Below are 115,343 nucleotides of genomic sequence, written 5' to 3'. Positions count from 1 at the left end.
TCTCCACCACGTCACTGCGGGTATGTTCGTTTGCCAGGGATGTCCACGTCTTTCCGCCATCTGTGGATACCTGCACCACCCCGAAGTCCCATTGCTCTTCAATATTGTACTTAGTGTCAAAAGACAGCGAAGGCGCCGTTGAACCGGTTAAATCCAGCTCTTTAATCAGGAAGTTATCTGCCTGGTCGCCCTGGTTCCCCCATAGCACCGTGCCGCGCTCCGGATCTTGTGCCACAGCCCAGCCGGTGCCCAAGAAATCGATACCTTTGAAATACAGGTGTTCGATCTTCTCCTCAGGCTTAATCACTTTGTAGTCCGTACCCCAAGCCGGAGAAACGTTATCTGGCAGGACGGAAGCTTCCAAATTAGGTTTCAGGTCGATAGATTTGAAGTTAAACAAAGCATTTTTACTCACGTTGTCCAAATTCAAGGCCGTAATATAGTCGCTGTAGATTTCGGAGAACGTTTTCTTGGAGCCGACTTTAGCGAGTGCGGCATTGATGCTGTCTATTCCGTGCTTCTGGCTTTGGAATTCTTCCTGGATAAAAGCCTCGCCGAACTGCTCATACAGATAAAGCTGGAACAGATAGGCATTCCCGTAATCGGCTAGAATCTGCAGGTCCGTTTGATCGCCCCATAAGGTCAGGGAGTTCCGCAGATGCTGCATGAAGAAATCCACATGGCCTTGCGAGTGGCCGTAGCCTACGAGGTACTGGGCAAAATCGGACAGCCCCTCATTAATAAAGTTCTCTTCGCCTGCATCGGAATCACGGTGCAGCAGGTGCTGGAATTCGTGAGCGAAGGTGCCTTCGTACTGATATGGTTTAGCGGCATTAGGGCCGGTGCGGTTCAGCCAGTCATAGCAGTCGATGGTCATGACGTTACGGTCTGAGAAATCGCTGATGGTAGGTGAAAAATAACCCGCTATGTAACTTGGATAATTTGAAGTATAGTAACTTTGGTCTTTAATGTTATCTACCAGAATGACGGTGCGGCCGACATCGTCCTTATACCAGCCGTTATAGCCTTCTTCGCCTTTCCGCTCCGCAGGTGCACCGAAGAACTCCACTTCCTTCTCGTACATCCGGTTATCGAACTCATTCAACAGATACTGCACCTGCTGATCAGTGATCTCAACCATGCCGTTCCGAGGATCACCGCTAGGATATTTCAAATCATTGGCTACCCATACTTCACCGTATTTGCCCACGGCGCGAAGAGTGAAATCCGTTAACGTATACTTAGCGGTGTAATCGTTGTTCGTAAGCCATTTCTTAACGGTACCGACAGATAAAGAGGCATTCGCGGCGGCGGCCGGCGTTGTACCTGAAGCGGTTGCTGAGCTTGCGCTCAGATCCAGCCGGTTCTCAGCTTTCACTTGCTCCAAAGTTTCCGAGCGCAGCTTGGACCCGATGTCCTGAATGGACGGATTCAAGTTATAGCTCGGCGGCTGAGCGGAGAGGGCCGCTGGAACCAGGACGGTTCCGGCCAAGAGTGCGGAAGACAGGATGCTGAAAACTTTGGTTCTAGGCATAAATGCATTTCCTCCTCTTAATCTACTATCCCTGAAGAAAACGTATGGCATTACGGTTGTTAACGGTTCCTAGAGGGTATGCTTCTCATTTAATAATAGATTGCAAGAATTGGTAAGTGCTGGAGTGCCCACTTCGTTAGACCTGTTTTTGACCGATGTTCTATGTCAATTCGACGGCATTCTCTTTTGTTCGATCCGTAGTTATAAAGACACCCGGAACCATTCAAGGTTCCGGGTATTTAGGACTTTAGCAACCGGGAGGGTCCCCTCGTACTGATGTTACCGTTTCTATGATGACCATACCTTCGGCTCCGGCGAAAACCGAATGAGTCTGCCCGGAGGTAATCGTTAAAGTCCTGCCGGGGAAAGCGGTGCGGGATTTCCCTTGAAGGGTCCACTGGCCGCTCCCTTGCACCGCTACCCAGTGCTTCCATTGCTGCAGGTCTGCTTTGGCATGATAGGCAGCTCCCGGCAGAAGAGTCAGCTTGCCGGTTACGGACCGCACTTCGTCCGTTTCCGAACGGTCGAGTACCCGCCGGCTGCCCCACGCCTTTTCTTCATAATTCAAGGGGCTCTGCGGGTGCTGGGACAGCTGGTCTTTAATTCGGCTGCTGCCGCTCTTGGAGGATACGAGAATACCTTCCGGGCCGGCCGCTACAATAAGGCCGCCCGCACCAATCACATGGATCGGCAGCTCCAACTCGTTCACGAGGTGGGTGCCTTGAGAATCTGATGAAACCGAACCTGGACCCGTGATCGTTTCGGATAACTGCTCTGTCAGCGTACCCCAACTTCCCAAGTCGACCCAATTGCCGGAGTAGGGTAATATAATCGCACTGGCACAACGTTCGGCAACCTCTTTATCAAAACTAAGCTCCGATAGGGAGGAATAGCAGTTTAGGAAGTTGCTATAGTCAGTGGGAAACCCGAGCGATTTCATGACGGACATCAGGTAACCTATCCGGAAAGCATACACCCCGCAATTCCAATATGCCTTCTCCGCAATCAGTTCACCAGCGCGGATGGGGGAGGGTTTTTCTTCAAATCGCAAAATAGGATAGGATTCAGGCGAAGCATTACAGGCAGAAGGATCAGGAACAATGTATCCGTATTGACTGGAAGGATGGTCAGGTGACGTGCCGATGAGCGCCAGGTCCGAACCTGAAGAGGCCAGCGCTCCCGGCATAGCCCTGATCAGGTCAAAAAAATCATCGTTGGCATATAAGTCCGCAGGCATGAAACAAATGATCTCTTCAGGCGGGAGCTGAAGCTGTTCAAGCAAATAGGCGGAGGCCAACGCTGCCGCACTGAAAGTTCCGCGCTTGTGCGGCTCCGTAAGCAGCGGGAAGTTCCCGCCTACCTGTCGGCGGGTGAGGTGGGCCTGCTGGTTATGCGTCACAATCATGCACTGTTCCTGTAAACCGGCAGAAGCTACCTGTCGGCAGATGCGTTGGATCATAGATTCTTTGCCTCCGTCGGGGGACGGGAGTAAAGTCAGATAGATTTTGGACCGTATCTCATTGGATAGGGGCCATAGTCTTTTGCCGGAGCCGCCGGCCAGCAACAATAGACGCAATTGGCCTCCTCCTACTCTTTCGGTGTTCTGGTGTAGCCTTTTCTCTGATGGAAGGATAACGAACGATATTTGCGTGCGAGCAGCCGGACTTTGGCAGCACTCAGACTGGAAGCTTTCAGGGGCAGGCTTTTGTTAAGTGTATGACGGAACAGGATTTCTCCGGGGCGCTCCGCATAGTGAAAATTGCCATAGGTTTCAAACTCCGAAAAGCCGAATTGCTTGGTTTTATCGATACTGCGGAGAATTGCTTTAAACCAGGCTATGCCGTGACGATCCTCTATGGTACGCTTCAGGCGGGAAAGTTTGTCCCGGTCAAACAGCATATAGTGGCTTACAAAAGAGTGGGGGGCGGACACGCCCTTTCCAAGCAGTTTGCGATGCGTTCGGAAGTACTCGGGCTGTGACCAGCTGCGGTAATAATATACGGTTTTTCCCTTTGTCAGGAACGTGTGAGGACGGATCAGGACGGTGTCCGCATCGATCACAAGAAAATGTTTCCGTTGGCAGATCCGGTCCCCGCTGAGTTTGAGCAGCTGTTGAAGAAGCCAGCCGGAACGTTCCCATCGTGAAGAGCGGTAATGAATGTCCTTTTTGGAAAGCGGGAGTACCAAGGCTTCGTCAACAAATTTACAGCCCTTAGATGCGCATAAGCGTCGGATCCCGGCGGAGCCGCCCGGCGAAACAATATAAACGGTACCGATCGGATGCCGTACAAAGCGCCGGACCCCGTCAATGACATAGGGAAGGGTGTTCAGATCTTTTTCTATGGCCGGTATTAGCACATCTATCGCCGTAGAGGATGAGATATGGCTTGAGGGCAGCTCAGGCATGACTTCAGCTCCATTCTAACTAGATAGATCTAAGATATGAACTGTTGAGAGAATAAGAGTGGGCCAGAGACGGGGAGTAATGAAAATGGGGGAGCGGGACATGTTTCGGAACATACCAAAAAAGGCTTAAAGAGACATGGTACTCTCTTAAGCCTTTTTGGATTTTTCATATATGCAAAGAACGAACCTGATTACGACCGCTTTTTTTAGCTAGATACATGGCTTCATCCGCTTCTTTATAAACCAGTTCAGGCTGGTACGCCGTTTCCCCGTAGGTGGAAACTCCAATCGACACAGTAATCCGCAGCTTATCCCCGCCGGACGGATGAAGGAATTCGTGCTTCTCCACGGCCCTGCGAATTCGCTCTCCTACTTCCATTGCTTGGGGATGGGGGCAGTCCGGCAGTAAAACGGTGAATTCTTCGCCGCCGTTTCGCGACACCGTATCAAACGGCCGCGCTGTACCCGGAAGCAGGATGCCTAATTCGTGTAGCACTTCATCGCCGGTCAAATGCCCATAGGTATCATTGATTTTTTTGAAATGATCGATATCTAGCAGGAGCAGGGAAAGTTTCTCGCCGCGGCGGTCCGCCCAGCTGATCGAATTGTTGAAGGCTTCGTCGAACATGCGGACATTATTGACTCCGGTAAGAAAATCTCTTGTGGCATGCTCTTTAAACCGCTCAATGGCAAGATGGGATTGTTGAAAATAGAGCAGCAGATAATATGACAGACAGGCACAGGTGAAAACCAGCAGCACATAGATGCCATAGAAGCTCGCCACTTTATCCAGGCTGCCTATGGCCAGCCATAAACTAAAGAAACTGGTCCCGGCCCAAAAAGTCAGTAAGCAGAAGAAACGCGTCCAGTTGCCGGTTTTCCATTTGCTGAGTACGTAGCCGGCGAGGAGCATCAGAAGCAAATGGACAACAGCGATCAACGTTACATAATGAAGAGGGAAAAAGAGAATTCGGCCGCCGGCAATCAAAGCGAAAGTAAGCAGGCCCGGTAAAAATCCGGCATGCAAAGCAATGATGGCAATAGGAACGATTCTCATATCCACCAGCACCGAATCGGTGACGGAAATCGCATTTTGCATCAGCACATTGCCCAGGATACCTGCAATGAACCCGGCGAGCAGCTGTTTAGTGAATAAGGATGTTTGCTCGATTCGTTTCCACCGGTACAGTTGGCTGGCCAGAAAGAGCAGGGATATCATAAGAGAGAAGTTAATAAATAGGTCTTTTATCATGGGTCATACCTCCCTAGTTGAACAGTATAACCTTAAGATTCGACAACTTTCGAACTACTTCCTCTTTCATCAACAAAAAAACACATCCTGGCAGGATGTGTTGTTCTAAACATGAATTCAGCTGCCGAAACAGGTTTATCTCCGGATTAGATGAGGCTGCTTACCCAGCAGAGTCCGTCTGCAAATACCAGCGAGCTTGTGAATGGTCTCTTGCAGAAGCCATACTTGGCTGCCCAGCATCCTGACTAACATCCCTCCATGAGCTGTAAGACTGCCTCCGATTAAGAGCCCTTTGGCGGGGAAAGCATTCCTTACTTCCTGCAGCAGAGTTTCATCCGCACCGGAGGCCATAATCCACAAGGAGCCGCTGTGCGAGTAGTTTTCCATAGCGCCTAGTTCGCGGTACCGGTCGCTTTTCGGCATAAGGCAGAAGCGGTCCCAGGCGACTAATCTGCCGTCACGGTGCGCTTCCATCCGGCTGTCCAGTTTGTCGTATAAGAACTGCTCCCCGTGGTGCAGCCGTCCGGCTGTAACGATATCCCCGTAAAGGAGGACAGCATTTCCGCGAAGATCAAATCTGGTCTCCGCGGTAAAATCTGAACCGGCATAAGGGATCAGCGGCTCGGGGAAATATTCCAGCACAGCGCCATTCTCCACGATAAAATGCTGAATAAGAGAAGAGGATTCCCGCGGTGTAGGGTGAACTTTGGTATGGGATTGGTTGGTTAAATAGACCTTTGTTTCCGGTTCTAAATGCATGTCGATCAAGTAGCGGTCGCCGTCGAGTATGCCTGGTGAAGCGTCCATCATATAAACAAGAAGCTCCCCGTCACCGGAAAGTTCGAACGTTTTTGAAATTTTGAGAGGCGCTTCGTGGTAACGGTCGGTCAGCACGGTCTTGCCGCCGCGGCGGATAAACCGTCCGCGGAGCAGCGACTGTCTACCCGTGGGAGTTGGTAGTAAGTTTATGCTCATGGGCCGGGGAGGCATCCAGCTGATGCTCGATCCAGTGAAGAATGAAATCCAGGCCTTCGCCGGACATGAGATTGGAGAACACAAACGGACGGCTGCCTCTCATGCGCTCCGTATCGTTCTTCATTACCTCAAGCGAAGCTCCTACATGCGGGGCCAAGTCTATCTTGTTAATAATGAGCAGATCTGAGCGCATAATACCGGGTCCGCCTTTACGCGGAATTTTCTCGCCTTGCGCTACGTCAATAATATAAATGAACCGGTCTACCAATTCCGGGCTAAACGCAGCGGCCAGATTGTCTCCGCCGCTCTCGATGAAGATGATTTGCAGATCTTGAAAGCGTTCTTCAAGTTCTTCCACTGCTTCCAGGTTCATAGTTGCGTCCTCGCGAATGGCTGTATGAGGGCAGCCCCCGGTCTCTACGCCAATGATCCGTTCCGTGGGCAGGGCGGATGCGCGAATCAGTATTTCTGCATCTTCCTTCGTATAAATATCGTTCGTAATAACTGCAATGCTGTAATGATCGCGCATCGCTTTGCTTAGCTTTTCGACTAATGCAGTTTTGCCGGAGCCGACGGGACCGCCGATACCGATTCGGATCGGCCGGCCCGAAGGGATGGATGGGGACTGCCATTGTTCATGGGAGTGGTTGGCGCCTTGGCACATGGGGAATTCCTCCTTAAATTTACTTTCAAGGTAATGTTACATTTATGACATGAACAGCCGCGAATACAGCGTTTCATGATTCATGGAATGGATCTCGTGGGCTAATGCAAAACTGTGCAGATTATCGGCAGATTCCTCCGATAACCGTTCCCATTCTTCATCGATCACAGCGATCAGCTTTTGGATCAGTACCTGCCCGTCAGTTTGGCCGATCGACATGAGCCGGAGCGCGCTGTTCACAAGGGTAACTACACTGGAATAAAGGTAGCCTTTCACCGCTTCGCTGCAGTCGACTTCCAGCTGGAACGAGATCCATGCATGGACGGTAGGCAGGCTTCCGAATCCCCCATGCTGCGCAAAGGACTGTTCAAGGGTTTTGAATTCCATCCAAGGATATAGTGTCTTAGCTAACCGGAGCAGCCGTTTCCCCATTTTGTGCATCCCTTCGCGTGATTCACGCGGGGTTCGTTGAATGTGAATGATGTTGTCCAGCATTGAGATTTTGCGCAGATCCTTTTGCTCTGCAGCGCCGTAGATGCCTTTCATCACTAGTCCGTCCAAGCGGACAAGGCTGCTGTGAATCTGCGAGCGGATGAAAGATTCCAAATGATCCATAGTCTGGATTTGACCGTTCTGAACATAAGTTTCCAATCCGAAAGAATGGGAGAACCCGCCGATGGGCAGCGCAGAATCCAAGAGCTGAACATAGGATAGCAACCGGGAGCCGCTGTGCATATGGAATTCCTCCTTTTCACTTCTGGTTCGGTACGTGTTAGAACAAATAATACCTTTGGGCCATAGGCAGCTCTGCTGCCGGTTCACAGGTAACGGATTCACCGTTGACCTTTACCTCATACGTTTCCGGGTTCACCTCAATAGACGGGGTTTCCGCGTTATGGATCATGTCCTTCTTGCCGACGGAACGGCACCCTCTGACATATTCTATCTGTTTCTCAAGTCCAAGCTCCTTGTGAACGCCGTGATCATACGCATGCTTAGATAAGAACGTAATGGAGGTTCGCTGTACAGCTTTCCCGTAGGAACCGAACATCGGCCTTCCGAATACCGGCTGCGGTGTAGGGATGGAAGCGTTAGGATCGCCCATCTGCGCATAGGCAATCATGCCGCCTTTCAGAATCAATTCCGGCTTTACGCCGAAGAAGGCTGGCTGCCATATGGTCAGATCCGCCCATTTGCCGGGCTCAACGGACCCTACGATATGTGAGATGCCGTGTGCTATGGCGGGATTTATCGTATATTTGGCAACATACCGCTTGATTCGGAAATTGTCGTTAGCTTGAGCAGCGTTGTCTGGAGCAGCGTCTGCCGCATCCGTGCCTTGTGCAGCGAACAGGGTTCCGCGCTGTTTTTTCATTTTGTCGGCTGTCTGCCAGGTGCGTGTGATCACTTCGCCTACTCTGCCCATCGCCTGGGAATCGGAGGAGATGATGCTGAAAACACCTAAATCATGAAGGATATCTTCGGCGGCGATCGTCTCGGGACGGATCCGGGAATCAGCAAAGGCCACGTCTTCAGGGATGCTGCTGTCCAGGTGATGGCAAACCATCAACATATCCAAATGCTCCTCGATCGTGTTGACGGTAAAGGGGCGTGTCGGGTTTGTGGAGGAAGGAATGACATTGGCTTCAGCTGCCACCCGGATAATATCGGGCGCGTGGCCGCCGCCTGCCCCTTCCGTATGATACGTGTGAATCGTACGGCCTTTGATCGCGGCCAGCGTATCCTCCACGAAACCGGCTTCGTTAAGCGTGTCGGTATGAATGGCCACCTGCACATCGTACTGGTCGGCCACCGTCAGGCAATTGTCGATCGCAGCCGGGGTCGTTCCCCAGTCCTCATGCAGCTTCAACCCGATAGCGCCTGCTTCGATTTGCTCGGCGAGCGGTTCGGGGAACGAGCTGTTGCCTTTGCCGAGAAACCCGATATTCATCGGGAAAGCTTCGGCTGCTTCCAGCATCCGGTGCAGATTCCAGCGTCCCGGCGTGCAGGTCGTAGCGTTCGTTCCCGTGGCCGGACCGGTGCCGCCGCCGATCATGGTGGTCACGCCGGAAGCGAGGGCCGTCTCGATTTGCTGCGGGCAGATGAAATGGATATGAGAATCGATGCCGCCCGCCGTAACGATGCGGCCTTCGCCGGCAATAACTTCGGTACAGGCGCCGATGACCATATTTGTGTCAACTCCGTCCATCGTATCCGGATTGCCCGCTTTGCCGATCCCTGCGATGCGTCCGTCACGTATACCGATATCCGCCTTGTAAATGCCGGCATGATCGATGACAACCGCATTGGTAATCACCAGATCCAGCGCACCGTCTTTGCGTGTTGCACGGGAGGATTGGCCCATCCCGTCCCGGATGACCTTACCGCCCCCGAATTTGCATTCATCCCCGTACACGGTGTAATCATATTCAATCTCGGCCCATAGCTCCGTATCGGCTAACCTAACGGCATCACCGGTCGTCGGTCCGAAGATGGAAGCATACTGATCTCGGGACATTTCACCCATCGGTCCCACCCCCAAGCCAGTCGGACAAACGTTCTTTCCATTCCTCGTTTTCCGTCTCTTCCCGGCCGGCACGGCCATGTACAAGTCCGTTAAACCCGTATACTTCACGGGTTCCGCCCAGCTGTACAAGACGGACCTGCTTCTCTTCGCCCGGCTCAAACCTTACCGCGGTGCCGGAGGGAATATCAAGCCTCATGCCCAACGCGGAAGGCCTGTCGAAATCCAAAGCTTTATTTACTTCACAGAAATGATAATGCGATCCGACCTGGATCGGCCGGTCCCCGCGATTGCGGACGAGGAGAGCCGCTGTCTTGCGTCCTGCATTAATCAGCAGCGAGCCTGCTGCCGTACGGTATTCACCTGGTATCATTGCTGCTTGCCAAGCCTCCTTAACGGATAGGTTCGTGTACGGTCACAAGCTTTGTGCCGTCTGGAAAGGTAGCTTCCACCTGTACTTCGGACATCATTTCAGGAATGCCTTCCATCACATCTTCCCTGCTGAGAATCGCGCCCCCGTACTCCATTAGTTCGGAGACGGATCTCCCGTCCCGGGCTCCTTCCAGAATCTCAGATACAATCAGTGCCATGGCTTCCGGATAATTCAGCTTCAGGCCGCGGGACTTTCGTTTATGCGCCAAATCGGCGGCTAATGTAATCAACAGCTTTTCCTTCTCTCTTTCCGTAAAATGCATGAACCCCATTCCTTTCGAATCCCCTGCGGGGTTGTTGTAGCCATTTTATAGGAGGTATAGACAATTGTAAATACCTTTATGTTAGGAATGTTAACATAATTTGAACGGCGGTTTGATATATTTCACTTAAAAAGGTCCTTTTGAACCATTTGAAGTAATTTTATGTCATATATATTGACATACAAATTTGGGTGCGCCTATAATTTGGATACGAACATTTGAATATTCTGACAATTCAACGTTCGGATATAGCGATCAAAGAGAATAGAAGGAGTGGGAGAATGAGAAAAAGGCTTTGGAACGGTGCATTGGTAATGATGGTTGCATTGTGCGTAGTGTTGGCTGGGTGCGGGAATACGGAGAATGCGGGTTCAAACGCCGATGCGGGGACTGCGCCTGCGGCAAATGCAGATGCCGGTGCTGCGGACGGCGGCGGAGACGGAATTAAAGTCGGGATTTTGCACTCTCTGAGCGGAACCATGGCGATCAGTGAAGTTTCCGTAAAAGACGCGGAAATGATGGCCATCGATGAAATTAATGCCAAAGGCGGGGTTATAGGCAAAAAAATCATTCCTGTAGTGGAAGACGGCGCATCCGACTGGCCGACGTTTGCAGAGAAGGCACGCAAATTGATCCAGGAAGATCAAGTGGCCACGGTGTTCGGCGGTTGGACTTCGGCGAGCCGGAAAGCGATGCTGCCTGTTTTTGAAGAGCTGAACAATCTGCTTTGGTATCCGGTTCAATATGAAGGCCTCGAATCCTCTCCTAACATCTTCTACACGGGAGCAACGACAAACCAGCAGATTGTGCCCGCTGTAAGTTATCTCCTCAAAGAACAAGGCAAAAAGAAGTTTTATCTCCTTGGTTCCGACTATGTATTCCCCCGCACAGCAAATAAAATCATCAAAGAACAGCTGAAAGCCGAAGGCGGCGAACTGGCAGGCGAAGAGTATACCCCGCTTGGCCACACCGATTACAGCACAATCATCAGCAAAATAAAAGAAGCTAAGCCCGACGTGGTATTCAATACCCTTAACGGTGACAGTAACGTAGCGTTCTTCAAACAATTGCAGGATGCGGGCATTACAGCCAAAGATTTGACTACGCTGTCCGTAAGTGTGGCGGAAGAAGAAATCCGCGGCATCGGCGCCAAAGTGCTGGAAGGCCATCTGGCTGCATGGAATTATTATCAAACGACGGATACTCCTGAAAATAAAACATTTGTGGCTAACTACAAAAAAGCATACGGCGACGACCGCGTAACAGCGGATCCGATTGAAGCCGGATACACAGCAGTGTACTTATGGGCGGCTGCGGTGGAGAAGGCAGGTTCCGCCGATGTAGCCAAAGTTAAAGAGGCAGCCAAAGGCCTGGAGTTCAACGCCCCGGAAGGGAAAGTAACGATCGACGGGGAGAACCAGCACATCTACAAAACGGTGCGCATAGGGGAAGTTCAGGCTGACGGCCAGTTTAAGGAGGTATGGAATTCGGGCGAACCTGTGAAACCGGATCCTTATCTGAAAGGATATGGATGGGCGGGCGCTTTGAGCCAATAAGCAGGACGGAAGGGTGGCGGGAGGAGTGCTCTTCCCGCCTTTTGCTTTTAATTCCGGCAGAAAGTGCAGTATGACATCACAAGGAGGGATCCCGCATGGATGTAGTTTGGCTTCAGCTGTTTAACGGTCTAAGCGTCAGTTCGATTTTGCTGTTAATCGCCTTGGGCCTCTCGATTACGTTCGGTTTGATGAAGGTCATTAACATGGCGCATGGCGAACTGATCATGATCGGGGCCTATTCCACTTACGTTACGCAGCTCTTTTTCGCGGATTATTTGCCGAAGGCGTCGTTGGGGTGGTATTTTGCCGCTGCGATTCCCGTAAGTTTCGCCGTAGCTTTCGTATTCGGCTTTGTACTGGAGTTCTCATTAATTCGCTTTTTGTACGGGCGCCCGCTGGACAGTCTGCTGGCGACTTGGGGCATAGGCATGGTATTGCAGCAGTTGGCCCGTACGGTGTTCGGTGCGCCGAATGTAGGCGTTGAAAGCCCACAGTGGCTGAACGGAGGATTGACGCTGACGGACGGATTAGTGCTTCCGTACAAAAGGCTGTTTATTATCGGGTTAGTGCTCTTGTGCCTTGTCTGCATGTACTTATATATCTATCGGACCCATGCAGGACGGCGGATGAGGGCTGTAATGCAAAACCGCGAAATGGCGGCATGTCTCGGCATCTCCACCCGCCGGGTAGACGCGGTAACTTTCGCCGTCGGGTCCGGGATTGCCGGAATAGCCGGCTGCGCCCTTACCCTGCTGGGCCCGATCGGACCTTCCATCGGCACTTATTATATAGTCGATGCTTTTATGGTGGTTGTGCTCGGAGGTGTAGGCAAGCTGGCCGGAACGGCAGCGGGGGCGCTTGGCATCGGCCTGACGAACACGCTGTTCGAATACTGGACGACCGCTTCGCTCGGCAAAGTGCTGGTGTTCCTGTGTATTGTGGCCTTTTTGCAATGGAAACCGATGGGGCTTGTGGCGGTGAAAACCCGCTCGCTCGACAGCTGAGAATGGGGGAATAGACATGCTGATCAATTCGAATTTCGTGTCCGGCAAGAGCCGTGTGCTGCTATATTCGGCTGCGGCGGCACTGCTTTTATGCGCACCGCTTTATTTAAGCGATTTCCGGCTGAACCTGCTGGCCAAGTTTCTTGCTTTTGCCATTGTCGCCTTGGGGCTTGATTTGTTGTGGGGGTATACAGGAATTCTGAGTCTGGGCCACGGAGTGTTTTTCGGGCTTGGCGCCTATGCGATGGCTATGTATGTAAAGCTCGAAGCCAGCGGCGGCAAGCTGCCGGATTTCATGGAATGGAGCGGGCTGTCAAAGCTTCCCTGGTTCTGGGAGCCCTTTAAATGGGCGTGGTTTGCGATCCCGATGGGCATTTTGCTGCCGGTTGCGATGGCGCTGTTTCTCGGCTTTTTCACATTCCGGAACCGTATCCGAGGGGTGTATTTCACGATATTGACCCAGGCTCTTGTGCTGATTACCGTGACTTTGTTTGTCGGGCAGCAGGCTTACACCGGCGGAACGAATGGGTTGACGGGATACCGTACGGTGTTCGGGTATTCCTTGGCTTCTCCGGAAACAAAACATATGCTTTATTTTGCTACGGTGGCGATGCTGGCCGGTGCGTTTTTGTTGTGCCGTTTCCTGGTCACCAGCCGGTTCGGCAAAGTGCTGAAAGCGATCCGTGACGGTGAAAACCGGGTGCGGTTTCTGGGTTACAACCCTGCGGCTTATCAGATGGTGGCTTTTGCGGTTTCGGCAGGTCTTGCGGGGCTGTCCGGAATGCTGTTTGTACTGCATGTGGGCATTATTTCCCCTTCCATGATGAGTATTGTACCGTCCATCGAGATGGTGCTATGGGTGGCGGTTGGAGGCCGGGGGACGCTGGCTGGTGCGGTTTTTGGGGCGGTTTTTATGAATACGGCCAAAAGCTTGTTCAGCGAGAATTATCCCGAGGTTTGGCTGTATTTTGTCGGCGGACTGTTTGTTGCGGTCGTGATCTTTCTGCCGCGCGGCGCTGCCGGTTTGTTTAGCGGAATGTCCGGTTTGGCCGCGAAGTTCCGACTCCGGGCCGCCGGAAAAAACGCGTTAACGTTGAAAGGCGGGCCGCAGCGGAAGGAGGAGGGCGCATGAAGGAAGGCGGACAGGAAGTGATCCTTAGGTGCGAGCAGGTTTCTGTGGAATTTGATGGGTTTAAAGCGGTACAGTCGATGGATCTCACCCTGAAGCGGGGAGAACTCCGGTTTCTGATCGGCCCCAATGGCGCCGGCAAAACGACGATGCTGGATGTAATTTGCGGCAAAGTCCGTCCTTCTTCCGGCAGGGTCCTATATCAGGAGGAAATCGACATTACCCGGCGCAAAGAACATCAGATCGCGGAGCTCGGCATCGGACGGAAGTTTCAGGCGCCGTCTATATTTTCCAGCCTGACTGTAGGGGATAATCTGGAACTGGCGATGCGGCAGAACCGTTCGGTTTGGGCTGCGATGAGAGCGGTTCTTAACGGGGAGGACCGCAGTAAGCTGACGCGGCAGTTGGAACGAATTGGATTGGCGGACAAAACGCATTGGCGTGCGGGAAGCCTTTCTCACGGAGAGAAGCAGTGGCTGGAAATCGGAATGATGCTGCTTCAGGAACCCGGCTTGCTTCTGCTTGACGAGCCGGTAGCGGGGATGACGGATAAAGAAACGGGCAAAACCGGGGAGCTGCTCCGGGATATTGCGAAGGACCACACTGTCGTCGTTGTAGAGCACGATATGGAGTTTGTGCGGAATTTTGCCAGTAAAGTCACGGTGATGCATGAAGGGAAACTGCTCAAGGAAGGGACGATGGAAGAGGTGCAGCAAGACAGCCGCGTGGCGGAAGTCTACTTGGGACACGGGAGGGATGCGCATGCTGTCGGTTGAGCATTTGGAGTCGGGATACGGGGAAAGTGTGATTTTACGGGATGTGACGCTGCGGGTGGGGCCGGGAGAGGTCGTCTGCCTGCTGGGGAGGAACGGTGTCGGCAAAACTACTTTGTTAAAGAGCATAATGGGCTTGCTGAAAGCGCGCAAAGGGAAGGTGCTCTACGGCGGCTCGGAAGTAACACGCAAAGAGCCGGGGGAACGGGCCAAGCGCGGGATCGGGTATGTGCCGCAGGGCCGTGAAATTTTTGGCCAGCTGACGGTGTATGAGAATCTGCTGCTCGGGCTGGAGGCGGCCAAGGGGAAGAATGCGGAGGTGCCGGCGGAAGCGATAGAGAAATTTCCGGTGCTTCCGTCTATGTATGCCCGCCGCGGCGGCGACTTGAGCGGCGGGCAGCAGCAGCAGCTGGCTTTTGCCCGGGCTTTGGCATCAAAGCCCGAAGTGCTGCTGCTCGACGAGCCGACCGAAGGCATACAGCCTTCGATCGTCGAGGAGATCCGGGGCGTAATCCGCGGCATTAAGGCAGAGGGGCGCACCGGGGTTCTTCTGGTCGAGCAGAGCCTTGACTTTGTGCGGGGCGTCGCCGACCGTTTCTACGTGATGGAGAAAGGCACGATCGTCGCTGAGGGCGGCATCGCCGACCTTAGCGACGACATCGTGCGGAAGCACATCACGTTGTAGTGGCGGCCCACTATGGGGGACCCGCGCCAGTAAGACTGCAGATAATGCTTAAGGAGCAACAGGCGGAACAAAATAAGGACTCTCCCGGTTCCGTGCGGGAGAGTCCTTATTAATTGCGAGGTCACCATTTCCGTCCGGCCCCGCCGCCGCCGGAGCTGCCGCCGCCCCCGCCGCGGAAGCCCCCTCCGCCGGTACCGCCGCCGCCCCAGCCGCCACGGCCACCGCCGCCGCCCCAGCCACCGCGGCCCCCGCCGGCAAGGAAGAGTGCGAACAAGGCCCGGGTAATGCGGCCCTTAAACAAAATCGCATCCAGCACGATCAGGGCGATGAAGCCTGCTATGCCCCAACCAAGCGGAAAGCCGCCGCCGGTCTGCGCCAAAGCCGGGTTAGGGGCAGGCGGGCCGCCGTCACTCAGCTTCACGCCGTATTCTTCAGCCGCACGGGCGCTGATCGCCTGATAAGCGGCGACCACCGCCTGATCCGGCCGGCCTCCGCGCAAATACGGAATCGCATACTCATCCAGAATGCGCCCCGCAGCCGCGTCAGGGATCGCCCCTTCCAGCCCGTAGCCCACCTCGATGCGGATTTCATGCTCCTGCATGGCCAATAGCAGCAGTACGCCGTTGTTTTTCTCACGGTCACCCAGTTGATATTTGCGAAAAGCCGCGTTGGCATAGTCTTCCGGCGCTTCTCCTCCCAATGTCTCAATCGTCAGGACGGCGACCTGCGCGCCGGTCTGATCATCCAGGCTTCGTCCGATGGCGGTTAGCGCCTGCCGCTGCTCCTGCGAAAGCACATTCGCCCGGTCCTGTATATAAATATCACCAACAGGAGGCGGAATTTGCGGAGCGGCAGCCACTCCGGCCGTCACAAGAAATAACATGCAGAGCGCCAGTATACAAACCCGTAAAGTCCCGATTCCCCCGCCTTTTATCCGCATGGGTGTCACCTCCTTTTCAGACGGACGCTTCAACTACGTTCCGAAGTTGACCTTCGGTACTTCCCGTTCCGACTCGCTTACTTCAAAATAAGGCTTTTTCTCAAAGCCGAGGATGCCTGCCATGATGCTTCCCGGAAACTGCCTTATCGTTTTGTTAAACCTTGTCACTTCATCGTTATAGTCTTTGCGGGCCACACCGAGCCGGTTCTCCGTCCCCGCGAGCTCATCGGACAGCTGGCGGAAATTTTCGTTTGCCTTCAAGTCCGGATAGTTTTCTGTGATCACCAAAAGCCGGCTCAAAGCTCCGTTCAGCTCATTATTGGCATCGGCCGCTTCCTGCGGAGTAGCAGCTCCGCCTAAGCGTGCCCTCGCATCCGTAACGGCTTTGATCGCTTCCTGCTCATGCTTGGCGTAACCTTTGACCGTTTCCACCAGATTAGGAATCAGATCAGCCCGCCGTTTCAATTGATTCTCCACCTGCGCCCACTTGTTCTGCACATCTTCTTCCGCATTGACCAGGCTGTTGTATTTGCCCATAAACAGAAATCCGATTACAACAACCACGGCAAGCACGATCCAAACCGCTTTGTTTTTCATCCTGAGTACCTCCTCCAAAATCATTCCTAATCCCGATTAACAACCACTGTACGCTTTTACCCCTGACGACAAAAGCTTCAAACATCGGCAGCAAGAACCCATACTTTGCATTGTTACGCGAAAAGCAAAGTATCTATACCTGCCCGTCCACCTAAAATTAATGTAATAAAACATAACATAAGGATTGACGGAGGGGTTAAATGTGCGTATTATAAAGAAAAACAACAGATAAATGTTAATATTACTAACATGAGAACTAAATATAGGTTCTGTTTCTCGCAAATAGAACGCAATGCAGTCTAGGGTTCCGCTGAACTGAGAAATCAGGTCGGGCCTGGTCCAAGAGACAGCGTATGGACGGCAGCGCCCATATAACACGGAAGGATAAAAGCCTGGGAGACTGCCTCCAGGGCTTTTTTTCACACCTGACCCTTCTTTTAGCTGCGGTAACATGTCTGGCGCTAATCCGGTGTCATGGCTCTTATACATTTTTAGATAAAGGGAGTGGTTGGAGTGAAAAGAAAGCTGACGCTGCTGCTTGCAATGTTGATATTGGTGACGGGAGTGCTGTCGGGGTGCGGAGGTTCATCGAAAGAGGCGGGGGGTTCGGCGGACGATCCGGTGACCATTGCGCTGAGTCCCTGGCCGGGCTGGTTTTTATGGTACTTAGTAGAAGAGAAAGGTTTTTTTGAAAAGCACGGAGTGAACGTAAAGCTGGAATGGTTCCCTGTCTATAGTGATTCCCTGCAGGCTCTGGCTACCGGCAAAGTGGATGCAAACAGCCAGACGCTAAGCGATACTCTGGCCCCGGCTTCCAAAGGCATCGAGCTTTCCGCAGTGCTGGTGAATGACAACTCCAACGGAGGGGACGCCATTGTTTCCAAAACAGATATTAATTCCATTGGGGAGCTAAAGGGCAAGACCGTTGCTACTGAGCTCGGGACGGTGGATCATCTGCTGCTGCTTACGGCGCTGGACGAAAACGGCATGAAGGAATCGGATGTAAATTTTGTGAATATGACGGTAAACGATGCGGGACTTGCCTTTATCAGCGGCAAAACGGATGCGTCGGTTCTGTGGGAGCCCTTTCAGACCAAAGCGGTAAAAGAGGGCAAGGGAAAAGTGCTCTTCTCCTCCAAGGATACCCCGGGTCTTATCCCCGATCTGCTGGTGTTCCGCAAAGGGGTCGTGGAGAAACGCCCTGATGATGTGCAGAAAATCGTCGATGCCTGGTTCGATGCGCTGGCCTACTTCAAAGATCATCATGAGGAAGCGATCGAAATCATGGCCAAAAAGGCAGAGACTACGCCGGAAGATTTCAAACTGGGATTAGACAGCGTAAAGATTTTTGGCATAGAAGATAACCTGAAGGCTTTTGAAAAGGCGGATGACTACACATCCCTGGAATACACAGGCAATAAAACGGCTGAATTCCTGAAAAATCTGGATATGATCAGCGAGTTGCCCGACGTAAGCGGCATCCTGGAACCGAAATTCGTGCAAAAAGCCAGCGAGAGGTGAGACCGTTATGGAGCGAGTGGAGAAAAGTACAAAAATAAACTTATGGACAGCCAACACGGACCCACGGAAAGGCGCGAAAGCGCGCCGGAAGACGTTCCAGATCTTTGCGCCGATCCGGCCGCTTGCTTTTATGTTAATCACCGGGGCATCGTTTGCTGCGATTCTGGCGGCTTGGTCCCTGCTTAGTTATCTGAAGCTGGTGAACCCGATCTTTCTGCCGACGCCGGTGGACGTATTGACGGAACTGATTCATTTGCTGGGTACGGCGGAATACTGGGGCCACATCTGGATCAGCATTTTGCGGGTGAGTGCAGGATTTGCGCTGGCCTGTGTGATCGGCATCCCTCTTGGCATTTTGGCGGGCACGTTCAAAATCGGTGAAGCCTTCATCGAGCCGCCGATGGAATTTATCCGTTATATGCCGGCCGTAGCCTTTATTCCGTTAATTATGGTTTGGGCGGGAATCGGCGAGTGGGCCAAAATATTGCTGATCTTTATCGGATGCTTCTTTCAGTTGGTGCTGATGGTGGCGGATGCCACGCGTCAAGTGCCGAAAGACTTGCTGCAGGCTTCGTTCACGCTTGGAGCCGGCCGCTGGAAAGCGCTGGAGACCGTGCTGATCCCGGCTATCCGCCCGAGCCTGATGAGCACGCTGCGCCTTACCCTAGGCTGGGCATGGACTTATCTGGTCGTAGCGGAACTGGTAGCTGTTAACAGCGGACTTGGGTATGCCATCATGAAGGCTCAGCGTTTTCTCAATACGGATCAGATTTTTGTAGGCATTATCGTAATCGGACTGCTCGGGCTGATCAGCGACCGTATCTTCGCTTTTCTGAACCGCAGATTATTCCCTTGGCTGTGACAAAAAGGAGGAGCGAACCATGAGAACGGGGGCAGCTGAACGGCTTGAACCGGCACAAGAGCTTATCAAAGTAGAAGGTCTCAACAAGACTTATGTCAGCCGATCCAAATCGTTCGTGGCATTGAAGGAAATTGATTTGAGTATTCCGGGCAACCAGTTTCTCTCGATTCTCGGCCCTTCCGGCTGCGGAAAATCCACCCTGCTCAGGATTTTAGCCGGTTTGGAAGAGGCGACCGGCGGGTTAGCTGCCGTAGACGGGGAAGAGATTGTCGGGCCGGGTGCGGACAGGGGCATGGTGTTTCAAGGTTATACACTGTTTCCATGGCTGACGGTGCGGCAAAATATCGAATACGGGCCTAAGCTGAAAGGTCTGCCGATTTTTGAACGCCGCCGCATTTCGGATCATTACTTGAAGCTGATCCGGCTGGAGCGTTTTGCAAATGCATTCCCGAAAGAACTGTCCGGAGGAATGAAGCAGCGCGTGGCGATTGCGAGAGCGTTGGCGAACAATCCCAAGGTGCTTTTGATGGATGAACCGTTCGGGGCTCTGGACGCACAGACGAAGCTGGAAATGCAGGAAATGCTGTTGAACGTGTGGGTAGAGGAGAAAACGACGGTCGTGTTTATTACGCATGATATCGATGAAGCGATTTTTCTTTCCCAGCGGGTACTCGTCATGGGTGCGAATCCCGGAAGGATCATCGGAGATTTCGTGGTGAATCTGCCGGAGGGGCGCACGCAGGAAATCAAGGAGGATCCCGATTTTCTCCAGCTCAAAAGAACGCTGGCATCCATGCTGAAGCATTAAGAAAAGGAGAACTGCTATGCATATTCCTGACGGATTTTTAGATGCCAAAACGTGGATGACTACTACCGCAGCCGGTGCCGGAGTGCTTGCTTACGCGCTCAAAAAGTCCCAAGTCCAGCTCCCCGGCAAAAAAGTGCCGATGATCGCGTTGGTCGGCTCCTTCATTTTTGCGGCGCAGATGATCAATTTCCCCGTTGCAGGGGCTACCTCGGGCCATTTTCTCGGCGGTACGCTGGCATCGATTCTGTTCGGGCCTCTTGTCGGCGTCATCATCATGGCTGCTGTGCTGATCATCCAGGCGTTTCTGTTTCAGGACGGAGGAGTGACGGTGCTTGGGGCCAATATTGTTTGTACGGGTGTCATCGGTTGTTACGCCGGATATGGGGTCTACCGGGCAGGAATGAAGCTGCTGGGGGAACGTTTTCGATTTGCGGTTACGTTCCTGGCGGGATGGTGTTCCATTGTTGCTGCTGCTGCGGGTGTCGCTGCCTTACTCGTCTGGTCCGGTTATCCGGCCCAAAGCGTTGTGAGCGCAATGGTCGGATGGCACAGCTTAATCGGAATTGGAGAAGGGACGATTACGGCACTGGTCGCTGCCTATTTGGCAGAGCGGAAAGTCGAGATTCCAAGGGAGGCCGAGGCGGCATGAAATTTCATTTGAGTCGGGAAAAGGCAGTGCCGCACACGGAAATGAAACTGACACTCAGCAGATGGAAGTGGGTAGGGATGATGGCTGGCACGGTGTTGATCGCCGGCTTTCTTTCGCCCTATGCCTCCTCTAAACCGGACGGATTGGACCGGGTTGCCGAAGATCAAGACTTCGCTTCTCAGGCTTCACCTGTATTCACAGCCTCTCCTTTTCCTGATTATGAGGCAGGCGGCTTCAGTTCCAGCGCACTAAAGACCGGTGCTGCAGGCATCATAGGCATTTTAGCGCTGGTTGGAGTCCTTTACGGAATCACTTACTTGCTTTCGAAACGGGGGAAGGCCGATGATCAAAAACATCACCGTAAGGCCGAATGAGTCTTCCAAAGTAAAAGCCTGGATACCCAACCCCAAATATCGGCTTATTTGTGTGCTGGCCTTGGTCGCCGCTGTTGTGACAGTGCAGAGCATGACTGTTCTTTCGTGGACAGCGGGCTTTGTACTGTTTGCTGTTTTGTGGAGCGGAGTGCCTTTTCGGTTCGTGCTGGGACGGCTGGTGCTTCTGATTCCCTTCGGATTCGCAGCCGCCGTTATGCTGCCGTTTACGACGCCCGGTGAACCGGTTTTCACCGGCTGGTTTGGGCTTACAGCTACGGAGGAAGGGCTGGCACGTTCCGCAGTGATCATGCTGAAGCTGGTTAACGCTAACCTGCTGATCGCGTATATCATAGCGGTTACCCCGCTGTTTGATCTGATCCGCAGCATGCGGGCGATCGGGATCCCGGCCGTTATGGTGGAACTTCTCGGGATGCTTCTGCGATACTTGTTCCTGCTCATGGATGAAGGCCAAAGTATGCTCAAAGCGCAAAAATCAAGGGGCTTGCGCCTGCAGGGCCGGTTTTGGTCCGACTCGGTTTACCGCCGCTGCGGGCAGCTGCTTGGTTCTCTGTTCCTTAGAGCGCTTAGCCGGAGCGGCCGCATTTACCAGTCCATTCGCGCAAGAGGCGGGTTTGACGGGACCGGGACGCCGTTTTCAGAAGAACCGGAGGATCGAAGAGGAGGCGATGGGATGGGCCAGTCAGCCGTGGAAGTGAATCGGGTCTGTTATCGATACGGAGACCGGGAAGCGCTGAGGGATATTACATTCTCGGTACAGGCCAGGACCAAAATGGCTCTGATGGGGCCGAACGGAGCGGGCAAATCTACTTTAATTTCATTGCTGAACGGGCTGGAACAGCCTTCCACCGGAACGGTGACGGTGCTGGGCCAGGGTACCGGAGCGGAGGGCGGCCGCCGCGGGCCTCTGGCCGGAAGCCGGGTGGGCGTAGTTTATCAGGACCCGGACGATCAGATTTTCTCAACGACGGTCGGGGAGGATGTCGCGTTCGGGCCGCGGAACCAAGGCCTGGGCGAGGAGGAAGTGGAGGACCGCGTCCGGGATGCGCTCGAAGCGGTCGGGATCGCCGATCTCCGCGGGCGGTCCCCTTTCGAGCTCAGCTACGGGCAGAAACGCCGGGTGGCCATCGCCGGGGTGCTGGCGATGAAGCCGACCATCGTCGTGCTCGATGAGCCGATGGCGTTTCTCGACCCGAAGGGGCGGGACGACCTGCAGTCGATGCTGGAGGCCATGCACCTGATGGGCATTACGCTGATCGTCGCGACGCATGACGTCGATTTTGCAGCCGAGTGGGCCGATCAGGTGCTGATCCTGAAGCAGGGCCGGCTGCTTGTGTCCGGCGGCCCGGATCTGCTGTTCGACGACGCGGTCATTGCCGCGGCGGAGCTGCATTTGCCGCGCTTGGCGCGGCCGTTCCGCCTGCTCGAAGGCGTGGACTCGTCGGCGGCGCGGCCGAAGACGGTGCGCGAAGCGGCGCAGCTCATGTGGCGGCTGCTGCGCCGCCGCCCGGAAGATGACGCCATGGGAGGCGATGGCGTGCCTGCAGGCTCAGGTCGCGAAGAGCCGGAAAGAAAGACGGCGGGAAAGTAAACGAAATGGCGAGAGATTAGAGACCTAAGCGGCCGGCGGCGCTTAGGTCTTTTGTCATGAGATAAGGGTATGATACTTAATTTAACGCATCTATGGTACTGCTTGCGCTTTCATTTATCGAAAAATTTATAATTGACAGAAAATTCTCGGAACACCTATACTAAACTAAGTAATCGACCACTGGAAGGTCAAGTCAATGATAGAGTAGCTTACATATTACATGTTACAGTCTCTTAATTTGTCGATATACAAGGAGCCTTCGCCGGTAGTAATTGACCTAAGTTCAATAATTTCTTTTCCGCCCGGCATTTGTCGAAAATACATGAACATACATGATCATACATACAAGGAGGAGATCGCGCATGGGTCCCCATCTTCTGGAAATCAGAGACCTGCGTACGCATTTTGTCACCGAGCGGGGAGAAGTGCCTGCAGTAGACGGGGTTGATCTTACAATCCGCAAAGGGGAGATCGTTGGCATCGTTGGCGAATCCGGCTGCGGCAAAAGCGTGACGTCCCTGTCGATCATGCAGCTGATTCCCAAGCCACCGGGAAAGATTGCCGGAGGGTCTATTCTTTTCAAGGACGAAGATCTCACCAAAGCGAAGGAAAAGCGGATGAAGCAGATTCGAGGGGATGAAATCTCAATGATCTTTCAGGAGCCTATGACCTCCCTAAATCCGCTGCTCACGATTGGAGAGCAAATTTCGGAGACGTTGAGGCTGCACCGAAAGATCAGCAAGAAAGCCTCCATGCTTCAGGCTGTGGAGATGTTGAAAAGGGTAGGCATCGCAAGGGCGGACACGATCGTTAAGGAATATCCGCATCAGCTGTCCGGGGGGATGCGCCAGCGTGTAATGATTGCTATTGCGCTGTGCTGCGAACCCGAGCTGCTGATTGCGGACGAACCGACCACAGCTTTGGATGTAACGATACAGGCTCAAATTCTGGATTTGATGAAAAAGCTGAATCAGGAAACCGGCACAGCCATTCTGATGATCACGCATGATCTTGGCGTGGTCGCCGAGCTCTGCCACCGCGTAGTCGTCATGTATGCCGGTAAAGTGGTGGAGGAGGGGACGGTCCGGGAGATTTTCGATCGGCCCCGCCATCCGTATACGCAAGGCTTGATCCGTTCTATTCCAAAAATCGAAGAAGACGTAAAGCGCTTGTACTCCATTCCCGGGAACGTTCCGATGCCCGGCTCCATCACGGAAGGCTGCAGGTTTGCGCCCAGGTGTGAATATCAGATGGAACAATGCCGCAGCATGGTGCCGGACTTACGTGACGTAACGGGCTTGGGCCACCGGGCCCGGTGCTGGCTGAACGAAGAGAAGGAGGCTGCCGTTTGAGTTCCAATGCTGCTTACGAACATGTACTGGAAGTAAAGCAATTAAAAACTTATTTTCCTGTCCGCAAAGGGCTGCTTCAACAAGTATCCGGCTATGTCAAAGCCGTGGACGATGTTTCGTTTCAGGTCCGCAAAGGAGAATCCTTCGGAATCGTAGGGGAGAGCGGATGCGGGAAGTCCACAACCGGGCGTTCGCTGCTGCGCCTAATGGAGCCAACAGGCGGACAAGTGTATTTTGAAGGGGAAGAGGTTACAGCCTTCTCCGCTGCAAGGATGAGAGAAGTGCGCAGGGATATGCAGATGATTTTTCAGGATCCGTTTGCTTCCCTAAATCCCCGGCATAGGGTGCGCAAAATTCTGGAAGAGCCGTTGATTGTTCACGGAGTCGGCGATGCCAAGGAACGGCGGGAGAGGGTGGAACAGGTGATGGAGACGGTCGGGCTCAGTCCCTGGCAGCTGGAACGGTTCCCTCATCAGTTCTCCGGAGGGCAGCGGCAGCGGATCGCCATTGCGAGAGCTTTAATGCTCCAACCCAAGCTGATTGTGGCGGATGAACCGGTATCGGCACTGGACGTATCCATTCAGTCGCAGATTCTGAACTTGATGCAGGACCTTCGGGATCAATTCCAGCTTACCTACGTATTTATCGCGCATGATTTGAGTGTGGTGAAGCATTTTTGCGATAGGGTAGCCGTTATGTATCTGGGCAGGATCGTGGAGATCGGGGATAAACACTCCCTGTACCGGGAACCGAAGCATCCTTACACGCAGGCGCTGCTCTCTGCAGTTCCAAATCCCGATCCGAATGCAGTGAAGGAACGAATCATATTGCAGGGGGAAGTTCCCAGCCCGTCCAACGCTCCTCAAGGATGTGTGTTTCATACCCGTTGTCCGCTCGCTATGGAACGGTGCCGAACGGAACGGCCTCAGCTCCAACGGATTTCAGGGGAGCATGAAGCGGCATGTCATCTCTATCCCTGAAAACGGGGGAAGGGATTACAAATACATAGAGCAGTAAGAGAAAGGGAGAGGTTTTATGAAAAAATGGGTTCATTCCGGCGCCGCCATGGTGCTGGCCGCGATGCTGGTATTTACAGGCTGCAGCAATAATAACAATGCCCCGGCCGCTGAAAACGGCGGTACGAAGGAAAATACGGCGGCGGAGACACCGGCTACCGACGATACGGCCTCCAAAGGGCAGGACACACTGATCGTTGCACGCGGCGGGGATTCCGCTTCCTTGGATCCGGCCATCGTTACAGACGGAGAATCGCTGAAAGTAACGGAGCAGATGTTCGAGGGCTTGCTTACTTATAAAGCGGGCACTACGGAAGTTATGCCGGCACTGGCTGAAAGCTATGAAGCCTCTCCAGACGGCCTTACCTATACTTTCAAGCTGCGCCAAGGCGTTAAATTCCATGACGGAACCGATTTTAATGCCGATGCCGTCGTATTTAACTTCAACCGCTGGACCGATCCGAAAAGCCCTTATAAATTCGAAGGCGATTCCTTCGACTATTACGATTCCATGTTTGGTCCGGACGGCAGCCGCGTCATTAAAGAAGTGAAAGCTGTGGACCCGTCCACTGTCCAGATTATTTTGAACAAACCGCAAGCTCCGTTCCTGCAAAATATCGCCATGCCTTCCTTCTCCATCGGAAGCCCGAAAGCGATTCAGGAGAAAAAGGACAAGTACAAATCCGAGCCTGTCGGCACTGGGCCGTTCATGTTTAAAGAGTGGAAACGGAATGATTCCATTACCGTGGAGAAGAATCCGAACTACTGGCAGCAAGGGCTTCCGAAATTGAATAAAGTCATCATTCGCGTTATTCCCGAAAATACAGCACGGTTTACTGCGCTGCAAAACGGAGAGATCGACCTGATGGAAGGCGTGAACCCGGATGACCTGGCAGCTTTGGAAGGCAATACAGACCTGCAGAAAATTATGCGGGATTCGTTCAATGTAGGATACTTAGGCTTTAACACGAAGAAAAAACCGTTCGACAATCCGAAGGTTCGTGTAGCGCTGAACTACGCGGTGAACAAAGAAGGTTTAATCCAGGCGTTCTACGGCGGGCTTGCGAAACCGGCTGTCAATCCGATGCCGCCTTCCACGCTCGGTTACAATGCCGATGTTCAGGATTACCCTTATGATTTGGAAAAAGCCAAAACGCTTCTGGCGGAAGCAGGTTATCCGAACGGTTTGCCGGATGAGCTGACGTTCTATGCCATGCCGGTGGCGCGTCCTTATATGCCGGACGGTAAGAAAGTAGCGGAAGCCATTCAGGCCGACTTTGCCAAAATCGGCGTAAAAACGAAGATTGAATCTCCAGAATGGGCTACGTATTTGGATGATGCCAAGAAAGGCGACAAAGACGACCTGTATATGCTGGGCTGGCAGGGGGACAACGGGGATCCGGATAACTTCCTGTTTACTCTCCTGCATAAAGATGCGATCGGAAGCAACAATTACAGCTTCTATTCCAATGAAGAAGTAAACAAACTGCTGACGGCAGGACAATCCGAGACCGATCCGAAGAAACGTGAAGACCTGTACAAACAGGCGCAACTGCTGATTAAACAGGATGCGCCGTGGGTTCCGCTGGTTCACTCCACGCCGCTGCTTGCAGGGAAAGCGAACCTGAGCGGATATGTTCCTTCCCCGACAGGGTCGGAGCCTTACAGCGAGGTGTTCTTCAAGTAATCAGCGGGCTTCAGCCTTGCCGTAAGGCGGGGCCGGACTGGATACAGGGACGGCGGGCGTCTGCCTGCCGTCTTTTCTTTTAATCTTGCTAACGTAAGGGGGGACTGTATGCTGAACTATACGATTCGACGGTTAGTCATGTTGATTCCGGTTCTGCTCGGGATGACGATCATCGTATTCTCCATCATCCATGCCATACCCGGGGACCCTGCAGAGGTGATTCTCGGCGAGAAGGCAAGCAATGAGTCGAAGGAAGCGCTGCGCAAACAGCTGAAGCTGGATCAGCCGTTGTACGTTCAATATGGGGATTACTTGAAAAAGCTGGTGACAGGGGACCTGGGCACTTCGATCCGGACCAAGGAGCGCATCTCTGCGGAGATCAAACCTTATCTGGCGGCTACCCTGGAACTGACCGTCATCAGTATGGCTTTTGCCGTTCTGATCGGGGTCAACGCAGGCATACTGAGTGCCTGGAAACAGAACTCCTGGTTTGATTATCTCAGCATGCTAATCGCTCTCATTGGGGTTTCAATGCCTATCTTTTGGCTTGGACTGATGGAGCAGTGGATTTTTGCGCTGGAACTGAAATGGCTCCCGTCCATTGGGCGGATGAACGCAAGGGATCCGATCGAAGCGGTCACCAATCTGTATTTGATTGACGCCATGCTCGCCGGACGGTGGGACCAGCTTTGGACCGTGATCAAGCATCTCATACTGCCGGGAATTGCGCTGGGAACCATCCCCATGGCAATTATTGCAAGAATGACGCGTTCCAGCATGCTGGACGTGCTGCGTTCGGATTATATCCGCACAGCCCGCTCCAAAGGGATGTCGCAATTTCTCATCATCTATAAACATGCCTTGAGAAATGCGTTTATTCCCGTACTGACGGTGATCGGGCTTCAGTTCGGACTGCTGTTGGGCGGTGCGGTGCTGACGGAGACGATTTTTGCATGGCCGGGGGTCGGGCGGTATATTTTCGATGCGATTGCGGCGAGGGATTATCCTGTGATTCAGTCCGGCATTCTGATTATCGCTTTTCTATTCGTGCTCATCAATCTTCTGGTTGATTTGCTGTACGCGGCCGTTGATCCAAGAATCAGCTATAAGTAGGAGGGGGACCCATGTCACAAACGGCTGTTGGAATTTCGAAGCCGCCTGCCAAACCGGAGGTGTCGTCCCCGTGGGCGGAAGGATGGCGCAGTTACCGGAAAAATAAGCTGGCTATGGTCGGTTTGGGCATTATTTCGTTTTTTGTACTGCTGGCGATCTTCGCGCCCTGGATTACCCAATTTGATTACAAAGAGCAGGTTCTGATGGACCGGCTGCAAAAACCGAACTCAACACATTGGTTTGGGACCGATGATTTGGGACGGGATTTGTTTACCCGTATCATTTACGGGACCCGAATTTCCCTTTGGGTAGGGACCAGCTCGGTGATCGGCTCCATTATCGCAGGAACCTTCCTGGGAATGGTCGCGGGATATTACGGCCGTTGGCTGGACGGAATCATTTCCCGGATTTTCGATATTCTGCTGGCTTTTCCGAGTATATTGCTGGCTATTGCGATCGTGGCGGCACTCGGTCCGTCCTTGCAAAACTCTCTGCTCGCCATCGCCATCGTGAATGTGCCCGTGTTCGGGCGCTTGGTCCGGTCAAGGGTGCTGAGCCTGCGGGAAGAGGAATATATCGTGGCGGCCAAAGCGCTCGGGATGAAGAATGGCAGAATCCTGTTTCACCATATCCTGCCCAACTGTTTGGGGCCGGTTATTGTTCAGGGCACGCTCGGCGTGGCTACCGCGATTATCGAGGCCGCCGCATTAGGGTTCCTGGGAATGGGAGCGCAGCCGCCGGAACCGGAATGGGGCAAAATGCTGTCCGACTCACGCCAATTTATCCAAACGGCGCCTTGGACAGTGCTGTTCCCGGGGTTGTCCATTATGCTGACCGTGCTGGGCTTTAACCTGATGGGCGACGGCCTGCGCGACGTGCTGGACCCGCGGATGAAGGGGTAATTGCAGAGGACATATACAAAAAGAGGCTGAACCAGGTACACTGGTTCAGCCTTTTCAACATTTACCTGCCGTCGTACTCGAGCCGCAGCGCCGCCGCAGCTTGGGCGGCCTGCTCGCGGGCCTTATCCACCGTATCGGCGGTGCTTAAGGCAACAGCCATCCGGCGGCCGATCTTCGTCTCCGGCTTGCCGAATACGCGCACTTGGCTGTTCGGCACCGCCAAGGCTTCCTCTAATCCGCCGATCGTGTAATCGGCGGTCTCCTGCACCGCTTTCAGCGTGTGCGTCGCGCCCGGCGTCAGCTGGCGGATCGTCGGCACGGGGAACCCGAGAATCGCGCGCACATGCAGCGCAAACTCGCTCAAATCCTGCGACACGAGCGTGACCAGCCCGGTGTCGTGCGGACGCGGCGATACTTCACTGAAGTATACGCCCTGCCCGGTCAAAAACAGCTCGACGCCGTACAGGCCCCAGCCTCCCAGCGCGTCGGTCACTTTCGCCGCGATCTGCTGGGCTTCCGCCAGCGCAGCTTCGCTCATAAAGTGCGGCTGCCACGACTCGATATAGTCGCCGTCTTTCTGCACATGCCCGATCGGGGCGCAGAACGAGGTTCCGCTTACCGACCGGATCGTGAGCAGCGTGATCTCCGAGTCGAACCGGATGAACTCCTCGACGATCACGCGCGTTTTCTTGGCGCGGCCGCCTTCCATCGCTGTCTCCCAGCAGGCTTCCGCTTCGCTGAAGTCGCGGCAGACGCTCTGTCCCTTGCCGGACGAGCTCATGATCGGCTTAATGACGCATGGCGTCCCCATTTTCTCTACAGCCGCCTTCAGCTCTTCAAGCGAATCCGCGAATTCATATTTCGCCGTAGGCACGCCGAGTTCTTCTGCGGCGAGACGGCGGATGCCTTCCCGGTCCATCGTGAGCCGTGAGGCGCGGGCCGTGGGAATTACCCGGAAACCTTCCTGTTCCAGCTCCTCCAGTGTTGCAGTCGCAATCGCTTCAATCTCGGGCACGATCAGATCCGGTTTCTCGTCTTCGATAACTCTGCGCAACTCGGCCGCATCCAGCATGTTGATCACATGGGAGCGGTGGGCTACCTGCATCGCAGGCGCATTAGCATAGCGGTCCACCGCAATGGTTTCCACACCTAGTCGCTGTGCTTCAATGATCACTTCCTTGCCGAGCTCGCCTGAGCCGAGCAGCAGCATTTTTCTGGCTTTTCCAGAAAGAGGCGCTCCATACATCATGTTTGTTCTCCTACTCTCCTAGTTAATTGGCTGCAAAAGAGCGCGCGGCCTATTCCTTACTTGGGTCCTCATAGCCGTGAAGCACACCTTCGCCCCTGACCGCAGCAGCAGCCGCTGTCACATTGGGGTGAAAATATCCGTCCCCGTTCAACACATCCCCGTCCGCCGTCCGCAGCTTCATCTCTACCCGGATATCATCACTGTCGCTGAAACGATCCAGCAGCAACGGGTCGCGGATTCCACTTACATCCACATACCAGTTTCGGTACCCTAGTTCGGTGACGACAACCAGTTCGGCTTTGAAAAAATCAACTACCTCGGATAACCCTTGATTCGTAATCTCCATATGAATGATCTCGATCGTATCCATGTCGGCTGCCACACTCCTGTCTGATTCAAATTTTACAAGGTTGTCCCAAGGGGTGGCAAGCGCCGAAGGCAATTTCATGTCAAAATAAATCCGAAGAAGAACCAGTTTGTGTGCAACTTAGTAATTTCTGGATGCGTCATACATAGAGGGAACTCAGAAATGATCAAGGGGGCTTGTCTAGATGAGAAAACAAAGGTTCATCTTCTTCGCCGTTTTCCTCTGCGCCTGTCTCGCAGCAATGCCGGCATGCAGCAGCGGCGGCCGGAATGACAAGAGCAACAGCGCTGGCAATACGGCTGAATCCGCGCCGTCCAAGAGTTCTTCCGACACGTCCGGCAAGGACGATGCCGCCGGCGGCGCCGGCGAATCCAAAGGGGAGGAGACCGGCACGGGAAGCGGTCCCGCCCGGGGCGGAGGCGGCGGAAGCACAGGCAGTCCCGGAGGGAAGCCTGCCCAAGACATTCCGGCAGGGCAGCTGACAGCAGGCGAATGGAACGATCTGAGAGAGTGGAAGAGATGGAAACTTCAGCTGCAAGAGAGTGACTGGGGCAATGCAGAGCAGTACTGGGGCTTTTATACCGCGCAAAGGCTTACCGTTCTAGTGACTTACCAAAATAAGCCCGTTCCCGATGCGGAGGTCATCCTTTCCGACAGCCGGCAGGGGCCGGTATGGAAAGCGCGGACGGACCGCAAAGGGCAGGCGGAACTGTTTGCGGCCCCCTTTGACCCGCAAGGCCAAGGAGGTCCTTACCGGATCACTGCCGAATCGGGACAGGACACGCGAGTAGTGGAAAACGTAGAGTTTGAGCGGCAGGAGCCGTTGAAAGTCGAGCTGCGCAACGAACCAGAGGCGACGGACAGCCTGGATGTGCTGTTTGCCGTAGACACTACAGGGTCTATGGGGGATGAACTGGAATATCTGGAAGCGGAGTTGAAGAATGTAGTACAGCGGATCGAACAGGAAAATAATCAGAAACTGGATATGAGAATCAGCAGCAATTTCTACCGGGACATCCAAGACTCCTATACGATAAAAGATTTTCCTTTTACCCGAAGCATAGATGAAGTAGTGGAGCAATTCAGCGCCCAGTCCGCAGCCGGCGGCGGAGATTATCCGGAAGCGGTGGAGCTGGCGCTGGATAATGCGGTTAACGAGCACGACTGGAGCGATCACGCACGGGCACGGCTGCTCTTCCTCGTGTTGGATGCGCCACCCCGCCATAAGCCGGAAACGATAGAAAAGGTCAAAAAAGTCATACAGCAGGCGGCAGCCAAGGGAATTCGGATCATTCCCGTCGTATCCAGCGGCATCGACAGCGATACGGAGTATATCCTTAGGACATTCGGCATTTATACCGGCGGGACTTACGTATTCCTGACAGATCATAGCGGCATCGGCTCGGATCATAAGGAAGCGGAAGTAGGGGAATTTCAGGTGGAGTATCTGAACGACCTTCTTGTGAACATTGTAAACGGCTACGTGAAATAGGATTACCTTTTAAAGGAAGCCCCTTCCCGCAGGAATGACGGAAGGGGTTGTCGAATAGAAGTACGTTAGAATAATCAACCGAAGGTGAATTGTGATGAAAAGTGTAGTTTCACGTCTCACGCCCCTGCTGGTTTCCGTCGCGGGGGCTGTTCTTTTTGCGCTTTTTCCTGTACTGGTTCAAGCAGATGCGGGAGGGCTGGCATTCCAATGGAAGGCGGCAGCCGAAACGGTAACCCGTTATGTATCCGGACTTCCCGGAGGAGAATCGTTTCAGTATGAGTTGAGCGGAGCTCAAAGATCTTTTTTTGAAGACATAGGGTCCTATTGGCAGCCTTCATTTACGTATGTCCTGACAGCTGCGGTCGGCAGTATTCTGCTCGGGTTAGCAGGGGCTGTAGTGCTTTACCGTTCCAAGAGGCTCCGTAATCTGCTGGATGCCGTCGTAGTCATTCCCGATTTCGTGATTATGATTGCGCTTCAGTTGTTTGTAGTATTTTTCTATAAATCTACGGGGGTTCTGCTGGCCCGTGTCGCTACGTTCATGTCGGACGAGCCCGCGGTAGCTTTGCCGCTTGCTTCCATGGTTATTGTTCCGACCTTTTACGTGCTGAGGAATTTGTCCGTGCATATTGAGGAGGCGCTGACTGCCGATTATATCCGGACCATTAAAGCCAAAGGCTTCAGCCGTCCTTATATTTTAGTGAAACATATGCTCCCGAACGTGCTGCCTTTTCTCAAGGCGGACCTGCCCAAGTTTCTTGGGATCATCATGAGCAATCTCTTTATCGTGGAATATTTCTACAACGTGCATGGAATTACCAAACTGATGATGAGGAGCGGAAGAGAGTTTTCCCTCGTGTTAAATTGTTTGTTCACTTTTATGGCGCTCTATGGACTTATTCTTGTTCTGGTGAAAGGCTTGATAGCGCTGCTGGAGAAAGGGGTGCGCCGATGAACCGTTGGACATGGACGGGCTTAGTTCTCGCCGGTTTTATGATCGTTCTGGCATTCTTTGGCCCGCTGCTGGCTCCGTATTCGCTTGAACACCATGTGAAGTCAGGCTTCGTTACGAACGAACAGGGGGAGCAGGAATTTGTTGCCCCGCCAATCAAGCCTAATTCGGAGTACCTGTTCGGTACGGACGTGTTCGGATACGATATTTTGACGCACATGATGTACGGTGCGAAGTATACAATCCTGCCCGCGCTGGCAGTCGCTGTCCTGCGGGTAATGATCGGAGGCGTACTTGGTTTGTGGCGGGGGTATGTGCGCCCGGGCGGCGGCCGGAATTCCAGCGGAAACTTATTAAGCGGGCTGCCGATGTTCGTTATTGTGTATTTCTTCATGGGGGGGATCAGCATCAATTCGCAGCTGACGCCGATGTATTTAACTTGTGTCTTATGCGGTTTGCTTGTCATACTCGGACTGCCCTCCATCATTTCAAGTACAGCCAACAAAACGCGCCATATAAAAGAGCAGCAGTATATTCTCTCATGCGTAGCGCTTGGGGCGGGACCGGTGCGGACGATCCGTTATCATATTTATCCTCAAATGAAAGAATCGTTTCTGATTCTATTTATGAATGAGCTTATTCTGACGTTGACGATTTTTGGACAGCTCGGTATTTTTAATATATTTGTAGGCGGAACGCTGATGACCATCGATCCTGTATTACTTCAATCCATTACGCATGAATGGGCGGGGATGGCGGGGGCAGCCAAAGGGGCTATCGGCGCGTGGGACTGGATTTTCATGTACCCGATGCTGGGCTATGTGCTGTTGATCGCAGGCTTTTTCTGCCTCTCCAAAGGGCTTGAGCAGTATTTCCGTTCGAAATATCATAAGTACAGCCAAATCTGAATACAGGTAAAAATCAATTTAACGGTTCTTTCCCTTGCGGTGCCAGCAGCCAATATGGTGTAATGAACTTAGCCGGCCGGCTGACTCTCGAGGAAAGGAGTGATCGAGTTGATTACAAGTACTGAGGTGGTCTTCGCCTAACCGCGAAGCCATTACGGAGGGGAGTTTCCTCCCCTCTCATATATTTTCAAGGAAATGGGTTGCCTAAACCGGCACACATCGTTTACAATTGGAATAGATTTGAAGTACATACTATGGCGAAAGGAGAGATGCAACATGTTCATTCATACTGTAACTACAACTGTTTACACAGCCGCCCTTACTGAGGTGCTTGACAACTGAATATCTCTCTAAATAACCGTCACCCGATTTAACAACTGAAAGTAGTACCGGGCGCGCGATATTTTGTTATCGTGTTTTTTTATGCCCATTTTCAGCTCCCGCAGACGGTTGGTCTGGGGGATTTTGTGTTTTTTAAGGAGAACAAAGGTCAATTACCCGCTCTAAGGAGCAACTACCACATTAACGAAACGGAGGTTATGGCAATGAAGATGATTACAGAAATGAAAGGCGGCGTATTTGGCGCTGCAGCTGTAGCAATGACGACAATGACCATTACGATGACAGGTGAAAGAGGACAACAGAACCCACATAACAGGGAGGAAATCTATAATGAGTTACAAGAACGGGAAACACATTCTTCCGGCTAGACTGCTGAAAGAACTTCAGGAATATATTCAAGGCGAATTGATCTACATTCCGAAAAAGGAACAAAAGCGCGCGGGCTGGGGCGAAAATAACGGAACGCGCCAAGTGATTCAGAAGCGGAATTACGAGATCTACAGTTTATATAAGGACGGCGTGCCGGTCCGGGAGCTGATTGCGAAGTTCCATCTATCCCAGGACAGCATCCGCAAAATTATTATGAAGACGCGTGAAATGGCAGGGGCCAAGGACAGGGCGCCCGGGAACGCGTCCGGGAACAGAGCGAAAGCGGAACAAGCGGATTCATCCAGCCGGGGGGTGGAACTATGCAGATCCTAAGGAATTTGTATCGGGCCTACCGCACGGCAAGAAAGACCAGAAAACAGGAAGAAATGAAATGGCATACACGGGCTATTGAAGCGGGGATGTTACTATGCAGGTAATTTCTCTGGAAAGTCTGGGCTGGCGGCAGCGGTGGGCAGAAGCTTACGCTCCTTATGAAGAGCGGTATAACGTGGGCCGGATCGCATTGGAACATAAGCACATGTACCGTGTGTTCACGGAGCAAGGCGATCTGCTAGCCGAAGTAAGCGGCAAACTGCGCCACGAAGCCTCCGGCCGTGAGGATTATCCGGCTGTAGGCGATTGGGTGCTGCTCCAAGCCCGGCCGGAAGAGGGCAAAGCCACGATTCACGGCGTGCTGCCGCGAAGCAGCAAATTCTCCCGCAAGGTGGCCGGAGCGCTGACGGAGGAGCAGATTGTAGCGGCGAACGTGGACACGGTGTTTCTGGTGAACGCGCTGAACTATGATTTTAACCTGCGGCGCATAGAACGCTATCTGATTCTAGCATGGGAGAGCGGGGCCAATCCGGTAATCGTGCTTAGCAAAGCTGATTTGTGCGAGGACCCCGAGGAATTGGCGCGCGAAGTGGAGAGTGTCGCTATCGGGGTGCCCGTCCACATCGTTAGCGCTTTTACCGAGCAAGGGATCGAAGAATTGAGGCCGTATGTCGGTGACGGAAGCACCGTTGCGCTGCTCGGATCCTCCGGCGCAGGCAAGTCTACGCTGATCAATCTGCTGATGGGCGAACCGGTACAGGAGACGCAGGCGGTGCGCGAAGGCGACGACCGCGGCCGGCATACAACCACGTACCGGGAGCTGTTCCTGCTGCCGGGCGGGGGTTTGATGATCGATACGCCTGGGATGCGGGAGCTGCAGCTGTGGCATGCGGAGGAGGGGCTCGGCGGCACCTTTGCCGAGATCGAGGAGCTGGCCGCCGGCTGCCGGTTCTCGGACTGCCGGCATGAGAAGGAGCCAGGCTGCGCCGTGCGCGGCGGACTCAGCGACGGCACGCTCGACGCCGGCAGGTACGAAAGCTACAAGAAGACGCAGCGGGAGCTTGCTTACCTGGCAGCCAAGGATGATATCCGTGCCCGCCAGCAGCAAAAGGAGCGGAACAAAAAGCTCAGTTCCTTTGTTAAGCAGCATGCGAAGAAAAGATAATGGCATGGTCCGTAAAACCGAGAACACCGCAATTCCACTCAGCTATGGAGCTGAAGGAAATGCGGTGTTTTGTCATTGACGGATACTCATCCATATGGAAAAATAAGTTAGAAAGGAGGAGGAGAATGAAGGTTGCATTTTGGAATGTGAATACCGGAAAGGGCAGTGTAGCAGACCGCAAAACCACCTTAACGAACTGGTGCGGCGAAATGAATTTAGATCTGTTAATACTGGAGGAAGTATCCAGTAAATTCTCGGACGACGATATGGAGCAGATCACCGGGCTCACCAAGGTGGCTCATGTCGGAACGCTGGATGTCCGGGGCAGAGGGACAACGAAACAAATCTGGGCGCTGAAAAGAGCGGGAATGCCTTTTGAAGGCCGGGCGCTCCGTCTTCCCAATCTACGTTCCATCCGCATGGGTATCAAGGTGAGTTATTCCAACCAGTTTGCCATCTGGGGATTGCATGCCAACTCTTCCTATAGGGGAGGAAGGAACACGGTCAATGAAAGTGAAGCTTATCTCCTGAAATACCAGAAGATTGTTATTGGCGGAGACTTCAATTGCCCGAACGCCTACGCCGAAAACAAAAGCGTCGGTATGGACATCACCAAGAGCTGGCAGAACAACGATCTCAAATTTTCGCAATGGAAGAAGGAATATGGAACAAGAATGACGTATCCTGATCCGGATTTTCATCTGGCTACAAAGGATTGCGGACTCCTTACCGTGATTCCCACCAAAAATAAGGTCATTGATTATGTGATGTACGGCAGCAGCCGAACGGTGCTTCCAGCCAGAAGCTGTCTTAGTGAAACACGTTGGGTGCAGATTCTGAAACAATTTGACCATAGTCCTGTAGTGTACAACATCACTTAAAATAAAGGAGGCTTGTTATGCAGGCCGCAGGGCTTCGAGCCTTATTTGGCAGCCGGATTGACTCCAACCGGCAATTGAACGTGAATCAGGATTTGCTCCCTGAAGCAGGTAAGCTGGCAGGGTATTTGCATGTTCCGATGCTGGTCATTGGTGAGGCAAGTGAAGATACGGCTACTCCCACTTCCCTAATCAAAGGTAAAATCACAATGTTTGGCTGGCAGCAGGCAGATGTGCATTTGTCGGGTGACGGCGATGATACATCGACTTGGCTTCAATTACAAATTACAGCCATTCCGTCGGCATGGAATTTGTCTCATTTGGGGACGATACCGCCCTACTGGGCCTCACAGCCGGATGAATTCGGCTATGCTCTTCAGGATTCCTTCTTCGGACAGCTCGAAAGCCAGGACACCGTTGTGACACTGTCGACTGTAACCCGGCCGGAAAGTTCCCTTCAGGAGGGCTTCAATATCTCAGGGAATTTGAAGCTGGACAATCAGTTTGCCGGGGGCATTGCAGGTGATGTCCTGCGTTGGTTTACGTTGAACCAGCCAGTGCCTTATCAGGGTACTGTTATGATTCCTTCCTCTAACTTGCCGCTTGAAATTGATATAAGAGCGGAATTGGATCAAAGTATCTCCTTTCAAATCTCTTCCCTCAAACCAGGCCGAATGTTTCTTTGGCTGCATACGCTTATCCCTCCCGAAACCGGGGAACCGGTAAGCCGGATGGAATTAGCCGCCAAGGTGATGATAGGTTCGCCTTCACCTATGGAATTAACGGTGTCTACTGAATTGGTTGCCGATTCAGGCAGCTTTGTATTCCGCGGTACTTCAGAAGATAAAAGCTTTACGCTTGGCAACGGCATAACCGATCTGGCTCATTTGCTAGGCGTATCAGAAGGGTCTATATCTATACCGGATGGGCTGCATGACTTTTCGTCACTCTGTCTGCAAGAAATCGCACTGGGTTTCTCCGCGCTGGACAAGTCACCTGAATACATAGAACTGGTTTTGGCCCTTTCCGGCGATGTGCCTTGGGAGACTCCTATTCCAGCTGTGAAAATCGAGCAGATTCAAACCGGATGGACCTATGAATTTGGAACGGGTCAGGAAGGGGCTCTCAGCGGTTTTATTGGAGGTACGGTGCGTTTAGGCAGCCAAAATCCGGTTCTTGTAGATGTAGAGGCTCTATACCCTGATTTCGAAATCATCGGGAGGCTGGAAGATGAGACTCCTATTTCATTAACGGAATTGATCAACACCTATTTACATGCAAGCGATCTTCCAGATATCGAAATTTCCGAGTTATGGTTTGATGCCATGCCTACACAAGGAGCTGTCTCTATTAGCGGCACGATCACGGACAACTGGTCTTTCCCTTTAGGCAAGCAAGCTTCTTTCGCTATCAGGGAGGTTGCTTTCAGTCTGCAATACGCGAAGGGGAGCGGCTTATCGGGATCCGTAGGCGGGTATGCCCAAATCGGTCCCGCATTGTTCAATGCCTCCTATGCTTTTCCCGGGAACGACTTTGTCATAGAAGGGCGCATCCCGTCTATATCTTTAAGCAGCTTATGGTCAGAGCTTACAGGGGATTCCCTGCAGCTGCCTTCCGGTTTGAATTTCAGCCTGGTCGATTCAGATATTGCCATTACCAAGACCGGCAGCGATAAAACGTTCTTCCTGCAAACAGGTATCAGCGGAGTGGGGACTTTGTTTTTTACAATCCTGTCCACACCGCAGCGTTCTTGGGGGGCGACGGCGGGTTTTGACCTATCAGGTTTGCGCAAACTCGGAGATCTTCCGGGATTCGAATTTTTGAATAAGATAGATTTGACACTTGAGCGCATGATTTTAGTATTGTCTTCCGTAGACTTACCGGCCGGATTCGTGTTTCCGGATCTGTCAGCCTACCAGTCCTCTGCTCCCCCGGCTTCGAATAAAGTGGCCATCCCGCGCGGAATCGGCGCACCCAAGCAAGGTGTTAATTTCTACGCTTCGATCGTATTCGGCGATAAGGCGGGTACGACAAGCAAACCTCTGCTTCAGCTTTATGATTATTTTTCAATTCAAAAAGTGGAACTGGATGTCGCCCTGCAAGTGTCGGATCAAGATGATTCGTTATCCGTTCTGCTCTTGGCAGGGATGTCCGCCTCAGGCGGCAACCCCGCGATATCCGGTGGAAGCTCTACTCATCATATGGACTTATCCGCCTATTTGGCCATTCAATACAGCGGGGGGACGGCAAGTATTTTTCTACGGGGCCAGTTAACGATTCCTGCCCCTCACGCGGTGAATGAAACATTAACCTTTGCTATGGAAATTGGAGTGGAGGAGAACGGGTTCTATCTTGCCGGGAGCATGACGGGATCCTGGGCGAATGCATTTGGCATTACCGGTTTTACGGTGAGTGATTTGGCTCTGGAAATCGGTGCGGACTGGGAACTGGTGCCTATGGCGGGTTTCGCGGGTACGGTGACGATGGAGAAGTTTAACGGTTCGGCAGCCTGTATTGTGAACACCGAAAATCCCGGGCAGAGTGTACTTGCCGGCGCCATAAGCGACAGCAGTCTGGGAGCGATACTGGATACATTTGTGGGAACCCTCGATCCGAATCATCCCGTTCCCGATGCAATCCGGTCTGTTTTGAATCAGATTGGTATCGAAGGGATCCATGAATTTACCATGCCTTTACTGCTGGCCTCCTCTCTGGACAAAAAAGACATGGCATCCATCTCCGCAGCTTTTCAGCAATACGGTAATACGGCGCTGCCGGCAGATACTTCATCAACCTTGATTGTGATTGGGGAACCAGGAAAAGCGTGGTTCATCACAGACAAAACGGCAGGGGTAAAGCATTACGAGATTCAAACGGTGGAAGGCCATCTTACCGTGAAGCTGGAAGCGCAGCTGTATTTTTGTCCATTGGACGTATCGATTGCGGCACTTTCTTTTAAGCAGGGATACCAGGTTTATGGAAAGCTGGATATATTCGGATGGTCGGCATTAACGGATGCTGTGATTTCGCAAAACCAAGGCTTGAGCGTGGAGGAAAGACTGGACCCCATTGATTTATTCGGGGGGTTATTCCGGCTGACCAAAGCTTCAAGCGACACCCGGGGAGACTCGCAGGCAGGCGGTCCGTACTTGTCCGTTTCCACCTATACGCAGCCGTCCAATCCTGAACCTTACCGCGAGCCGCATTTTTATGTTTCCGGGGCGCTGTCCTTTCTGGGGCTGGTTGATATGGAGATGGATATTTCGTGCACATCTTCCGGATTGCATATCGAGGTCGACCGTAATATGTTCGGTTCGGTTTTCGATTTTCATCTGGATGTTTCCTCCAAGCCGCTTTCCTTTGGCGGGGGAGGTACGGCAGGAATTGAATTGGACCTATCCATTGATGTGAGCAAGTATGGGATGGGGCATTTCACATTCGCCGACGTTGATTTCACGGCCAGTCTTGCTTTCGGACTTCAAGGCACGGATTTGTCAGCTGCGGCTGATGGAGATCTGTATTTGAACATTCCTGAATTTGGCGTAAAACTGGGGCCTTATCACGCACATCTTGATCTTGCACAAGTGGAACAGGCGCTCTGTAATCTGAAACCGCTCTTTAAAAAGGAATGGGAGAGCTTGGAATCGATCGCAGCCGACCTTGCTAAAGTACTGCTTACAGATGCCAAGAAATTTGCCAAATTGGTACAATCGGGAGCTATCCAGCTTGCGGATACGCTGGATCATGTGCTGACCAAGTTATTCAACGTGACTCTGGCGGATCTTACCGCGGTAACCAGCTGTTTTGCGGAAGACCGGCTTGCCCCCCACGTCTTTATGACATCAGGTACAGGTATGGATATGCTTCAAAGCAGCGACGATTCTTTGGATAGGCTGCGGGAGCTGCGTACGGATTTGAGCGGTTCTCCCATGGGGCTTTGGATTTTGAATATTTACAACACTCTGTCCGACCCGTTGGTAGACCTATATGATTATGTGCCTTCAGATCCTTCGGTTGCATCATTTAAACAAGTTCTGGACGCTTACAACGGAGACAGCGTATACCATCAATTAACCCAGTTGTTAAGCACGACAGGAACTTCGCAGCCGCTCAGCCTTTCTTCCGATTTTGGGACTTATGCCTTGTATATTGTCACGGGTCTATTGAGTATTGTCCCTTCCTACGGTGCCAGCGGGGGAAGCGGCGATACGCCGCAGAGCAGAAATGCCGCACTGATTCAGGCGGGTATTTCTGCCTTGCTGACCCAGCAGAATGTCATCTTAAACGCGGTCACTCAAGGGTGGAACTACAAGCAGTTATTGGATGCTATTGCTGCCATGACGCCGCCTAAGGACCCATTTACATCGGCATAAAGGAGTGATTGACATGACAAGAGCTTCAACGGAGGATACAGATTGGGAATCACTTCTTAAGACAGTGATCCAAAGCCTGATCCGTTCCTTTCCGGACATCATTCGCAACGGGGTTCATTCAGACGGAATCAACGTGCCTCCCTACACGAATAAACAAGTTCGGGATGTAAGTAATTTTGATACGAAACAAAATCCGCCGCTCTGTCCTATTTTATATTTACCAACCGAAACTACCCATGTAGACGCAGTTCATAACCGTCTTAACGGTTTGGATACGGTTTCGCTGTATGCGCCCATAACGTTTCCTGTACAAGACCGGCAAATGTCCATTCCGCTTCTGTTCCAAGATGTCACTTTGTCCGGAAGCTGGCATTCGTACACTCCTTGTAAGAATCTTAAAGGAACTGGGATTACCGCTGAACACTACGGTACCTTTTTGTTTCACTTTCAAGAAGTGCAGCTTACGTTAACCGTTGATTTGGACACTACTTTGTCAGAAGCAGTATCCGTTCAGGTCAAACTTACCGACCTGAATCAGAAATGGTCATCTCAGCCTGCTCTTCAGAACATAACGTTCGAAAGCAGCACAACGCAGGCCCAGCAGACGGTTGTCTTGTCTCTAATGCAAAGCGACGTTGTGATGCAGCAATTCCGCGACCCGGCAAAACAAGGGCTCGAAGGTGAGGAGCTTTCCAAGGAGATCCTCTCCGTAATCAATCAGATGCTTGCCAAAATCATGGATATGTAAAGGAGAGACAGGCATGTCGAATACGTTAATCAGAACGGGAACAGGGTTGTTTAATCTTCTTTTGAGCAAGTATACGGACAGCAACAAACAAGACTTCGGCGGAAACAAAATTGTGGATGTGCTGCAAATGGAAATGGTGTACGGACTGCAAGGGCCGCCGACGGTCTCGTTTTCCCAGGACCCGTCCGGTGGAATCAAGATTTCCTTTTTGTTCAGCCAAATGCAGCTTCAATTATTTGAGTACCGGAACGGCGAAAGAGGAAATCTGCAAGGAACCTATCAGGTTCCGGTTACTGTAACGGGACTATTGGCTCTGAAAGGCTCTGCCTTCACAATGACGAATCTGGAGGCTGTCCCTGCTGCGGTAGGCAGTTTGGATGAGAAAGTGGCGAAATTGTTCAATGAGCAGATCGTACCGCAGTTTCAAAAGCAAATGTCTTCGGTTCCTCTGCCTGATTTGGGCAAAGTGATCGGTGTTCCGATTGCAATGCAAGGGCTGTATCTTGAGAACGGTGCGCTTCACCTTCAAGCACAGGCTGGAGGTTCGGGCGGTAATGCAGTTCTCCCTCCGGAGCCGGAAACAGGGGCCGTCATTGCCGTAGCGATTGCATCGGACTTCATTCATGATATGGCCGCCTCCGGGTTTCCGGGTGCCAGCGCCCATGCCGGAGCCAAAAAGAGCAAATCGGGCTTTGGCTATGACGGCGAAGCCAGGGCTAGTGCGGATCAAACCAATGTATGGATAGCTGACGGTGCCGGTTACGGGACATTGCGCGTTTCAGCAAGCGCAAAGGGCGGAATCGAAGTGTTCGGCAAATGGGTCGAACCGGATATTTCCGTATCCACGCACACCCCTGCGCTGAATCTCAAACTGATAACCGACCATACGGCCCACAAAGCTATTGCGAAAGTATCCATGGACGGCTCGGTGTCATTTGACTTTGGGCTTCCCGGCGTACTGGAAAAAGCGGCAGACAGCATCTTATCGCTCATTAAGCCGCTGGCGGGAGAAATCACGAACGCAATAAATGCAGGATTGGATCAAGTGAATATAACAATGTTTACTTTGCCCGAACAAGTACCGGGGACGGATCTGTCAGCCGGACTGAACTTCAGGCAGCTCGGTTTCTATGGCAACTCTGCTTATGCTGTAATTGAAATAGCTTAATTCGAAGCCCGTTACAACGAAGGGGGCTGTCCCGAAAGGTAATTTGCACCTTTTAGGACAGCCCCCTTATTTCACATCGTTAACAAAGGCGAGCAAAACTGCGTACGCAGACTCAGTCAGCTAATCCAGCACGGCAGCCGGAAATGTCTTTGTCGTTCTTGCTGTAGGAGATCAGTGTAATTTCCTCGCCGAGCTCTTCGCGCATGCGGGATTCCAGCTGCCGGATTTCCTGCAGCAAGCCGGCGTGATCTTCCAAATCCGTTACTTCATAGGCATGTCCTTTTCCTACTTCGTGATCCATTAGGGCAACCCTCCTTCTATGTACGTCTTCTAAAAGTAGGGTTCCCTTTGGCGGCGCTCTTAAACAAATTCGCCTTTGGCGACGAGAATAGAGCGGCCGCCGACTTGGACCTGAATGTCCGAATTTGACTGCATCTGCCCAGCCTTTAGGTAAAGAAGGGAAGGGCGGGCGATTTCATACCCCTGTTCCACTTGAGTCTCAACAGACTGTTCCCCGAAATACCGGTACTTGACTAAGTAGCCGGCGAGACAGCCGTTCGCGGAACCCGTGGCCGGATCTTCAGGTACGCCCAGTGATTCTACGAACACCCGTGCATTCAGTTGATGGTTCGCATCATATGTCTCCGGGCTGAACACTAGTACCCCGCCGGTTCCTGCAAGGCGCTCGAGATCGGTATAGACCGTTTTGTCTTTGATGCCGCTTCGTTTGACAGCCTCAAGCGAGGTTAACGGGACAATCACAAAGGGCACTCCGGTGGAGACTGCTTGCGGCGTAAATCGACGGTCGGCGTCGCCGGGTTGCAGACCCAGCAGCCGCTCCAGCAGGTCCCACTCAAGCAAGGTGCCGAACTCGGGAGAATTCTGCTGCATCCAGAGCATTTCAGGCTCACCTGGCTGGGCCGGGTTATCTTGAGGCGGGGCTGTCACGGGAATTTGTCCGGCTTTCAGATTAAGCACAATGTTCTCGCTGTCGGGGCCTGCAATTTCCCGGCGAAGTACATACGCAGTTCCAAGCGTCGGATGTCCTGCGAACGGCAGCTCTTTTTCCGGAGTGAAAATACGCACATCATACCCGCCGTTAACGGGCTCTTCGGAAAGAATGAACGTAGTTTCGGAATAGTTCATTTCCTTGGCGATTTTCTGCATTTGTTCCGTAGTAAGCTCCGCTCCACCGCGGAACACGGCCAGCTGGTTCCCTTCATACTTGCGTTCCGCAAATACGTCCACAATATAAAATATCAAAGTTGTCACGTGAACACTCCTTCTGTCCTATTGGCATCAACCGGAGAAGGAGCGGGGGACTTTCCTTCCGCCGGCTATAGCTCGTCCCAGTTCAGGTTTGAGGATTTGCTGTAGTTGGTTACTTTTTGCTCAAAGAAATCAGTCTTCATGCCGTTCATGTTGCTAAAGCTTTCCACCCATTTCAGCGGATGCTCCGTTACTTCCGGGTACAGTACCTCGATCTGCAGTTTGCGCAGCCTCTCGTTGGACAGGAATTTAATATACGCATCGATAATTTCTGAAGTGAGCCCGGGGATTTGATTGGAAGTTATGTATTGTCCCCACTCGATTTCATGCTCTACCGCTGTCCGCATCATCTCCCGCAGCTCTTCAATGAGCTCATCCGTTACCAGTTCCGGGTTCTCCCGTCTTATTTCCCGGAAAATACCTTGGAACAAAGCCAGATGCGTCAACTCATCCCGCTGAATATACTTGATTTCAGATACCGTACCGAGCATCTTTCCTTGCCGTCCGAGGGCATAGAAAAAGCTGAACCCGCTGTAAAAATAAATGCCCTCCAGGATGTAGTTGGCCATAATTGTCTTGACGAGATTGCGTCCGGACGGGTCCTCGATAAACTGCTCGTACAGGTCGGTGATGAACCTGTTACGGCGTAGCAGATGTTTGTCTTCCCGCCATTCGTTGTAAATCCGGTCTCTAACTTCGGCTGGGCACACACTATCCAGAATATAGGAGTAGCTTTGGCTGTGTACCGCTTCTTGAAATGTCTGCACGGTTAGGCATAAATTAACTTCCGGGGCGGTGATGTATTCGTTGATGTTGGGCAAATTAGCGGTTTGGAGCGAGTCCAGAAAAATCAGGAAAGAGATAATTTTATCATAACTTTGTCTTTCTTCATTGGAAAGATGTTTATAATCCTTTGCATCCTGCGCGAGAGAAATTTCCTCGGGGATCCAAAAGTTGTTCATCATGGTGCGGTACATTTTGGTGGCCCAGTCGTATTTCACATTATTCAGCTCGATCAAATTCGTCGTGTTGCCCCCGATCATACGGCGCTTGCCCCAGTCACGGTCGCCGTCTTCGTTAAACAATTTCTTTTTGGTCAGTTCCATGGTAGTCCTCCTGTGTAGGTGATTAGTTGATAGGTATGGGTACTGCGTTCCATTCTGCCTTCATCATGACGAGCAGCTCACGCAATCCTCTACCTCAAGGCTCTGGTTGCGGCAGTAGTAGACGGTTTTCAAGCCGTGCTCCCAGGCGGCCATATACAGTTCCATGAAGTCCTTGGCGCCAATATCCGGCGTGATGTACAAGTTGAACGATTGCGCCTGGTCAATATGGCGCTGGCGTTTCCCGGCAGCGGCGATGCTCCAGCGCTGGTCGATCCGGTGAGCCTCCTTGTACAGCCAGAACGTGTCCGGCGTCAAGTTCGGCGCCGTTTGCGGAACGACCGCGTTCTTCTTCTCCTCGACGAAGAACTTGTTAAAGATCGGGTCGATGCCCGCCGTTGAGCCGGCGATCAGCGACGTCGATGCTGTCGGAGCAACAGCGAACATCCAAGCGTTGCGCACACCGTAACGCGCAACCTCCGCCTGCAGCTCCCGCCAAGCCTGGGAATCGTAACCGCGTCTTGTGAAATACTCGCCGGTCTGCCACTCGCTGCCTTCAAACACTTCATACGCACCTTTTTCCTTGGCTATCTCCATGGAGGCTTTGATCGCATAGTAGCTGATCCGCTCATACAGCTCGTCCGCCCGCTTCACATGCTCGTCGCTTTCCCAATGGATGCGCTCGTTTACCAGCCATTGGTGATATCCGCTGGTGCCCAGGCCGACAGCACGGTATTTCTTATTTGTGATTTCCGCCTGCGGTACAGGGTAATGGTTCAAGTCGATGACGTTATCCATCATCCGCATTTGGCAGCTGATTACCTTCTCCATGTCCTCGTCTGAATACACCCGGCCCAGATTGAGAGAGGACAGGTTGCAGACGACAAAATCACCAGCTTGTACTTTCGCCGTAATGACACCGTCCTCATGCGTTGTGGAGATGAACTCGGTTGCGCTCATATTCTGGCATATTTCCGTACACAAGTTAGAGCAGTAGATGATGCCCTTATGCTTGTTCGGGTTGGCGCGGTTCACCGTATCCCGGAAGAACAGGAAGGGGGTACCGGTTTCAAAGGCGCCGGCCAGAATCTTTTTCATCAGCTCAATCGCCGGAACCTCATCCCGCGACAATCGGGACTCGTTCACGCAAGCTTCATACTTGGCTTCCCATTCCTCGCCCCAATAATCTTCAATCGAGTACCCCATCACCGTACGCACTTCATGAGGATCAAATAAATACCAGGAGCCGCGCTCCCGCACCCGCTGCATGAACAGATCCGGAATACACACGCCCGGGAATATATCATGGGCCTTCATCCGGTCGTCGCCGTTGTTTGTTTTGACATTCAGGAAATCAAAAATATCCTTATGCCACACATCCAGATACACCGCCGCCGCACCCGAACGGACGCCAAGCTGGTCGACGGCTACCGCGGTATTGTTGAAGTTTTTGACCCAAGGGATCACACCGCCAGCCACGCCCTTAAATCCGCGGATATCGGAGCCCCGGCTGCGCACTTTGCCGATGTAGATGCCCATGCCGCCGCCATGCTTGGAGACTTGCGCAAAACTCTGGTCGGAGTGATAGATTCCCCACAGATTGTCCGGGACCGTGTCTATAAAACAGCTGGACAGCTGATGGAACGGCTTGCGCGCATTGGACAGGGTGGGGGTGGCTACGGTCATCTGAAGCTTGCTCAGCGCATCGTAGAATTTTTTGGCCCAGCCTAAACGGTCGGTCTCCTTCATGGCCAAATGCATGGCTACGCCCATAAACAGCTCCTGCGGCAGCTCCAGCACATCCCCTGTGAAGCTGCGGATCATATAACGGTCGGCAAGCGTTTTCAGCCCGATGTAATTAAACAGGTAATCCCGCTCAGGCACCAGGTATTCGCCCAGTTCGCGGATTTCCTCACGGGAGTAATGTTCCAGTATATATCGTCCATACAAGCCCTTGTCGGCTAGATAAGTGAGCAGAGAATAGAAGTCCCCATAGCCGAAATGCCCGTATTTGCGGTGGATTTGTGCCTCTTTGTAAAGATCGTATACCAGCAGCTTCGCGGCCACGAACTGCCAGTCCGGCTGATCTACCGATGTTTTCTCTACAGCTACTTGGGTTAAAGTACGTTGAATCTCTTTTGTTGAAATATGCTGGCGAAAATGCGGCAGCAGCGCCGTTTCCAGCTCTAGAGGATCGCAGTTTTCGTAGCCTTCGCAGGCAAAATCAATCACTTTTTTCAGCTTGGCGAATACCAATTCTTCCTTTTGACCGTTGCGTTTAACAATTTCCATGAATGCTTAAGCTCCTTTACTAGACGCGGAATTATAGAATACAAAAAGAGCAGAATCCCCGAAAGGATCCTGCCCGTTATTGAACAATGTCAGCTTAGCCCGGCCATGCACGTTTCATCCGAAACGACGCCATCAGCCGTCTATCATTCAAGCACGCTCCTATCTCCCGTAGGTTGTCGTTGTGCGTCAGAACAGGCAGGTCTCCTGGCTCCAGCATCACCGCTTGAACGCGCCTTCCCAGTCTATGAAAGACCAGTGGCAGCTTCCCGTTCAAACTCCGCTGTTACAGTGGCGGGACCGCATCGGCATTGAACCGATTTCCCTATTAAACTTCAGGCTTACGCCTTAAAGTACCTATTCCCACAATATGTAGTTGTCGTTTCCTAAAGATATATCAATATATAGTGCCTGTCAAGATCTGAAAGTTCATATATTCGTAGTTGGTAAAATAGCGCCGGATTTAGTACACTGTTTATATCGATCAACCGATGAGGCGGACGGGAGGTGGCAACGTGGCCAAGAAGTATTTCACACTGCAAGAAGCAAATGACCTGCTGCCCCTGATGAAGGCGGAATTGAAGCAGCTGCAGCAGATTAAGCAGGATTTTGAAGATAAATATGAAGAACTTGAGTTATATAAGAAAGTGTTTGCAGCCAAGCAGGTTTCCGATGATTCAGACTCTTTGTTCACCTTGGAATGCCAAATTGAATTTCTGCAGATTGAAGCGAGAACCCATTTGCAGAATTTTGAGAGGCACGGCGTAGAAGTAAAAGATATTGATATGGGACTTATTGATTTTCCTTCCATCCTAGGCGGCGAAGAAATCCTGCTCTGCTGGAAGCAGGGCGAGGAAAGAATCAGCCATTATCACGGGCTTCACGACGGCTATGCCGGGCGAAAGCGGATTGAATAGAACAAGAGAGCATGGAGACGAAGCTGCAGCCGGGATATAGAAACCGGGGCAGCTTTACGTTTACCCTTTTGAATACGATTTGTTCGTCGGCGGGCGGGGCTTGACATACGCTCGCCGAAGCCACTTTTGATTCTAACGAATCCTACAAGCCCTATTTGGCGAAAAACAGGGTGTTTCCCATTCTAACGAATCGTACCATCGTTATTTCCATGAAAATGCGCCTTTGGGGCAGGAAATGAGCCAAATAAGGTGTGTACGATTCGTTAGAATCCGGAAAGCTCGAGTTGAGCTGAAATAGCGTGTGTACGATTCGTTACACCGGCGGGCCCGGCTTGCCAGTGCACCATAGGTAGGATTACATTAGTTAAATTAGGCAGGAGGCTCATCGAATTGATAGTCAGTACAGGAAAGAAACCGATCAGAATACCCTCCCTATGGACCATAGTGCTTCTGATTGCGGTTATGTTCAGCATGCTCGGATGGGCTGCGCCGGGCACAATCAGCGCCCATGCGGCGCTGACCGGAACCGCGCCGGCAGCGGATGCCCGTTTGGAACAGGCGCCGGCGGAAGTGAAGCTTACGTTCAATGAACCTTTGGAGAGCGAGTTATACAGTATAAGCGTATGGAATGCCCGGGGGAAAGAGATCGGCGGAGGAAAGGCTACGCTCAGTGAGGACCGAAGGGAGCTGACCAAGCCGCTGCCGAAAACGGGTACCGGTGTGTACACGGTTTCCTACCGGGTTATTTCTGCAGATGGCCATCCTGTGGAGGGCGCGTATATATTTACGGTGGGAAATCCGCCGGCATCGGAGGAAGTGCCGCTGTTCCCGATCGAGGGGCATGAGCTGCACGAAGGGAATCATGCAGGGCATCACAACAGCCAAGTTAGCTGGGATATGAGTTTGAGGGAGTATGTTCAGTTCGGGGTACGGATCGCGTATTACGCTGCGCTGCTTATGCTGGCCGGCTGGGTGCTGTGGACGGCATTGCTGCCACGGGGTTCCCAGGAGCTGCAGACATCTATGAAGGACGGGCTGCTGCAGGCGCAGCGTGCACAGCTGCTGTTGCTGCTGTTGTACGTGTTCGTGCACGGGTTGGCTTTGGTGGATACCGGCGGTACGAATCTGTGGCTGAAGCTGCTCACCGGAACAGATGTGGGGCGCTCCTGGCTGATCTCGCTCGTTTGGAGCATGCTGGGGTTTGTGTTGATCGGCCGAAATAAGATCATCGACGCAGTCTGGATGCTTGGCTTGCTTGGCGCGAAAGCGATGACGGGGCATGCGGCGGGTTTTGATCCCAAGGTGTACACGGTCGGCCTGAATTTCCTGCACTTGTTCGGCTCGGCCGTTTGGGTCGGCGGCGTGACGCTGCTTATGCTCCAATGGCGCAAGCTTGGGGAAGTCAAATCACTTTATGTTGCTTCAGTGTCACGCGGAGCGCTTTGGTCCATCGTACTGCTGATCGTTACGGGGATATTGTCTACGCTGGCCTTTTTGCCCAAGATAGAGTATGTGCTGTACACACAATGGGGCGAATTTCTAATCGTCAAAACTGTGCTCGTACTCATCGTCCTGATCATCGGGGCCTATATCCGGGGACGGATGAAACGGAATAAGCCGTTGTCGGAGCTGTTAAAGCTGGATGCGGTGGTGATGGCCCTTATTATCGCCGTCGTCGGGATTTTCACCTATATCAGTCCGCTGCCTGCGAACGAACCGTTCTATTACCATGAAATGGGCGAAAAGCAGCATGGGACCATGAGCATTTCACCGAACGTGCCCGGGACGAACGAGTTTATTGTCAAGGTATTCCTGCCTGAGAATACAGGAGAACCGAAGAATATAACGCTTCGCCTGCACCCGCTGGACAAGCCGGAAAGCGGAGCGATCACCGTGCCTGTCAAGCCCTACAAGGACGAGGAAGTCGACTCCTTTACAGGCTTTACGAAGTATACGTATAAGGTGAGCGGGCCTTATCTTCCTTTTGCAGGGAAATGGCTGGTAGAACTGCGGGTACAGGATCCGGAAGACAACGAGAAAGTATACAAGCAGGAAATGAGGGTGTACTAGCCGCCTATGTCCTACAAACAGATCAAATGGCTGATTATGGCCGTTCCGACGCTCACGATCGGGTTATGGGAATACATCAGGCACAATGTGCTCACCTCTTACATTTCGATGGGGCTCGGCAACTGGCTGGCCCCTCTTCTTGTGTTTCTGGTTACCGTTGCGTTCCTGCTGAAGCTGTTCGACATTCTCGAAGATGCACAGGAGCAGCTGGAGGCTGAGAGGGCGGAGAAAGCGGTGCTGGAGGAGCGGGAAAAGCTGGCCCGGGAGCTGCATGACGGCATATCCCAATCCCTGTTTCTGTTATCGGTCAAAATGGACAAGCTGGAACGCGAACAGCCCGCAGTCAAGGAGACGGGGACGTACCATCAGCTGCGGCGTACCATCCGGAAGGTGTATGAGGATGTGCGCCAGTCCATAGCTAATCTCAAGGTGCAGGCAACACCGGAAGAGCTTCCATGGCGCCAATCCTTGGAGGGGCTTCTGCGGGAATTTACGGAGAATACCGGAGTGGACGCGGAATTGTCCTGGAAGCTGGAGGAGGAACACCTGACCCCGAAGGAAAAAGTGGAACTGCTGGCTTGTATCCGTGAAGGGATGATGAATGTGCAAAAGCACGCCAAAGCCTCGAAAGCCTGGTTGAACGCAGGCATGTCAGATTACGGGGGCTGGGAATGTACAGTGACGGATGACGGGCAGGGATTCGGCAGCGGAAGTCCAGGTGTAATCCAGTCTGCTGCATCTAATTTCGGGCTTGGAATTATCGAGGAGCGTTGTGCATCCATGGGCTGGGCATGCGGGCTTGAGCGGACGGAAGGCAGGACGACGCTGTGGATCCGAAAGGAAGGAAAGGGATAATGGCGCCTATTAAAGTGGTAATTATAGACGACCATGAACATGCCCGGGAAGGGATGCGGGACATCGTCGAAATGGATCCTTCCTTCGAAATTGCGGCGGAGGGACGGAACGGCCGGGAGGCATTGGAGCTGACGGAGAAGTGGATGCCGGACCTGCTGCTGATGGATATTCACATGCCGGATATGGACGGGTTGGAGGCGACCAAGCGCATTAAAGAGCGGTTTCCTTATGTGAAGATTGTTCTCGTGACCGTATCCGATGACGTGACGCATTTGTTCGAAGCGCTGCGGAAAGGGGCCCAGGGCTATTTGTTGAAAAATCTGCAGCCTTCCTCCTGGCATGAATACCTGCGGGCCGTTGCGTTCGATGAAGCGCCGATGTCCAAGGAAGTAGCATTCCGGCTGCTGCAGGAATTCTCGCAAGGGGATGCGGCTGCTTTCGCCAAGGGCGGAGCCGCTGCAGAGGGCGGAGAAACGGCCGGAACGGCGGAGGGGACGCCCGTAAGCACGGAGGTTACTCCGTTGACGCCAAGGGAACGGGAAATTCTCAGGTGCGTAGCGAGCGGACAATCGAACCGCGACATCGCGGAAACGTTAGCCATCTCCGAATATACAGTGAAGAATCATTTAAAAAATATTTTGCAAAAACTCCACCTGGACAACCGGGTACAACTTACAAGGTATGCGTTCGAGCAGGGATGGGTACCCAAGTAATAAGATCACTTCGACAGGCACAAAAGTTTCACAGGTACTAGCCCTTTCGAGTCATGTCCACGAGCGTGGAATCCTTTATAGTTGGGTACAGGTTGATCGATAAACAAAAGTAGACAGGTGGGTTTTTGATTGAACAAGATGACAAAACTGCTGCCATTATGCATGGCCGCTATGTTGCTCTTTGCGGGTATGGCCAGTGCGCATGTGACCGTACTTCCCCAAGAGACGACACAGGGTTCCTACGAGGTGTTCACCGCCCGTGTACCGAATGAAGCGGACAACGCAACGGTGAAGGTTGAGCTCAAATTTCCGGAAGGCGTAGAGATTTCCCGTTTTGAAAGCAAGCCGGGCTGGACTTATGAGGCTAAGAAAGAGGGCGAGAAGCTGACCGGCGTAATTTGGACAGCGAAGGAAGGCGGCGTGCTGCCGGGTGAATTCGCGGAATTCCGTTTTCAAGGAAAAGTAGGTGCTGATGCGGAAGAGCTCTCGTGGAAAGCTTACCAGACTTACCAGGACGGCAAGGTAGTGGAGTGGGTCGGCGCACCGGATGCGGATGCACCGGCTCCGGTAACGGCTGTAAAGCCGGGGACCGCTGAGGATGACCATCACGGTGCTGCCGGCGGCGGGCATTCGGCGGAAAAGCCGGCTGCGGGAGCATCCGAAGCGGATACTAAGCCAGCTGCCGAGCCGGCTTCCAATAACACGGCGACTTATCTATCCATTGCTGCGGCAGCTTTGTCGGCAGCGGCATTGGCAATGTCCCTTCGTAAGCGGAAATAACAGCGAAACACCAGCGCAGCCCTCATGGGCTGCGTTTTTTTGTGATGGAGACCAATGCTGCATTTCATACAACATTTTATGGGGTTATGCATAGCAAAAGGAGATATTACTGCACTTTGTACAACATAGTATGCTCAAAGCTGTTCACCAGAGGGGAAAATATTGTACTCGCTGCAACCTCGAAACCCTTCCTAAACGCTCCGGGAGAAGTTGTTTTTATGGAAGAAATGGAGCGGCGTTGGTAGAATGGAGCAAGAAGAGGACAAGCGAAGGGGTAAAGTACATTGCAATGGTTGAAAACATGTGTAAGCCGCTCTTGGTTGGCAGCAGCAGTGATCGTTATTAGTGGGATTGGAGTTGGACGGGCTTACTTTGCAGATGATTTCGGGACAGCGGCTGACAGTGAGAACTTTCAATACGAGGATACGTACTTTTTAGATTTATGAAGAAATAATCCTTGACCTTTCCCCAAGGGCAATGCTGTAACCTGTAATCAGATCATACGCGAAAGGAGCTTAAGCATGCTGACAGTCGGCCAGGTGGCCCGGATTTTTAACATCACGCCCAAAACGTTAAGGCATTACGACAACATTGGCTTATTCTCGCCGGCCTCCATGGGGGAAGAGAACGGATACCGGTATTATACGATGGAGCAGCTGCCTGAGCTTCGGTATATTGTCTATCTGAGATCCATGGGGATCGGCATCGAGACCATCATGGGGCTAAAAGGGAGCGGGCTGCTGACGAATCCGCAAAACATCAGGGCGCTGCTGGAAGAACACTCGGAGGCCATCCGGGCTGAGCTGGAAGCCAAGCGGGAGAAGCTGAAGGAAGTGGAGCGGATGATCGACTACATTTCAGGTATAGGAGGCATTCCAATGGAGTACAGATTGGTGACAAAAGTCGAGTTTCGGGTAACGGGGATGAAATGGGAGCCTGGAACGGCAGAGAGCATTTCCCAAATGTGGGGACGGTTTCTGCCGAGAGAACATGAAATTACCGGTAAGGTGGAGCCTCACATAGCCTACGGCGTTTGTGTTCCTAGAGAAGAAGGCTGCATCTTGTCTTACTATGCCGGTTACGAAACCGAAACAGGCGCCCAAGTGCCTGAGGGGATGGAGACGATCACAGTGCCGGCCCAAACGTATGCGGTATTCATCCACAAAGGGACAGCGGAAGGAATCAGCGGCACGTTCGAACTGATTTACAGCACCTGGTTGAAGCAGCATGGATTAGAGCCTGTTCCGGGCATGGACCTGGAGGTATACGGCGAAAGGTTTTACGGCCCGATGTCCGCGGAGTCCGAAACGGAGATTTATATCCCGGTAGCAGTACAGCGCGGTTAAGGCAGGCACAGGATTTTTTCTACAGTTAATTTCTTGGCGGGTCGGGCAAGCATTGCTCGGCCTTTTGAATTTGTAAGAACATATGAATTCATTAAACCTACTGTATCGTAACGAGTGACATTGTGCCGAATCTTCTGTGTAAAGGATTTGTGGCCATGCTTGCTCCCTATCAAAAAGTAGAATCGTTATAAAATAGAGTAAGTCTATTCTAGAACGATCAGAGACTCTTGTTTACACTGAATTGCGGAAGCAATACCACTACGGAATCAGGGAGTTGAGGGAGTTGGGGAAAAACCGGCTGCTGGATGTGAACAAGAGTTTTTTTGTAGGCTGTAACTATTGGGCTTCTCACGCGGGAACCCGAATGTGGTCGGACTGGAATCCGGCGCAAGTGGAGACCGATCTGCAGCGGTTATCGGAAGCGGGCATTGATGTACTTCGTGTATTTCCCTTATGGCCGGATTTTCAGCCGATAGAGAGCTTGTACTCGGGAAGAGGGAAGCATCGCGGTTACCGGTTCGGCGAGGAGCGTCTGCCGGATGATGAAGCAGGGCGTGCAGGGATGTCGCAAGTGATGATGGAGCGTTTCAAGCAGTTTACAATGATCGCGGAAAAATACAGCCTTAAAATCATCGTCGGGCTCATTACAGGCTGGATGAGCGGACGCCTTTTCGTTCCGCCGGCACTGCGGGGCAAACCGATATTGACCGATCCGGATTCCATCCGCTGGCAGATCAGGTTTGTACGTTATTTCATTTCAGAGATGAAACATTCCGATACGATCGTTGCCTGGGATCTGGGAAATGAGTGTAACGAGATGGGCAGCGTTTCGGGCCGGGAAGAAGCCTATGTATGGACAGCGGCGATTGCTAATACCATTAAGGCGAGCGACAGTACGAGGCCTTTGATTTCAGGCATGCACAGCCTGACGCCGAGCGGCGCTTGGACAATGCAGGATCAAGGAGAGCTGACAGACATTTTAACAACGCATCCTTATCCTTTTTGGACTCCTTATATGGATTACGATCCGCTGGATACGATCCGTCCTGCCGTTCATGCCGCAGCGGAGAGCTTATTTTATGGGCAGATCGGAGAGAAGCCTTGCTTCGCTGAAGAAATGGGTACCATGGGGCCGATGGTTTGCAGCGAGGAAGTTGCCGCCGCATTTGCGCGGACAAGTATGCTGACACAGTGGTCACACGGGTTAAGCGGACTTCTATGGTGGTGCGCTAACGACCAGACGAAACTGAACCATGCCCCTTATGATTGGGTAGCTTGCGAAGGCGAATTGGGGCTGCTGACGGAGAATGGACGGGTAAAGCCGGTACTGAGAGAGCTGGCATCTCTTAAAAACAAGCTTGAGGAACTGATTCCGGCAGGACTGCCGCCCCGGGCCGTGGACGGTGTTTGTATTCTTAACAGCTCCCAGGATCATTGGGCTGCTGCGCTTGGCGCGTTCCTTTTGTCCAAGCAAGCTGGCTTTGATATCGATTTCCGTTATGAGGAACAGTCTCTCCCTGAAGCCGATTTCTACCTGCTCCCCTCCGTTACCGGTGTGGAGGGCGTACCGAAGCAGCGATGGGAGGAGCTTCTTCGCAAGGTATCGGAAGGAGCAACTCTTTACCTATCGTCCAACAACGGTTATATGCTGAATTTTTCAGAGCTTACCGGGCTGACGGTAGAAAACCGGATGCGGCGGGCAAGCGCTGCTGATTTCGTGCTAGGGGGAAACGAAGGAAATACCAACCTCACCGTTCCCAGCGAGTTTAAACTGCAGTTTCGGAATGATCGGGCGACAATCCTTGCCGCAGAGCCGGACGGGAATCCCGTACTAAGTCGGGCAGCGTATGGCAAAGGAACGGTATATTTTTGTTCGGTGCCGGTGGAACTGGCTATGGTGCAGCAGCCGAATGTAAGTTTTAACACGGAAACGATGCCGTATTGGCGGTTATATAGAACCATTTCAGAAGGAGTAAGGAGCCGACGCGCAATCACCTCGACAGATCCTCGGTTAGGGATTACGGAGCATCCATCCGACGATGAAACGAGATATGCCGTTGTTATCAATTATTCCTCTGAAGCAAGTGAGGCAGCCTTGACGCTTCAGGAAGGGTGGCATCTCCAAGGCAGTCTGTACGGGGATGCAGCTGCAGGCACAAATTCCGTTTCGTGCAAGCTCGCACCGAATGACGGGTCTGTTCTGAAGCTGGTTCGCAGGTAAGAGATAAGGGAAATCCCCCTGTGGAAAGGGGATTTCTTTATTTCTAAGTTGTTACTGCTTGCGGATGATCATCTGTGAGAAGGTCCGCAGCAGCTGCATTTGCATCAACCTGTGCCTCATCCTTGCAGCCGGGAATAACCGTGGTGACAGCAGGATGCTTCAAGCACCAGGCCAGCGCCCATTGCGCCATGTCAACACCATCGGGAACTTCGGTACGGGCGATCTCGCCTACTTGCTCCAGCTTGCGGTCAAGCTCGGCTTGTTCAATCCGCTTACGAACGTCGCCTTCGCTAAAAGTAGCACCCGGCTTGTATTTGCCGCTCAGGAAGCCGCTGGCCAGCGGGACGCGTGCAAGGACACCTAAGTCCTGTTGTTCGCAGGATGGGAAGACACGCTCCTCCGGTTTTTGGTCCAGACGGTTGTAGACGACCTGGATCGCAGACGCCCCGATCTCTGTTGCTTTCGCTGTTTGGTGCAGATTATCGTTGCTGCCGATGGAAATGCCCAGGTGACGGATTTTGCCGGCTTGTTTCTGCTTGTCCAAAGCGGTCCACAAAGCATCGTTATCGAAAGACGAGTCTGGTCCGGAGTGAAATTGATAAAGATCAATGTAATCGGTCTGTAGAGCACGCAGCGAATCGTCCAGCTGCTTCAGTACTTGTTCCGTATTAAACTCATCGGTGCGGTTCAAATGGCTATGAAAGTGATGTCCGAATTTCGTGGCCAGCACCCAGTCTTCCCGGCGGTCGTTCTTTAAGAATTTGCCGATGAGCGACTCGGACAAATGATCCCCGTAACACTCGGCGGTGTCAATCAGATTGATCCCGCGTTCCTTCGCCCGCCGCAGCACAGCGGCCGCTTCTTCTTCGGTATAGCTGCGGCCCCATTCGCCGCCGAACTGCCAGGTGCCGACGCCTACTACGGAAACTTTCAAATCCGTCTTGCCTAATCTGCGGTATTTCATAAGTGCTGAACCTCCTTAAAATTGTACTCACTACATTATATAGGAAATCATAGCCATTCCCAAATGAAAAGCCCCGTGCTGGCTTTGTATTAGCTGGCAGGGCACGGAGCTATGACTAAAAGAGTAATTGAAAAGAGCAAATGTTGGAGTAGGAATAGGATTATGAGTAGGAGCAACCACGGTGTCCGGCAGTCTAACGAATCCTTTGAACCTTATTTCCTCAGTTTTGACGAGTTTCTTGATTTATCGAATTTGAGACACGCTATTTACCGGATTTACCATCAAAAAGTTGACATTTCGGCCAAATTGCGTGTCTACGATTCGTTAGAATTCAAAAAGCTCCATTTTGCTTAAAATAACGTGTCTCTGATTCATTAGCCGCAGTCGGGTCAAGTATTAGCGCTGCAGGGTCTAGGTAGTAAGTTGATAACGGCCCAAATTGATTGCCGGAATTGGAGCTGGGATCTGACTTCATTTTCAGCGAAAATGTTCCGGAACGTAAGGGATAACATCCTTTACGTAAGGGGTATAATTTTATACATAGTCCGGCAGAGCGTATAACGGCGGGGCAAAGCGGGAAATTCGGTATCTCAAAATGGCGGTGGAACTAAGTCAGGGGCAATGGGAGCATCTAGGAAAAATACATAATTTCGACTTTGCTAAATAACTGAAGAACTTATACAATAAATTACATAAGCGTTTATAAAGAGCGGGTATATATCAAACCCGTTAATATCGGAAAACGTAGAGGGAGAGTCAATGAATACGGAAACAAAAGAATTTTCGATCCGCACGATAATCGGGCCGATGATGGCGATTATCGTGGGAATGATTATGGTTATTTTAGACAGTACGGTGGTCAATGTGGCGCTTCCGGGACTTGTGAAGGATTTAAACTCGGATATTTCCACACTTCAGTGGGCGATTACGGGCTATACCCTCGCTTTGTCCGCGGTTATCCCGCTGGCTGGCTGGATGACGGACCGTTTTGGGGCCAAGCGGGTCTTTTTGATCACAATTGCTTTGTTTACACTGGGTTCTGTACTGTGCGCTATGGCACAAACACCCGAACAGCTGATTATTTACAGGGTGATTCAAGGCTTGGGCGGAGGGATGGTCGCACCGATCGGGATGGCGATGGTGTTTCGTTTGGCTCCTCCGGAAAAAATGGGCTCCATCATGGGGATGTTGGGCATTCCTATGCTGCTTGCGCCTGCGTTAGGTCCCGTGTTATCGGGATATTTCGTCGAGTATTCCTCGTGGCACTGGATTTTTCTGATTAATTTGCCGATCGGCATCATTGCTTTGATCGTTGGATGGAAGTATCTGCCCAAGGCAGAGCGGAGAGCAGTACCTTCCCTCGATATTCTCGGCATCATTCTGGCGCCGATTGCATTCGCTACCTTGGCCTACGCTGTGAATGAAGGCGGCGAGAGCTGGACGTCCGACCGGACGCTGATCAGCTTGTCCATAGGGGTCATTGCGCTGATTGCTTTCATCTTTGTGGAGCTGCGTCAGAAGCAGCCTTTGCTGGAGCTTCGGGTGTTCGGTTCTTCCGATTTTACCCGGGGAATCATCATCGCATGGATTACGCAAATCGCTCTGTTCGGCGCCTTCGTCCTGATTCCGCTGTATCTGCAGGGAATTAAAGGCTATGGCCCGTTAAAGACAGGTTTAATTCTGCTTCCGCAGGCTTTGGCATCCGGTGTGTTTATGCCGATCGGCGGACGGTTGTTTGACAAGATCGGTGTAAGGCCGCTGGCATTGACCGGCTTGACGATCGTTACAGGTGCGTTGTTTATGTTCTCACAAGTGACGGTGGACACGGGGTTAGGGTATATCATGACGGCATTAATACTAATGGGTGCCGGTATGGGTTTCTCCATGATGCCTCTGAATACCCATATCCTTCAGGCAGCGCCGCGCAGTCTTGTAGGCAGAGTAACTCCGCTTACAACGGCGGCACAGCAGGTCATGGTTTCGTTTGCCGTAGCCGGACTGACGGGGTTCTTAACATCCCGCATTACGACGCACATGAAGGGAACAGGCGGTGATCTGCCGGCTGCGTCCATCACGGCATACGGTGATACCTTTGTCCTTGCGGCTTGTATAGCAGGAACCGGGGCTGTCCTCTCGATTCTGCTGCGCAGACCGAAACCCAAGGAGGAGGAAAAGCCGGCGGACGATGCGGCTAACTCTGCAATGATGATGGGACATTAATAAGAAGAATCAATTGTATATGAAGGCTGTTCTTCAAGGAGACTTGAGGAGCGGCCTTTTTTTGGAATATCGGGCTTTTGGAAGGGCTTTCCTTTTTTGCGCTGCTGTCGTACCCTTAAGAAAGAGATCAGTTGGAAAGGGGAACGCGGATGAATATGCGAAGTTTGCTGGCCGCACTTCAACATGGGACAAGGAAGGCGGGCGGAGACCCTGAAAAGCTGTTGTTTGTGGAATGCAGAGAGCGTTTGGGCGGAGGCATCGAAGGCGCAAAACTGTCGGCGTTGACCGCGAAGCTTAGCCAATTTCATGCGCTGGGCAGCCAACTGTTGTCAGAACCGGTGCAAGCCATCCCATTCAGTGCTTATAGGCTGTTCGATACGACCGGCGACCGGGAGGTGTTTGAACAAGCGTACTTCAGCCGCAGGAAAAGATTGGATGTGTATGCTGTCCTTTCGCTGACTAACGGGGGAGAAGCATGGATTCGTGCACTAGAGGATACCATTTGGGCTATATGTGACGAATATACTTGGTGCCTGCCTGCCCATTTAGGCGGCCGCAGTCTCGAAACGGGGGAAGAACACCGTACGGCCTTAGACCTGTTTGCGGCGGAGACCGCTTTCTATCTGGCGGAAATCCTTCATGTGCTGGGAGACCGTTTATCCGGCCTTGTGGCGGAAAGGGCGGAGCATGAAATCTTGTCTCGTGTCCTCCAACCTTATGCTTCCCTTTCGCCCGCTTACGGCTGGGAAACGGCGGATATGAATTGGGCTGCCGTCTGTGCGGGATCGATCGGGATGGCAGCAATGTACTTGATTGGGGAGGACGCAGAATTCCTTCCGGTTCTTCACAGGGTACTGTCTTCGATGGATACCTATCTGTCGGGCTTTACAGAAGATGGGGCTTGCCTGGAAGGCGTGATGTACTGGAATTATGGTTTCGTCTTTTATACGGCATTCGCGGAACTGCTTAGACAACGGACGGGCGGTGAGATCCGTCTGATGGAGCAGGAAAAGATCCGCAGCATCGCTTTGTTCCAACAAAAGTGCTATCTGGGAGGCAGCGCGGTACTCAGTTTCTCGGATAGTCCTGACAACACCGAATTTCAGCCGGGACTTACGCACAGGCTGAAGCGGTATTATGCTGAAGTAGAATTACCTGACCGGCAGCATGAAGCGGGCATACTTGCGGACAACTGCTTCCGGTGGATCCATGTAATCCGCAATCTGGTATGGTATGATGCGGGCCTCACGGCAGCAGGGGTATCGGATACGGACGATTACCTGGAACAGGCGCAAATTATCGTTAGCCGCTGCACCGTGGACGGAATAAGAATTGCCTTTTCGGCAAAGGGCGGCTTCAATGACGAACCCCATAACCATAATGATGCCGGAAGCTTTCTTTACTTTGCAGGAGGGAGCCAGCTTTTGGCCGATCCGGGGGCGGGGGTATACTCCAAAGAGTACTTTGGGCCCAACAGGTACGACATGATTTACAGCGGTTCACACGGTCACTCCGTGCCGGTTGTTGACGGCTGCCGCCAGCAGGCGGGAAGGGATTTTCGCGCAGAAGTACGATTGGCTGAGATTAGCGAAACAGAGGCAGTGTACGAGATGGAGCTTGCCGGCGCTTATGCATGCCCCAAGTTGAAGTCACTTGTCCGTCATATCCGGTTTTTCAAGGCGGATGGCTCACTTAGGCTGACGGACCGGTTTATCTTCGGTGAACAACCTTCTTCCTATCATGAGCGCTTTGTGACCTTCCATAAGCCGGTTATTGACCGGGAGGGGCTGGTGATGATTACAGACGAACGATCAGGCTTAACACTAACAGTTGCCTACGATTACGCACAGTTTCAAGCCTCCGTGGCCGAAGAGCCATTCCTGGCGAAAAACGGGGACCGGGACCGGCTGTACCTCCTTGATATAAGCCCGAAGATTCCTGTTGTAACAGATACGATAGAGGTAGTTATTTCTTTGTTATAAGCATAGAGAAAATAGCTCCTCCACATATATAAATATCCATAACCATAGTGCAGAAAACCCGACCTGAACACAGGTCAGGTTCTTTGCACTTTTTCTGTACTGTGCAATCATCCTTTATTTCCTTATTCCCATTTCCGTAAAATGAACCTTAACATTCAATCGAACGTTCAATGTTGGATATTGTTTTTTCCATTCGTCTTCGTTCCAATTTCGCGTTTTACTCCTTACGAAATCTCCTAATCCGAGAGGGTCAATCCCTTCTTTTTTAAACAATTGAATGAGATCCATTCCAGTTGAGGTTAGATCGTTTTCGAAACGGTTTTCTATTCTCTGCTGCACTTGTGTTGGAAAGCGGACCCCCCTTGAATCAACAATTTCACCGATTAAGTTAAGGTTTATCGCCACAGTTGGAGTTTTCGTATCGGTTCTGACTCGATAATGAACTTTTGAACCGATATTGTCCACTGCAACGTAAGATCCATCGTCCAGTTTTGCTTCAAGAGAACCATGTTTCACATTTCCCGAAAGCAGCTTCATGAGCCGCATCTGCTTTTCGTCCAGTGACCTTACATATTTGTCATCCTTAAATAAAGCTAAACCGGAAATCAGAACTTTGCCGTTATGCAAAGCAAGCAGAGGCAGAAAAGGATCCATTCCTTTGCCCAAAAAGGCGTACTCGAACTCGTGAAGATTTTGCCTCGGAACAAGCCCGGACCGTACGTTCGTATGGAGTAAATTGTACAAAAACATCCCTGTTTCCTCAGTTGAACTGGAATTCGCTTGCAATATCTCCTTTGCTTTTCCATCGACAACGGCCAAATATATCTTTCGTGAAGTTTGAGCGTCACGCAAAGCCGCATCCAAGTTATCCGCCAACCCTTTTTCCGCCAACTCTTTTCCGAATAAAATCACAGAAAGTCTACCTGGATTAATGGGCCGGTTTAATTGCTTGTTCATTAATTCTTTGATACCTCTTATTGTGGGGCCCGCCTGAGAGTGCAATATATTTGAAACGGAACCGGGGTTACCAGCTTGAAACTTGGGCGCCGAAATCGTGAAATCGATTTGATCGTTTGGTGCTTCATCGAAGGCGCTGACAATAAACATGGTGACTTCTTCTATAGTTTGCTGCTTTACGCACCCCGTTAACAGGATACAGGTGACCAATAGTAAGAACAAGAACCGATTCATACCGTTCTTCTCACTTTCATTCTGACCATGTCGACGATAAACACAAATGGGATGTAGGCATAAATCATGTAAAATCCGATCTCGGATAACAGGGTTTGAACCGACTCAATATCATTACGACCTGGAATCAGGCATACGGCGGTTAAGACCGGAATTAATAATATCGGCAGGACTGTCGATTGTTTTACCGTGAACATCAATTTAAACATTCGGCTTGAAGCCCAGAGGCAGAAGCATATGGTAGGGATTACCATTATGATCTGTGAAGAAGCGCCGATAAATTCAAATCGTTCTATAAAAGGAAAATGAATAAATTTATATTTGGTTAAATGCGGCCAAATTTCTTTTGCTAATTGTTCGGGTTTGAACAATAACAATGAAAAGAAAATTAGGAGAAGATAAGATACTGTTGTAACAAAATTGGCCAAATGCGCCCATTTTTGCGATTTTTTTGGTGTTTTGATGAAAGTGTAACAGAAAAAGAGCATCTCCACCCCTGCATAGGGAAATGTCAACGCCTTACCTGCTTGGACGACATCGTTCAGCGAATGATCCATAATGGGCGACAAATTACTAAAATGATAAAAAGCCGCTGGAAAAAACAAGGCTGTTAGTAAAAGATACCGTAACATGCTAAACATACATATGCCCACGATCACTCGAAAACCTCCTGCAACGATGTAATAAACAAGCAGGAGCAAAGCCAATGCCAACGGCCATGTTTCAAGTTCAGGAAATAGCCATACTTGGATAATTTCTATAAATAGCCGTATTTGAAAAGTTGCAATGAGCAGGAGGTAAACGATAAAGATAAAGTTCAGACCGCCTCCCGCCCATTTTCCGAAAAATTGTGTATGAATATGGATAAGATCCGTCTCATTATGGTTGAGAATTCGATAAATCATCCATATTACGATGTGGAAAATAATGCCGCAAAGGATGACAGAGATCCAAGCATCTTGACCGGCCAGTTGAATCGGCTTGTTCGACATGGAGAGATACTCGGGTCCTATTTGCATTGAATTTATCAATATGAAAACCAAATAAGGCGATACGGTAAATCGCGGATATTCCGTTGATTTCATCTTGTACCACTCCAATGCTGATTCATTCGTCTATGTCTCTTTTTTTATTTGCGTTTTTCCTGTCGAATCTTACGGGTTTTTGCGGCCTGATAAAGCTCAATCTATGATGATATTTGGAATAGGGAGGACGAATTACAGTATCATACAAGTCGGGAGTGCGAAAAGGATAAAAAGGAACCAGGTAAGGCATCCCGAGAGACTGTAAGCGCAGCAGATGTGCAACCATGGCAATTGTGCAGATGAAAATCCCCAATATCCCCCATAATTGCGCTGCAAAGATAAATGGAAAACGTAGAAGCCGTATGGTAACGCTCATTCGAAAAACCGGTGTAGCGAAAGAAGCCAATGCCGATATCGACACAATGATCAATAATAAGTTGCTTGTAAGCGAGGCTTCGACGGCGGCCGTACCGAGCACAATACCTCCAACAATCCCAATGGTTTGTCCGATTTTCGTAGGCAATCTGGCGCCCGCTTCCCGTATCAGTTCAATGACAAGCTCCATAATGAGCACTTCCACGACAGGAGGAAAGGGTACATTGATCCTCGAAGAAACGACAGTAGGCAAAAAGACATTTGAAATACCCTGAGCGTGATAGGTCATAACAGCTACATATATTGGTGATGCAAAGACGGAAAACATCACGGAAACCATGCGAATTACCCGCAATATGGAGCCGATGATCCATGGCAAATAATAATCTTCAAAAGTAACGAAAAATTGCCCCAGGTTGACCGGCGCAAAAATCACAGTCGGGGCCCCGTCCTTCAAAACGCAAATTTGTCCGGATGATAAGGCCCAGGCTACGTAATCCGGCCTCTCGGTCCCGATCGTCTGTGGAAAGAAGGAGTTGGAATTATCTTCGATCATTTGTTGAAGCAAGGTGGTATCCGTAATTTGATCGAATTGCACATCCTCTAGGCGCTGAATGCATGTATTTACATATTGTTCGTTCGCTATTCCCTTTATGTAACAAATCGCAACTCTGGACTTGGATATACTCCCTACCGTAAGCTCTTTTATACGTAACTCGGGAACGGGAACTCGTTTGCGAATCAAGTTAAGATTGATGTCCAATGATTCAACAAACGCTTCTTTCGGTCCTTCCACGGTGAATTCGATTTCGGGTACCGTTACCTTGCGGCCCTTAAATGCGGCGGCATTGACCAAAATACAATGATGGCTTTGGTCTCCATTTAGAATAGCAACATTTCCACGCAAAATTTTGTTTTGAATAACGTCCCAATCGGAGGATATTTCTTTTTCCGCAACAGGGATCAAATGGTACAGTTCATCGAAAGATATGTCCGGCTCTTTGCTCAGGCAGCCCAGGATATGCTGATGTAAGATTTTTGGATCCGTGACAGAATTAAAATACCCGATGAATAAAGAAGCAGTGTTCGTTTGATGTTCGGAGCAAACGAAATCAGATGATTCACTAAGTTCCTTCCATAACCGAGGGACTGAATTCATTTCTATTCACTCTTTTCCTGATTTCAATTTCTCAAGTTCATTGTCTCAATTCAAACGGATAATTATACAAAATCCGGTAACCCGCTATAAAGCGGCCCCGTCCCAAACAGCCCCTTTTCCAATTCCCCGCCGTATCTGCTAGAATGGGTGTGAAAATTCATACACCGGAGGTCCTTATGCCTGTCTATCATAAATTGTCCGCCTGGTTCCGCAATCAGATGATCGGAAATAAGATCATGCTGATCTATATACCTCTGATCGTCATACCGCTTCTTATTCTCGGATATGCCTCCAACCGGGTGTATACGAACGTAATGATCGATCAGACGATCCATAATGTGTCGGACAACTCTAACCTGATCATTACAAGGATGGAAGGGATTTTCGCCAACGTCGAGAGCAGCGGAAACATGCTTACGATCAACTTGAATAAGCTGTTTTCCCAGAACCCGAACATGTCAGAACTTCAAAAGTATACACAGATCACCAATCAGATCACTTATACGCAACTGATTTTTCCCGATGTATCCTCCGCTGCATTTATCGATAAAGACGGGACCATATACGGTTCCCATCCAGCTATGGAAGACGGGGAGGAAGATGCGAGAGCCAGCGGTCTGCTGAGAGACATTAACAGGACGAACGGACGAAACATCTGGTTTCCAATGCAGATCCGTTCCTTTTTGACGATGGATCCGAAACTCCCTGTGCTCAGCATGGGGAAACGCATTTTTAACATCAATACAGGCCAAACTCTCGGCTGGCTGATTTTGAACATCCACGAAAAGCGGCTGTCTTCCATATACCAGTCGGTTAGCAGCAACCCTTACGGTTCTTACTTCATTGCCGATTCAAGCGGGCAGATTGTATCCGCCCAAGATAAGTCGACCCTTTTGAAACCGGCTGCTGACCAGCTCACGCGGAATTGGATCCGTTCCAGTAAAAATGAAAGCATCATTACCGGAAACGGCCGGGGCGAAGTGCTCTTAATCTCGAATTCGTTCCCGCATTTTGACTGGAAGCTGATTACCGAGACACCGCTGCGGCAGCTTACGAAGGATTATGATAAAATTGCCTGGCTCATTGCCGCCATGGCTGCTGCTTGTCTGATCATTGCCCTGTTCGGGGCGAGAATCCTGTCCAACCTGGTCGTGAACCCGGTGAAAAGACTGGCCAAAGAAATGCTCAAAGTACGAGAGGGCAGCCTGCATGGTTCCATTGAAGTCAATTCGACGGATGAAATCGGCTATTTGGCTTCAGGTTTTAACACCATGGTCTACCGGATCCGGGAGTTGTTAGACAAGGTGAATTTTGAGCAGAGGAAAAAGAGGGAGTACGAGTTCGCACTGATTCAATCTCAGATTAAACCGCATTTTTTATATAATACCTTGGATGTGATCTACACTTTGTCGGAAATGGGCAGAGTCAAAGATGTGCAAAAAACGACCAAAGCGCTTGCCGATTTCTACCGGGTTGCCTTAAGTCAGGGCCGGGAAATGATCGCCATCCGGGAGGAATTGGATAACCTGAGAGATTATTTTGCCATTCAGAGGATACGCTATTCCGATGTGTTCGACTTCGAGATTCAGGTGCATCCGGATGTGCTCCCGCATCCCATACCGAAGTTAACGATTCAGCCGCTTGTGGAAAATGCAATTTACCACGGCTTGAAAGCGAAAGGAAGTTTCGGCACCATCAAGATCCACGGTTGTATCGAGAATGATTGCATTCATTTGAAGGTTATGGACAATGGGGTAGGGATGACGGAAGAGAAAATCCGCAGCCTTCTATCTGAGGACCGCAGCGGCAGCGGCTCTTCGTTCGGCTTGTTTAACGTAAACAACAGAATCAAACTGTATTTCGGAGAGGAATACGGCCTTACTATCAGCAGCGAACCGGGTCAAGGTACAGAAATATGCATAGTGCTGCCTGTTCCGGCGAAAGGGGAAACTTCATGATCAACATGATGATTGTAGACGACGAGTCCATTTTTAGAGAGTATTTGAAAACGACGATAGATTGGGGCCAGTACGGCTTCCAAATTACAGCTGAAGGCAAGAACGGAGTGCACGCTTTGGAACAGGCCGAACTGCATCCCCCTGATATTGCGCTTCTAGATATCAATATGCCGTTCATGGACGGGATCGAGCTGGCCGAGAAGTTGCTGGAACGCTATCCGCATGTAAGAATCGTTCTGATTACGGGCCACAGCGAATTTGAATATGCCCGCAAAGCGATAAGACTGGGTGTGAAGGATTATATCCTCAAACCGTTTACGAAAGAGGAACTGCTCCTGACGATGCTGAAAATACGCCAGGACATCGAGATTGAGCAGCAGGAAAAAACTACGGCCATCTCGCAGCAGGCGATCATGAAGGAACGGCTCCTGAACAGGATGATTAGCAAAGATTACAACGGCACGCAGGAGGACACTGTGCGCCAGCTCGATGAACTGGGGATTCGGGCGCAATCCGGGTTGTTTCAGGTGGCCTGCATTGAAATCGACCATCTTGACCAGAAGTGGAATGAAGTGAGCGAAAAGCTGCTTTGGAAATTTGCCGTAACGAATGTGCTGGGGGAGATTATCCAAATCAGAGGGAGCCATCTAATGTTTACGGATGCCGACGGCAGGATCGTCTCTTTGCTGGAGTTCGAGGACGAAGCAGCGGTTCATGAATTCGACAAGGATGATTACGGCATGCTGTGCCAGTTAATCAAGAAACATTTGAAGTTCACCATAACGATCGGTTTGGGCTCCGTCCACAACGGATATAACCATATCTATTCTTCCTATATGGAAGCTCTGGTTTCGCTTCAAAACAAATTCAACATGGGCAATGACCGCTGTATTGAGTATGAACGGTACCGTGATGAATTTTCAGGACTCGGCTTTTATCCTGCTGAAATGAACGAACGGCTGCTGGGGCATATGAGATCCGGAGAAAGCGCCAAAGTGGCCGAGCAGCTAACCGAAATGTTCCGTTATATAAGGGAACAGCGGACGTCTGTCGATCATACCTACATGATCTGTATGAATGTCATTTCGCTGTGCTTGTCGTTTGTAACGGAAGCGGGATACGATGTCGAGGATGTTTACAGCGAAGGGTTTTCCCCATTCAGCGAACTGAAGAAGCTGGAATCTATCCATGAGACCGAAAAGTGGATGAAGCATTTGTACAAGCAGGCTGTGGAGTATGCGGGGAGCCACCGGATGACGAAAGCACGCAAGAACGCTTTAGCGGCGAAAGAATATATAGATGGGCATTATGCCGACCCGGAGTTGAGTGTGGAACGGATTGCAGGCCATATCTACATTAATTCCAGTTACTTGAGATCTATTTTCAAAAAAGAATGGCAGACCACCGTTTCCGACTATATTACCCACGTCCGGCTGCAAAAGGCGAAGGAGCTGATTACCGCGGGCCGAAGCAGGCTTTCCGATATTTCCGAGCAAGTGGGTTATAACGATGCAGGATATTTCAGCAAGGCCTTCAAAAAGTACGTTGGCATGACTCCTAGCGAATATGAAAATACCAGGAACTAAACCTGCGGATTTTACAAATTTGCATCGGTTTTTCCATTAAAATATTCCTCTAGTCCTTTTATACTAGGATAGTACTTAACACCAAACATTCAGGTTCTGGAGGGGTTCGAATGAAAGGAAACGTAAGAAAGAGCATGCTTCTTTTGTTAACGTTTGCAATCGCCTTTGCAATTACGGCTTGCGGCGCTGGCAATAACACGAAAGAAGAAAATGCCGGGTCGTCCAATCAAGGAAATAATGCTGGCAATACGACTGCAGACGGCAAGACTAAACTGCGGATCTATGCGCAATATTCCGATGAAGATACAAAGGCACCTTTCGACTACGCAGTTGCGGAGTTGAAGAAAGAAATGCCTAATGTAGAGCTTGAGCTTGATATCCAGGCACAGGACGACGGTCAGAAACTGAAAACGTATGCGGCAACAGGAAATATGCCCGACATTTTCAATGCAGGTCTTGACCTGATCAACACGTTCAAGAAATCCGACAACATTCTAGTTCTTGATGACTACGTGAACAGCCTTGGCTACAAGGACAAGATGCAGCCGAGCGCAATGAACACACTGACACACGAAGATGGCCATACTTATGCTTTCCCATATGCAGGTAACGAGCTTGTTCTTCTATACTACAACAAAGAACTGTTCGAAAAGAACGGCGTAAAAGTACCGACTACGTATGATGAGTTTATGGATGCAGTTAAGAAATTTAAAGCTGCCGGCGTAACGCCGATGTCCATTTTCGCGAAAGAAAAATGGCCTTGCGTAGCCCTGTATGACATGTTTGTAACTCGTTCCAACCCGGCTGGTATTACAGCTTTGGATCAAGGCAAAGCGAAAGCTTCTGACAATGAATTCAAAACTGCGGCACAAAAAGTAGAAGAGCTTGTTAAAGCAGGTTTGCTTCCTAAAGGCGCTACGAACATGAACTACGACCAGGCAGCGGCTCTGTTCCACGAAGGAAAAGCAGCTATGTTCATCAACGGCCAATGGGAAATTGAAGCGGCTACGAAAGCACTAGGCGATAAAGCAGGATTTATGTACTACCCTGCCAACTCTGCAGCTGAAGTAGATGCTACTAAGCTGGCATTCAGCGGCGGCGGCGGCCCGGGCGGATACGCAGTATCCCCGTCCACGAAGGATAAAGACCTTGCAGCGAAAGTTGCGGCGTTTATCTCTCTGAAAACAGCTGAATTCAAGTATACAAACCGCGGTAACCCGATGGTAGCAACGAAAGTTGATCTTCCGGTAGTGAAGAAGTTCCCTCCAATGATGGAGCAGCTTGCTAAAGATATCCCTAACATTACTAGCACTTCGGCCTTCGCATGGGGTCTTGCTAACGCGAAAGTAAAAGCGGCGATTGAGGATGCTTCCCAAAACTTGCTGACAGGTTCTTACACGGCGGACGATTTCGTAGCTGATGTGGATGCTGTAGCAGGTAACTAAACAATAGATATTATAGACATAAAATTGAAAATCTCACATCAGTCATGAGTGTTAGGCTGATGTGGGATTTTTAAACTAAAGACGGAGTATTCCGGTACAAACGGAGGATGGTGAGCATGAAAAAGTTTTTAGGCAACAAGCTGGCAATCGCACTTTTCACATTGCCTGCGCTGATCCTGTTTTCCGTTGTCGTGTTCTATCCGATGATTCAGACGCTGTTCCGCAGTTTTTATGAGTGGGACGGTCTTAGCACAGCTACTTTCATCGGGCTCGATAACTATGAGCGGCTCTTTCATGACCGGCTGTTTTTTAAATCGCTTTACAACGGTTTGATTTTTGCGGCCGTCATTACAGTATTTCAGATCGGTATGGCTACGGTGCTTGCTTTTATCATTGCCGATGCCAAAATTAAAGGACGCCGCTTTTTGCGGATCAGTTACTTCATTCCAGTTGTATTGTCCATTACCGTCGTATGTCAGCTCTGGCTGGCTATGTATAACGGAGAGTACGGCTTGATTAACAAAATCTTCGGTTTACTTGGCATGGAGTACCGTCAAGACTGGCTTTCGAACGGCAAGACAGCCATCATCGCCATTGCTTTCGTAAATGCTTGGCAATATATGGGCTACCACTTTGCTCTGATTCTCGCAGGTGTAAAATCTATTCCTGAACAGTTCCTCGAAGCAGCGAGAATTGACGGTGCAACCAAATTACAGGCGCACCGCAAAATTACGATTCCTCTGCTCAGCGAGACGTACCGCTTTTGTCTGGTGTTCGCGGTGACGGGCGGCTTAAACGCTTTTGCCAACATGTTTATCATGACGAACGGCGGTCCCGGTAACAGCACGTACACCCTGACCTTCATGATGTTCCGTTCCGCATTCCGGATTAACGAGTTCGGTTACGGTACGGCGGCTGCTGCTATTCTCGTTATCGAGTGTTTGCTCGCTACGTTGATCATTAACCGCTTCGTGGCAAGAGAGAAATTAACTTACTAAGGATAGAAGGTGAGAGAGATGGGCTTTGCTTCGAAAATATGGCGTTCCCAGCCATTACTGCATATATTTGCTTACGGATATGCGATTCTTTCGATATATCCTTTGTTCTGGATGCTGTTTTATTCCTTGAAAAACAACAATGAGATTTTCGTAACGAACCCGTTCGGCTTCCCTACGAATTTCCGCATTGAAAACTATAAAGCGGCATGGACGAGTTTCAACGTGCCGGTGTATTTCTTCAACAGTGTATTTATATCGGCCGTAACCGTAGTGGGTTCCATTGCGTTGGCCGTCATGTTCGCTTATGCCGTTGCCAGAATGCAGTGGAAACTAAGCGGCGCAGCGAGAACTTATATTATTCTCGGCATGTTCATCCCGATCCAGGTTATCATGATCCCGCTGGCGATTCTCGTCCGCGATTTGAACATTGCAGATACGTATATGGCGCTGATCATTCCGTATATCGCCTTCAACTTATCGTTCTCTACGATGGTGTTCTACGGCTTTTTCAGGACGATTCCGATCGAACTTGAAGAATCTGCGTGTATGGACGGAGCCAGTATTTACCGCACGTTCTTCTCCATCATGCTGCCGATCGTAAAACCTGCGCTGGCGACGATGGTCATCTTCGTCTTCCTGTCCGCTTGGAATGAATTCCCGATGGCGCTCGTGCTGATTTCCAAAGAGACGCTGAAAACTCTGCCTCTGGGCCTGTTGTTCTTCCAAGGTGAATTCACTACGAACTGGGGCGCGATGGGCGCAGCAATGACGATCGCAAGCTTGCCGACGGTATTGCTGTACGTGCTCTTCAGCGAGCAGGTAGAGAATGCGTTGACTGTAGGTTCTGCCGTAAAAGGTTAATAATACCAAGATAAGGCCGGGGGCTTTCGCCTGCCGGCTTTTCTTTGCGAAGGAGTTATGTGAAATGTATATCGGTGTGGACTATTACCCGGAACAATGGCCGCGGGAACGCTGGCAGGAAGACATTCCTCTCATGAAGGAACTGGGCATCAATGTGGTGCGGATCGCGGAATTCGGCTGGTCTCTAATGGAGCCGGAAGAGGGGAAATTCGATTTTACGCTGTATGATGACGCGATTGCTTTTATGGAGGAGCACGGCATCAAGGTGGTGTTGGGCACGCCAACGGCGACGCCTCCGGCATGGATGGCCCATAAGTATCCTGATATTCTGCCTGCGGATGTGAACGGCGTTACGATATCGTTTGGCGCGCGCCGCCATTATACCGTGAATTCGCGTACGTATCAGTATTTTACCAAGCGGATCGTGGAACAAATGGCGCTTCGCTACGGGCAGCATCCGAATGTCATCGGCTGGCAGACGGATAACGAGTACGGCCATGAAAAGTCCGACCGCAGCTATGCGGAGGAAGACCGTCGTGCGTTTCAACTTTGGCTGAAAGAGAAGTACGTTACGCTGGATGCCTTGAACGAAACATGGGGGACCGTATTCTGGAGCCAGACGTACACAGCATGGGAGCAGATTCCCGTGCCGCGGAAGGTATACCAGGAGCATAATCCGAGCCTGCTGCTCGATTTCGACCGGTTCTGTGCGGATGCCTATAACCGTTATAACCGCCTGCAAACCGAGATTCTGCGCAAGTACAGCCGGGAAGATATGTTCATTACCCACAACTTCGTATATACGGATCTGGCGCTGAATCAGAAAGAGATGGCGAAGGATTTGGACTTCGTCTCCTTCGACAACTATCCCGTCTGGGGCGGATTAGCCGAGCCGATTACCCCTGCGGAAATCGCCCATCACCATGATTTATGCCGCGGCGCGAAGCCGGGTAAAGGATTCTGGGTGATGGAAGAGCTGATCGGCGCGCAAGGGTGGAGCCGGATCGGCTACCTGCCCCGCCCGGGGCAGGCAAAGCTGTGGACGTACCAGGCCGTCTCACGGGGAGCGGAAGCCATCGTCTATTTCCGCTGGCGGGCGGCGCACTTCGGCACGGAGGAATTCTGTCACGGCATTCTTGACCATGACGGCGTGCCGCGGCGCAAGTACCGCGAAGTGAAAGAGATCATCGATGCGATGAATGCGTTTGGCGACGAGTGGATCGAAGCGGAATACAAAGCGGAAGTAGCGGTGTACTACGACGTGGAAAACGCCTGGGCCTGGAACATTCAGCCGCACAGCGACGCCTTGACGCATAAGAAGGAGTTTCTGCGCTTCTATTCCGCGGCGCACAGCTTGAACGCGGCTACGAATATTGTATCGCCGGGCGATTCGCTGGAAGGATACAAAGTGGTCATTGTGCCCATCTACTTCCTGACGAATCCGGAATTTAACGAAGAGCTGAAGAAGTATGCCGAGGCGGGAGGTACCGTCGTATTCACTTACCGTACCGGGGTGAAGGAGCCGTCCAACGTAGTGGTCGATACTACTCTGCCGGGCCGTTTCCGGGAGATGGCCGGCATTGAGATCCACGAATACGAATCGCTGCAGTCAGTACAGCAAAATACAGTGGTGGGCGTTTCGGGCGCCATAGAGGGCGTTGAATCGGCTGCGAAGCTATGGTGCGATCTGATTACGCCGACTACTGCGGAAGTTCTGGCTGTTTACAAAGATACGTTCTACGATGGAACTGCTGCGATTACCCGCAACCGTACCGGCAAAGGAACGGTGTATTACATTGGCTCCGCAGTAGAAGCGGGAATGCTCGAGAAGCTGTACGCGGAGATCTTCGCAGAAGCTGGGGCTTCCACGCTGCCATCGCCGGAAGGTGTGGAAATCGTCCGCCGGACAGGGAAAGACGGCAAAGTGTTCCTTGCCGTGATGAACCACAATGCCGACAGCGGCGCTGTGGTGCAACTGCCCGCCGGGCGCTGGTCATGCGCTGTCAGCGGAACAACTTATGAAAGAGAACTGCAGTTGGACAAACTCGGAAGCATCGTTCTGGTTACCAGCTAAGTTTATTACGAAAAGCCGCCCTTGCGTTAGGATGGGCGGCTTTTCCTATCTTCAAGGATGATGCATTTCGACATCATCTTTTCTAAATTCCTTGCTTTGAAAACAAGATCGGCATGTTCAGCACGCCGGCTGAATATAATAGCAGTATGTTCATCGGCGTTTGCTATCCATGCAGGGGCATGGTATGATAAAGGAATAACAAACAATCCATGATCAAAGTCACATATGGAAAAGGTTGTCATTCGTACATGGTACCTTTTCCATATGTGATTTTTTTATTTGCTGAAATCGCAGGGATTGTCCAAGAACTGTTCTTAACCTGTGTTAAGAACAGTTTTCTTTTTCCATACTAAGGATAGAAAGCGGAGGGATTTCCATGTATAACAAAAGAATACCGTTAGAAGACCTGGTGCACGAGAATACGAAAATTTGGAGCTGCGTAACGGAGGGTTGTTCGGGTTGGATGCGGGACAATTTTGCTTTCGACACGGTTCCTACCTGCCATCAGTGCCATGCCAGCATGGTCAGCAGCGAGAAGATGCTTCCTGCCCTGACTAACAGCAATAAAGACGTAAAGGCCTTGAAGCGGGGCATTCAGATTGTCTAAGGAATTCAGCACAGCGCAGATAACGGGAGGTTGCCTTGAATACGTTGACTTTTGTGGAGTTTGAACAGTCCGGAGACAGCAAAATTTCCATTCGGCCGGAGAAAATCCTCTACTTTAGCGAGGAGGCGGAAGGTACGTTGCTGAGGCTGCAGAATGGTGAGGAAGTAAGGATATCGGAAGCGTACGATTCGGTGGCCGGGAAGCTGGCTGCAGCGTACGAAGTGCCTAAAGTGGATTACTGGGATTAGCTTATGACGACTTTCCTGTGTTTCTGCCGTGTGCGGGGAGGGTAATTTCTCCTATTGCAGAACATGAGGAAAGGTGTGGATGAGCATGCCCCAAAAAGTAATCATTATTGGTGCCGGCCTGGCGGGTCTTACCTGCGCCATGGACCTGTGCGATGAAGGATACGAAGTTACGGTATTAGAAGCTGGACTGGTGGCAGGTGGACGGACTTCCAACTGGAATGAGAACGGGATGGAAGTCGAGTCCGGATTTCATAAATACATCGGGTATTACAGTGAGCTTCCTAAGCTGCTGAAGCGAGCCGGTATCAATGTTGACGAGATGCTTACTTGGGAAACTTCCATGGAGATTCTTATGCCGGATGAAGAGGAAAGCGCCGAATTCGGGCTGGCTCCCGTGCGGAATCCCATCAAAATGATTGCCAGTCTCATGGGAAACAACGATTTCCTTTCCCCATCGGAGAAGATGTCACTGATCCCGTTCCTTACGGCTGGAATGAAGGACTATGTGTCCAACCCCGAGGAACTGGACCGTTACAGCGTAACTGAATATGCAGAACTGCACGGAGTGAAGCATGAGGCGCTCCGGCATATTCTCGTTCCCCTAACTACAGGTATCCTGTTTCTTCCGCCGGAGCGATATTCCGCCCTCGTGTTTTTCAGTACGCTCGGACCGGGGGTCAGCGGGTTCTATAAGATGAAAATCGGTGCTTTTAACGGGGGCATGACGGATGTGATGGCGCACCCGTTGATGCAGGGCGTCGTGGCGCGGGGCGGATCTGTTAGAACGCTGAGCAGAGTAACGGAGCTGATCTCGGACGGAAACACGGTAAGCGGCGTGAAAGTCGGGGATGAGCAATTGGATGCGGACCATGTAGTCCTTGCCTCGAATATCGCGAGTTCTAAGCTGCTGCTTGCCCAGAAGTTTTCCGGACATAACTGGTTCGAGCCGTTTCTGAACATGCCAACCATGTCGGATGTTACGGTCCAGGTAGAAACCAGCGTACCGATGATGGAGATGGACCGTACTACGTTTGCCCCCGGAACCTGCATCGGCAGTTTCGGAGAGCAGTCGAGGACAACGTTCCGCCATGTGCCCGGCCGCCAGTCGTATATCCTGACGCCCCCGGAGCGTTTCATCAACATGAGTGATGAAGAGGTGTTTGCAGTTTTCCTGCAGGACGCCGAGCGGATCGGGCTGAAAATGAAGGACCATCTGTTGGATTACATGGTCATTCGGATGAAGGATCATTTTCACACAGTGGAGCCGGGACATGCCTGGCGGCGGCCGACGCAGAAGACGGTGATTCCCGGCCTTTATCTTGCCGGCGATTATACGAAACAGCCGATGTTCACGACGATGGAAGGCGCAGTTATCTCGGGGCACCGGGCCGCCGACGCCGTCATGGGGAAATGGACGGAGGAAGAGCCGAGGTTTACGGATGACAACCCGGATCGACTTACGGATGGCGTCGTCCATGCACCTGATGTAGTCGGACGTTCCGCACTGGAACCTGCTTCTGTCGATACCCCGGACCGATTCATCCGGCGGAAAGAAGGTTAAAGATACGTTGTACAGGTTTCTATAACTTTCATTCCGAAGGAGAGATGGATCATGGATAACAACGTGCTGAAAGGCAAATGGAACCAGCTGAAGGGTGAAGCGAAGAAACAGTGGGGCAAGCTTACGGACGACGAGCTCGATGTCATCGGCGGCGAGAAAGATAAGTTGGTCGGAAAGCTGCAAGAGCATTACGGACACTCCAAAGACGACGCGGAGCGCGAGTACGATAACTGGTCACGCAATTACCGCGATTAAGCGATAGGTTAATGACAATCAGCAGGTCCCCGGGTATCATTCCGGGGGCCTGCTCTCGTTCAATGAGATTCACTTAATTCCGTGTAAACCACCAGCCGCTTTTCATGCGTATTCGCCTTGCGGTTAAATTCATTCAAGGTTATTGTGTTTCCTTCTCAATCCTTGAAACGAAGGAATTCGGAATATGGATCACAGGGGATGACGGCGGAAGAAAAAAACAACAAAAAAGCCGGCCCCCTGCGGAACCGGCATGATCAATAAAGTTTCTGCAGCAGAACAGCGGATCTTATTCCCACTCCTCAGCATACATGTAATGTCTTTTCACGAGCTCCAGCATAAATAAACCGAGCACCGCCAGCACACCGGCCGCAAACAGATAGAATGCCAGTTCGGCGGGCTGCTCCCGGGTTAGCCGGGCTCCGTCAGTGCCGTATTTCATCGTCAACAATGCCATATAAAGTACCATAGCCGCGCCCTCCAGCCACGCAATCAGCAAATAAACCGTTCTTCCTTTCATGAGGAAAGCCTCCTTGTACACAAAAATAGGATATAACCATTCATACACATTTTACCGATAAATGAAGCTGCATACCGGCCGAAGCCCATCCGGCTTGCAATGGCGCGCTTTTTTACATATAATGAAACATAATTATTGCATACCTAACATGCGTGGACGGAGAAGAGTAAGCAGTGCCTCTTTACAGGGAGGGGACGCCGGAGATTGAGAGCGTCTCTACAGAAACAGGCTGCCGAAGTTCGCTCCTGAGCAGGCTTTTGAAACCGGAGGCAACTCCGGCAAGTAGAAAGTTCCGGCCTACCGGTCCGTTATCCGGCAAAGTGAGAACTGGCTGTTCCGGGTGTCCGGCGCTGTTCTAATTAGGGTGGTACCACGGCTGCTTCGTCCCTTTCGGATGAAGGGCTTTTTTTGTTTTACAAGAGGTAGAGACGAACCATAATGGAGGGCATCTGAATGAAAGACCGGTTAGAGGCGTTGAAGGCCGAAGCGCTGCAGGAGCTGCAGCAGGTGGCAAGCCAGCAGGAACTGAATGAGCTGAGAATCAAATATTTGGGCAAAAAAGGCCCGTTAACGGAAATCCTGCGCGGCATGGGAGCGTTAAGCGCGGAAGAGCGTCCGGTGATCGGACAAGTGGCCAATGAAGTGCGCGGAGCCATTGAGGAAGTTATCAATGCGAAACAGGCGGCTTACGAGCAGGCTGAAACCGAGAACAGGCTGAAAGCCGAAACGATCGACGTGACGCTGCCTGGTCGCCCTTACGCGCAAGGCGCGATGCACCCGCTGAACAAGGTCATTCAGGATATCGAAGATATTTTTATCGGCATGGGGTATACCGTAGCGGAAGGGCCTGAGGTGGAGTCCGACTACTATAACTTCGAAGCGCTGAATCTGCCGAAAGACCACCCAGCGCGCGATATGCAGGATTCGTTCTATATTACGGAAGACATTTTGATGCGCACGCAGACTTCGCCTGTGCAGATCCGTACGATGGAGTCCCGCAAAGGCGAGGTCCCCGTTAAAGTGATCTGTCCCGGACGTGTATTCCGCCGGGATGACGATGACGCTACACACTCGTTCCAATTCCACCAGATTGAAGGCCTGGTCATCGACCGCAACATCCGGATGAGCGACCTGAAAGGCACACTGCTGCAGTTCGTGCAGGAAATGTTCGGCAAACAGACACAGCTGCGCCTTCGTCCGAGCTTCTTCCCGTTTACGGAACCGAGCACGGAGATTGACGTTACCTGCGTACAATGCGGCGGAGAAGGCTGCCGGGTATGCAAGCAAACGGGCTGGCTCGAGATTTTGGGCGGAGGCATGGTTCACCCGAACGTACTGGAGAAGGGCGGCTACGATCCGAAAGAGTACAGCGGGTTTGCTTTCGGTATGGGCGTGGAGCGCATCGCGATGCTGAAGTACGGTGTGGACGATATCCGTCATTTTTACACGAACGATTTGAGATTCCTTAAGCAATTTGCCCGTAAATAAACGGCTTAACACATAGAAGAGGAAGTGACCTTGTGAAAGTATCATATCAATGGCTGTCCCAGTACGTGGACGTTAGCGAGTTTACCGCATCGGAACTAGCAGAGAAGCTGACTCGCAGCGGGATCGAAGTCGATGTCGTAGAAAGCCGGAACAAAGGCGTGAACGGCGTCGTCGTAGGCTATGTAAAAACCCGGGAGAAGCACCCCGATGCGGATAAACTGAGCGTTTGTACGCTGGATGTGGGCCAAGGTACGGACCTACAAATCGTATGCGGTGCGAAAAATGTAGATACAGGGCAAAAAGTACCCGTTGCCGTGGTAGGCGCGGTATTGCCCGGTGATTTCAAAATTAAAAAAGCGAAACTGCGCGGCGTAGAGTCCCAGGGCATGATCTGTTCCGCCAAGGAATTGGGCTTGAACGACAAGCTGCTGCCGAAAGAGATTCAGGAAGGCATTTTGGTGCTTCCTGAGAATACGCCGGTCGGCGAAGATATTTTGAAAGTGCTCGGCATTAACGACGAAGTGATGGAGCTGGATCTGACGCCGAATCGTTCCGATGCTTTGAGCATGCTCGGCGCGGCTTACGAGATTGCTGCTATCATCGGACGCGAAGTTAAGCTTCCTGACAGCGAACAAGGCATCATGCACTCCAGCGTGAAGGCTGCCGAGCGCATCAGTGTGGAGATCAGCGCAGCGGAGCAATGCAGCCATTATGCAGCCCGCCTGATTGAGAACGTGAAGATCGGCCCGTCCCCTTTGTGGATGCAGAACCGTTTGATGGCGGCAGGCGTGCGCCCGATCAATAACGTGGTCGATATCACGAACTTCGTGATGCTGGAGTACGGACAGCCTCTGCATGCGTTCGATGCGGATAAACTGAACAACGGGCATATCGATGTACGGCTGGCGAAGGCCGGCGAGAAGCTGACCACTTTGGACGGCGTTGAGCGTACGCTTGAACCGCATATGCTGCTTATTACGGACGGCGTGCAGCCGGTCGCTCTGGCAGGCGTTATGGGCGGCTTGGATTCCGAGGTAACGGAAGGTACGACCCGGATTCTGCTGGAATCCGCGAAGTTCGCGGGCGGTTCTGTCCGCAAAACATCCCGCCAGCTTGGACTGCGGTCTGAAGCCAGCCTTCGGTTTGAGAAGGAAGTGGACCCGCAAGCGGTGATTCCTGCGCTCAACCGTGCCGCATCGCTTATGGCTTCTTATGCCGGCGGTTTGGTTGCCGAAGGAATCGTAGAGAAGAAGAATGGTGCGGCAGAACCTGTACAAATTACGATTACCCTGCAAAAAATCAATGATTACTTGGGCACGGAATTGTCATCGCTGGAAGTGAAGGCGATTTTGACCCGTCTGCATTTTGAATATGAAGAACAGGAGAAGTGGACTTTCACCGTTCACGTCCCAAGCCGCCGCGGAGACATTACCCGCGAGGTGGATCTGATTGAAGAGGTCGCACGGCTTTATGGATACACGAACATTCCGACTACGCTGATGAACGGCGTAACGACGCCGGGATCGCTGACGCCGAAGCAAAAGGTGCGCAGAACGCTCCGCGAGCTTTTGACAACTTCCGGATTGCATGAAGTGATGAGCTACTCATTCGGCTCCCCGTTCCGTGCGGACCGCTTCCCGGGCCTGTATGCCGACAGCAAGCGCATTACGCTCGCTTTGCCGATGAGCGAAGAACGCAGCACACTGCGCACAAGCCTTGTGCCGCATTTACTGGATGTAGCCAGTTACAACCGCAACCGGAAAACGGAGGATGTAGCTGTATTTGAAATAGGCAGCGTCTATGTCACCGATGAAGAAAAGCTGACCCGCCTTCCGCAGGAAAAGCACACCTTGGCTATGCTGTGGACGGGGAAACGCCGTTCGGTGCAGTGGAACAGCAAAGCGGAAGCTGTTGATTTCTATGACCTGAAAGGCGTTTTCGAGAAAACGGCGGAAGCCTTGGGAGTGGAAGGGCTGACATTCACCGCCGCTCAGCCCGCAGGGTATCATCCGGGCCGTACGGCTGCCATCGAAGCCGAAACCGTAAGCGGACGCAGCCTGCTGGGTTACATCGGCCAGCTGCACCCTGAGCTGCAGAAGGAGCATGACCTTGCCGATACGTATGTGCTGGAGGTATCGCTGGATCTGCTGTACGAAGCTGCCCGCGGCAAAACCGAATATAAAGGCCTTCCTCGTTATCCGTCCATGGGGCGCGATATCGCGGTTGTAGTCGACAGTGCCGTTCAAGTAGGCTTGCTTACGGATAAAGTCCGCGAAACGGCAGGGGAGCTGCTGGAATCCGTACAGGTGTTTGACATCTTCACGGGTGAGCGTCTCGGCGCAGGTAAGAAGAGCGTCGCCCTGGCTTTGGTATACCGCCATGCGGACCGCACGCTGACGGATGAGGAAGTCAGCGAAGTTCACGCACGGGTGGTAGCCGCTCTGGAAGAATCTTTCGGTGCTGAATTGAGAAAGTAGGCAGGAAATAGGGTTCATCGCATCGAAATCAAGAGCGAAGAGGATCGCTGGTGCGATGAACCTTTTATTTTTCTAGAAATGTAAGGAGGCTGCGCTGTGAAATCTGAAGATCGGGCAAGCGTAACGGTTGATATATACGGTACCCAGTACAAGCTAAAAGGCAGTTCCAGCTCAGGCTACATGAAACTTGTCGCGGCGCATGTCGATGACCATATGCACAAAATCGCTCAAGGTTTCCCGCGGTTGGATACTCCTAGAATTGCAGTATTGGCCGCAGTGAACATGGCGGATGAATTTATAAAAATCAAAGAAGAGAATCAGAAGATGATTCAGCTGCTGGAGCAGGAAGCGGCGCTGCATGAAGATTACGGCAGGCTGCAGGAAGAACATGGCAAGCTGGCTGAAGAATGTATGATCCTGCAGGAGGAGCGGTCAAAGCTGGCTTCCGAACGCGATTCCCTGGCGTCAGGACGCGATGCGGCGGCAGCTGAGCTGGAGAAGCTGAAGCAGAACAGTACGGCGGAGGTTGCCAGGCTGAAAGAAGCCCATGCTGCCGAAGTTGCGAAGCTGGAGAAGCTGAGGGAAGTCCAAGCTGCGGAGGTTGGCAAGCTGAGGGAGCTCCAAGGAACGGAGACTGCGAGGCTGAGAGACGCCCATACCGCGGAACTTGCGAAGCAGAAGGAAAGCTTCAATGCTGAGCTTGCAAAGCTGAGAGATGGGCATACCGCTGAGCTGGCGAGGCTGCAAGAAGAGCGGACTGTTGAGCTTGCGAAGGTGAAGGAAGAGCAAACAGCGGAGCTTGCGAAAATAAAGCAGGAGCAAACAGCCGAGTTCGGTAAGCAGAAAGAACTTTTGGCTTCCGAATTTGGGAAGCAGAAAGCGGCGCAGACAGTCGAATTGGCAAAGCTCAGAGACAGCCATGCCGCTGCCGTGACCGAACGGGACCGCCTGCAGGCTTCCTTCGCGCAGGTGAACCGGGAGCGCGACGAGCAGCGAAGCCGCGCGGGCAAGCTTGCCGCGGAGCTGGAGCAGCTGCGCAAAGCGAAGGCGGAAGCCGACGCGGAGCGGGAGAAACTGCAAAGCGCGTATGCGGCTTTGCAGGAAGAGAGCAAGAAGCGTTCCGGCGAGCAGGCCGGGTTAGCTTCGCAGCTGGAACAGCTGCGCAAAGCGAAGGCAGACGCCGATGCGGAGCGGGAGAAGCTGCAAAGCGCGTATGCGGCTTTGCAGGAAGAGAGCAAGAAGCGTTCCGGCGAGCAGGCCGGGTTAGCTTCGCAGCTGGAGCAGCTGCGCAAAGCGAAGGCCGAAGCCGAGGCGGAGCGGAGCAAGCTGCAGGACGCATTTGCCGCGCTGGAAACGCAGGTCAAAGATCTAAGCTCCAAACAGTCTTCGCTGCTTGACGAACTGCGCGAACGGCAAGAGACGAACGCGGCCTTGCAAAGTCAACTGAAGCAGCACCTTGCTTCCAAAGGTTCAGCGGATGCGGAACTGACGCATTTGCGCGAATCGCTGGAACAGCTGCAAGTCGAGCTGGACAGCAGACGGGCGGAGCAGGAACAGCTTCGCAGCGAGGCAGGCAGCCTCGAAGCGGCCAATCAGAAGCTGCAGCGCGAGTTGGAAGCGGTCAGCCAGCGCTCCAAGCAGCTGGAAGCGGAGCGCGAAGCGGCTGCGGAAGAGCGGGACAAACTGTCGGCAAGCCAGTCCGATGCGAGCCGCTCTTACGAAAAGCTGCGGCGTGACTACGCTGAACTGGAAGAACAATACCTGGAGCAGCAGCTTGCGCTGGAAGGCTTAGCAGAAGAAGTCAACGGTCTTCGCGATAACTACAACGCCTTGCAGCGTCAGCAGGAACAGGCCGCGCTTGACGAGGCGCGCCTGGAAGCGGAGCGCCGGAAGCATCAGGAATCGCTTTCCGCCCTGGAAGCGGAACACTTGAAGCAGATGACGGCTTACCTTGAGCTGGAGTCGGAAGTTTCGGAGCTGCGCGAAGCCAGATTGCAGGCGAGCGCAGCTTATGAAAGGGTAAGCAGCGAGCGCGAGTCTCTGGATTCCGAGCGCAACCGTCTTCGCACCGAGCTGGTAGAGCTCCAACGCCGCCAGTCGGATTGGGAGTATGCGCTGCGCGAAATGGAACGCCAGAAGGAAGAGTACGCAGCGGCACTCCAGGAAGCACAGGAAGCGCCGGCAGTAAGTTACGTTTCCGAGGAAGCCGATTCGCGCCTGCAAGAAGCGCTGGAGAAGCTTCAGTCCGATTTTTCGGATTTGACGTCGGAACACGCCAAACTGCAGGATGAATACGCGAAACTCCGTACCGAGTACAACGAGTGGATCCAGCTCGTTGAGTTGATGGACAGCGATAAATAGAACTGATAGGGAAGGACCCGGTCTCGTATGGAGAACGGGTCCTTTCCGATTCTCCAATATTTTTAACAAAACGGCTCTATCATTTATGCTACAATAAAGGGTACCAGATTTGATGAAGATGGCGGTGCTTGAAATGCGCATTACGAATTTACACTATTTTACGGAGAATCACCGTTATTACATATACCGGGACTTTGCTTTAAGCCCTGTTGATACACGGATGCTGAGCCTGGTTTATCAGCCGGTAGTCGGCGCTTATGCAGTCAGTCTGTATCATTTGCTTTACCAGCAAATCACAACGGACAAGCTTGGGTTTTCCAAGGCGGAACAGCTCCGCCGATTATTTCTGCTGTTGAATGTCGAGCCGAACGAGCAGGGGCGGAAGATGCTCATCGAGCAGACGTCCAAGCTGGAAGCGATGGGGCTTCTTCAGACAAAACATAAATATGTGGTCGAGACGGATGAGTATTTATATGAATTTGAACTGGTGCGGCCTCTGTCGCCCGGGGATTTCTTCAAGGTTCCTCATCTCATGATGCTGCTAAGGGATAAAGTGGGCAAATTCGCCGTGCTCGCCCTCAAAGAGGAATTTTTCTCTCAGGAGCCGGAAGAGTTTGCGGGCCGGACGGTTAATACGGAAGACCTGTCGTTAGCGTTTTATGATTTTGAACCGTTCCGCCTGAATGCTTCCATGATTGATTCGGAGCTGGAGCAGGCGCTGGCCGAACTGTCTCCCGCCAGGGAAGAAGCGCAGAAGGACGATTTTATGGAACAGCAAAGATTGGAATATTCCGATATCATGTTCCATTTCCCCCGCGCGACCTCAGCGAATACGAAGTTTGTCGAGAACTTGAAGTATGATCACGGCCAGATGGAATCGCTGAATTTTATTTTCAACAAGTTCAAGCTGACGAAGGCGGATATTAGAGACCTTTTGGATACGGACGGCGTCTTCACCCAGGATGGGGAACTTGTGATGGAACTGCTGCAGAAGAAAGGCTTTGAAATCTACAGCCAACGCAAAAAAATGAGTGAACAGACCGAACGCAGCCTTCGCAAAATGGACAGTGCGGCTGATGATGTGCCCGTGTCGGCGGACGGGATCGTACCTGACGAGCATTTTGTAGCCAAAGAGTTCTACCTGCCTGTGCCGCAAATCGTCCGTTCGCAATGCGATAATCCGGATCAATATAATATGTTCGTCCGCAATCTTCCGTATACCAGCTTTCTTGAGAAATTTTTCCCTGGAAGCGTGCCGAAGTATATCGAAGATACGTTCCATATCCTGAATCAGACTTACCGGATGCCGGACCCTGTCGTGAATGTGCTGATCCACTATATTTCCTATACCCGTAAGTCCTGGACGCGCAAATATATCGATGCCATTGCGTCCAGTATGCTGGGCAACCAGATTGAGACGTTCGAACAGGCAGTCCAGCATTTGCGCAAGCCTGTGGATGAGCAGCCTAACTCCGGGAAGAAGCGGCAGCGTGCACAGAAACCGAGCCTGAAAGTAGTGGAAAGCAATCCGGACGACCAAAGCTGGAAAGATGTCGACATGGAAGAATTAATGAAGCTGGCTGAGCGCTTGGACGGCCAGAGATAACGATCATGATGTAAACTGAAAAAGGAGGCGGACCTGCATGGAATCACTAGCAGACCTGCTGAAGCATAAATCGAACCGCCATTTGCTGGAACAGGCGGAGATGAATAGTATGGCGGTGTTAAGCGATACGGCCGTCATCAAATTCAGGGCGAAGCATCCCGAACTGGACGATACGACATTGAAGCTGAATATGAACCGTCTGTACCAGTACGCCAAGGAGTACAACAGCTGCTCCAACTGCCCGGGGCTGAATCAATGCCCGAATGACATGGAGGGGCACTATACGAAGCTGACCGTTGAGCGTATTAACGGGATTGATTATATCAATGACCATAAAGTATCCTGCAAAAAGCTGATCGCCCATGAAGCCCAGGAGAAAGTCCGCAAGCGGATCCGCTGCCTGAATATGGATGAGCGGGTGTTGGATCAGGCGTATTCGGCCAAAGATATTTTGACCATGGATAATATGAGGTTAGGGGCTGTACAAGCTGTATTCAATTACGTCAACAAGACGAAGGCGGATGGCCTGCAGGCTGACGGGCTTTACCTTTCGGGGTCGTTCGGTACGGGCAAGACGTATCTGATGTCCTATCTCCTGCAAGAATTGTCCAAGGAAGGGTTCACCGGTGTGTTTGTGTTTATGCCGGATTTCGTGGAAGATACGAAGCGGATGTTTCAGGATGAGAAAAGGCTGCTGGAGACGATCGAGCTGCTGAAAAACACAGACCTCCTTATTCTCGATGACGTTGGGGCGGAGAACATGAACGCCTGGTTCCGCGACCATGTGCTGGCCTCGATCCTGAACCACCGGATGGGCCGCAAGCCGACGTTCTATACCTCTAACCATGACTTTGACGGACTGGAGAAACACCTGTGCTATACGAAGGACGGGAATGAGGAAAACAAGGGGCGGCGGTTGATGGAGCGGATTCGTCCTTACGTTGACTATGTGAAGGTGGAAGGCGAGAACAAGCGCAAGCGGAGATAAGGTGAACTATACAGATAATGAAAAAGAAGCTTTCCCGAGGGAAAGCTTCTTTCTATACAGCTTTCTTATTTCACGAACAATGCAATAATCGTAGCAATTAGCGCAATTAGAAACATACCGCCGAACATAGCGCCAAACCCGAACATGAGATCGAATAGATCGTCGCGCGGTTCCTCGTTCGTATGTAGTCTCGGGTCATTCGCTTCATAACTCTTGTTCATATGTCGTTCCTCCTAGCGTCTGTCGCAAGCGTCCAACATAAGATGTTGTCCGGGATTCAAGGTCCACACAGAGCGGGTATTGTCAATATAGATAAGTATACCCAACAGGGCTCGCAGTGTAAAGGCTTGGCTGGGGAAAACTTACTTGGCGTTTCGCATAATTTGTTGCGGTATGGTATACTTTACAGGTGAGCAGTTTGATGTTTACCTGAGCATAAGGAGGAAATTCTCATGGCAATTGTTAATGTAACCGATAACTCCTTCGGTAGCGAAGTGGAGAATTCAGGAACGGTATTGGTTGATTTTTGGGCGCCTTGGTGCGGACCTTGCAAGATGATCGCCCCGGTTCTGGAAGAGCTGGACAAGGAGATCGGCGAGCAAGTGAAGATCGCCAAAGTGAATGTCGATGACAATCCGGAATCGGCTTCCCGTTTCGGCGTAATGAGCATTCCTACGCTGATCGTCTTTAAAGACGGCCAACCTGTAGACAAAGTGGTTGGTTTCAATTCGAAGGACGCTTTGAAGAACGTTTTGACCATGCATATCTAATCGATTATTTTCGAATAAGTATCAGCAGGCGAAATGATAACCCGCAAGAGCACACTTTTTTGAAAAGTGGCTGTCTTGCGGGTTATTTTTGTTACTGCGGATGTCGTCTTATTGTATGTCGTAAATTTGTAGTATAGCCGACATTTAAATTCATATATTTCTATTTGGGAGTTGTGCTATTTTTATCTCATGTCGTATATTTAAAGTAATTTAGAGGAGTGGGATTCGATGATAAAAGTAGGAATGATCAGTTACTGGCACGTGCATGCAGATGAGTATACAGAGGATGTTATCAATAATCCTCATACGGAGGTTGCGGCAATTTGGGACGAAATTCCGCAGCGCGGCCGGGAAAAAGCGGAGAAGTACGGCGTTCCGTTCATCGAATCCCTCGACGAGCTGCTGGGCCGCAGCGATATTGATGCTGTCGTTATCGACGCGCCTACAAACACTCACCGGGATATCATGGTGAAAGCGGCCGAGGCGGGAAAACACATTTTTACAGAGAAAGTAGTAGCTCCTACACAGAAGGAATTGAACGAAATTTATGCTGCGGTCCGCAAGGCGGGCGTAAAGCTGACGGTATCTTTGCCAAGGCTCTATGACGCGTATACACAGCCGATCCGCAAACTGGTGGAAGACGGCGTTTTGGGACGCTTGACTTTAGCGCGTGTCCGTTTATCACATAACGGTGCTGTTGCCGGCTGGCTGCCGGAGCACTTTTTCTCCAAGGAACAATGCGCAGGCGGAGCCCTGATCGACCTGGGCTGCCACCCGATGTATCTAGTTCGTACGTTCCTGGGACTGCCGGAGGCTGTCTCCGCAAACTATGGGTACGTGACCGGCAAGGAAGTAGAGGATAACGCCGTTTCCGTTCTGTCTTATGAGAATGGCGCCATTGGTATCGTGGAGGCCGGCTTTGTTAACAGCCACTCCCCGTTCAGCATCGAAATTCATGGTACGGAGGGAACGCTCCTTTACGGATTCCCTGAAGAAACGATTAAAGTGCGCAGCAACCGGTTGAGCGGACAGTGGGAAGAAGTGGCGATCGGGGACCGGCTGCCAAGATCCTTCACCCAATGGGTAAGCCATATTGAACAGGGAACCGAAGCGGAGGAAAACCTGCAAATTGCAGCAGATCTGACAAGTTTAATGGAAGCATCCAACCTGTCGGCTTCGGAGCGCCGCACGGTAAAGCTTAGCGAGCTGGCGAAATAATCCGGGAAACTGATTTTTAGGATGGGAGGGGCATCGATGTCTGGAACCCGTACGGCGGACAACGCGGAAAGGGAACGGCAGCAGCCGGCGTTTATTTTTGCAAGAATGGAAACAAAATGGGATGCGCTGGACCGTCTGGATCTGCAATTCCGCTGGGGCAATTACGGGATTCGGGTACTTCGCTGTCATCTGACCAATTTTCCGCCCGGATCGGTCGTTTCGTTTCATCAGCATTCGGAGTATGAGTTTCATTTTATCCCTAAGGGAAAAGGGAAACTCCACTTGGAGGCCGGCGAGTATGATTTACATGAAGGGATGTTCTACGTTACCGGTCCGGGCGTACTCCATCAGCAATGGTCGGATGAGCAGGAACCGATGTATGAACTTTGCCTTCATTGTGAAATCGTCCCGATAGGCGAGGAACAGCGTGCCTCAGGTGACTGGGGACATACGATCGAGGTACAGGAAGCGGAAGAGAGCATGCAAGTGTTGAATTCACTTTCGGCGGTGCCGCTGGTTGACCGTTTCCATGCAATGGATTGTTTTTTGGATGCCTACCGTGTGTGGGAGGATCAGCGCATTGGTTTTTACACTTCGCTAAAACAGTCCTTCATACAGATTCTGCTTCGTTCAGCCAGGGCTTGTTCCCCGATCGAAGCTGGGAGCGCCATCCCGGAACGGGATATGTCGGAACACCGTTATAAGAGAGCTAAACAATATATTGAAGATAATGCCGCAAGGCCATTGACGCTTGAGGAAGTTGCGGCGGACGTCGGCATCAGTGCCCGTCAGCTGCAACGGATTTTCCGCAATGAAGGGCAGACAACGTTCCGCGGCTGGCTGGAGCAGGTCAGGCTCACCCGGATCTGTTCCGATCTGTTGAACGGCGAACGTCCCGTTGAGGAAATCGCGCTCGATAACGGGTATGCGAATCCGAACTATTTATTCCCTGTTTTTAAACAGAAATATGGCATGACCCCCGCTGCTTATCGCCGCACGTACTCTGCGGGCGGGCATGTACCTAAGGAGAGATCCTGATGAAGACGATCAAGGTTGGTATTATCGGGAGCGGCGGGATTGCCGCACAGCATGCCGCAGCTTACGCCAAACTGCCGTTTGTGGAAGTGACAGCTGTAGCGGACGTAATTCCCGGGCGTGCGCAGCAGTTTATAGAACGGCAGGGTTTGGACTCCGCCGCAGCTTACGAATCGCATGAAGCTTTGCTGCAGCAGGATGTGGACGCCGTCAGCATCTGTACTCCTAACGTATCTCATCACCGCACCTCAGTAGATTCGCTTCTTGCTGGCAAGCAGGTATTGCTGGAGAAGCCGATGTCGGTTACGCTGGCAGAGGCACTGGAGATGGCCGATGCGGCAAGGGCTACAGGAAATATGCTGTCGATCGGTTTCCAGCCCAGGTATGATCCAAATATGAAGCTCTTGCAGCAGATTGTGCAGTCCGGACGCCTTGGTCACGTATACTATGTGGAAACAGGCGGCGGAAGACGGCGCGGTATGCCGGGGGGCACGTTCATCTCCAAGGAGCTGGCCGGTGCCGGAGCCATGGCCGATATCGGATGTTATTCTCTTGATATGGCGTTGAACGCTATGGGTTATCCCCGTCCGTTGACGGTTTCGGCGTTCACCACCAATCACTTCGGGCGCAATCCGATCTATCATCCGGAAGCGGACCGGTTTGAAGTGGAGGACTTTGGAGCGGCTATGGTGCGGTTTGAGAACGATGTCGTGCTGCAATTTAAGATTTCTTGGGCGATGCATATGGATACTTTGGGGTCGACTATGTTTCTGGGTACGGATGCAGGCCTGAAGGTCACTCCTTACGGCAGCGGACCGTGGTCCGGGGTTTGGGACGGCAAAGTCGGTTCCATGACGATGTTCCACGACGAGTTCGGAGGACACACATCTACCGAAGTTCCTCTGATCCACCACGAACTGAATTTGTTCTACGAAAAGGTGCGGGATTTCGCCGAAGCCGTTCGCGACGGGCGTCCGGCTCCGATTCCGGGAGAACAGATCGTTATCCAGCAGGCGATCATTGACGGCGTGCTGCGATCTTCCCAAGAACGGAAGGAAGTTTCTGTTGAGCTGCCGGGCAATGTAGTTGCACTGCCGGTCGTTTCGTAAGGCGCAAAGCCCTTTAGCGGCTTTGCCTTCATAAGAAGATAAGTTTCGGGAGCCCAAGTGGCTCCCTTTTTTGTTTGTATCGGGCCTTCACCTATTCAGCAAGCCCATTTATCTAAAAAGAGTTGACAGTCCAGTAAATCAGTTATATAGTTAGTTACATGAGTAACTAACCAACATGGTGGTGAGTCGAGTGGGTTCAGGAATCGATGACAGCAAGCCGATCTTTATGCAGATTGCGGAGAGGATTGAGGATGACATTATAGACGGCGGATTGCCGGAAGAAACGCAAGTTCCGTCGACGAACCAGTTTGCTTCTTTTTATCAGATAAATCCTGCTACAGCGGCGAAGGGCGTGAATTTGTTAGTGGATCAAGGGATTTTATACAAGAAGCGGGGGATCGGCATGTTCGTGGCATCCGGGGCGAAAGCGGTATTAGTGGAGAAGCGCAAAGAACAATTTTACGACCAGTACCTTGTTACCATGCTGCGCGAGGCGGAGAAGCTGGGCATCACAGTAGAACAGGTGACGGACATGATCCGGAAAGGGGCGGGAACAGATGGCTAATGTAGTGGAGGTATTGAAGTTAACAAAGAAATACGGCAAGGTAACGGCGCTGGACCAAGTTTCGTTCCACTTGCAGGAAAATAAAATATACGGGCTCCTGGGCCGAAACGGAGCAGGCAAAACAACGGTGATGCATCTGATTACGGCCCAACTGTTTCCGACGGAAGGCCATCTCCATGTGTTCGGGGAAGCTCCCTATGAGAACAACCGGGTGTTAAATCGGATTTGTTTTATTAAGGAGAGCCAGAAATATCCTGATCAGTTCACGGTATCCCAAGTACTGAGTGCAGCTGCAGACCTGTTTCCCCATTGGGACTCGGCGTTTGCCAGCCGGCTTCTGGAGGATTTCCGGCTCCCGCTGGACCGGAGAATGAAGAAGCTTTCCAGAGGGATGCTCTCGTCCGTAGGCATTATCGTGGGATTAGCAAGCAGGGCGCCTCTTACCATTTTCGACGAACCCTATCTGGGTCTGGACGCGGTAGCAAGAAGCATGTTCTATGACCGGTTGCTGGAAGATTATGCAGAGCATCCGAGGACCATTGTATTGTCTACCCACCTGATTGATGAAGTAAGCCAGATGCTGGAGCATGTCATTGTGATCGATCAAGGGAAAATTCTGCTGGATGAAGAGGCAGAAGCGTTAAGGGGCAGGGCTTTCAGCGTTGTCGGCAAAAAAGCGGCAGTAACAGGTTTTACGGAAGGCAAAGAGGTCATTCACAGTGAAGGATTCGGCGGCATGTTGAAAGCATCTGTGCTGGGTGAGTGGTCGCCGGAGGAACGCAAAGCAGCCGAAGCAATGGGCCTGGATTTATCCCCTGTATCTTTGCAGCAGCTGATCGTACATTTGACAAACGGCAATGGCAATGGCAGTGGAATAGGGATAGGGAAAGGGCAGATTACAGGCAATCCCGCCAAGCAAAAGGAGGCAGATCCGGTATGAACCGTACGTACGCCATTTTTCGAATGCATGCCAAGGATAAACTAAGCTGGTTCTATCTTCCGTGGATTATTATGCTGTTTAGTTTTTCCGTCAATCTGGTTATCGCAGCCTTTGTTGATGAGCCGGTAACAACAGGAGGCGTGGCCTCTATGTATATCTACATGATGGTTACGGGTATGATTGTCGTTTCGCAGACGTTTTCTTTTGCGCTGGGCCTCAGTGTTTCGAGAAGGGATTATTTCAACGGGACCATGCTGATGGCGGCCATTTCAGGCTTGATCGCTTCTGTGGGGCTGCTTGTGCTTTCTTCGATCGAGCAAGGCACTTCGGGGTGGGGTGTGGATCTTCATTTTTACCACTTTCCCTATTTGAACGAGGGAGGACTGTTGGAGCAAGTTTGGATCTTTTTTGTCCTGATGACGAACTTCTTTTTAAGCGGCTTCTTCATTTCAAGTTTCCAAAGAAGGTACGGAGGCATGGCGCTCACCCTTTTTCTGGCTGTTCTTGCCGTAATAATCGGCATAATTACCTTTATCATCTCGAACGAGGGATGGTGGGGAGGCATAGGCGATTGGCTTTCATCCTATTCAGCCGGGCAGCTCGCATCGATGCTGTTTGTACTCTCGTTGATTTACGCTGCTTCAACTTTTCGCCTTTTAAGAAAATCCACCGTGTCCTAATCGCAGCCGCCCGGCCTCAAGCCCGGCGGTTTTTCCATGAATTCGGGGGTGTGGAGAATCCCGCGGCGCTTGCTATTTTGTGATACAATAGGAATATACGTTCTTGACCCGCTGGAGAGGTGAATGGAAAGATGAACGAAGAGGTAACGGGGGAAACGATCAGCCGGTCTGCTGTTATGGAGGCGATTAATCATAAGCTGGCTCTGCTGCCTGACAAGCCGGGCTGCTATCTGATGAAAAACCGGGAAGGCACAGTAATTTATGTCGGAAAGGCCAAGGTGCTGAAGAACCGGGTGCGCTCTTATTTCAGAGGCAGCCATGACGGCAAGACGGCAAAGCTCGTTTCCGAAATCCGTGATTTTGAATATATCGTCACATCAAGCAACATGGAGTCACTCATTCTGGAGTGCAACCTGATTAAGAAGTACAATCCGCGGTACAATGTGCTGCTGAAGGACGACAAGTCTTTTCCTTACATCAAAATAACAAACGAGAAGCACCCCAAGCTTGAAGTGACGCGTAAAGTGATCAAAGATAAAGGCAAGTATTTCGGCCCTTATCCGAACGCTTTTGCGGCACAGGAGACGAAGAAGCTGCTGGACCGCCTATATCCTTTGCGTAAATGCAAGACATTGCCCGACCGGGTTTGCTTGTATTATCATATCGGCCAATGCGTGGCGCCCTGCGAATTTGAGGTGGCCCCGGAGCAGTACGAGGAGATGGTGAACGAAATTCACCGCTTCTTGAATGGTGGCCATACGGACATCAAGGACGATCTTACCCGCAAAATGCAGGAGGCCGCCGAAGAACTGAACTTTGAGCGGGCGAAGGAAATGCGCGATCAGATCCAGCACATCGATGCGGTAATGGAAAAGCAGAAGATTACGATGAACGATGCTGTAGACCGGGACGTGTTCGGCTATGCGGTCGACAAAGGCTGGATGTGCGTACAGATTCTGTACATGCGCCAAGGCAAAATGATCGAGCGCCACGCCTCGACGTTCCCTTATTACGGGGAAGAGTACGACGATTTCACGTCGTTTGTGACGCAGTATTACAGCGACAATCCGGCGCTGCCCCGCCAGATTTTCCTGCCGCCGCGGCCTTTGGAAGGCCAGGCAGCGGCGCCTGCGGCGGAAGCGGCCGGCACGGAGAAGCCGACCGCGGCACGGCTGGCCGCCGCACTGGACGCGGCCGGCGACACGGATTACGGCGACGCCGCTTCCGAAGCTGAAGCGGGCGGCACAGCAGCCGCCGAAGCGGAGCAGGGAAGCGCCGACGTCAAGGAAGCGCTGGAGAGCTGGCTGAAGGTGAAGGTGCATATCCCTCAGCGCGGCTTGAAGAAGCAGGCGGTGGATATGGCGATAGATAACGCCAAGGTGTCCCTGGCCGAGAAGTTCCGCCTGATCGAGCGCGACGAGCAGCGCACGGTCAAGGCCGTAGAGAATCTCGGCGACTGGCTGGGCTTGGGGCCGATCCGGCGCATCGAAGCGTTCGATAACTCGAATATCCAGGGATCGGACCCGGTTTCCGCGATGGTCGTTTTTATCGACGGCAAGCCGGACAAGAAGGAATACCGTAAGTACAAGGTCAAGACGGTCCAAGGACCGGATGATTACGAGACGATGCGGGAAGTGATCCGGCGCAGGTACGAACGGGTGCTGAAGGAGAATCTGACGCGGCCAGACCTGATTGTAGTGGACGGCGGCAAAGGTCAGATTTCGGCAGCGCTGGATGTATTGGAGAACGAGCTTGGATTATTTGACATTCCTGTCTGCGGTTTGGTGAAAGACGTTAAGCATAAGACGGCCCAGCTGATGATTGGAGATCCGGCAGAGGTCGTTCCGCTGCCGCGCGACAGCCAGGAGTTCTACCTGCTGCAGCGAATACAAGACGAAGTCCATCGCTTTGCGATTTCGTTCCACAGGGACACCCGTGCGAAGTCTATGGTTGTATCGCAGCTGGATGCGATCCCGGGCGTTGGTGAGAAACGCCGGAAGGCGCTGCTCAAACATTTCGGGTCTTTGAAGAAAATTAAAGAGGCCCGTATTGAAGATTTCGGGCCTCTGTCTATAGGGGAGAAACTGGCGTCTCAAATCCTCAAGTCCCTGCGGGGCGAGGAGGAGCCGGCATCTGAGGAAGCTCCTGAGGCGGAGACTTCCTGAACCGGCGGTGCAGCCGGTATATCACATAAGCAACGATGGCGGGCATGGCGAGATGAGCTATGCCCGCCATTGTATTCAACCCGCCGTAAGGAAGGATGGACAATCCCATCAGAATGCTGTCCATGACGGCATGTGAGAAGATGGCGGTGATCAGTCCGTATTTCAGGAATACATAACTGAAGACCAGACCGATAACCAGAAGCTCAATTACACGGGTGTAGGTCGGGTAAATCGGATACTGCGTGTGTCCGAATGCCCAGAATAGGGTGGGAAGCACAGCGGCAACCATCGGGTTCCGGAACAGCTTGGCAAATAAAGCGATCCCGAACATCCGGTAGACGGCTTCCTCTTCAATGGCCGCGCCCCACGCAGCAAACGGAAAGACCCATAGCCACAGCATGTTGTAAGGGGAAGAAACGGGATCGGTCGTGCTCCACACATGGAACACCTTTCCTTCGGCAATAAACAGCACCTGCTGCAGGCCTAAAATCACCAGGCCGATGAGGTACCCCCGCTTCATGGCGGTCATCACATGCTCGCCATAATCGGCTTCCTGCCAACGGGCCCACACACGGATCCCGCGTTGGCGCCAGAGCTGATCACCGGAAATAAAAGAGAAATACAGCATGACGGACATCCCGAAGAAGAACAGGTTTTGTATCAGCATAACGCTTGCTATCGCGGTTCCAGACGCGTCGGCGGAACCGAGGATTGCCTTATAAGCAGGGTACATATTCGCGTTGTTAACCATATTGACGATTAGATAGACGGCGGTCAGGAAAATCCCGCGGGCAAAGGACACCTGCTTTCGTCCGATAATGACATAGACGATCGCAGCGATAGCCATGATTGCTCCAGTGAGGAGATTTCCCGCATAGGTCATCCACGCTGCGGCACGGTCCTGCTTGGCAATCCAGGATGTGTGTTCTGCAGGAAGCGTGAAAGAGGGCGTAAACCCGGTGATTACACCGGATGCATCCGTTCTTACTTCTAATGATAACCGGGATCCGCCCATGTCGAACTTGGAGACAAGAAAGGTGAAAACGCCGTCTCCGCTTTCTTCCCTGTCGAGTATAGCCTTGTCAGCTGCATATCCTTGCTTTTTGAGAAAACTCTCCGCGGCTTTCAATCCGCTTTCACTGCCCTCAGAAGGAAGGGAGGAATTCCATGACACTACTTTTGCTTCAGACAAGTGAACATTGACGGTATAACGCACATTAGACTCTGGTTCCGTAACTTCAACGGCATAATACTCTACCGGGTAGCGCTTGACCCAACGGTCGGTATATGCTTCAAACAGATCTTGCCGCTGGAGGTAACCGATCACATCTTTTTGAGCCTGATAGTAAACATAGGTGTTTAGCGTTTCGGCTGGACCGTACTGTTTCTGTATAAATTGTTTGGCCGTCTCCGCAGCTTTCTCCTTGGATATGGGAACTTTCAGATCCTGCTCAGATAATGTTCCGGTGATAACGGGCCACCAGTTCGTTAAGATAAATAGAATTAAGCCGGCCAGAGCCAAAATGCGGAGGTTGCGGTCTCCGGAAGCTGCTGCCGATGAAGGTCGGTTCATGGTAGATCTCCTAACTGTTTATTGATTTTATATTTGTTTAACGTACCATAGATCCTGAGTATTAGAAAGCAAATCAGGCGATATTTGAAGAGAATCCAAGATAACCTTTGGTTACGCTGCAAGATTACCTTGTTACTCCTTCTGGCAACTGGAAACCTACCATAATCGATATTGTACTTCCCATTGGGCAGGATTATAATCGGATTGAACTGAATAACAGCCGAATTTCCACAGGAAAACGGGGGAACCATAGTATTATGGGGTGAATTTCATCTGCAGCCAAAGAATGGTGCGGGAGAATAGGGCTTTAGGGGCCCGAATCCGACAGCTAACCTCGTAGGCTCAGAGTTTGCCGCAGCCAGCGTTCTGTAACGTTTCTGCCGCATGGATACGATACCTTTGGGCATTGGATTTCCAATGTCTTTTTTATTTGCTCCTATCGGCGGACCGGGTTGATTCAGATCCGGCGAAGTTTGTTTAGTAGCGATTATGGTTAGTTTTGGATCTTAAGAAGAGGTGAATGGATTTGCGCAAATTGGATTTATTGAAACTGAGTCCTCCCAGGATTCTGGTTTCGGGATTCGCCCTGATCATTCTGATCGGGGGCATCCTGCTTTCCCTGCCGGTGTCGGCCGCTCCGGGTCATGAACCGATTTCATTTCTCGATGCCCTGTTTACGGCTACCTCCGCCACTTGTGTTACTGGGTTGGTCGTGGCGGACACCGGGAGGGATTTTTCTACTTTCGGTCAGGTTGTAATCATGCTGCTAATTCAGGTAGGAGGCCTGGGATTCATGACGATGGCCACCCTGGTCGCGTTGATGCTGAAAAAGAAAATCTCACTTAGAGAGCGCCTTATTCTGCAAGAGGCTCTGAACCAGAGCTCGATGGAAGGCATTGTCCGGCTGATCCGAAAAGTACTTATTTACTCCTTGACGATTGAAGCGGTAGCGGCTGTCATTTTTACAATCCGCTGGGCGTTTGAATACCCTTTAGGAAAAGCTATGTTCTTGGGGATGTGGCATGCCGTGTCCATGTTTAACAATGCCGGTTTTGACTTGTTCGGCGAGTACCGCAGCCTGACTATGTATGTAAACGACCCTGTTGTGAACGTAGTGGCTATGTGTTTGATCATTCTTGGCGGCATAGGCTTCATTGTCATGTCCGATCTTATGGATTACCGTCAGAAACGTAAGCTTTCCCTTCATACGAAAGTGGTGCTCAGTACGTCAGCCTTCCTGATTGTCCTCGGCGCACTGGTGATCTTCATTTTTGAATACAGCAATGCGAAAACCATGGGCCCGCTTAGCTTTCAGGGGAAAGTACTCAGCGCCTTTTTCCAGTCAGTCACGCCCCGCACGGCCGGAGCAAATACGCTGGATATCGCTGGTCTGCGCCAGGCAACGCAATTCTTCATTATTATTCTTATGTTTATCGGCGCTTCTCCCGGCTCTACCGGGGGCGGAATCAAGACAACTACGTTTACGACGCTGGTCGGCGGCATCATTTCGATGATCCGCGGCAAAGAGGACATCGTCCTTTTCCGTAACCGTCTGGCGAAAGACCGCCTGTTGAAAGCTTTAACGATTACGATGATCGCTCTGATCCTGGTTGTTTTTGTTTCGATGCTGCTGTCTACGACCGAGGATCACAGCTTTTTGATGATCTTGTTTGAGGTCACCTCCGCCTTCGGAACCGTAGGGCTGTCCATGGGATTAACCGCTAACTTAACCGTATTCGGAAAAATTATGATTATGCTAATGATGTTCGCCGGCCGGCTTGGTCCGCTGACTTTGGCCTATGCTCTGCAGCCGAACAAAGAGAAAGAGCTTTATAGATACCCGGAAGGGAAAATTATTATCGGATAGGAGTTTTTTACGTGAAAATGAATTCTTTTGTGATTATTGGCTTGGGCCGCTTCGGCACTTCTCTTGCCAGAGAGCTTGTTATTCAAGGATATGAAGTGCTTGGAATTGATAGAGATGAAGAAATTGTGGACGCCCTGAGCGACATATTGACTCATGCGGTCGTAGCCGATGCAACGGACGAGGAAGTGCTCCGGAGCCTTGGCGTCCGGAACTTCGACTGCGGGGTTGTTTCGATCGGGGACGATATCCAGTCGAGCATTATGGCTGCCATTTTAATGAAAGATTTGGGCATGAAGAAAGTCGTAGCCAAAGCACAATCCGAGCTGCATGGCCGTGTTTTGGAGAAAATCGGCGTGGACCGGGTTATTTACCCTGAGCGCGATATGGGGGTACGGGTTGCTCATCAGCTCGTCTCACCGAATCTGCTCGATTTTATTGAGCTGTCTAAGGATTACACCATCGCTGAGTTAGAGGTGCCTCATAAACTGCACGGAGTCACGCTTCAGGAGCTGAATTTGAGGGCCAAGTACGGCTGCAGTATTGTCGCGCTTCGGAAAATGGATGGGGTCAATATTGCTCCGACGGCAAGCGATGTGCTGCATGAAAAAGATATCATGGTCATTATCGGAACCAATGCCGAAATTGAACGCTTCGAGCTGGAAGAGATCGTGTAACTGGACGGAGGCATTCCTAACATGGCAACGGAAACTACAGAACTGATTCATCATGTGCTTTTGCTGCTTGTCATCGTCCTGTTTACGGGCATGTTGGCCGGCAAGCTGGCAGCCTTGCTGAAAGTGCCTGATGTGGTGCTTTTTATTGCAGCTGGGATGCTGCTTGGGCCGGGCTTGAAGCTGATCCATGAAGCGGGTGCTTCGTTTACGAACCAGTTTATCCTGACCCTGGGGTCTGCGCTTATTTTGTTTGACGGGGGACGCAATATCAGACTGGCCAATCTCAGGAAAGTATGGGTCACGATCAGCCTGTTGAGTGTCACAGGAGTATTTATCACAGTGGCTGCAGTCGGTGCAGCGGCACATTATATGTTCGGCATAGACTGGCTGTATGCCCTTCTTGCTGCCTCAATCATTGCCTCTACGGATCCGGCTTCCATTATTCCTGTCTTTAAACAGGTCAAAATCCGTGACAAAGTAAGGGAAACGGTGGAAAGCGAGTCGGCGTTCAACGATGCTACAGGTTCCATTTTAACCTTTACCATACTTGGCATTCTGGTGGGCAGCGGCGAGGGATTTTCCTTAGGCCATTCCGCATGGGAATTTATAAAAACGGCAGTCGGCGGCATTCTGGTCGGCGCAGTGGTGGCTTATTTGATCGCTTTTATCACTGCTCACGAGCGAATCAATTTATTCCGTCACTATACAACGATCGCCATGCTGGTAACAGCTATTGGCTCTTATACGCTTGGGGACACGCTTCATGTCAGCGGTTTTATGGCAACATTTACTGCCGGACTGGTATGGGGAAATTCAAGGGATTTCAGGCTGAACATGGAGGAGTATCATGCGGAAATGACTCATTTCTCCGAGAATATTACGGTCATCATGCGAAAGCTGATCTTTGTTCTTCTTGGCAGCCAAGTGAATTTTGAAATTTTAGGAAAGTATTTCTGGCCAAGCCTTGCCGTCGTGCTCGTGCTGATGTTTGTTGCCAGACCTTTGACGGTTGTTGCTTCCGCTCTGCCTGACTTAAAGGCACGCTGGACCTGGAAAGAGCTGTTGTTTATGATGTGGGTAAGGGAAACGGGAGTGATTCCGGCGGCTTTAGCCGGTATGGTGGCAAGCCTTGGATTGAAACATACGGATATTATATCCTCGGTAACGTTTATGGCGATTTTAATTACCATATTAGTACAGGCAAGCACGGCAGGTTTTGTCGCACGCAGGCTGGGACTTGAAGTTCAAACCGATACAGCAAACCATCCTGATCCCGTATAACGGCCCAGGATGGTTTCTTTTTTCAGGAGGAAGAATAATAATTCTTGGTAGCCTCTATTAATTGCCTGGTTGATTCGTTCAGGGACGCAGGGGGACCGTAAATAATGGAGGTCGTTCTCGCCGTCCGTTCAAACACTTCAATTCTGCGCATCAGCAGGCCGTTATTATCTAGGATACCTTGTCCTATGTAGGATTGCGGGAGCAGCGTGGCGATGTTTAAAGTAGATACGAGGCGGGTAATGGCTTCGAATGAATCAATTTCCATCCGCACATCAGGCTGAATGCCGTATTTCAGAAACATATCGTCCGTGAGCGTCCGGTACCATGTTCCTTTGGAAAACAGAATCAAAGGCAGCCCGGTTAAATCGTCAATCGACAGCTCCTCTCTGCGGGCATATTCGTGGCTCTGGGGAAGCACAAGGCACAGATGGTCGTCGAACAAAGGGTCGCAGTGGAGGTCGGAGTGGTCGATCACGGTGGCAATGATGCCTATATCCACCTTCCGGTCCTTAACCAGTGAAACTATTTCATGTGTTTTGCCGGTTACGGCTTTCAAATCGGTTTCGGGGTAATGCTTAGTATAGAGCGTAATCAGTTCAGGAAGAGTGGATTGAAGTGTTGTAAGGCTTGCCCCGATCGTGACGCTGCCGCCGCCCGTCTGATAACTGTTAATCTCTCTTAGCATTTGCTGTTCCAGGTTGCGCATCTGCACAGCATAGTCATAACAGATCCTGCCCAGTCTGGTAAGTTCCAAGTGCTTTCCTACGCGGTCAAACAACAGGATTCCAAGCTGGGATTCCAGCTTTCCTATCTTCCGGGACAAAGCAGGCTGGGATAAATTGAGGGCTTGGGATGCCTTGTTTAAAGATCCGTGTTCCACAACCATTGCGAATATATCCAAATCTTCCAGCATTGTGAATGAGATCTCCTTTATAACAAAATGACATTAATTTTAATAAGAAATTAACATTTTTATTATAAGTCAAAAGGGAGTAATATGGTAGTATGCCATGTTGAAGCGAAGTTCGGCAGTCCTACTTTTCGTGTTCATTCGACAACGAATGACCGGATTTCATTGACGATGCGGACGAGTAGCAGTACAATAAATTTTGGCTTTTGAAAACGCTTCGGTGACGTAAGATGAAAGGGGAACGCTACTAATGAAAGGAAATTCTTATTATTCCCGTAAGCTGCACTCTTTGCTTGGAGTAATTCCGCTGGGCTTCTTTCTTGTGGAGCACATGCTGACGAACTTCGCGGCTGTAGAAGGCGGCAAACAAGGTTTTAACGATTTGGTTGCATTTCTGAACGGTCTTCCGCTTGTGCTGGTTCTCGAAATTTTCGGAATTTGGCTGCCGTTGCTGTACCACGGGGTGTACGGTTTATATGTAGCCTATCAGTCCCGCAACAATGTTAACAATTATGGTTATTTCCGCAATCTGATGTTCACACTTCAGCGTGTAACCGGCGTTCTAACGTTTGTCTTCGTTATTTGGCACGTGTTTGAGACACGGTTCCAGGTGGCTATCGGCAATGTAACGCACGAAACGCTGGGTGAGCAGATGCACAGTATTTTGTCCAATCCGATTTTCCTTGCATTGTACATCATCGGTGTTGTTGCAGCATCATTCCATTTTACCAACGGCATGTGGTCATTCCTCGTTGCCTGGGGAATCACGGTCGGACCAAGAGCTCAAAGAGCGTCTTCTTATGTATGGATGATCCTGTTTGTCATTTTATCCGCAATGTTTATTACGTCCTTGCTAGCATTCACCGGCAGCGATTTTGCCGAAACGGCATCGGCGGTATCTTCCATTCAATCGATAGGTTAAGAGGAGTGAACAGCAATGGCTAATTCTAGAGTTATCGTAGTAGGCGGCGGTCTCGCAGGCTTGATGGCCACCATTAAAGCGGCTGAAGCCGGCGTTCACGTCGACCTCTTCTCGTTAGTACCCGTGAAACGTTCCCACTCCGTTTGCGCGCAAGGCGGCATCAACGGAGCTGTAAATACCAAAGGTGAAGGTGATTCCCCGTGGGAGCACTTCGACGACACGATTTATGGCGGTGACTTCCTGGCGAATCAGCCTCCTGTTAAAGCGATGTGCGAGGCTGCGCCGGGCATTATCCACTTAATGGACCGGATGGGCGTTATGTTCAACCGTACACCGGAAGGATTGTTGGATTTCCGCCGTTTCGGCGGTACCAAACATCACCGTACGGCGTTTGCAGGCGCTACTACCGGCCAGCAGCTGTTGTACGCTTTGGATGAGCAGGTGCGCCGGTGGGAAACAGCAGGTCTTGTAAATAAATACGAACACTGGGAATTCCTTTCCGCCGTCATTGACGACGAGGGTGTCTGCCGCGGGATTTCCGCTCAAGACCTTCGGACCATGCAGGTGCACACGTTCCGTGCAGATGCCGTTATTATGGCTACAGGCGGCCCTGGAATTATTTTTGGTAAATCTACAAACTCCGTTATCAACACGGGTACTGCAGCAAGCGCTCTGTATCAGCAAGGCGTTTATTATGCCAACGGGGAGTTTATTCAAATTCACCCGACGGCCATTCCCGGCGATGACAAGCTGCGCCTGATGTCCGAATCCGCCCGCGGTGAGGGTGGACGCGTATGGACTTATAAAGACGGCAAGCCTTGGTACTTCCTTGAGGAGAAATATCCGGCTTACGGGAACCTGGTGCCGCGTGATATCGCGACCCGCGAAATTTTTGACGTTTGCGTTAACATGAAGCTGGGCGTTAACGGCGAGAACATGGTATATCTGGACCTGTCTCATAAGGATCCGAAGGAACTTGACGTGAAGCTGGGCGGAATTATTGAAATCTATGAGAAATTCATGGGTGACGATCCGCGCAAAATTCCAATGAAGATTTTCCCTGCCGTTCATTATTCCATGGGCGGCATGTGGGTAGATTATAACCAGATGACCAATATTCCGGGCTTGTTCGCAGCTGGCGAGTGCGATTATTCACAGCATGGTGCGAACCGTCTGGGGGCGAACTCTCTCGTATCCGCGATCTACGGCGGCATGGTGGCCGGACCGAAGGCAATCGAGTACATCCGCGGCTTGAACAAGCATGCGGAAGATGTTTCTTCTTCGATTTTCGACGGCGAAGCCAAGAAGCAGACCGACAAATATGAAGGTCTTCTGAACATGAACGGCACGGAGAATGCATACGTAATCCACAAAGAGCTTGGCGAATGGATGACGAACAACGTTACGGTAGTACGTTATAACAAAGCTCTCCAGGAAACCGACAACAAAATTGTAGAGCTGATGGAGCGTTACAAAAACATTAATATTACAGATACGGCGCGCTGGAACAACCAAGGGGTAGCTTTTACCCGCCAGCTGTGGAACATGCTGGAGTTGGCCCGTGTCATGACAATCGGTGCCCTGCAGCGTAACGAGAGCCGCGGTGCACATTATAAGCCGGAATTCCCTGAGCGCGACGACGAGAACTTCCTGAAAACGACGAAAGCCAGATGGACGCCGAACGGACCTGTCATCGAATACGAAGATGTGGATATTTCGTTGATCCCGCCTCGTAAACGTGACTACTCTACGGATAAGAAGAAGGGAGAGTAAGGATCATGGCTGAAACAACAACAGCAGCAGCATCCAAAACGGTCAAGTTTATGGTTACGCGGCAGGACAGCCCGGACTCCAAGCCTTATCAGGAAGAGTTCGAGATTCCTTACCGCCCGAATATGAACGTGATCAGTGCTTTCATGGAGATTCAACGGAATCCCAAAAATTCTGCAGGCCAAGAAACTACTCCGGTTTGTTGGGAATCCAACTGTCTGGAGGAAGTATGCGGCGCGTGCTCTATGGTAATCAACGGCAAGCCGCGTCAGGCATGTACTGCACTTGTAGATAAGCTTGAGCAGCCTATCCGCATTGAGCCGATGCGTACGTTCCCGGTGGTGCGCGACCTTGTCATCAACCGTGAGCGCATGTTTAACTCGCTTAAGCGCGTTAAAGCTTGGATTCCGATTGACGGTACGTACGATTTGGGGCCGGGTCCCCGTATGGCGGAAACAAAGCGCCAGTGGGCTTATGAACTGTCCAAATGCATGACTTGCGGCGTTTGCCTTGAGGCTTGCCCGAACGTAAACGACCGCAGCTCGTTTATCGGTCCTGCCCCGATTTCGCAAGTTCGTTTGTTTAACGCTCATCCTACAGGTGAGATGAACAAAGACGAGCGTCTGGAGACACTGATGGAAGACGGCGGCATCGAGGGCTGCGGCAACTCGCAGAACTGCGTACGTTCCTGCCCGAAAGGCATTCCGCTTACAACGTCCATCGCTGCGATCAACGGAGACACGACGAAGCATATGTTTAAGAAATGGCTGGGTATGTAAGATACCTGCAAAGCGCGTGAAGCACACCGCTCTCTCCCTTATGGGGGAGGGCGGTTTTTGTTTTCATTCCATGCAGCAGTTAAGGAGGAGTAAATATGGGGTTTAATCGCCACTACGGAACCTGGATAACGGAATCCACTGGTGAACGGCTCAGAAGACTGGGTGAGCATGGCCATGCGGAGGTGATGTTCTTAGACAAAGTTTGGTGGCCGGCTGTAGGCAGTTTCGATCACCTGCTGGCTGAATGGGAAGTGGAGGACTCACGGGGCAGCAGGTTTCTTGATTTCGCCTATATCCGTACACCTCACCTCCGGCAACACTTCCCGCTTTCTTTTCTCGCGTAGTTTCGCTACAATAACACAGTATGTTTTCAACTAGACTAGAAGGCGGTTTAATTTTTCATGACAGCAGAGAAGTTTTTTACACACCCGTTAGGCATTATTGGTTCGGCAACGGCAGCGACATTCCTGTGGGGGACGGCGTTTCCGTTTGTAAAATTAAGTTATGCGGAGCTGCATATTGTGCGCACGGATACGTTTGGGCAGATGGTGTTCGCAGGGTACCGGTTCGCATTGGCAGGCATCCTGATCATGCTGTTTATGGCTCTAATGAAGCAACCTGTAAGCTACGCCCGCGGCACTTGGAAAGGCTTGTCTAAATTAGCCCTGTTCCAAACGTTTCTACAATACGTCTTTTTCTATGTGGGCATGAGTATTTCCACGGGTATTCAGGGGTCCATCATTGCAGGAGCAACGTCATTCTTTCAAATCCTGATTGCCCATTTCATGTATAAGAACGACGCCCTTACCCTTCGCAAAATGATCGGCATTCTATTGGGTTTTCTTGGCATTCTTTCAGTCGGATTTAGTGAGCAGGGGTTGCACATACAATTTGGTTGGGGTGAGTTACTATTGCTGATTGCTATGTTCTTTGGCGGGCTCGGTAACGTAGTAGCCAAAAATGAAGCAAAACATATGAACATCCTCTATATGACGTCCTGGCAGATGGTTATCGGAGGCATGGCCCTCATTCTAGTAGGCGCAACCGCAGCCGGACTGGTCCCGTTCCAATTTAATCTGACTTCGCTGCTAATGCTTTTATACCTATCAGTTCTGTCGGCAGCAGGTTTCGTGCTTTGGAACAACGTCATGAAGTTCAACAAGGTTGGCACTGTGTCTATGTACCTTTTCCTGATCCCGGTGTTTGGCGTATTCCTGTCGGCTGTGATGTTAAGCGAGGAAGTCCACAGCATTATTATGCTTTCCTTGGCCTTGGTCGTGTCCGGAATTGTAATTGTAAACCGGCAGCCGGCACCTGTTGCTGCAGTAAAGACATCATCTTAATCCAAAAAAGAAGACCAAATCGGGATCAACCCGGTTTGGTCTTCTCTCAATGCCCCGCTTCCGAAGCTTCTATCTCTTTTTGCTTCAAAAATTCCTTACCGTACTCACCATGAGGGTGTATGCCCGCATGCTCCATTTGAATGGTCGAATGGTCAATCCCGTATTTGTTCTTCAAGGTTTCGTTGATAGCAAGGATAATACAGAAAGGCTGAATCTTCTCGTCGATAAACACATGCGCCGTAAGAGAGTAGTGATCTGACGAAATCGCCCACAGATGCATTTCATGAACGTCCTCCACACCCTCAACTTCTGCAAGAGAGGCGCGGATCTCATCGAGATCAAATTTCTCAGGTACCGATTCCATTAAAATAAGTGTGGATTCTCTGATAATTTTGTATCCGCCGATAAAAATAATGACACCGATCACCATGCTGATCAACGGATCAAAGAACCGCAGACCGGTAAAGTAAATGATGATGGCCGAAATAATAACGCCGATCGAGCTTAACAAATCCCCTATAAAATGCCACAAGGCGCTCTTCACATTTAAATTTTCTTCTTCTTTCATGCTGCGGCTGAGCACAATGGTCAATATCAGGTTTACGGTAAAGCCGATGCACGCAATCGTAAGCATAAGTCCCAAATCAATTTCTTCCGGATTCAGGAAACGGCGGATCCCCTCAATGAAAATACCAATCGCAATAACAGCCAGGGCTAATCCGTTCAGGAAGGAAGCGATGATTTCGAACCGCAAATAGCCGAACGTAAATTTGGCATTAGGCGGCCGTGTGGCCATATAGATGGCCGTCATGCTTAGTCCAAGTGCGATGACATCGGAAACCATGTGGGCGGAATCGGATAATAGAGCCAATGAGTTCGAAACCAGGCCGCCGATGACCTCTACAATTGTAAAAAATAGAGTAAGCAATAGTGTGATCCAGAGCGTTCGTTTGGAACGGCTCTGCTTTTTTACATGTTCATGATGATGGAAATCGTACATTTATGCACCTCCGCGCAACTGTGAATAGTATATGCATTATACGCAATAACAACGGGATTCGCAATGACCGGAATGGGATTCGCAAGACATTTGTAATGAAAAAGAAATATACATGTCATCCGCCTATAATGTTGACAGGTTAAGATAAATGCAAGACCCCCTTTTGTATATATACTTTGGCCGCCGTAGGCCAGCAAGCCGCCGATCAGGCGGCTTTTTTTTGTGTGAAAAACAATGACTTCCAGTATTTAGCCCGACACAACATCCATATTCTATGTTATTATTACAAAATCTTTAAAAAAGGAGAGAAGAACCATTCGAAAATTACCCATGATTGTGCTGCTGATTGTCCTGGCGGCTTCCATCCCGGTTCATGTCACTGCCGATAAGCCTGCTGATTCGGAAGTAACAGACGTTAAGGAAGTTGTTATGGATGATAAAGAGGCCTTTATGGATAAAGATCGACTGTATGTTCCGATCCGTTCTGTAGTTGAACATGGAGAAGCCAAGGCTGCCTGGGATCAAGGCAAAAGGCGCCTGCTGGTGCAAACCTCCTCTGGCGACTGGTATGCCCAGTCTATAAATCAATACAAAATGATGTTTAACGGAAAACTCTACATTACGGATAAACCCCTGATTTTACGGAACAACCGGGCTTATATGCCTGTCCGGTATGCAGCCGAACTGTTTCATAAAGAGGCCGAATATGTGGAACGGGATCAAGCCGTCCACTTGCAGGATATACCGAAATATGAAGTCCAGAAAGGCGATACTCTGCCAAAGATCAGCTCCAAGCTTAACATTCCCGTCCGCTTGCTCAAAGAGCGCAACCGTTTGACTAGCGACGCTTTACAATCGGGGCAGCAATTAAGTACCGTTATTCCCCGGGCAATGGAAGAGAAGAATAAGATGAAGGAGATGTATCTGTTGGCAAGGCTGGTTGAATCCGAGGCCGGCGGGGAACCGATGAAAGGGAAAGTGGCGGTTGCAAATGTCGTTTTAAACCGTGTGGAAGACAACCGTTTCCCGGATACGATCCGCGATGTCATCTATGCGCATAACCAGTTTGAAGTGGTAGCAAACGGATCGATTGAACGCAAAGTGCCAAGCTCAGACTCCGTGGAAGCCGCCCAGCTTGCGTTAAACGGCGTGAATTATGTGCCGGAAGCGGTTTTCTTCTATAACCCTTCATTAGTGCGCAGTCCTTTCCTTGAGAGACTGTCCTACGTGGCGGTTATCGGAGGACATGAATTTAAAAAATAATACTCAGATAAAATCCCCGGGCCAGGCCGATAAGCGAGCTGATCCGGGGATTTTATTGTTTTCGTTATAAGGGAACAGATTGCATCTCTTTGTTCCGGAAATACACCCATTCCTTGAATCCGATCTCCTTCAATTTTACGCTGACTTCGTTCCAGTCGTCGCCTACCCGTTCCGGAACATGAGCATCAGAACCAAAAGTGATATGTACACCGTAATGAAGGCACATCTCCAGCATCAGATCGGAAGGATACCAGCCCCCAACATCTTTTGTTTTCCCGGAGGTGTTTACTTCAATCGCCATATGGTGTTCGCCAAGAATCTTGATGGTTTGTTCCACCGCAGCGGTCTGGATATCGGAAAATGCGGGATAATAGCCTTTCATGGCATCGATATGTCCGAGAATCTGAAAAGCGCCGCTTTGGGCAGATTCGGAGATTAGCCTGTAGTATTCTTCTTTATGCCGAGTTTGTTCTTTCGGAGGCAGTCCGTTCCATCTTTTTTTATTGAAAATACTGACGCCGCCGGATTGATGGACCGAACCGATAATATAATCGAAGGGATATTTCTCATATTCTTTCCTGTAGGTTTCTATATGCTCGGGAAAAAAGTCGGATTCCACACCGAGCAATACCTCGATCTTCCCTTTGTACTCCTCTTTCAGCTTCAATACTTCCTTTACGTAATTGGGAAATTCGCTTTTGGCCATGGTAATCCCCGGGTGAGGGCGGTCAACGCCGCTTCCAAAGTAGGGAGAGTGGTCAGATATTCCGATGACTTGAAGTCCATGCTTGATGGCGGACTCGATATAATCACGTATCTCGCCTTTGGCATGGCCGCAGCGTTCATGATGCGTATGAAGATCGAATTTGGTCATTAGGGGAGCGCCTCCGTTTCATGTTTCCTTCCGAGCATTAGTTTACCTGCCTGACTTTGTTCTCATTCGTCATTCGGAACCGATAAACTGTGTTTCCGGCATCCCTTTCAAGTCGCTCAAAAACTGCTGCATCGCCGAGTTCAGGTAGCGTCCCGATTTGTAGACAATGCCTACAGGGTGAGCCACTTGCAGTTCGTTCACCTGGATCGCCTTTAATGTGCCAAGACGAAGCTCGTTCGAGATAGAGAGCTTGGAAATAATGGCGGCGCCCAAATTCAACTCCACCATCCGTTTCACTTCTTCACTGGAGGAGAGTTCCATCACTACGTTAGGCGTTATGGAAAACTTCCGGAACATCTGGTCGGCAAACCTTCTGCCCGCCGTATCCTGGCCAAGCATGATGAAAGGAATATCCTTCAGATTTTCTACATGGGTGTGCCTGAGATGGCTCAGCGGGTGCTCCGGTGAGACGACGAGTTCGAACGTGTCGTAATAAAGCACCGAGGTCTCTAAAGCGGGAGACTTCTCGTTAAGGTACCCGATGCCCAAGTCCACGATACCGTTTTCCACACTGCTCATAATCTGTGAGGAATTCATGGAATGTATCGTTGTCTTGATCAGCGGAAATTGATCTTGGAAATACGAAAGGACCCGGGGCAGAATTTGAATCGCAATGGAAGTGGTGGTGCCTAAATGGATGTGGCCCTGGGGAATCTGATTCAGATCGGACAGCTTCTGCTTCAGCTCTTCCACTACCTGCAGAATTTGTACCGCATGGTCCAAAAATACTCTCCCTCGATCGGTCAGCGTAACCGGTTGGTTGCGGTCAACAAGAACGGTTTTGAACTCGTCTTCCAAACTTTTAATCTGGGCCGATACGGCTGGCTGGGTTAAGTTAAGAATTTCGCCGGCTTTCCGAAAGCTCATCGTCTTCGAAATGGTGATTAATGTTTCAAGCTGGTTGATATTCATCGCTCTTACCCCTCCAAAAAACTAATATTTATCATTAGTAAACTAATCTATAAATATTATTATATGTCAATCGCCAATAGGGGGCAATGAGGTTTTTGGTTTGCTTTTACTCAAGTTTGAGTATAATGACTGATGTTCGCACTGGAGCTCGGCGGTAAGGATTATGCATGGAACTGGTACCCGATTATCAGCTTATTTGCCGGCTTTGCTTTGCTGCTTATCGGGTTCATCTACCGTGAAAGCAAAGCTGCAGATCCGATTGTTCCGCTGGTTCTATTCCGCAAACGGTTGTTTACGGCAAGTCAGCTGATCAGTTTCTTTTACGGAGCGGTTATGATTTCTGCAGCAACCTACATTCCGATCTATGTTCAGGGCGTTTATCAAGGAACGGCCAGCCAGTCGGGTACCGTATTGACTCCGATGATGCTGGGGGTTGTAGCGAGAACCGAAGCGGGCAAAGCCTTGTTCCACGGGCTGCTATCGGAACAGCTTCTCGAACGAATGCCTAAGTGTAACCCGATTTACGCTGCATTACCCTTTGTGCATCACGGCAATCAGGAAGAGATCGCCGGTATCCTCAGAGAGCGGATTGAACAGCAGGAACAGTTTATTCTTCATATGAAGAGTGTATATGAGGAGCACATTGCGACAGTGCCTCGAGGGGTACTTCACCTGATGATGGGCGCTTACGAACATGCCAAGATCGAATTAAGCTGGTTAGAACGATTGCATAAAGACGCTGAACATGGTCGGCTTTTGGAACGGGGGACATCACTAGAAGAATAAAGAAACTGCTTTCCGACAATGGGATGATCCCAGCCGGAAAGCAGTTTTTTTACGATTTCACAACCCTGCAGATTTTTGCAGTCGCTTGGCAATTTCCATGAACTCGTCCGGTCCGATACCCGGTGCGAATTCCTCCGGAACATCTGGATATTCGGGGATCGGTCCGCCCTCCGGTGTCCCGTCGACCACTTCCAAAGGCAGGCCGTCTTCCGGATGAGGTCCTTTCCAAATTTGGGCGATATCCCGGTAATCCTCATCACTGAACCGGTATAATTTGCGGTGAAGTCCGCTTTCTTCATACTTTCGTGTTGCATCGAACGATTTATTGCTCAGATTCGGTATCGGTATCATCTTGGTCATATCTACTCCCGTGGCCATTTCAAGAGCCTTGGCATAAGCAACCACATGCACGCCTCCGCGGACAAGGAGATAACCGATCATTTCTCTGGCTACCGGATGGTCGGTCAGTTCATAACATCGCATTTTATGGGTTCTTGCTCCGCACTCCAAAAAGAAATTGTGCAGTAAATCCAATATCAGATTGCCGCTGTTAAATACATAATCGCCATCCCACGGTTTGCCCATTGAATTCATGGGGAGTCCTGATTGTGCCCCGGCGATGAAATGATGGGTGTTTCTCGCATCCTTGCCCGGCTTTAATGGGGTTTCATCCGGCGGAGCAGGGTTAGTTGTACCGGCAAGGCAAAGATTAATCGCATTGGTAACCAGCTCGACGTGGCCGAATTCCTCAGCTGTTATGCTGGCGACAAGATCATAAAAAGGCTTCAGTTTCGTTTTACCCCGGAAGTTAAAGGACTGGAACATATAATTATTCAACGTGGACAACTCTCCGAAACGTCCGCCAAGCAGTTCCTGCACGGCTGCGGCTGCATTTGGGTCTGAATAAGCGGGCTGCGGCAGTTCGATTTGCAGTCTGTTGATTCGTTTAAACATGGCTTACCTCCTACAGCTTCCAATTTTGGTATACAAGCATACCCTTATCTATCACACAACCCACGGGTAATGAAACGATGGAGCAGCTGAATAATTATAAAGAACTTCATATATAGTCCGCAGGGATTAGGCAGGCTGTTGTCGAACAGCTACCACAAGTATCATATTTCAGGTAAGGCGGTCAAAATGTGAAAGTAAAGGAGGATTCACTATGAATCCAAAAGCTGTCCGGGGCTGGGTACTTTACGATTGGGCTAATTCCGCTTTCGTCACCACCATGGTGGCTGCCGTGCTTCCGATTTACTATAAAGACGTGGCGGCAAAAGATTTACCAGGCAACACGGCCGACGCTTACTGGGGATACTCACAGTCCGCCGCCATGCTGATTGTTGCGCTGCTTGCGCCGCTGCTTGGTGCTGTGGCGGATTTGTCCGGCCGTAAGGCTTTATTTTTACGCTGGTTCTCTTTTCTGGGGATTGCGGCAAGCGGTTGTTTCGCCTTCGTTGGGACGGGGGACTATGTTTTAGCTTCGGCTCTGCTGATTTTATCAACCGTGGGGTATACGGGGGGAAACACGTTTTATGATGCGCTGCTGCCTGATTTAGTAGAAGCAAAAGACCGCGACCGAATCTCATCCCGCGGCTACGCCATCGGCTATACCGGCGGAGGGCTTCTGCTCACTATAAACTTGGCGATGATGCTGAAGCCGGAGTTTTTTGGTTTTCCGGATACGCAGACCGCGACAAGAGCCGCTTTTGTAACGGTGGCGTTATGGTGGTTTGTATTTTCTCTGCCATTGTTCAAGCATGTTCGGGATGCACGGCATCCGGTTTCAAGGACTTGGGCACAGTACGGTCAGGAGGGCTTCGGAAGAATCGGCAGGACACTCCGGCAGTTGAAGCACTATCCTGAGCTTGTGAAATATATGATTGCTTTCTGGTTTTTTAATGACGGCATAAATACGATCATTTCCATGGCAACCATCTATGGCCGGGGGATCGGCATAGACAGGAATGACTTGATTACCGCTTTGGTTATCACACAATTCGTGGGCATACCCTGTACCTATTTGTTCGGCAAAATCGCTGACCGTTTCGGTTCCAAAAACTCGCTGTATGTTTCCTTGGGCATCTACGTGCTCATTGTCATTTTAGGCTATAACATGGCTTCATCCTTTCATTTTTATCTGTTGGCCGGTACAGTTGGGCTTGTGCAGGGAGGCAGCCAGGCAATCGCCAGGTCCATTTACAGCCGTATGGTACCGAAGTCGCAAAGCGCGGAATTTTTCGGGTTTTTAAGCGTATCCAGTAAATTCTCGGCTATGGTGGGTCCTTTTGTATTCGCCTTAACGGCTCAGGTGACAGGTTCTTCCCGTCTTGCAATCCTATCGCTGCTGTTGTTCTTTATTGTCGGCATAGGGCTTCTAACCCGTGTGAATATTGCAAAAGGAGAGGCCGAAGCGGATCAGCATGTGCCTGTAGTACCGCCCGGCCGTGATCAAACTCTGCTGATGTAGGGTTATAGGTGCTCCTTTATAACAAAGTTCGACATTACTTTTGTCACATGTTTTGGCGGCGAATGTAACTTTAGTTCTATACTTATTGGAAAATATTAAGTATAATGACGTTATACAAGAAACAGGGAATAGTTCGAATCCTGTCGAAAAGGGGCGCCGTCTTCATGAAGGCTGAGTATATTAATCCGTTTTTGGAAGCTGCCAGAATTGTTATCGAGCAGGTCATCAACATACGTCCTTCTACCGGGGCATTGGGTGTCAAGGATGTTGTGTTTGTCGAGAAATATGTCTGGATCCAAATCGGCATGACAGGCCAGATGAGCGGTGACATTGTTTTCGGATTGCATGAGGAAGTCGCGTTAAGACTGGTTTCCGCCATGATGGGCGGGTATCATATCACCGAGATGGACGATATGACGCAAAGCGCCATTTCCGAGCTTGGCAATATGATCAGCGGAAATGCCAGTACGATGTTGTTTAATCAAGGAGTACGGGTGGACATCACTCCACCGAAGCTGATGCATTCTGCTTCTGCGGCGGCTTTCGTACCTAAGAGGGCATTGACGATTCCTTTAATCATGGACACTATAGGTGAACTCGACATTCAGGTATTGATCGCATAATCTTTCCACATTATAGTTAAAGCGGCGGGCTGCCGAGCGGCCGGCCGCTTTTTGCTTAAGCATACGGGGAGGGTTAGATGGTGGACTTACATAATAAGATCGTAGTGATTACTGGGGCATCCAGCGGCATCGGGGCGGAAACTGCCCGGGAATTCAGCAGACAGGGGGCTGTTCCGATACTTACAGCTAGGTCTGTGGATCAGCTTCATGAAGTGGCAGGAAAGCTGGAAGGGCGCTTCGGGGTGTTCCGGCTTGATGTAACTAAGGAGGATGAGGTACGGGATGTTTTTGCCCTCATCGAACAGAAGTTTGGCCCGATAGATGTTTTGGTAAACAACGCGGGATTCGGTTTTTTTGAAACCGTATTGGATGCTCCTGTACATCATATGGAGGATATGATGAACGTTAATTATATGGGAACAGTCCGGTGTGTCAAAAACGTACTTCCAGGCATGACAGCTAGACGAAGCGGGCATATTGTCAATGTGGCGTCACTTGCAGGCAAGGTTGCTACGGCTAAAGCTGCAGGGTATGCTGCTACGAAACATGCCGTATTGGGATTTTCAAACGGTCTTCGTCAAGAGATGAAAGGTACCGGAGTGCGGATCACAACCATTAACCCTGGACCGGTTGCTACGCCGTTCTTAACCAAAGCCGATCCCGAAGGCGGGTATTTCGACAACGTTAAAGGGTTGATTTTAACCCCTGAGCAAGTAGCTGCTGCTATTGTGAATTCCGTTAAAAGAGGAAAAGAAGAAGTGAATTTACCCTCAGCAGCAGGTTTTGCTTTACGATTCTATCATCTGTTCCCGCGCTGGATTGATCGGGTCGGACACCGGTTGCTAAACCGAAAATGATTGTAATTTATTACCTGTTGTCAAAGGGATTGAATCTTGGTATATTATAAGTCCGGCCGCTGAAGAGGCGGTTGGCTGACAGATTCCAAGTTGAAGTAAAGTTGAAATTTATGCTTGCAAAACTCTGGGCTGTGTGATAACATATGATTCTGTTGCCGCGATTTGATCTGTGGTGAAGAATGCAGTTTGATCTTTGAAAACTGAACATCGAGCGAATAAGAAGTCACTGACAGTGACTTAAATAAATGTCAGCTTTAGATTGAGCAAGTCAAACGAACTTTTATGGAGAGTTTGATCCTGGCTCAGGACGAACGCTGGCGGCGTGCCTAATACATGCAAGTCGAGCGGAGTGGAAGAGAAGCTTGCTTCTCTGATACTTAGCGGCGGACGGGTGAGTAACACGTAGGCAACCTGCCT

At 51.1% G+C, this 115,343-nt stretch carries 101 protein-coding genes, 1 rRNA gene, 2 pseudogenes and 3 riboswitches (1 of these 107 running past the window's edge); of the genes and pseudogenes, 74 read left to right on the top strand and 30 right to left on the bottom strand.

Annotated features, from left to right (window positions below; genetic code table 11):
* The 10 genes from ACFSUF_RS00715 to ACFSUF_RS00670 form a co-directional block, all read right to left on the bottom strand.
* Positions 1-1,534, bottom strand: partial view of a choice-of-anchor J domain-containing protein gene (locus tag ACFSUF_RS00715; protein ID WP_377599124.1) — the 5' portion only. Its footprint begins 503 nt before the window's first position; 1,534 of the gene's 2,037 nt are visible here — the first part of the coding sequence; its start codon is at positions 1,532-1,534; its stop codon lies off the left edge, out of view.
* A 247-nt stretch (positions 1,535-1,781) separates the two neighbouring features.
* Complete coding sequence (locus tag ACFSUF_RS00710; RefSeq protein ID WP_377599123.1) at positions 1,782-3,110, bottom strand: sugar phosphate nucleotidyltransferase; 1,329 nt, start codon at positions 3,108-3,110, stop codon at positions 1,782-1,784.
* Between the two features lie 11 nt (positions 3,111-3,121).
* Positions 3,122-3,940 carry a DUF6492 family protein gene (locus ACFSUF_RS00705; RefSeq protein WP_377599121.1) on the bottom strand — a complete coding sequence of 273 codons (819 nt, stop codon included), beginning with the start codon at positions 3,938-3,940 and terminating at the stop codon, positions 3,122-3,124.
* Positions 3,941-4,106: 166 nt separating this feature from the next.
* Entirely contained in the window at positions 4,107-5,192 is a 1,086-nt protein-coding gene (locus ACFSUF_RS00700) for a GGDEF domain-containing protein (RefSeq protein ID WP_377599119.1), read from the bottom strand.
* A 135-nt stretch (positions 5,193-5,327) separates the two neighbouring features.
* A complete protein-coding gene (locus ACFSUF_RS00695) occupies positions 5,328-6,167 on the bottom strand; it encodes an urease accessory protein UreD (protein ID WP_377599117.1) in 840 nt (279 codons plus the stop codon).
* A complete protein-coding gene (gene ureG / locus ACFSUF_RS00690) occupies positions 6,133-6,831 on the bottom strand; it encodes an urease accessory protein UreG (RefSeq protein WP_377599115.1) in 699 nt (232 codons plus the stop codon). Before ureG ends, ACFSUF_RS00695 begins: the two co-directional genes overlap by 35 nt.
* 42 nt (positions 6,832-6,873) lie before the next feature.
* On the bottom strand, positions 6,874-7,566 hold the full coding sequence (locus ACFSUF_RS00685; protein ID WP_377599113.1) for an urease accessory protein UreF: 693 nt from the start codon (positions 7,564-7,566) through the stop codon (positions 6,874-6,876).
* A 37-nt stretch (positions 7,567-7,603) separates the two neighbouring features.
* The gene (gene ureC, locus ACFSUF_RS00680) at positions 7,604-9,358 is read right to left on the bottom strand and encodes an urease subunit alpha (RefSeq protein WP_377599111.1); all 1,755 of its coding nucleotides are present in this window, start codon (positions 9,356-9,358) and stop codon (positions 7,604-7,606) included.
* A complete protein-coding gene (locus tag ACFSUF_RS00675) occupies positions 9,351-9,728 on the bottom strand; it encodes an urease subunit beta (RefSeq protein ID WP_377599109.1) in 378 nt (125 codons plus the stop codon). The genes ureC and ACFSUF_RS00675 overlap by 8 nt, the downstream gene beginning before the upstream one ends.
* A 19-nt stretch (positions 9,729-9,747) precedes the next feature.
* Positions 9,748-10,050: an urease subunit gamma gene (locus ACFSUF_RS00670; protein ID WP_377599108.1), complete on the bottom strand. Its 303-nt coding sequence runs from the start codon at positions 10,048-10,050 to the stop codon at positions 9,748-9,750.
* Positions 10,051-10,331: 281 nt separating this feature from the next.
* Between ACFSUF_RS00670 and urtA the strand changes: the two genes are divergently transcribed.
* From urtA to urtE, 5 genes are all read left to right on the top strand, one after another.
* Entirely contained in the window at positions 10,332-11,606 is a 1,275-nt protein-coding gene (urtA, locus tag ACFSUF_RS00665; RefSeq protein ID WP_377599106.1) for an urea ABC transporter substrate-binding protein, read from the top strand.
* A gap of 95 nt (positions 11,607-11,701) precedes the next feature.
* The gene (gene urtB, locus ACFSUF_RS00660) at positions 11,702-12,610 is read left to right on the top strand and encodes an urea ABC transporter permease subunit UrtB (protein WP_377599104.1); all 909 of its coding nucleotides are present in this window, start codon (positions 11,702-11,704) and stop codon (positions 12,608-12,610) included.
* Between the two features lie 16 nt (positions 12,611-12,626).
* Positions 12,627-13,742 (top strand): urea ABC transporter permease subunit UrtC, encoded by a 1,116-nt coding sequence (gene urtC, locus ACFSUF_RS00655; RefSeq protein WP_377599102.1) that lies wholly within the window; start codon positions 12,627-12,629, stop codon positions 13,740-13,742.
* Positions 13,739-14,515: an urea ABC transporter ATP-binding protein UrtD gene (gene urtD, locus ACFSUF_RS00650; protein WP_377599100.1), complete on the top strand. Its 777-nt coding sequence runs from the start codon at positions 13,739-13,741 to the stop codon at positions 14,513-14,515. The genes urtC and urtD overlap by 4 nt, the downstream gene beginning before the upstream one ends.
* Positions 14,502-15,197 (top strand): urea ABC transporter ATP-binding subunit UrtE, encoded by a 696-nt coding sequence (urtE, locus tag ACFSUF_RS00645; RefSeq protein WP_377599098.1) that lies wholly within the window; start codon positions 14,502-14,504, stop codon positions 15,195-15,197. The genes urtD and urtE overlap by 14 nt, the downstream gene beginning before the upstream one ends.
* A gap of 121 nt (positions 15,198-15,318) precedes the next feature.
* Here urtE and ACFSUF_RS00640 read toward each other — a convergent pair whose 3' ends face one another.
* Complete coding sequence (locus ACFSUF_RS00640; RefSeq protein WP_377599096.1) at positions 15,319-16,137, bottom strand: TPM domain-containing protein; 819 nt, start codon at positions 16,135-16,137, stop codon at positions 15,319-15,321.
* A 33-nt stretch (positions 16,138-16,170) separates the two neighbouring features.
* Positions 16,171-16,734 carry a LemA family protein gene (locus ACFSUF_RS00635; protein WP_377599094.1) on the bottom strand — a complete coding sequence of 188 codons (564 nt, stop codon included), beginning with the start codon at positions 16,732-16,734 and terminating at the stop codon, positions 16,171-16,173.
* 288 nt (positions 16,735-17,022) lie between these two features.
* Positions 17,023-17,135: riboswitch (guanidine-I (ykkC/yxkD leader) on the top strand.
* 112 nt (positions 17,136-17,247) lie between these two features.
* On the opposite strand from ACFSUF_RS00635, the gene ACFSUF_RS00630 reads away from it, so the two are divergent.
* The 11 genes from ACFSUF_RS00630 (at position 17,248) to ACFSUF_RS00580 (ending at position 28,627) form a co-directional block, all read left to right on the top strand.
* On the top strand, positions 17,248-18,255 hold the full coding sequence (locus ACFSUF_RS00630; RefSeq protein WP_377599092.1) for an ABC transporter substrate-binding protein: 1,008 nt from the start codon (positions 17,248-17,250) through the stop codon (positions 18,253-18,255).
* A 130-nt stretch (positions 18,256-18,385) separates the two neighbouring features.
* The gene (locus tag ACFSUF_RS00625) at positions 18,386-19,117 is read left to right on the top strand and encodes an ABC transporter permease (RefSeq protein ID WP_377600191.1); all 732 of its coding nucleotides are present in this window, start codon (positions 18,386-18,388) and stop codon (positions 19,115-19,117) included.
* 19 nt (positions 19,118-19,136) lie between these two features.
* Positions 19,137-19,925 carry an ABC transporter ATP-binding protein gene (locus ACFSUF_RS00620; RefSeq protein ID WP_377599090.1) on the top strand — a complete coding sequence of 263 codons (789 nt, stop codon included), beginning with the start codon at positions 19,137-19,139 and terminating at the stop codon, positions 19,923-19,925.
* A 16-nt stretch (positions 19,926-19,941) separates the two neighbouring features.
* Positions 19,942-20,574: an energy-coupling factor ABC transporter permease gene (locus ACFSUF_RS00615; RefSeq protein ID WP_377599088.1), complete on the top strand. Its 633-nt coding sequence runs from the start codon at positions 19,942-19,944 to the stop codon at positions 20,572-20,574.
* Positions 20,571-20,948, top strand: a complete 378-nt coding sequence (locus ACFSUF_RS00610) for a PDGLE domain-containing protein (protein ID WP_377599086.1) — start codon at positions 20,571-20,573, stop codon at positions 20,946-20,948. Before ACFSUF_RS00615 ends, ACFSUF_RS00610 begins: the two co-directional genes overlap by 4 nt.
* Positions 20,917-22,557, top strand: coding sequence for a cobalt ECF transporter T component CbiQ (gene cbiQ, locus ACFSUF_RS00605; protein WP_377599084.1), 1,641 nt, complete (start codon positions 20,917-20,919; stop codon positions 22,555-22,557). Before ACFSUF_RS00610 ends, cbiQ begins: the two co-directional genes overlap by 32 nt.
* 362 nt (positions 22,558-22,919) lie before the next feature.
* On the top strand, positions 22,920-23,909 hold the full coding sequence (locus ACFSUF_RS00600; RefSeq protein ID WP_377599082.1) for an ABC transporter ATP-binding protein: 990 nt from the start codon (positions 22,920-22,922) through the stop codon (positions 23,907-23,909).
* Positions 23,906-24,889: an ABC transporter ATP-binding protein gene (locus ACFSUF_RS00595; protein WP_377599080.1), complete on the top strand. Its 984-nt coding sequence runs from the start codon at positions 23,906-23,908 to the stop codon at positions 24,887-24,889. The genes ACFSUF_RS00600 and ACFSUF_RS00595 overlap by 4 nt, the downstream gene beginning before the upstream one ends.
* Positions 24,890-24,944: 55 nt before the next feature.
* Positions 24,945-26,612 carry an ABC transporter substrate-binding protein gene (locus tag ACFSUF_RS00590; RefSeq protein ID WP_377599078.1) on the top strand — a complete coding sequence of 556 codons (1,668 nt, stop codon included), beginning with the start codon at positions 24,945-24,947 and terminating at the stop codon, positions 26,610-26,612.
* Positions 26,613-26,720: 108 nt separating this feature from the next.
* Positions 26,721-27,725, top strand: a complete 1,005-nt coding sequence (locus tag ACFSUF_RS00585; RefSeq protein WP_377599076.1) for an ABC transporter permease — start codon at positions 26,721-26,723, stop codon at positions 27,723-27,725.
* 11 nt (positions 27,726-27,736) lie between these two features.
* Positions 27,737-28,627 carry an ABC transporter permease gene (locus ACFSUF_RS00580; RefSeq protein WP_377599074.1) on the top strand — a complete coding sequence of 297 codons (891 nt, stop codon included), beginning with the start codon at positions 27,737-27,739 and terminating at the stop codon, positions 28,625-28,627.
* Positions 28,628-28,688: 61 nt separating this feature from the next.
* On the opposite strand, the gene purT is transcribed toward ACFSUF_RS00580, so the two are convergent.
* Positions 28,689-29,873 carry a formate-dependent phosphoribosylglycinamide formyltransferase gene (gene purT, locus ACFSUF_RS00575; RefSeq protein WP_377600189.1) on the bottom strand — a complete coding sequence of 395 codons (1,185 nt, stop codon included), beginning with the start codon at positions 29,871-29,873 and terminating at the stop codon, positions 28,689-28,691.
* 52 nt (positions 29,874-29,925) lie between these two features.
* Positions 29,926-30,324, bottom strand: a complete 399-nt coding sequence (locus ACFSUF_RS00570; RefSeq protein WP_377599072.1) for a hypothetical protein — start codon at positions 30,322-30,324, stop codon at positions 29,926-29,928.
* A gap of 103 nt (positions 30,325-30,427) precedes the next feature.
* On the opposite strand from ACFSUF_RS00570, the gene ACFSUF_RS00565 reads away from it, so the two are divergent.
* The 10 genes and pseudogenes from ACFSUF_RS00565 (at position 30,428) to ACFSUF_RS00520 (ending at position 42,971) form a co-directional block, all read left to right on the top strand.
* Positions 30,428-31,735 carry a vWA domain-containing protein gene (locus ACFSUF_RS00565; protein WP_377599070.1) on the top strand — a complete coding sequence of 436 codons (1,308 nt, stop codon included), beginning with the start codon at positions 30,428-30,430 and terminating at the stop codon, positions 31,733-31,735.
* Between the two features lie 94 nt (positions 31,736-31,829).
* Positions 31,830-32,690 (top strand): ABC transporter permease subunit, encoded by an 861-nt coding sequence (locus ACFSUF_RS00560; RefSeq protein WP_377599069.1) that lies wholly within the window; start codon positions 31,830-31,832, stop codon positions 32,688-32,690.
* Positions 32,687-33,595, top strand: a complete 909-nt coding sequence (locus ACFSUF_RS00555) for an ABC transporter permease (protein WP_377599067.1) — start codon at positions 32,687-32,689, stop codon at positions 33,593-33,595. Before ACFSUF_RS00560 ends, ACFSUF_RS00555 begins: the two co-directional genes overlap by 4 nt.
* Before the next feature lie 545 nt (positions 33,596-34,140).
* On the top strand, positions 34,141-34,305 hold the full coding sequence (locus ACFSUF_RS00550; protein WP_377599065.1) for a hypothetical protein: 165 nt from the start codon (positions 34,141-34,143) through the stop codon (positions 34,303-34,305).
* Positions 34,268-34,537: pseudogene (locus tag ACFSUF_RS00545) on the top strand (CD3324 family protein); the annotation flags it as partial. The gene ACFSUF_RS00550 and the pseudogene ACFSUF_RS00545, both read left to right, overlap by 38 nt.
* 196 nt (positions 34,538-34,733) lie before the next feature.
* The gene (rsgA, locus tag ACFSUF_RS00540; protein ID WP_377599064.1) at positions 34,734-35,804 is read left to right on the top strand and encodes a ribosome small subunit-dependent GTPase A; all 1,071 of its coding nucleotides are present in this window, start codon (positions 34,734-34,736) and stop codon (positions 35,802-35,804) included.
* A 125-nt stretch (positions 35,805-35,929) separates the two neighbouring features.
* Positions 35,930-36,685, top strand: coding sequence for an endonuclease/exonuclease/phosphatase family protein (locus tag ACFSUF_RS00535; protein ID WP_377599062.1), 756 nt, complete (start codon positions 35,930-35,932; stop codon positions 36,683-36,685).
* 17 nt (positions 36,686-36,702) lie between these two features.
* The gene (locus tag ACFSUF_RS00530) at positions 36,703-41,055 is read left to right on the top strand and encodes a hypothetical protein (RefSeq protein WP_377599061.1); all 4,353 of its coding nucleotides are present in this window, start codon (positions 36,703-36,705) and stop codon (positions 41,053-41,055) included.
* 13 nt (positions 41,056-41,068) lie between these two features.
* Positions 41,069-41,803: a hypothetical protein gene (locus ACFSUF_RS00525; RefSeq protein ID WP_377599059.1), complete on the top strand. Its 735-nt coding sequence runs from the start codon at positions 41,069-41,071 to the stop codon at positions 41,801-41,803.
* A gap of 13 nt (positions 41,804-41,816) precedes the next feature.
* Positions 41,817-42,971, top strand: a complete 1,155-nt coding sequence (locus tag ACFSUF_RS00520; RefSeq protein WP_377599058.1) for a hypothetical protein — start codon at positions 41,817-41,819, stop codon at positions 42,969-42,971.
* 112 nt (positions 42,972-43,083) lie between these two features.
* On the opposite strand, the gene ACFSUF_RS00515 is transcribed toward ACFSUF_RS00520, so the two are convergent.
* From ACFSUF_RS00515 to ACFSUF_RS00500, 4 genes are all read right to left on the bottom strand, one after another.
* A complete protein-coding gene (locus ACFSUF_RS00515; protein WP_377599057.1) occupies positions 43,084-43,272 on the bottom strand; it encodes a hypothetical protein in 189 nt (62 codons plus the stop codon).
* A 59-nt stretch (positions 43,273-43,331) separates the two neighbouring features.
* On the bottom strand, positions 43,332-44,243 hold the full coding sequence (locus ACFSUF_RS00510) for a PhzF family phenazine biosynthesis protein (protein ID WP_377599055.1): 912 nt from the start codon (positions 44,241-44,243) through the stop codon (positions 43,332-43,334).
* Positions 44,244-44,308: 65 nt separating this feature from the next.
* Positions 44,309-45,346, bottom strand: a complete 1,038-nt coding sequence (locus ACFSUF_RS00505) for a ribonucleotide-diphosphate reductase subunit beta (protein ID WP_377599053.1) — start codon at positions 45,344-45,346, stop codon at positions 44,309-44,311.
* 63 nt (positions 45,347-45,409) lie between these two features.
* Positions 45,410-47,635 carry a ribonucleoside-diphosphate reductase subunit alpha gene (locus tag ACFSUF_RS00500; RefSeq protein ID WP_377599051.1) on the bottom strand — a complete coding sequence of 742 codons (2,226 nt, stop codon included), beginning with the start codon at positions 47,633-47,635 and terminating at the stop codon, positions 45,410-45,412.
* A 177-nt stretch (positions 47,636-47,812) separates the two neighbouring features.
* Positions 47,813-48,008: riboswitch (cobalamin riboswitch) on the bottom strand.
* A gap of 139 nt (positions 48,009-48,147) precedes the next feature.
* On the opposite strand from ACFSUF_RS00500, the gene ACFSUF_RS00495 reads away from it, so the two are divergent.
* The 7 genes from ACFSUF_RS00495 to ACFSUF_RS00465 all read left to right on the top strand — a co-directional run bounded on the left by ACFSUF_RS00495 (position 48,148) and on the right by ACFSUF_RS00465 (position 56,534).
* Entirely contained in the window at positions 48,148-48,549 is a 402-nt protein-coding gene (locus ACFSUF_RS00495; RefSeq protein WP_377599049.1) for a DUF2203 domain-containing protein, read from the top strand.
* Positions 48,550-48,939: 390 nt separating this feature from the next.
* Positions 48,940-50,619, top strand: a complete 1,680-nt coding sequence (locus ACFSUF_RS00490; RefSeq protein ID WP_377599047.1) for a copper resistance CopC/CopD family protein — start codon at positions 48,940-48,942, stop codon at positions 50,617-50,619.
* 6 nt (positions 50,620-50,625) lie between these two features.
* Positions 50,626-51,474, top strand: coding sequence for a sensor histidine kinase (locus tag ACFSUF_RS00485; RefSeq protein WP_377599045.1), 849 nt, complete (start codon positions 50,626-50,628; stop codon positions 51,472-51,474).
* A complete protein-coding gene (locus ACFSUF_RS00480) occupies positions 51,474-52,187 on the top strand; it encodes a response regulator (protein WP_377599043.1) in 714 nt (237 codons plus the stop codon). The genes ACFSUF_RS00485 and ACFSUF_RS00480 overlap by 1 nt, the downstream gene beginning before the upstream one ends.
* Positions 52,188-52,325: 138 nt before the next feature.
* Positions 52,326-52,967: a YcnI family copper-binding membrane protein gene (locus ACFSUF_RS00475; protein ID WP_377600187.1), complete on the top strand. Its 642-nt coding sequence runs from the start codon at positions 52,326-52,328 to the stop codon at positions 52,965-52,967.
* Between the two features lie 521 nt (positions 52,968-53,488).
* Complete coding sequence (locus ACFSUF_RS00470) at positions 53,489-54,313, top strand: MerR family transcriptional regulator (protein WP_377599041.1); 825 nt, start codon at positions 53,489-53,491, stop codon at positions 54,311-54,313.
* 283 nt (positions 54,314-54,596) lie between these two features.
* Positions 54,597-56,534 carry a glycoside hydrolase 5 family protein gene (locus ACFSUF_RS00465; RefSeq protein ID WP_377599039.1) on the top strand — a complete coding sequence of 646 codons (1,938 nt, stop codon included), beginning with the start codon at positions 54,597-54,599 and terminating at the stop codon, positions 56,532-56,534.
* A 43-nt stretch (positions 56,535-56,577) separates the two neighbouring features.
* Here ACFSUF_RS00465 and ACFSUF_RS00460 read toward each other — a convergent pair whose 3' ends face one another.
* The gene (locus ACFSUF_RS00460; RefSeq protein ID WP_377599037.1) at positions 56,578-57,498 is read right to left on the bottom strand and encodes an aldo/keto reductase; all 921 of its coding nucleotides are present in this window, start codon (positions 57,496-57,498) and stop codon (positions 56,578-56,580) included.
* A 162-nt stretch (positions 57,499-57,660) separates the two neighbouring features.
* Between ACFSUF_RS00460 and ACFSUF_RS00455 the strand changes: the two genes are divergently transcribed.
* The 3 genes from ACFSUF_RS00455 (at position 57,661) to ACFSUF_RS00445 (ending at position 61,700) form a co-directional block, all read left to right on the top strand.
* A complete protein-coding gene (locus ACFSUF_RS00455) occupies positions 57,661-57,852 on the top strand; it encodes a hypothetical protein (RefSeq protein WP_377599035.1) in 192 nt (63 codons plus the stop codon).
* A 405-nt stretch (positions 57,853-58,257) separates the two neighbouring features.
* The gene (locus ACFSUF_RS00450) at positions 58,258-59,718 is read left to right on the top strand and encodes a DHA2 family efflux MFS transporter permease subunit (RefSeq protein ID WP_377599033.1); all 1,461 of its coding nucleotides are present in this window, start codon (positions 58,258-58,260) and stop codon (positions 59,716-59,718) included.
* 149 nt (positions 59,719-59,867) lie between these two features.
* Complete coding sequence (locus ACFSUF_RS00445) at positions 59,868-61,700, top strand: heparinase II/III domain-containing protein (protein ID WP_377599031.1); 1,833 nt, start codon at positions 59,868-59,870, stop codon at positions 61,698-61,700.
* Positions 61,701-61,814: 114 nt separating this feature from the next.
* Here ACFSUF_RS00445 and ACFSUF_RS00440 read toward each other — a convergent pair whose 3' ends face one another.
* From ACFSUF_RS00440 to ACFSUF_RS00430, 3 genes are read right to left on the bottom strand one after another with little or no spacing between them, the layout of a single operon-like run.
* The gene (locus tag ACFSUF_RS00440; protein ID WP_377599029.1) at positions 61,815-62,891 is read right to left on the bottom strand and encodes a Ger(x)C family spore germination protein; all 1,077 of its coding nucleotides are present in this window, start codon (positions 62,889-62,891) and stop codon (positions 61,815-61,817) included.
* Positions 62,888-63,976: a GerAB/ArcD/ProY family transporter gene (locus ACFSUF_RS00435; protein WP_377599027.1), complete on the bottom strand. Its 1,089-nt coding sequence runs from the start codon at positions 63,974-63,976 to the stop codon at positions 62,888-62,890. Before ACFSUF_RS00435 ends, ACFSUF_RS00440 begins: the two co-directional genes overlap by 4 nt.
* A 22-nt stretch (positions 63,977-63,998) precedes the next feature.
* Positions 63,999-65,450: a spore germination protein gene (locus ACFSUF_RS00430; protein WP_377599025.1), complete on the bottom strand. Its 1,452-nt coding sequence runs from the start codon at positions 65,448-65,450 to the stop codon at positions 63,999-64,001.
* 176 nt (positions 65,451-65,626) lie between these two features.
* Here ACFSUF_RS00430 and ACFSUF_RS00425 point away from each other — a divergent pair, with 176 nt between their 5' ends.
* The 11 genes and pseudogenes from ACFSUF_RS00425 (at position 65,627) to ACFSUF_RS00380 (ending at position 77,043) form a co-directional block, all read left to right on the top strand.
* Positions 65,627-67,408: a sensor histidine kinase gene (locus ACFSUF_RS00425; protein WP_377599023.1), complete on the top strand. Its 1,782-nt coding sequence runs from the start codon at positions 65,627-65,629 to the stop codon at positions 67,406-67,408.
* On the top strand, positions 67,405-68,994 hold the full coding sequence (locus ACFSUF_RS00420) for a response regulator (RefSeq protein WP_377599021.1): 1,590 nt from the start codon (positions 67,405-67,407) through the stop codon (positions 68,992-68,994). Before ACFSUF_RS00425 ends, ACFSUF_RS00420 begins: the two co-directional genes overlap by 4 nt.
* 110 nt (positions 68,995-69,104) lie before the next feature.
* Positions 69,105-70,439, top strand: a complete 1,335-nt coding sequence (locus ACFSUF_RS00415; RefSeq protein WP_377599019.1) for an ABC transporter substrate-binding protein — start codon at positions 69,105-69,107, stop codon at positions 70,437-70,439.
* A 116-nt stretch (positions 70,440-70,555) separates the two neighbouring features.
* Positions 70,556-71,437 (top strand): carbohydrate ABC transporter permease, encoded by an 882-nt coding sequence (locus ACFSUF_RS00410; RefSeq protein WP_377599017.1) that lies wholly within the window; start codon positions 70,556-70,558, stop codon positions 71,435-71,437.
* Positions 71,438-71,455: 18 nt separating this feature from the next.
* Complete coding sequence (locus ACFSUF_RS00405) at positions 71,456-72,298, top strand: carbohydrate ABC transporter permease (RefSeq protein ID WP_377599016.1); 843 nt, start codon at positions 71,456-71,458, stop codon at positions 72,296-72,298.
* Between the two features lie 64 nt (positions 72,299-72,362).
* Positions 72,363-73,487 (top strand): annotated as a pseudogene (locus ACFSUF_RS25285) (beta-galactosidase); the annotation flags it as partial.
* A 6-nt stretch (positions 73,488-73,493) separates the two neighbouring features.
* Entirely contained in the window at positions 73,494-74,372 is an 879-nt protein-coding gene (locus ACFSUF_RS25280) for a beta-galactosidase (protein ID WP_449290214.1), read from the top strand.
* Positions 74,373-74,748: 376 nt separating this feature from the next.
* Positions 74,749-74,979 (top strand): cold-shock protein, encoded by a 231-nt coding sequence (locus ACFSUF_RS00395; protein WP_377599013.1) that lies wholly within the window; start codon positions 74,749-74,751, stop codon positions 74,977-74,979.
* 35 nt (positions 74,980-75,014) lie between these two features.
* Positions 75,015-75,227: a hypothetical protein gene (locus ACFSUF_RS00390; protein WP_377599011.1), complete on the top strand. Its 213-nt coding sequence runs from the start codon at positions 75,015-75,017 to the stop codon at positions 75,225-75,227.
* An 85-nt stretch (positions 75,228-75,312) separates the two neighbouring features.
* Positions 75,313-76,788 (top strand): hydroxysqualene dehydroxylase, encoded by a 1,476-nt coding sequence (locus tag ACFSUF_RS00385; protein ID WP_377599010.1) that lies wholly within the window; start codon positions 75,313-75,315, stop codon positions 76,786-76,788.
* A gap of 51 nt (positions 76,789-76,839) precedes the next feature.
* Positions 76,840-77,043: a CsbD family protein gene (locus ACFSUF_RS00380; RefSeq protein ID WP_377599008.1), complete on the top strand. Its 204-nt coding sequence runs from the start codon at positions 76,840-76,842 to the stop codon at positions 77,041-77,043.
* Between the two features lie 286 nt (positions 77,044-77,329).
* Here the strand turns inward: ACFSUF_RS00380 and ACFSUF_RS00375 are convergent, their stop codons facing one another.
* Positions 77,330-77,560, bottom strand: a complete 231-nt coding sequence (locus tag ACFSUF_RS00375; RefSeq protein WP_377599006.1) for a hypothetical protein — start codon at positions 77,558-77,560, stop codon at positions 77,330-77,332.
* 453 nt (positions 77,561-78,013) lie between these two features.
* Between ACFSUF_RS00375 and pheS the strand changes: the two genes are divergently transcribed.
* From pheS to dnaI, 5 genes are all read left to right on the top strand, one after another.
* A complete protein-coding gene (pheS, locus tag ACFSUF_RS00370; RefSeq protein ID WP_377599005.1) occupies positions 78,014-79,048 on the top strand; it encodes a phenylalanine--tRNA ligase subunit alpha in 1,035 nt (344 codons plus the stop codon).
* 32 nt (positions 79,049-79,080) lie between these two features.
* Complete coding sequence (pheT, locus tag ACFSUF_RS00365) at positions 79,081-81,525, top strand: phenylalanine--tRNA ligase subunit beta (protein WP_377599003.1); 2,445 nt, start codon at positions 79,081-79,083, stop codon at positions 81,523-81,525.
* 96 nt (positions 81,526-81,621) lie between these two features.
* Positions 81,622-83,886 (top strand): cell division protein ZapA, encoded by a 2,265-nt coding sequence (zapA, locus tag ACFSUF_RS00360; protein WP_377599001.1) that lies wholly within the window; start codon positions 81,622-81,624, stop codon positions 83,884-83,886.
* Between the two features lie 112 nt (positions 83,887-83,998).
* The gene (locus ACFSUF_RS00355) at positions 83,999-85,492 is read left to right on the top strand and encodes a DnaD domain protein (protein ID WP_377600185.1); all 1,494 of its coding nucleotides are present in this window, start codon (positions 83,999-84,001) and stop codon (positions 85,490-85,492) included.
* Positions 85,493-85,529: 37 nt separating this feature from the next.
* On the top strand, positions 85,530-86,480 hold the full coding sequence (gene dnaI / locus ACFSUF_RS00350; protein ID WP_377599000.1) for a primosomal protein DnaI: 951 nt from the start codon (positions 85,530-85,532) through the stop codon (positions 86,478-86,480).
* Positions 86,481-86,545: 65 nt separating this feature from the next.
* Here dnaI and ACFSUF_RS00345 read toward each other — a convergent pair whose 3' ends face one another.
* On the bottom strand, positions 86,546-86,701 hold the full coding sequence (locus ACFSUF_RS00345) for a YqzM family protein (RefSeq protein WP_377598998.1): 156 nt from the start codon (positions 86,699-86,701) through the stop codon (positions 86,546-86,548).
* A gap of 231 nt (positions 86,702-86,932) precedes the next feature.
* Here ACFSUF_RS00345 and trxA point away from each other — a divergent pair, with 231 nt between their 5' ends.
* The 8 genes from trxA (at position 86,933) to uvrC (ending at position 94,962) form a co-directional block, all read left to right on the top strand.
* Entirely contained in the window at positions 86,933-87,250 is a 318-nt protein-coding gene (trxA, locus tag ACFSUF_RS00340) for a thioredoxin (protein WP_377598996.1), read from the top strand.
* A gap of 228 nt (positions 87,251-87,478) precedes the next feature.
* The gene (locus ACFSUF_RS00335) at positions 87,479-88,468 is read left to right on the top strand and encodes a Gfo/Idh/MocA family protein (protein WP_377598994.1); all 990 of its coding nucleotides are present in this window, start codon (positions 87,479-87,481) and stop codon (positions 88,466-88,468) included.
* A gap of 36 nt (positions 88,469-88,504) precedes the next feature.
* A complete protein-coding gene (locus tag ACFSUF_RS00330; protein WP_377598992.1) occupies positions 88,505-89,506 on the top strand; it encodes an AraC family transcriptional regulator in 1,002 nt (333 codons plus the stop codon).
* Positions 89,506-90,612, top strand: coding sequence for a Gfo/Idh/MocA family protein (locus ACFSUF_RS00325; protein WP_377598990.1), 1,107 nt, complete (start codon positions 89,506-89,508; stop codon positions 90,610-90,612). Before ACFSUF_RS00330 ends, ACFSUF_RS00325 begins: the two co-directional genes overlap by 1 nt.
* 175 nt (positions 90,613-90,787) lie before the next feature.
* Positions 90,788-91,177, top strand: a complete 390-nt coding sequence (locus ACFSUF_RS00320; protein WP_377598989.1) for a GntR family transcriptional regulator — start codon at positions 90,788-90,790, stop codon at positions 91,175-91,177.
* Positions 91,170-92,117, top strand: a complete 948-nt coding sequence (locus ACFSUF_RS00315) for an ABC transporter ATP-binding protein (protein ID WP_377598986.1) — start codon at positions 91,170-91,172, stop codon at positions 92,115-92,117. The genes ACFSUF_RS00320 and ACFSUF_RS00315 overlap by 8 nt, the downstream gene beginning before the upstream one ends.
* Entirely contained in the window at positions 92,114-92,797 is a 684-nt protein-coding gene (locus ACFSUF_RS00310) for a hypothetical protein (RefSeq protein WP_377598985.1), read from the top strand. The genes ACFSUF_RS00315 and ACFSUF_RS00310 overlap by 4 nt, the downstream gene beginning before the upstream one ends.
* Before the next feature lie 131 nt (positions 92,798-92,928).
* Entirely contained in the window at positions 92,929-94,962 is a 2,034-nt protein-coding gene (uvrC, locus tag ACFSUF_RS00305) for an excinuclease ABC subunit UvrC (RefSeq protein ID WP_377598983.1), read from the top strand.
* Here the strand turns inward: uvrC and ACFSUF_RS00300 are convergent.
* On the bottom strand, positions 94,898-96,535 hold the full coding sequence (locus ACFSUF_RS00300) for a CPBP family intramembrane glutamic endopeptidase (RefSeq protein ID WP_377598981.1): 1,638 nt from the start codon (positions 96,533-96,535) through the stop codon (positions 94,898-94,900). The two genes, uvrC and ACFSUF_RS00300, sit on opposite strands and share 65 nt — an antisense overlap.
* A 208-nt stretch (positions 96,536-96,743) precedes the next feature.
* A riboswitch (cyclic di-AMP (ydaO/yuaA leader) is annotated at positions 96,744-96,892 on the top strand.
* A 163-nt stretch (positions 96,893-97,055) separates the two neighbouring features.
* Here ACFSUF_RS00300 and ACFSUF_RS00295 point away from each other — a divergent pair.
* Genes ACFSUF_RS00295 through ACFSUF_RS00285 form a run of 3 tightly spaced genes read left to right on the top strand, consistent with a single transcriptional unit; the run spans position 97,056 to position 100,357 of the window.
* Complete coding sequence (locus tag ACFSUF_RS00295; protein WP_377598979.1) at positions 97,056-98,402, top strand: TrkH family potassium uptake protein; 1,347 nt, start codon at positions 97,056-97,058, stop codon at positions 98,400-98,402.
* 17 nt (positions 98,403-98,419) lie between these two features.
* A complete protein-coding gene (locus ACFSUF_RS00290; RefSeq protein WP_377600183.1) occupies positions 98,420-99,076 on the top strand; it encodes a potassium channel family protein in 657 nt (218 codons plus the stop codon).
* A 21-nt stretch (positions 99,077-99,097) separates the two neighbouring features.
* Positions 99,098-100,357, top strand: coding sequence for a cation:proton antiporter (locus ACFSUF_RS00285; protein WP_377598977.1), 1,260 nt, complete (start codon positions 99,098-99,100; stop codon positions 100,355-100,357).
* A gap of 22 nt (positions 100,358-100,379) precedes the next feature.
* Here the strand turns inward: ACFSUF_RS00285 and ACFSUF_RS00280 are convergent, their stop codons facing one another.
* Positions 100,380-101,270: a LysR substrate-binding domain-containing protein gene (locus ACFSUF_RS00280; protein ID WP_377598975.1), complete on the bottom strand. Its 891-nt coding sequence runs from the start codon at positions 101,268-101,270 to the stop codon at positions 100,380-100,382.
* 247 nt (positions 101,271-101,517) lie between these two features.
* On the opposite strand from ACFSUF_RS00280, the gene ACFSUF_RS00275 reads away from it, so the two are divergent.
* The 5 genes from ACFSUF_RS00275 (at position 101,518) to ACFSUF_RS00255 (ending at position 106,081) form a co-directional block, all read left to right on the top strand.
* Complete coding sequence (locus ACFSUF_RS00275; RefSeq protein WP_377598973.1) at positions 101,518-102,189, top strand: succinate dehydrogenase cytochrome b558 subunit; 672 nt, start codon at positions 101,518-101,520, stop codon at positions 102,187-102,189.
* A 15-nt stretch (positions 102,190-102,204) separates the two neighbouring features.
* Entirely contained in the window at positions 102,205-103,962 is a 1,758-nt protein-coding gene (gene sdhA, locus ACFSUF_RS00270) for a succinate dehydrogenase flavoprotein subunit (protein WP_377598971.1), read from the top strand.
* Positions 103,963-103,967: 5 nt separating this feature from the next.
* Positions 103,968-104,738 (top strand): succinate dehydrogenase iron-sulfur subunit, encoded by a 771-nt coding sequence (gene sdhB / locus ACFSUF_RS00265; protein WP_377598969.1) that lies wholly within the window; start codon positions 103,968-103,970, stop codon positions 104,736-104,738.
* Between the two features lie 95 nt (positions 104,739-104,833).
* Complete coding sequence (locus tag ACFSUF_RS00260; protein ID WP_377598967.1) at positions 104,834-105,082, top strand: hypothetical protein; 249 nt, start codon at positions 104,834-104,836, stop codon at positions 105,080-105,082.
* 57 nt (positions 105,083-105,139) lie between these two features.
* The gene (locus ACFSUF_RS00255; RefSeq protein ID WP_377598965.1) at positions 105,140-106,081 is read left to right on the top strand and encodes a DMT family transporter; all 942 of its coding nucleotides are present in this window, start codon (positions 105,140-105,142) and stop codon (positions 106,079-106,081) included.
* A 46-nt stretch (positions 106,082-106,127) separates the two neighbouring features.
* On the opposite strand, the gene ACFSUF_RS00250 is transcribed toward ACFSUF_RS00255, so the two are convergent.
* On the bottom strand, positions 106,128-107,081 hold the full coding sequence (locus tag ACFSUF_RS00250; RefSeq protein ID WP_377598963.1) for a cation diffusion facilitator family transporter: 954 nt from the start codon (positions 107,079-107,081) through the stop codon (positions 106,128-106,130).
* A gap of 330 nt (positions 107,082-107,411) precedes the next feature.
* On the opposite strand from ACFSUF_RS00250, the gene ACFSUF_RS00245 reads away from it, so the two are divergent.
* Positions 107,412-108,344, top strand: coding sequence for a cell wall hydrolase (locus ACFSUF_RS00245; protein ID WP_377598961.1), 933 nt, complete (start codon positions 107,412-107,414; stop codon positions 108,342-108,344).
* Between the two features lie 64 nt (positions 108,345-108,408).
* On the opposite strand, the gene ACFSUF_RS00240 is transcribed toward ACFSUF_RS00245, so the two are convergent.
* The gene (locus tag ACFSUF_RS00240) at positions 108,409-109,218 is read right to left on the bottom strand and encodes a histidinol-phosphatase (RefSeq protein WP_377598959.1); all 810 of its coding nucleotides are present in this window, start codon (positions 109,216-109,218) and stop codon (positions 108,409-108,411) included.
* A gap of 69 nt (positions 109,219-109,287) precedes the next feature.
* Positions 109,288-110,190: a LysR family transcriptional regulator gene (locus tag ACFSUF_RS00235; RefSeq protein ID WP_377598957.1), complete on the bottom strand. Its 903-nt coding sequence runs from the start codon at positions 110,188-110,190 to the stop codon at positions 109,288-109,290.
* A 132-nt stretch (positions 110,191-110,322) separates the two neighbouring features.
* Here ACFSUF_RS00235 and ACFSUF_RS00230 point away from each other — a divergent pair, with 132 nt between their 5' ends.
* Entirely contained in the window at positions 110,323-110,976 is a 654-nt protein-coding gene (locus ACFSUF_RS00230) for a hypothetical protein (protein WP_377598956.1), read from the top strand.
* A 57-nt stretch (positions 110,977-111,033) separates the two neighbouring features.
* Here ACFSUF_RS00230 and ACFSUF_RS00225 read toward each other — a convergent pair whose 3' ends face one another.
* Positions 111,034-111,930 carry a manganese catalase family protein gene (locus tag ACFSUF_RS00225; RefSeq protein ID WP_377598954.1) on the bottom strand — a complete coding sequence of 299 codons (897 nt, stop codon included), beginning with the start codon at positions 111,928-111,930 and terminating at the stop codon, positions 111,034-111,036.
* 211 nt (positions 111,931-112,141) lie between these two features.
* Here ACFSUF_RS00225 and ACFSUF_RS00220 point away from each other — a divergent pair, with 211 nt between their 5' ends.
* From ACFSUF_RS00220 to ACFSUF_RS00205, 4 genes are all read left to right on the top strand, one after another.
* On the top strand, positions 112,142-113,446 hold the full coding sequence (locus tag ACFSUF_RS00220) for an MFS transporter (RefSeq protein WP_377598952.1): 1,305 nt from the start codon (positions 112,142-112,144) through the stop codon (positions 113,444-113,446).
* Positions 113,447-113,610: 164 nt separating this feature from the next.
* A complete protein-coding gene (locus tag ACFSUF_RS00215) occupies positions 113,611-114,069 on the top strand; it encodes a chemotaxis protein CheX (RefSeq protein WP_377598951.1) in 459 nt (152 codons plus the stop codon).
* A 77-nt stretch (positions 114,070-114,146) separates the two neighbouring features.
* Complete coding sequence (locus ACFSUF_RS00210; protein WP_377598949.1) at positions 114,147-114,926, top strand: SDR family NAD(P)-dependent oxidoreductase; 780 nt, start codon at positions 114,147-114,149, stop codon at positions 114,924-114,926.
* A 279-nt stretch (positions 114,927-115,205) separates the two neighbouring features.
* A 16S ribosomal RNA gene (locus ACFSUF_RS00205) occupies positions 115,206-115,343 on the top strand; the annotation flags it as partial.

Source organism: Paenibacillus gansuensis, from assembly GCF_042684925.1.
Taxonomy (GTDB): Bacteria; Bacillota; Bacilli; order Paenibacillales; family DY6; genus Paenibacillus_N; species Paenibacillus_N gansuensis.
This window is presented reverse-complemented; position numbering and strand designations above follow the sequence as displayed.

Excerpts from the sequence above, each read along its gene's own strand:
- ACFSUF_RS00705 (WP_377599121.1), bottom strand. The coding sequence starts at position 3,940 with ATGCCTGAGCTGCCCTCAAGCCATATCTCATCCTCTACGGCGATAGAT.
- ACFSUF_RS00700 (WP_377599119.1), bottom strand. The coding sequence starts at position 5,192 with ATGATAAAAGACCTATTTATTAACTTCTCTCTTATGATATCCCTGCTC.
- ACFSUF_RS00695 (WP_377599117.1), bottom strand. The coding sequence starts at position 6,167 with ATGAGCATAAACTTACTACCAACTCCCACGGGTAGACAGTCGCTGCTC.
- ureG (WP_377599115.1), bottom strand. The coding sequence starts at position 6,831 with ATGTGCCAAGGCGCCAACCACTCCCATGAACAATGGCAGTCCCCATCC.
- ACFSUF_RS00685 (WP_377599113.1), bottom strand. The coding sequence starts at position 7,566 with ATGCACAGCGGCTCCCGGTTGCTATCCTATGTTCAGCTCTTGGATTCT.
- ureC (WP_377599111.1), bottom strand. The coding sequence starts at position 9,358 with ATGGGTGAAATGTCCCGAGATCAGTATGCTTCCATCTTCGGACCGACG.
- ACFSUF_RS00675 (WP_377599109.1), bottom strand. The coding sequence starts at position 9,728 with ATGATACCAGGTGAATACCGTACGGCAGCAGGCTCGCTGCTGATTAAT.
- ACFSUF_RS00670 (WP_377599108.1), bottom strand. The coding sequence starts at position 10,050 with ATGCATTTTACGGAAAGAGAGAAGGAAAAGCTGTTGATTACATTAGCC.
- urtA (WP_377599106.1), top strand. The coding sequence starts at position 10,332 with ATGAGAAAAAGGCTTTGGAACGGTGCATTGGTAATGATGGTTGCATTG.
- urtB (WP_377599104.1), top strand. The coding sequence starts at position 11,702 with ATGGATGTAGTTTGGCTTCAGCTGTTTAACGGTCTAAGCGTCAGTTCG.
- urtC (WP_377599102.1), top strand. The coding sequence starts at position 12,627 with ATGCTGATCAATTCGAATTTCGTGTCCGGCAAGAGCCGTGTGCTGCTA.
- urtD (WP_377599100.1), top strand. The coding sequence starts at position 13,739 with ATGAAGGAAGGCGGACAGGAAGTGATCCTTAGGTGCGAGCAGGTTTCT.
- urtE (WP_377599098.1), top strand. The coding sequence starts at position 14,502 with ATGCTGTCGGTTGAGCATTTGGAGTCGGGATACGGGGAAAGTGTGATT.
- ACFSUF_RS00640 (WP_377599096.1), bottom strand. The coding sequence starts at position 16,137 with ATGCGGATAAAAGGCGGGGGAATCGGGACTTTACGGGTTTGTATACTG.
- ACFSUF_RS00635 (WP_377599094.1), bottom strand. The coding sequence starts at position 16,734 with ATGAAAAACAAAGCGGTTTGGATCGTGCTTGCCGTGGTTGTTGTAATC.
- ACFSUF_RS00625 (WP_377600191.1), top strand. The coding sequence starts at position 18,386 with ATGTTAATCACCGGGGCATCGTTTGCTGCGATTCTGGCGGCTTGGTCC.
- ACFSUF_RS00620 (WP_377599090.1), top strand. The coding sequence starts at position 19,137 with ATGAGAACGGGGGCAGCTGAACGGCTTGAACCGGCACAAGAGCTTATC.
- ACFSUF_RS00615 (WP_377599088.1), top strand. The coding sequence starts at position 19,942 with ATGCATATTCCTGACGGATTTTTAGATGCCAAAACGTGGATGACTACT.
- ACFSUF_RS00610 (WP_377599086.1), top strand. The coding sequence starts at position 20,571 with ATGAAATTTCATTTGAGTCGGGAAAAGGCAGTGCCGCACACGGAAATG.
- cbiQ (WP_377599084.1), top strand. The coding sequence starts at position 20,917 with ATGATCAAAAACATCACCGTAAGGCCGAATGAGTCTTCCAAAGTAAAA.
- ACFSUF_RS00600 (WP_377599082.1), top strand. The coding sequence starts at position 22,920 with ATGGGTCCCCATCTTCTGGAAATCAGAGACCTGCGTACGCATTTTGTC.
- ACFSUF_RS00590 (WP_377599078.1), top strand. The coding sequence starts at position 24,945 with ATGAAAAAATGGGTTCATTCCGGCGCCGCCATGGTGCTGGCCGCGATG.
- ACFSUF_RS00585 (WP_377599076.1), top strand. The coding sequence starts at position 26,721 with ATGCTGAACTATACGATTCGACGGTTAGTCATGTTGATTCCGGTTCTG.
- ACFSUF_RS00580 (WP_377599074.1), top strand. The coding sequence starts at position 27,737 with ATGTCACAAACGGCTGTTGGAATTTCGAAGCCGCCTGCCAAACCGGAG.
- purT (WP_377600189.1), bottom strand. The coding sequence starts at position 29,873 with ATGTATGGAGCGCCTCTTTCTGGAAAAGCCAGAAAAATGCTGCTGCTC.
- ACFSUF_RS00570 (WP_377599072.1), bottom strand. The coding sequence starts at position 30,324 with ATGAAATTGCCTTCGGCGCTTGCCACCCCTTGGGACAACCTTGTAAAA.
- ACFSUF_RS00565 (WP_377599070.1), top strand. The coding sequence starts at position 30,428 with ATGAGAAAACAAAGGTTCATCTTCTTCGCCGTTTTCCTCTGCGCCTGT.
- ACFSUF_RS00560 (WP_377599069.1), top strand. The coding sequence starts at position 31,830 with ATGAAAAGTGTAGTTTCACGTCTCACGCCCCTGCTGGTTTCCGTCGCG.
- ACFSUF_RS00555 (WP_377599067.1), top strand. The coding sequence starts at position 32,687 with ATGAACCGTTGGACATGGACGGGCTTAGTTCTCGCCGGTTTTATGATC.
- ACFSUF_RS00550 (WP_377599065.1), top strand. The coding sequence starts at position 34,141 with ATGAAGATGATTACAGAAATGAAAGGCGGCGTATTTGGCGCTGCAGCT.
- rsgA (WP_377599064.1), top strand. The coding sequence starts at position 34,734 with ATGCAGGTAATTTCTCTGGAAAGTCTGGGCTGGCGGCAGCGGTGGGCA.
- ACFSUF_RS00535 (WP_377599062.1), top strand. The coding sequence starts at position 35,930 with ATGAAGGTTGCATTTTGGAATGTGAATACCGGAAAGGGCAGTGTAGCA.
- ACFSUF_RS00530 (WP_377599061.1), top strand. The coding sequence starts at position 36,703 with ATGCAGGCCGCAGGGCTTCGAGCCTTATTTGGCAGCCGGATTGACTCC.
- ACFSUF_RS00525 (WP_377599059.1), top strand. The coding sequence starts at position 41,069 with ATGACAAGAGCTTCAACGGAGGATACAGATTGGGAATCACTTCTTAAG.
- ACFSUF_RS00520 (WP_377599058.1), top strand. The coding sequence starts at position 41,817 with ATGTCGAATACGTTAATCAGAACGGGAACAGGGTTGTTTAATCTTCTT.
- ACFSUF_RS00515 (WP_377599057.1), bottom strand. The coding sequence starts at position 43,272 with ATGGATCACGAAGTAGGAAAAGGACATGCCTATGAAGTAACGGATTTG.
- ACFSUF_RS00505 (WP_377599053.1), bottom strand. The coding sequence starts at position 45,346 with ATGGAACTGACCAAAAAGAAATTGTTTAACGAAGACGGCGACCGTGAC.
- ACFSUF_RS00500 (WP_377599051.1), bottom strand. The coding sequence starts at position 47,635 with ATGGAAATTGTTAAACGCAACGGTCAAAAGGAAGAATTGGTATTCGCC.
- ACFSUF_RS00485 (WP_377599045.1), top strand. The coding sequence starts at position 50,626 with ATGTCCTACAAACAGATCAAATGGCTGATTATGGCCGTTCCGACGCTC.
- ACFSUF_RS00480 (WP_377599043.1), top strand. The coding sequence starts at position 51,474 with ATGGCGCCTATTAAAGTGGTAATTATAGACGACCATGAACATGCCCGG.
- ACFSUF_RS00475 (WP_377600187.1), top strand. The coding sequence starts at position 52,326 with ATGACAAAACTGCTGCCATTATGCATGGCCGCTATGTTGCTCTTTGCG.
- ACFSUF_RS00470 (WP_377599041.1), top strand. The coding sequence starts at position 53,489 with ATGCTGACAGTCGGCCAGGTGGCCCGGATTTTTAACATCACGCCCAAA.
- ACFSUF_RS00460 (WP_377599037.1), bottom strand. The coding sequence starts at position 57,498 with ATGAAATACCGCAGATTAGGCAAGACGGATTTGAAAGTTTCCGTAGTA.
- ACFSUF_RS00455 (WP_377599035.1), top strand. The coding sequence starts at position 57,661 with ATGAGTAGGAGCAACCACGGTGTCCGGCAGTCTAACGAATCCTTTGAA.
- ACFSUF_RS00450 (WP_377599033.1), top strand. The coding sequence starts at position 58,258 with ATGAATACGGAAACAAAAGAATTTTCGATCCGCACGATAATCGGGCCG.
- ACFSUF_RS00445 (WP_377599031.1), top strand. The coding sequence starts at position 59,868 with ATGAATATGCGAAGTTTGCTGGCCGCACTTCAACATGGGACAAGGAAG.
- ACFSUF_RS00440 (WP_377599029.1), bottom strand. The coding sequence starts at position 62,891 with ATGAATCGGTTCTTGTTCTTACTATTGGTCACCTGTATCCTGTTAACG.
- ACFSUF_RS00435 (WP_377599027.1), bottom strand. The coding sequence starts at position 63,976 with ATGAAATCAACGGAATATCCGCGATTTACCGTATCGCCTTATTTGGTT.
- ACFSUF_RS00430 (WP_377599025.1), bottom strand. The coding sequence starts at position 65,450 with ATGAATTCAGTCCCTCGGTTATGGAAGGAACTTAGTGAATCATCTGAT.
- ACFSUF_RS00425 (WP_377599023.1), top strand. The coding sequence starts at position 65,627 with ATGCCTGTCTATCATAAATTGTCCGCCTGGTTCCGCAATCAGATGATC.
- ACFSUF_RS00420 (WP_377599021.1), top strand. The coding sequence starts at position 67,405 with ATGATCAACATGATGATTGTAGACGACGAGTCCATTTTTAGAGAGTAT.
- ACFSUF_RS00415 (WP_377599019.1), top strand. The coding sequence starts at position 69,105 with ATGAAAGGAAACGTAAGAAAGAGCATGCTTCTTTTGTTAACGTTTGCA.
- ACFSUF_RS00410 (WP_377599017.1), top strand. The coding sequence starts at position 70,556 with ATGAAAAAGTTTTTAGGCAACAAGCTGGCAATCGCACTTTTCACATTG.
- ACFSUF_RS00405 (WP_377599016.1), top strand. The coding sequence starts at position 71,456 with ATGGGCTTTGCTTCGAAAATATGGCGTTCCCAGCCATTACTGCATATA.
- ACFSUF_RS25280 (WP_449290214.1), top strand. The coding sequence starts at position 73,494 with ATGAATGCGTTTGGCGACGAGTGGATCGAAGCGGAATACAAAGCGGAA.
- ACFSUF_RS00395 (WP_377599013.1), top strand. The coding sequence starts at position 74,749 with ATGTATAACAAAAGAATACCGTTAGAAGACCTGGTGCACGAGAATACG.
- ACFSUF_RS00385 (WP_377599010.1), top strand. The coding sequence starts at position 75,313 with ATGCCCCAAAAAGTAATCATTATTGGTGCCGGCCTGGCGGGTCTTACC.
- ACFSUF_RS00380 (WP_377599008.1), top strand. The coding sequence starts at position 76,840 with ATGGATAACAACGTGCTGAAAGGCAAATGGAACCAGCTGAAGGGTGAA.
- ACFSUF_RS00375 (WP_377599006.1), bottom strand. The coding sequence starts at position 77,560 with ATGAAAGGAAGAACGGTTTATTTGCTGATTGCGTGGCTGGAGGGCGCG.
- pheS (WP_377599005.1), top strand. The coding sequence starts at position 78,014 with ATGAAAGACCGGTTAGAGGCGTTGAAGGCCGAAGCGCTGCAGGAGCTG.
- ACFSUF_RS00355 (WP_377600185.1), top strand. The coding sequence starts at position 83,999 with ATGAAGATGGCGGTGCTTGAAATGCGCATTACGAATTTACACTATTTT.
- dnaI (WP_377599000.1), top strand. The coding sequence starts at position 85,530 with ATGGAATCACTAGCAGACCTGCTGAAGCATAAATCGAACCGCCATTTG.
- ACFSUF_RS00345 (WP_377598998.1), bottom strand. The coding sequence starts at position 86,701 with ATGAACAAGAGTTATGAAGCGAATGACCCGAGACTACATACGAACGAG.
- trxA (WP_377598996.1), top strand. The coding sequence starts at position 86,933 with ATGGCAATTGTTAATGTAACCGATAACTCCTTCGGTAGCGAAGTGGAG.
- ACFSUF_RS00335 (WP_377598994.1), top strand. The coding sequence starts at position 87,479 with ATGATAAAAGTAGGAATGATCAGTTACTGGCACGTGCATGCAGATGAG.
- ACFSUF_RS00330 (WP_377598992.1), top strand. The coding sequence starts at position 88,505 with ATGTCTGGAACCCGTACGGCGGACAACGCGGAAAGGGAACGGCAGCAG.
- ACFSUF_RS00325 (WP_377598990.1), top strand. The coding sequence starts at position 89,506 with ATGAAGACGATCAAGGTTGGTATTATCGGGAGCGGCGGGATTGCCGCA.
- ACFSUF_RS00320 (WP_377598989.1), top strand. The coding sequence starts at position 90,788 with ATGGTGGTGAGTCGAGTGGGTTCAGGAATCGATGACAGCAAGCCGATC.
- ACFSUF_RS00315 (WP_377598986.1), top strand. The coding sequence starts at position 91,170 with ATGGCTAATGTAGTGGAGGTATTGAAGTTAACAAAGAAATACGGCAAG.
- ACFSUF_RS00310 (WP_377598985.1), top strand. The coding sequence starts at position 92,114 with ATGAACCGTACGTACGCCATTTTTCGAATGCATGCCAAGGATAAACTA.
- uvrC (WP_377598983.1), top strand. The coding sequence starts at position 92,929 with ATGAACGAAGAGGTAACGGGGGAAACGATCAGCCGGTCTGCTGTTATG.
- ACFSUF_RS00300 (WP_377598981.1), bottom strand. The coding sequence starts at position 96,535 with ATGAACCGACCTTCATCGGCAGCAGCTTCCGGAGACCGCAACCTCCGC.
- ACFSUF_RS00295 (WP_377598979.1), top strand. The coding sequence starts at position 97,056 with ATGGATTTGCGCAAATTGGATTTATTGAAACTGAGTCCTCCCAGGATT.
- ACFSUF_RS00290 (WP_377600183.1), top strand. The coding sequence starts at position 98,420 with ATGAATTCTTTTGTGATTATTGGCTTGGGCCGCTTCGGCACTTCTCTT.
- ACFSUF_RS00285 (WP_377598977.1), top strand. The coding sequence starts at position 99,098 with ATGGCAACGGAAACTACAGAACTGATTCATCATGTGCTTTTGCTGCTT.
- ACFSUF_RS00280 (WP_377598975.1), bottom strand. The coding sequence starts at position 101,270 with ATGCTGGAAGATTTGGATATATTCGCAATGGTTGTGGAACACGGATCT.
- ACFSUF_RS00275 (WP_377598973.1), top strand. The coding sequence starts at position 101,518 with ATGAAAGGAAATTCTTATTATTCCCGTAAGCTGCACTCTTTGCTTGGA.
- sdhA (WP_377598971.1), top strand. The coding sequence starts at position 102,205 with ATGGCTAATTCTAGAGTTATCGTAGTAGGCGGCGGTCTCGCAGGCTTG.
- sdhB (WP_377598969.1), top strand. The coding sequence starts at position 103,968 with ATGGCTGAAACAACAACAGCAGCAGCATCCAAAACGGTCAAGTTTATG.
- ACFSUF_RS00260 (WP_377598967.1), top strand. The coding sequence starts at position 104,834 with ATGGGGTTTAATCGCCACTACGGAACCTGGATAACGGAATCCACTGGT.
- ACFSUF_RS00255 (WP_377598965.1), top strand. The coding sequence starts at position 105,140 with ATGACAGCAGAGAAGTTTTTTACACACCCGTTAGGCATTATTGGTTCG.
- ACFSUF_RS00250 (WP_377598963.1), bottom strand. The coding sequence starts at position 107,081 with ATGTACGATTTCCATCATCATGAACATGTAAAAAAGCAGAGCCGTTCC.
- ACFSUF_RS00245 (WP_377598961.1), top strand. The coding sequence starts at position 107,412 with ATGATTGTGCTGCTGATTGTCCTGGCGGCTTCCATCCCGGTTCATGTC.
- ACFSUF_RS00240 (WP_377598959.1), bottom strand. The coding sequence starts at position 109,218 with ATGACCAAATTCGATCTTCATACGCATCATGAACGCTGCGGCCATGCC.
- ACFSUF_RS00235 (WP_377598957.1), bottom strand. The coding sequence starts at position 110,190 with ATGAATATCAACCAGCTTGAAACATTAATCACCATTTCGAAGACGATG.
- ACFSUF_RS00230 (WP_377598956.1), top strand. The coding sequence starts at position 110,323 with ATGTTCGCACTGGAGCTCGGCGGTAAGGATTATGCATGGAACTGGTAC.
- ACFSUF_RS00225 (WP_377598954.1), bottom strand. The coding sequence starts at position 111,930 with ATGTTTAAACGAATCAACAGACTGCAAATCGAACTGCCGCAGCCCGCT.
- ACFSUF_RS00220 (WP_377598952.1), top strand. The coding sequence starts at position 112,142 with ATGAATCCAAAAGCTGTCCGGGGCTGGGTACTTTACGATTGGGCTAAT.
- ACFSUF_RS00215 (WP_377598951.1), top strand. The coding sequence starts at position 113,611 with ATGAAGGCTGAGTATATTAATCCGTTTTTGGAAGCTGCCAGAATTGTT.
- ACFSUF_RS00210 (WP_377598949.1), top strand. The coding sequence starts at position 114,147 with ATGGTGGACTTACATAATAAGATCGTAGTGATTACTGGGGCATCCAGC.